This window comes from Flavobacterium sp. ACN2 (assembly GCF_002303885.1).
Taxonomy (GTDB): domain Bacteria; phylum Bacteroidota; class Bacteroidia; order Flavobacteriales; family Flavobacteriaceae; genus Flavobacterium.
On the sequence record NZ_MRCM01000001.1, the window covers coordinates 57,672 to 173,014 of the forward strand.

79 protein-coding genes, 1 pseudogene and 1 riboswitch (2 of these 81 cut by a window edge) are annotated in these 115,343 nt (G+C 35.4%); of the genes and pseudogenes, 39 read left to right on the top strand and 41 right to left on the bottom strand.

The genetic code is table 11. From position 1 onward, the window contains the following. The 9 genes from BSF41_RS00230 to BSF41_RS00270 form a co-directional block, all read right to left on the bottom strand. Window positions 1-2,054, bottom strand: partial view of a DUF5074 domain-containing protein gene (locus BSF41_RS00230; RefSeq protein WP_095927529.1) — the 5' portion only. The gene continues 226 nt to the left of window position 1, outside the view; 2,054 of the gene's 2,280 nt are visible here — the first part of the coding sequence; it begins with the start codon at window positions 2,052-2,054; its stop codon lies off the left edge, out of view. 200 nt (window positions 2,055-2,254) lie between these two features. Further along, window positions 2,255-3,451: a cell surface protein gene (locus tag BSF41_RS00235; protein ID WP_095927530.1), complete on the bottom strand. Its 1,197-nt coding sequence runs from the start codon at window positions 3,449-3,451 to the stop codon at window positions 2,255-2,257. A gap of 3 nt (window positions 3,452-3,454) precedes the next feature. After that, window positions 3,455-4,600, bottom strand: coding sequence for a DUF5074 domain-containing protein (locus BSF41_RS00240; RefSeq protein ID WP_095927531.1), 1,146 nt, complete (start codon window positions 4,598-4,600; stop codon window positions 3,455-3,457). Continuing rightward, complete coding sequence (locus BSF41_RS00245) at window positions 4,597-6,645, bottom strand: TonB-dependent receptor (RefSeq protein ID WP_095927532.1); 2,049 nt, start codon at window positions 6,643-6,645, stop codon at window positions 4,597-4,599. Before BSF41_RS00245 ends, BSF41_RS00240 begins: the two co-directional genes overlap by 4 nt. Before the next feature lie 114 nt (window positions 6,646-6,759). Next, window positions 6,760-6,963, bottom strand: a riboswitch (cobalamin riboswitch). A 45-nt stretch (window positions 6,964-7,008) separates the two neighbouring features. Further along, window positions 7,009-8,310: an alginate export family protein gene (locus BSF41_RS00250; RefSeq protein ID WP_095927533.1), complete on the bottom strand. Its 1,302-nt coding sequence runs from the start codon at window positions 8,308-8,310 to the stop codon at window positions 7,009-7,011. Between the two features lie 189 nt (window positions 8,311-8,499). After that, window positions 8,500-9,147 (bottom strand): porin family protein, encoded by a 648-nt coding sequence (locus BSF41_RS00255; RefSeq protein WP_095927534.1) that lies wholly within the window; start codon window positions 9,145-9,147, stop codon window positions 8,500-8,502. Between the two features lie 64 nt (window positions 9,148-9,211). Further along, window positions 9,212-15,349, bottom strand: coding sequence for a M4 family metallopeptidase (locus tag BSF41_RS00260; protein ID WP_172426829.1), 6,138 nt, complete (start codon window positions 15,347-15,349; stop codon window positions 9,212-9,214). Window positions 15,350-15,735: 386 nt separating this feature from the next. Next, entirely contained in the window at window positions 15,736-17,361 is a 1,626-nt protein-coding gene (locus tag BSF41_RS00265) for a LuxR C-terminal-related transcriptional regulator (RefSeq protein WP_095927536.1), read from the bottom strand. Between the two features lie 100 nt (window positions 17,362-17,461). Then, a complete protein-coding gene (locus BSF41_RS00270; protein WP_095927537.1) occupies window positions 17,462-18,373 on the bottom strand; it encodes a DUF4440 domain-containing protein in 912 nt (303 codons plus the stop codon). A 333-nt stretch (window positions 18,374-18,706) separates the two neighbouring features. On the opposite strand from BSF41_RS00270, the gene BSF41_RS00275 reads away from it, so the two are divergent. From BSF41_RS00275 to BSF41_RS00285, 3 genes are all read left to right on the top strand, one after another. Then, window positions 18,707-19,300, top strand: coding sequence for a hypothetical protein (locus tag BSF41_RS00275; RefSeq protein ID WP_095927538.1), 594 nt, complete (start codon window positions 18,707-18,709; stop codon window positions 19,298-19,300). 125 nt (window positions 19,301-19,425) lie between these two features. Then, window positions 19,426-19,911, top strand: a complete 486-nt coding sequence (locus BSF41_RS00280) for a GNAT family N-acetyltransferase (RefSeq protein ID WP_095927539.1) — start codon at window positions 19,426-19,428, stop codon at window positions 19,909-19,911. A gap of 2 nt (window positions 19,912-19,913) precedes the next feature. After that, window positions 19,914-20,387 (top strand): MarR family winged helix-turn-helix transcriptional regulator, encoded by a 474-nt coding sequence (locus BSF41_RS00285; RefSeq protein WP_095927540.1) that lies wholly within the window; start codon window positions 19,914-19,916, stop codon window positions 20,385-20,387. Window position 20,388: 1 nt separating this feature from the next. Here BSF41_RS00285 and BSF41_RS00290 read toward each other — a convergent pair whose 3' ends face one another. Further along, a complete protein-coding gene (locus BSF41_RS00290; protein WP_248726529.1) occupies window positions 20,389-20,745 on the bottom strand; it encodes a helix-turn-helix domain-containing protein in 357 nt (118 codons plus the stop codon). A 107-nt stretch (window positions 20,746-20,852) separates the two neighbouring features. On the opposite strand from BSF41_RS00290, the gene BSF41_RS00295 reads away from it, so the two are divergent. The 3 genes and pseudogenes from BSF41_RS00295 to BSF41_RS00305 form a co-directional block, all read left to right on the top strand. Next, entirely contained in the window at window positions 20,853-21,485 is a 633-nt protein-coding gene (locus BSF41_RS00295; RefSeq protein WP_095927541.1) for a nitroreductase family protein, read from the top strand. Between the two features lie 258 nt (window positions 21,486-21,743). Continuing rightward, entirely contained in the window at window positions 21,744-22,121 is a 378-nt protein-coding gene (locus BSF41_RS00300; RefSeq protein WP_095927542.1) for a hypothetical protein, read from the top strand. A gap of 303 nt (window positions 22,122-22,424) precedes the next feature. Beyond that, window positions 22,425-22,874 (top strand): annotated as a pseudogene (locus tag BSF41_RS00305) (transposase); the annotation flags it as partial. Between the two features lie 263 nt (window positions 22,875-23,137). Here the strand turns inward: BSF41_RS00305 and BSF41_RS23870 are convergent. Beyond that, window positions 23,138-23,647: a hypothetical protein gene (locus tag BSF41_RS23870; protein WP_216359034.1), complete on the bottom strand. Its 510-nt coding sequence runs from the start codon at window positions 23,645-23,647 to the stop codon at window positions 23,138-23,140. A 309-nt stretch (window positions 23,648-23,956) separates the two neighbouring features. Between BSF41_RS23870 and BSF41_RS00315 the strand changes: the two genes are divergently transcribed. The 6 genes from BSF41_RS00315 (at window position 23,957) to BSF41_RS00340 (ending at window position 41,256) form a co-directional block, all read left to right on the top strand. Continuing rightward, the gene (locus tag BSF41_RS00315) at window positions 23,957-24,715 is read left to right on the top strand and encodes an AraC family transcriptional regulator (protein ID WP_095927544.1); all 759 of its coding nucleotides are present in this window, start codon (window positions 23,957-23,959) and stop codon (window positions 24,713-24,715) included. A gap of 29 nt (window positions 24,716-24,744) precedes the next feature. Beyond that, a complete protein-coding gene (locus BSF41_RS00320; RefSeq protein WP_095927545.1) occupies window positions 24,745-25,941 on the top strand; it encodes an NAD(P)/FAD-dependent oxidoreductase in 1,197 nt (398 codons plus the stop codon). Window positions 25,942-26,047: 106 nt separating this feature from the next. Next, entirely contained in the window at window positions 26,048-27,115 is a 1,068-nt protein-coding gene (locus BSF41_RS00325) for a BamA/TamA family outer membrane protein (protein ID WP_095927546.1), read from the top strand. Window positions 27,116-27,515: 400 nt separating this feature from the next. Next, window positions 27,516-38,336, top strand: coding sequence for a gliding motility-associated C-terminal domain-containing protein (locus BSF41_RS00330; protein WP_095927547.1), 10,821 nt, complete (start codon window positions 27,516-27,518; stop codon window positions 38,334-38,336). Window positions 38,337-38,391: 55 nt separating this feature from the next. After that, entirely contained in the window at window positions 38,392-39,315 is a 924-nt protein-coding gene (locus tag BSF41_RS00335; RefSeq protein WP_172426830.1) for a type IX secretion system membrane protein PorP/SprF, read from the top strand. 12 nt (window positions 39,316-39,327) lie between these two features. Further along, window positions 39,328-41,256 (top strand): OmpA family protein, encoded by a 1,929-nt coding sequence (locus tag BSF41_RS00340; RefSeq protein ID WP_095927549.1) that lies wholly within the window; start codon window positions 39,328-39,330, stop codon window positions 41,254-41,256. Window positions 41,257-41,355: 99 nt separating this feature from the next. Here the strand turns inward: BSF41_RS00340 and BSF41_RS00345 are convergent, their stop codons facing one another. The 9 genes from BSF41_RS00345 to BSF41_RS00385 form a co-directional block, all read right to left on the bottom strand. Continuing rightward, entirely contained in the window at window positions 41,356-41,769 is a 414-nt protein-coding gene (locus tag BSF41_RS00345; RefSeq protein ID WP_095927837.1) for a 3-hydroxyacyl-ACP dehydratase FabZ family protein, read from the bottom strand. A 145-nt stretch (window positions 41,770-41,914) separates the two neighbouring features. Next, window positions 41,915-42,895, bottom strand: a complete 981-nt coding sequence (locus tag BSF41_RS00350) for a glycoside hydrolase family 43 protein (protein WP_095927550.1) — start codon at window positions 42,893-42,895, stop codon at window positions 41,915-41,917. A gap of 204 nt (window positions 42,896-43,099) precedes the next feature. After that, window positions 43,100-44,278, bottom strand: coding sequence for an aldose epimerase family protein (locus BSF41_RS00355; RefSeq protein WP_095927551.1), 1,179 nt, complete (start codon window positions 44,276-44,278; stop codon window positions 43,100-43,102). A gap of 23 nt (window positions 44,279-44,301) precedes the next feature. After that, complete coding sequence (locus BSF41_RS00360; RefSeq protein ID WP_095927552.1) at window positions 44,302-45,324, bottom strand: family 43 glycosylhydrolase; 1,023 nt, start codon at window positions 45,322-45,324, stop codon at window positions 44,302-44,304. A 99-nt stretch (window positions 45,325-45,423) separates the two neighbouring features. Then, window positions 45,424-47,232 carry a glycoside hydrolase family 2 protein gene (locus tag BSF41_RS00365; RefSeq protein WP_095927553.1) on the bottom strand — a complete coding sequence of 603 codons (1,809 nt, stop codon included), beginning with the start codon at window positions 47,230-47,232 and terminating at the stop codon, window positions 45,424-45,426. A gap of 354 nt (window positions 47,233-47,586) precedes the next feature. Further along, window positions 47,587-48,609, bottom strand: coding sequence for a glycoside hydrolase family 43 protein (locus tag BSF41_RS00370; RefSeq protein ID WP_095927554.1), 1,023 nt, complete (start codon window positions 48,607-48,609; stop codon window positions 47,587-47,589). Window positions 48,610-48,733: 124 nt separating this feature from the next. Then, on the bottom strand, window positions 48,734-49,909 hold the full coding sequence (locus BSF41_RS00375) for a cellulase family glycosylhydrolase (protein ID WP_095927555.1): 1,176 nt from the start codon (window positions 49,907-49,909) through the stop codon (window positions 48,734-48,736). A gap of 272 nt (window positions 49,910-50,181) precedes the next feature. Continuing rightward, window positions 50,182-51,705 carry a RagB/SusD family nutrient uptake outer membrane protein gene (locus BSF41_RS00380; RefSeq protein WP_095927556.1) on the bottom strand — a complete coding sequence of 508 codons (1,524 nt, stop codon included), beginning with the start codon at window positions 51,703-51,705 and terminating at the stop codon, window positions 50,182-50,184. Between the two features lie 16 nt (window positions 51,706-51,721). Continuing rightward, window positions 51,722-54,736: a TonB-dependent receptor gene (locus BSF41_RS00385; RefSeq protein WP_253251737.1), complete on the bottom strand. Its 3,015-nt coding sequence runs from the start codon at window positions 54,734-54,736 to the stop codon at window positions 51,722-51,724. A gap of 394 nt (window positions 54,737-55,130) precedes the next feature. Here BSF41_RS00385 and BSF41_RS00390 point away from each other — a divergent pair, with 394 nt between their 5' ends. Continuing rightward, entirely contained in the window at window positions 55,131-59,060 is a 3,930-nt protein-coding gene (locus BSF41_RS00390) for a hybrid sensor histidine kinase/response regulator transcription factor (RefSeq protein ID WP_095927558.1), read from the top strand. A gap of 73 nt (window positions 59,061-59,133) precedes the next feature. Here BSF41_RS00390 and BSF41_RS00395 read toward each other — a convergent pair whose 3' ends face one another. The 7 genes from BSF41_RS00395 to BSF41_RS00425 form a co-directional block, all read right to left on the bottom strand. Beyond that, on the bottom strand, window positions 59,134-59,841 hold the full coding sequence (locus BSF41_RS00395) for a LytTR family DNA-binding domain-containing protein (protein WP_095927559.1): 708 nt from the start codon (window positions 59,839-59,841) through the stop codon (window positions 59,134-59,136). Next, on the bottom strand, window positions 59,841-61,001 hold the full coding sequence (locus BSF41_RS00400) for a sensor histidine kinase (protein WP_095927838.1): 1,161 nt from the start codon (window positions 60,999-61,001) through the stop codon (window positions 59,841-59,843). Before BSF41_RS00400 ends, BSF41_RS00395 begins: the two co-directional genes overlap by 1 nt. Window positions 61,002-61,050: 49 nt before the next feature. Further along, window positions 61,051-61,779 carry a CPBP family intramembrane glutamic endopeptidase gene (locus tag BSF41_RS00405; RefSeq protein WP_095927839.1) on the bottom strand — a complete coding sequence of 243 codons (729 nt, stop codon included), beginning with the start codon at window positions 61,777-61,779 and terminating at the stop codon, window positions 61,051-61,053. A gap of 206 nt (window positions 61,780-61,985) precedes the next feature. Next, window positions 61,986-64,190: a TonB-dependent receptor plug domain-containing protein gene (locus BSF41_RS00410; protein WP_095927560.1), complete on the bottom strand. Its 2,205-nt coding sequence runs from the start codon at window positions 64,188-64,190 to the stop codon at window positions 61,986-61,988. A 68-nt stretch (window positions 64,191-64,258) separates the two neighbouring features. Beyond that, window positions 64,259-64,885: a GNAT family N-acetyltransferase gene (locus tag BSF41_RS00415; RefSeq protein ID WP_095927561.1), complete on the bottom strand. Its 627-nt coding sequence runs from the start codon at window positions 64,883-64,885 to the stop codon at window positions 64,259-64,261. 398 nt (window positions 64,886-65,283) lie between these two features. Then, window positions 65,284-65,670, bottom strand: coding sequence for a DoxX family protein (locus BSF41_RS00420; RefSeq protein WP_095927562.1), 387 nt, complete (start codon window positions 65,668-65,670; stop codon window positions 65,284-65,286). Between the two features lie 141 nt (window positions 65,671-65,811). Beyond that, window positions 65,812-66,825 (bottom strand): zinc-binding alcohol dehydrogenase family protein, encoded by a 1,014-nt coding sequence (locus tag BSF41_RS00425; protein ID WP_095927563.1) that lies wholly within the window; start codon window positions 66,823-66,825, stop codon window positions 65,812-65,814. Between the two features lie 244 nt (window positions 66,826-67,069). Between BSF41_RS00425 and BSF41_RS00430 the strand changes: the two genes are divergently transcribed. Then, window positions 67,070-67,627, top strand: a complete 558-nt coding sequence (locus tag BSF41_RS00430) for a GNAT family N-acetyltransferase (protein ID WP_095927564.1) — start codon at window positions 67,070-67,072, stop codon at window positions 67,625-67,627. 7 nt (window positions 67,628-67,634) lie between these two features. After that, window positions 67,635-68,069 (top strand): DoxX family membrane protein, encoded by a 435-nt coding sequence (locus tag BSF41_RS00435; RefSeq protein WP_095927565.1) that lies wholly within the window; start codon window positions 67,635-67,637, stop codon window positions 68,067-68,069. Window positions 68,070-68,160: 91 nt separating this feature from the next. On the opposite strand, the gene BSF41_RS00440 is transcribed toward BSF41_RS00435, so the two are convergent. Together BSF41_RS00440 and BSF41_RS00445 are read right to left on the bottom strand one after the other, a co-directional pair. Next, the gene (locus BSF41_RS00440) at window positions 68,161-68,661 is read right to left on the bottom strand and encodes a hypothetical protein (protein ID WP_095927566.1); all 501 of its coding nucleotides are present in this window, start codon (window positions 68,659-68,661) and stop codon (window positions 68,161-68,163) included. 99 nt (window positions 68,662-68,760) lie between these two features. Then, the gene (locus BSF41_RS00445) at window positions 68,761-69,624 is read right to left on the bottom strand and encodes an AraC family transcriptional regulator (RefSeq protein WP_141248101.1); all 864 of its coding nucleotides are present in this window, start codon (window positions 69,622-69,624) and stop codon (window positions 68,761-68,763) included. 285 nt (window positions 69,625-69,909) lie between these two features. Here BSF41_RS00445 and BSF41_RS00450 point away from each other — a divergent pair, with 285 nt between their 5' ends. From BSF41_RS00450 to BSF41_RS00460, 3 genes are all read left to right on the top strand, one after another. After that, entirely contained in the window at window positions 69,910-70,746 is an 837-nt protein-coding gene (locus tag BSF41_RS00450; RefSeq protein ID WP_095927568.1) for a sulfite exporter TauE/SafE family protein, read from the top strand. Further along, window positions 70,733-71,140, top strand: a complete 408-nt coding sequence (locus BSF41_RS00455) for a DUF1634 domain-containing protein (protein WP_095927569.1) — start codon at window positions 70,733-70,735, stop codon at window positions 71,138-71,140. The genes BSF41_RS00450 and BSF41_RS00455 overlap by 14 nt, the downstream gene beginning before the upstream one ends. Window positions 71,141-71,247: 107 nt before the next feature. Then, the gene (locus BSF41_RS00460) at window positions 71,248-72,270 is read left to right on the top strand and encodes an LLM class flavin-dependent oxidoreductase (protein ID WP_095927840.1); all 1,023 of its coding nucleotides are present in this window, start codon (window positions 71,248-71,250) and stop codon (window positions 72,268-72,270) included. 402 nt (window positions 72,271-72,672) lie between these two features. On the opposite strand, the gene BSF41_RS00465 is transcribed toward BSF41_RS00460, so the two are convergent. After that, window positions 72,673-75,111, bottom strand: a complete 2,439-nt coding sequence (locus BSF41_RS00465; protein ID WP_095927570.1) for a TonB-dependent receptor — start codon at window positions 75,109-75,111, stop codon at window positions 72,673-72,675. A gap of 239 nt (window positions 75,112-75,350) precedes the next feature. On the opposite strand from BSF41_RS00465, the gene BSF41_RS00470 reads away from it, so the two are divergent. The 3 genes from BSF41_RS00470 (at window position 75,351) to BSF41_RS00480 (ending at window position 79,764) form a co-directional block, all read left to right on the top strand. Beyond that, window positions 75,351-76,628 (top strand): acetyl-CoA C-acetyltransferase, encoded by a 1,278-nt coding sequence (locus BSF41_RS00470; protein ID WP_095927571.1) that lies wholly within the window; start codon window positions 75,351-75,353, stop codon window positions 76,626-76,628. Between the two features lie 388 nt (window positions 76,629-77,016). Next, window positions 77,017-78,927, top strand: a complete 1,911-nt coding sequence (locus BSF41_RS00475; RefSeq protein WP_095927572.1) for a fumarate reductase/succinate dehydrogenase flavoprotein subunit — start codon at window positions 77,017-77,019, stop codon at window positions 78,925-78,927. Window positions 78,928-79,017: 90 nt separating this feature from the next. Beyond that, window positions 79,018-79,764 (top strand): succinate dehydrogenase/fumarate reductase iron-sulfur subunit, encoded by a 747-nt coding sequence (locus tag BSF41_RS00480; RefSeq protein WP_095927573.1) that lies wholly within the window; start codon window positions 79,018-79,020, stop codon window positions 79,762-79,764. A gap of 322 nt (window positions 79,765-80,086) precedes the next feature. Here BSF41_RS00480 and BSF41_RS00485 read toward each other — a convergent pair whose 3' ends face one another. Then, on the bottom strand, window positions 80,087-80,836 hold the full coding sequence (locus BSF41_RS00485; RefSeq protein ID WP_095927841.1) for a 4-hydroxy-tetrahydrodipicolinate reductase: 750 nt from the start codon (window positions 80,834-80,836) through the stop codon (window positions 80,087-80,089). Between the two features lie 362 nt (window positions 80,837-81,198). Between BSF41_RS00485 and BSF41_RS00490 the strand changes: the two genes are divergently transcribed. The 13 genes from BSF41_RS00490 (at window position 81,199) to BSF41_RS00550 (ending at window position 98,789) form a co-directional block, all read left to right on the top strand. Continuing rightward, on the top strand, window positions 81,199-81,630 hold the full coding sequence (locus BSF41_RS00490; protein WP_095927574.1) for a DUF1810 domain-containing protein: 432 nt from the start codon (window positions 81,199-81,201) through the stop codon (window positions 81,628-81,630). Between the two features lie 149 nt (window positions 81,631-81,779). After that, window positions 81,780-82,130 carry a hypothetical protein gene (locus tag BSF41_RS00495; protein ID WP_095927575.1) on the top strand — a complete coding sequence of 117 codons (351 nt, stop codon included), beginning with the start codon at window positions 81,780-81,782 and terminating at the stop codon, window positions 82,128-82,130. A 229-nt stretch (window positions 82,131-82,359) separates the two neighbouring features. Continuing rightward, on the top strand, window positions 82,360-83,055 hold the full coding sequence (locus BSF41_RS00500) for an ABC transporter ATP-binding protein (RefSeq protein WP_095927576.1): 696 nt from the start codon (window positions 82,360-82,362) through the stop codon (window positions 83,053-83,055). A 1-nt stretch (window position 83,056) separates the two neighbouring features. Beyond that, window positions 83,057-85,357: a TonB-dependent siderophore receptor gene (locus BSF41_RS00505; RefSeq protein ID WP_095927577.1), complete on the top strand. Its 2,301-nt coding sequence runs from the start codon at window positions 83,057-83,059 to the stop codon at window positions 85,355-85,357. A gap of 191 nt (window positions 85,358-85,548) precedes the next feature. Continuing rightward, entirely contained in the window at window positions 85,549-87,000 is a 1,452-nt protein-coding gene (locus BSF41_RS00510; protein WP_095927578.1) for a DUF3526 domain-containing protein, read from the top strand. Window position 87,001: 1 nt separating this feature from the next. Continuing rightward, entirely contained in the window at window positions 87,002-88,351 is a 1,350-nt protein-coding gene (locus tag BSF41_RS00515; RefSeq protein WP_095927579.1) for a DUF3526 domain-containing protein, read from the top strand. Between the two features lie 184 nt (window positions 88,352-88,535). Further along, on the top strand, window positions 88,536-89,174 hold the full coding sequence (locus BSF41_RS00520; protein ID WP_095927580.1) for a hypothetical protein: 639 nt from the start codon (window positions 88,536-88,538) through the stop codon (window positions 89,172-89,174). A gap of 310 nt (window positions 89,175-89,484) precedes the next feature. Next, window positions 89,485-90,084, top strand: a complete 600-nt coding sequence (locus BSF41_RS00525) for an RNA polymerase sigma-70 factor (RefSeq protein WP_095927581.1) — start codon at window positions 89,485-89,487, stop codon at window positions 90,082-90,084. Between the two features lie 67 nt (window positions 90,085-90,151). Beyond that, on the top strand, window positions 90,152-91,255 hold the full coding sequence (locus BSF41_RS00530) for a FecR family protein (protein ID WP_095927582.1): 1,104 nt from the start codon (window positions 90,152-90,154) through the stop codon (window positions 91,253-91,255). 10 nt (window positions 91,256-91,265) lie between these two features. Continuing rightward, the gene (locus BSF41_RS00535) at window positions 91,266-94,622 is read left to right on the top strand and encodes a SusC/RagA family TonB-linked outer membrane protein (protein ID WP_095927583.1); all 3,357 of its coding nucleotides are present in this window, start codon (window positions 91,266-91,268) and stop codon (window positions 94,620-94,622) included. Window positions 94,623-94,626: 4 nt separating this feature from the next. Then, window positions 94,627-96,087: a RagB/SusD family nutrient uptake outer membrane protein gene (locus tag BSF41_RS00540; RefSeq protein ID WP_253251738.1), complete on the top strand. Its 1,461-nt coding sequence runs from the start codon at window positions 94,627-94,629 to the stop codon at window positions 96,085-96,087. After that, the gene (locus tag BSF41_RS00545; protein ID WP_095927585.1) at window positions 96,074-97,537 is read left to right on the top strand and encodes a hypothetical protein; all 1,464 of its coding nucleotides are present in this window, start codon (window positions 96,074-96,076) and stop codon (window positions 97,535-97,537) included. Before BSF41_RS00540 ends, BSF41_RS00545 begins: the two co-directional genes overlap by 14 nt. Window positions 97,538-97,646: 109 nt before the next feature. Further along, window positions 97,647-98,789 carry a cytochrome-c peroxidase gene (locus BSF41_RS00550; RefSeq protein ID WP_095927842.1) on the top strand — a complete coding sequence of 381 codons (1,143 nt, stop codon included), beginning with the start codon at window positions 97,647-97,649 and terminating at the stop codon, window positions 98,787-98,789. 75 nt (window positions 98,790-98,864) lie between these two features. Here the strand turns inward: BSF41_RS00550 and BSF41_RS00555 are convergent, their stop codons facing one another. Then, on the bottom strand, window positions 98,865-99,770 hold the full coding sequence (locus tag BSF41_RS00555) for a hypothetical protein (RefSeq protein WP_095927586.1): 906 nt from the start codon (window positions 99,768-99,770) through the stop codon (window positions 98,865-98,867). A gap of 304 nt (window positions 99,771-100,074) precedes the next feature. On the opposite strand from BSF41_RS00555, the gene BSF41_RS00560 reads away from it, so the two are divergent. From BSF41_RS00560 to BSF41_RS00570, 3 genes are all read left to right on the top strand, one after another. After that, entirely contained in the window at window positions 100,075-100,491 is a 417-nt protein-coding gene (locus BSF41_RS00560) for a hypothetical protein (protein WP_095927587.1), read from the top strand. Window positions 100,492-100,687: 196 nt separating this feature from the next. Next, window positions 100,688-101,338: a VOC family protein gene (locus BSF41_RS00565; protein WP_095927588.1), complete on the top strand. Its 651-nt coding sequence runs from the start codon at window positions 100,688-100,690 to the stop codon at window positions 101,336-101,338. A 53-nt stretch (window positions 101,339-101,391) separates the two neighbouring features. Next, window positions 101,392-101,790: a tautomerase family protein gene (locus BSF41_RS00570; protein WP_095927589.1), complete on the top strand. Its 399-nt coding sequence runs from the start codon at window positions 101,392-101,394 to the stop codon at window positions 101,788-101,790. A gap of 39 nt (window positions 101,791-101,829) precedes the next feature. Here the strand turns inward: BSF41_RS00570 and BSF41_RS00575 are convergent, their stop codons facing one another. From BSF41_RS00575 to BSF41_RS00595, 5 genes are all read right to left on the bottom strand, one after another. After that, window positions 101,830-103,830: a heavy metal translocating P-type ATPase gene (locus BSF41_RS00575; protein WP_172426831.1), complete on the bottom strand. Its 2,001-nt coding sequence runs from the start codon at window positions 103,828-103,830 to the stop codon at window positions 101,830-101,832. A 382-nt stretch (window positions 103,831-104,212) separates the two neighbouring features. Then, a complete protein-coding gene (locus BSF41_RS00580) occupies window positions 104,213-105,487 on the bottom strand; it encodes an efflux RND transporter periplasmic adaptor subunit (RefSeq protein WP_095927591.1) in 1,275 nt (424 codons plus the stop codon). 2 nt (window positions 105,488-105,489) lie between these two features. Next, on the bottom strand, window positions 105,490-106,731 hold the full coding sequence (locus BSF41_RS00585; RefSeq protein ID WP_095927592.1) for a TolC family protein: 1,242 nt from the start codon (window positions 106,729-106,731) through the stop codon (window positions 105,490-105,492). 117 nt (window positions 106,732-106,848) lie between these two features. Further along, on the bottom strand, window positions 106,849-109,986 hold the full coding sequence (locus BSF41_RS00590) for an efflux RND transporter permease subunit (RefSeq protein ID WP_095927593.1): 3,138 nt from the start codon (window positions 109,984-109,986) through the stop codon (window positions 106,849-106,851). A gap of 108 nt (window positions 109,987-110,094) precedes the next feature. After that, window positions 110,095-110,418, bottom strand: coding sequence for a DUF6660 family protein (locus BSF41_RS00595; RefSeq protein WP_095927594.1), 324 nt, complete (start codon window positions 110,416-110,418; stop codon window positions 110,095-110,097). Window positions 110,419-110,707: 289 nt separating this feature from the next. Between BSF41_RS00595 and BSF41_RS00600 the strand changes: the two genes are divergently transcribed. Next, window positions 110,708-111,829, top strand: a complete 1,122-nt coding sequence (locus tag BSF41_RS00600; RefSeq protein ID WP_095927595.1) for a hypothetical protein — start codon at window positions 110,708-110,710, stop codon at window positions 111,827-111,829. A gap of 12 nt (window positions 111,830-111,841) precedes the next feature. Then, on the top strand, window positions 111,842-112,606 hold the full coding sequence (locus tag BSF41_RS00605; protein WP_095927596.1) for a porin family protein: 765 nt from the start codon (window positions 111,842-111,844) through the stop codon (window positions 112,604-112,606). A gap of 69 nt (window positions 112,607-112,675) precedes the next feature. Here the strand turns inward: BSF41_RS00605 and BSF41_RS00610 are convergent, their stop codons facing one another. The 4 genes in view from BSF41_RS00610 to BSF41_RS00625 are tightly spaced (at most 17 nt apart) and all read right to left on the bottom strand, a layout consistent with a single transcriptional unit that may run on beyond the window. Next, on the bottom strand, window positions 112,676-113,269 hold the full coding sequence (locus tag BSF41_RS00610) for a chemotaxis protein CheB (RefSeq protein ID WP_095927597.1): 594 nt from the start codon (window positions 113,267-113,269) through the stop codon (window positions 112,676-112,678). Further along, entirely contained in the window at window positions 113,248-114,060 is an 813-nt protein-coding gene (locus tag BSF41_RS00615) for a protein-glutamate O-methyltransferase CheR (RefSeq protein ID WP_095927598.1), read from the bottom strand. Before BSF41_RS00615 ends, BSF41_RS00610 begins: the two co-directional genes overlap by 22 nt. Before the next feature lie 7 nt (window positions 114,061-114,067). Beyond that, complete coding sequence (locus tag BSF41_RS00620) at window positions 114,068-114,433, bottom strand: response regulator (protein ID WP_095927599.1); 366 nt, start codon at window positions 114,431-114,433, stop codon at window positions 114,068-114,070. Window positions 114,434-114,450: 17 nt separating this feature from the next. Next, on the bottom strand, window positions 114,451-115,343 hold the 3' portion of the coding sequence (locus BSF41_RS00625; protein ID WP_095927600.1) for a response regulator. It continues 2,674 nt past the right edge of the window; 893 of the gene's 3,567 nt are visible here — the last part of the coding sequence; the start codon falls outside the window, past its right edge — the gene reads right to left on this strand; its stop codon occupies window positions 114,451-114,453.

Consider the following 115,343-nt stretch of genomic DNA (forward strand, 5'->3'; position numbering starts at 1 on the left):
AATTCATCTCTTCCTAAAGTCGATGTATTAACTGAAATCGATTTTTCGACCACTTTTCCGTTAGAATTAAAACTAACTACAACTGTTGCTGTTCCTGGATTCTTTGGAGTTAAAACCAATTCTTCGTTAGCATTAATTTCTGCTAAAACAATATTTTCATCACTATTTGATTTTATCGTTTTTACAATCGCCGCCGAAATATTGTCTTCATCTGAAACCACCGTTTTCAAATCAATAATTGTTGGACTTAACACTGAAACTTGTGAAGGCAAAATTGAATTGACAACTGGTGCCGTATTATCAGGAAATACCGTCATGGAAGGAAACCAATAATAATCGTTTAGAATTTTGGTATCAATTAATTTTCCTGTGTTGTCAAAAGTATGAATCCAGTTTTTTTGATAATGCGCTCCAAATCCGCTTTCGGTTGTGTTTACAATAATCTGATCTGAAACAGGATCAATTCTTAATGCTGCTCCGTAAGGAATTTGCTTATAAGTTCCGGTTTGTCCTGGAAGTGTTGCAAAGCTTTCATTGAATGTTTTGGTTGCCACATCAAATTTTATAATTTGAGCGCCCGAAGTAAAGGAGTTGACAGAATTCATCCAATACAAAGCATTCTGTTTATTGCTATATGTAAAACTTCCTGCATTCCATGCTCCCCAAGAGCCTAAATATTGAGTGGTTGGTATAGCATATTCAACAGTTGCAAAAGTTAAGGGATGAATATTAATTATTTTCTTATTTTGAATTCCCCAAACACTTCCATCTTTAGCCTGCGTAACCGAATGGAAAGCTCCAGAAATGGTTTTTACTACCGTATTGGTTTTAGGATCAATCACCAAAATTCCTGCACTCTGCTTAACAGCAAAAACATATTGCGAAGTACGAATCATATTCCCGATTTGCCCCAAGTACTGACTTCCGCCATCTGTTCCTGCAATCAAGCTTCCAACTTTCATATTAGCAATATCAAAGATAAAAATACCATTAGAAGCACCTATATAACCCGTTTTTTCGTCAACACCAATAAAAGAACGGCCGTCTCCTCCTCCAATATTATCAAATCCTGCAATTTTTTTCATGGTTAAAGCATCGGCAACAACCAATCTTCCACCAGGCGTATATTGTGTATCTCCTCCATCTGCCTCTTGTTTCGAAACAAAATAAAACTTATCTCCGTAAATGGTTCCATATTGTGTAGTTGCGCCAAATGTATTGTTATTGTTCGCTTCGCTGTAAACACGATAATTAATGTTTCCATTATTATCAACAAAATTTACAGATCCGTTAATGTGTCCGAACCAATCTTCGTTTACTATAAAATAACCTTTGGTAAAATCTATTGTTTTAGAATAAGGAGCAACTGGAGTAAAAGTTGTGGCAATATCAAAGCTTTCCATATTTGGATTAAAATTCCAGACATCCCAAGAGCCATTTTGCAATTCACGAGTAGAAGCTCCAACACCAGAATAATTATAATCGGCATCTGTTGGATCTTTAACCCAGTAAGACCAATATCCTACCATCCATCCTGACTGCCAGTGATCATTTGGATCGATGCCTGTATAAGAATCAAAATCGTATTCGCTAGTATTAATAAGACCATCAAAAGGATAATAGGGATAGGTTTTATTTCCGTCCTTGTAAAGTCCGTTTGTGCCTGTTCCGTTCAAATCGAAACCTAATCCGCCAATTGCAGATCCATACTGAGTTCCTTGTTTGAGCAAGGCAAAGAAACGCGGATCGGCCTTTGCCACGGCTTTAACCATATCTTCTCCTGTTGCAGTTCCATTCCATCTAAAACCCCAAACCAAAGCGTCAGCAGTTTTACCGTCATTCCATTGCACCACAAATGCAGCCTGATTCGCTCCACTTCCAACCCAAAATTGAATATCTGCAAAAGTGGTTGCATTGGCGCTTTTTGCCGTTACTTGTTTTTGCGTTACCGTTTTTGATTTAATATCATTTCTAGGAACGCCTTGCACTGTTATCTGTGCATTGGTTAGAAATGCAAAAAACAACATGATGACTATAAAGTAATTTTTCTTCATAATTTATTGATTTTTAAATGTTGTGTTAATATTTTTATTTTTTTTTAAACACATAGAGACATAGATTTTATTTCATCGAAAAGAATAGAAAAAAGAAACTAGTTTCTAACACATAGCTATGTGTTTTTAAACGAGTGAAACGCCTTTTTAAGTTTCTAATCCCGCAGCTACAGGACTATGTTTCTATGTGTTTAAAAAAATTAGTTAAGATGTAAGTCGTAAGCCCCAGAAACTTCTGTAGAAACTTCTCCAAGCCAGCCTGCTTCTTGATTAATTGCGGTATAAACTTTTACGAAATCAATTCCTGGAAGTTTGACGTATTTTCCGTTTTTATCTACTGCCCAAGAAATGTCAATATTTGAAGCTTCATCGTTATTGGGCGCATTATCGGCATAGCCAAATTCAAACGATTTGCCTACCCAATACGAGCCTTCGCCACTTTGATCGTAGAAATTATCTGCTATTTTGGTTCCTTTCAAAGTATAAGAAGCGTCGGCAATCCAAAGCGGATAATAACTTTGATTATGAAATACATTTTGCACTTTATAACCTGATTGCCCAGCATTATCCTGCCATTTAATATATTCTGTATCAAATTGCCAAAATTCATTTCCTGCCAAAGGTTCCTTATTGGCATCTGGTTTAAAATAAGTGATCTCGTAGTTTTTTACTGTAGTGCTCTTAAAATATTCACTTCCAGCAATTTCGTACCATTCGTCTTCATCTGGTTTTCCGTTTTTATTCTTGTCATAAGCCACCATAATAATTCCGGGTTCACACGATCCTGCGCGCGCTTCGTTGGCTTCATTTCCCCAAAAAGCATTTCCTAAAATCTTAAAATCGCGACCGCCCATATTCGGAATCGTATGATCGAAACCAAAAACTACATAACCGCCAAAACCACCAAGCGAAATCATAGACGTATTTGAACCCACAATTGCTTTTTTCGCAGCTGCAATGATGTTGGCTTCTGTATTTCCTGCTACATATTGCGGAATTTCATTAGTAAACTGCCCAACTGCTGGACGAAAATCAAGTACATTAGAAATATATTTACTGTAAGTTCCCGTTTCTTTGATCACATTAATTGAAGAATTGTAGACTTTTGATTCTCCATTAATTTCTACTTTTAAAGTCAGCAGATAATTTTTTTGAAAAGGACTAATAAAATCTAAATCTGCATTTTCTGAAAGAATAGAATCGTTGATACTCCAAGTCAGTTTTGCAGTATTTGGAAGAGCTGTAGCAATATTCAGCACTTTAAAACGGTCAATTGTATACGATTCTTTCAGCACTTCTGCAGGAAGCAAATCTTCTTCGTTGTCTTTATCGCAGGCAACAAATCCCAAAAAGATAATTGAAAACAAAGCGATTTTGAAAAGGTTTTTGTTCGACATTTTTTAATTTTTAGTTATAAAAGCAATATGAGCGGGAATATTTCCAGCGGTAGTTTTCCATTTTAATTTTCCGTCGGGCGTAAAACAGTAGATATAACCTGTTACTACATAGTTTTGAGCGTCGGTAATGTAGATTTCTTTGGTTTCTGGATTGACTTGAAGACCGTACGGAATCATGATTTGTTTGTCGGTTCCGTCTGTGATAATTTGATCTGTAATTACTTTTTTAGTTTTGGTGTCCAAAATTCCGTAACTCACTTTATTGGTTCCCGTTAGATAACTCCAAGAAACACTATAGTAATACAATAAATCGTTAACGAGACAAGTTCCAGAAACCGGAATATCGAGTTGCATTTTCTTTTCATCTGTTTGTGTATCAATTACAAAAAGATTAGACGGCGTGTTGTAATAATCGCCTCGCGAACTCACATAAATATCGCCTTGGCTGTCAATCTGCATGCTGTATAAATTTATTCCAACATCGATTTTTTTAATCTCTGTAAACGTTTCCAAATCAATTACAGAAACCGTTCTGTCATAATTTGGAACTCTGTAACCGCCAGAATTGGCGACATATAATTTTCCGTTATGAACGACCATTTGTTCGGGCTGATAACCAACCGTTACTTTTCTTTTTATTTCTAATGAAGTCGTATCAATTTCGGCAACAAAACCAATTTCAGCATTCGGATTTATTGCAACAGGTCCAGAATACGAACTCACATACGCTTTGTCTTTATAAAAAGCCACATAACGGCAATTTGGAATGTCTATTTTCTTGATGCGTTTTGCTGTCCATTTTTCTAAAACTTCTACTTTGTTAGAACAATTAATGACCGCATAAACCTTATTTCCGTAGATTTTAATGTCATTTCCAACATCTCCCAATTCTTTTACAACCGAAGGATTTCGTTCTGAATAGACATCTGTAGTATAATTTCCTGTTCTGTAATTGAAAACATCCAAACTCGCACGGTTCATTCCCATATTACCTTCGTTTAGAAGATAAAAACCTTCAATCTTTCCATCGCTTCTTGGCGCTGCAACACTCACATCCGAAGAAAGAAATATCGTTTCGTCTTCTCTGCAGGAAACTAAAAAAATGGCAATACTTAAACTGAATACTATTTTTAAAATGCTCTTTTTCATAACTCAAAACTGATTATAAATTTGAATGTTCTTCCTGGCATCGGATAATTGTAAATCACTTCATATTGCTGATTGAAAGCGTTGTTGACTTCAATCGCTCCATTCAATTTGTAATTTTTGAATGTGAAAGATTTTTGAACCGACAAATCGTGCGTATACCAAGGCTGAACTTCATTTACTTTAATATTATTGACATTTCCGTTGTAGCGTTTTCCGACATAAATAAAGCTGTAATTGAAATTCCAAGATTCATAACCCGCATTCAAAATTCCAGATCCGCTGTGCCAAGGCGTGTAGGGAATCTGATCGCCATAAGAAGACATTTCTAAACCGACAAACTTTGTAAAATCTTGACTTTGAGAATACGTATAGGTTAAATTGGCATCTAGTTTTAGCTTATTAAAATGCGCTGCCATATTCAGAACCGTTTCGATTCCTTTTCCTTTTACTTGTCCGATATTGGTCATCATCCAACGGAACAAATTCCCTGTCGGAGCGGCAATAATTTTATCTTTTGTATTGGTATAATAAGCATCTGCCTGAAAAGAAAATTTATCAAAAAAGCTTTCCCTTACGGGGAAATTATACGTAAAACCAACATCGTACTGATTCATATATTCTGGCCTCAAAGTGCTCGAACCGATCATGGTATAATACAAATCGTTGAAAGTGGGCATTCTGAAAATTCGTTTAGCGAAAGCTCTTAAATTGAAATCGTATTTCTTAAACGGCGTATAACCAAGAAATATAGCGGGAGTAAATTCGGTTTTATTGGGTGCTTGGGCGTTGTATTTCACCTCTTCGATGACGCGGGTTGCTAGTACATTTCCTAAAACTTTAAAGCCTTCATATCGGTACGAAGTTGCAAGAGAAACAAGCGCTGTATAACGCTGCGGGAAAGAAAACTGCGTTTGGATTCCTCTTCTTGTCGCATTTAGTTTATTGTATTGAAAATCGGTTGAAAGGGAAACATCCCAAGTGGGCAAAATGCTGTACATATTGACTGCAGAAAAATAGGCTTCCTGCTGATAATAACTATCATCAGATTGCACGCCTTCTGTTACGGTTTCTCCTAAAACATTGGTTGTATCTCGTGCTATATAATGGGTGTAATCGTAAGCAAATTTTCCTTTTAGCTGAAATTTATATTTCTCTGAAACGTCTTTCGTTAAAGAAGACTGTCCGAAAAAATTCTTATCAAATTGACGGAAACCATCTCGAAACTTATTTTCTACAATAGCACCTGGAGCGCCTCTTTCAGAATCGTAGTAATACACTTTGGCATCCCAAGTTCCTTTGTTTATTTTTCCGAACAAGCCCGATTCCAATCGGAATGCCTCAATATCGCTGTTCCATCGCGTTGCTGTGGTATCATAAGCAATGCTACCGTCTTGGTTTTTTCTTTTATACCTAAATTTATACTGTCCGTTTGATTTGATGTATTCTGAGCTTACACTCAAGCTGACTTTGTCGCTTAGTTTTTGTTCCCATCTAAAAGAAGGGTCATGATAATCAATAGACATTGTTTTGTAACGAACCAGAAGATTTGTTTTCTTATTGCCTGAAAAAGCAGGTCGTTTGGTTCGCAAATAAATCGCAGAAGCAGAAGCGAAATCTTTAGCCGATTGAAAAATTTCACTTTTCTGACCGTTGTACATCGTCAAAGATTCCATGTCGTCAAGCGAATACTTTCCTAGATCGGTTACTCCATTTTGCGCATTTCCAAGCTGAATTCCGTCGTAGAAAACACCAACATGATGCGTTCCCATATTACGAACATCAACCGTTTTAAGGCCGCCCACTCCGCCATAATCTTTAATTTGAGTTCCGGCAAAATAACGAAGCGCATCTGCGACATTGTGAGTCGCCAGATTCTCGAGTAGAACGCCCGAAAGACTTTGTACGGGAATCACTTCCTGATACGGTTTTCCTTTTAAAATAACTTCTTTTAAAACCCGCGAACTATCAGTCACTGCTTGAGAATGAAGCAAAAAAGGAACAAGTACTAAAAAAACAGAAAATAAAGTTTTAGTCAATTTATACATCACGATTTTATTAAATAAACTTTACGTGATGCAACAATTATAAAAACATAGAAATAGACCAACTATCCTAAATAGCAGGTCATTATCTTGTCATCAACTTCATACCACGAAAGTTTTAAACTATGTGATCGTGGCAGGTCTCCTGACTTATTCCATCTTTAAACGGCCTTCTCATCCGAAACAACGAACAATGGCATTAGTAATGTTTAAAGACTTAAATAGAACTTACAGTAGCGGGTCTGTTCAGGATTTACACCTGATTCCCTTTTAACTATTTCTTCTGAATTGAAAAAATAGACCAAAATCAGCCGCAAAGATAGAATTATCTTTTAAAAATGTAAATTCGAAAGATTTTAAAGCCTATTATTTTTTGTTTCGTCTAAAATTGATCGCATTAAAAGAATACGAAACCATCAAATAACTCCAAAACGACAGTTTTTCTACGTCTTGTACCTTGGGAAGGTTTGTCATTGAATCTGTAGATTTATAAAATGAAAATGCACCGTTAATTTCTAACTCTTTAATAGGAACATATTTTATAGAAATATCATTTTCAAATCCTAAAAATTTTGACATTGTGTGATTTAAATTATTCTGCAAAGAATATTGTGTATAAAAAAGATGAAAATCTGAACGAAAAGTAAGTTTTGAATTTATTGGAAACAAAGCAAACAAATACGGATTCACAAGACCTTTTCCTCCAACATCAGCAGGAAAACGTGTAAAAACATTCATGTTTCCATTAAATTTCCAAGTAACGCCATATAAAACATCAAAGTCTCCTGAATTTTCTTTCCCTGTCTGTAAACTGCTTCCGCTAATTATCTCCGCTCCTAATCGTAAAGTAGTTTTTGGCAATGATAATTTCACTTCTGGCTGGAAATAGTATGCAAACAAATGCTGCCCTTTTTGATTTCTACCAAATTGCAAGTAGCTGTTTAAAGTATAATACCATTGCTTCTTTTTAAACTCAATTCTTCCTCCTGTAGTGGCGCGAGTGTATAGTGTTTCTGAATTTGTTTTCTCTAAAAAATCAACGGTATTTATAGAATTAAAAGAAAGATTTTTATTCGAATTATAACTAAAGTTGTACACCAGCATGTATTTGTATTTATTGGAAGCAACTGGAGAATAAGCACTTTCAAAACTTGTATTGTATTTTCTCGTAAACACAAAGAAAAAATCATGGGCAAAATGTGGCGTATATTTCATAATTCGAATTCCTTCATGTGCTCTACCCTGCTGAGCCCAAGGCGCATCCGAAAATAATCTGCCGTTATCTAATAAAATATTTTGTCTTCCTACACGAAAGTTTATGTCCTTAAATTTCGTTTCCAAAAACAACTGATAAAAATTAATGCTTCCGACTTTAGAATTTGAATTTGCTTCATCCCACAAATGAATTTCTTGTAAATCGGATTTTATAAACCATTTTTTACGCAAGTATTGCATTGAAACTCTATTTCTCTGCGTTATGTAAAAATAAGGATCTATCGAGTCATTTGGAGGAAGTATATAATTTGAAGTATATTCTGCTCTTGGACGTATTTCTATATTCATCAAAAACTGCTGCGACAAACTATCTCTTTTTTGTGCATTTAAATATCCACTAACTACTAAAAACAGTAAAAAGACAATTAATTTAAATGAGTTTGCCTGAATCATATATACAAATCCTATATAATATACAAATGTAATAATATAAGTAGTGTTATTTATTCTAGCAAAAAGACTTATTTGTGATATCGCTTCAAAGAAATAGCTAATAGGTTCAAAATTAATATTACTAAAGCAAAAAAACCACTCCTAAAAAAGAGTGGTTTAAAAAAGATATGAAGAAGAATGTTACTAACTCTACTTAAAAAAATAACCTACTGTTATTTGAAAAATTCGGTTCTTCATATCGCTGTTAATACTATAATTGGTGTTTGCGGTTACATCTTTAAAGACATCAGTATAAGAAACATTATATCTTGCATCTGCATAAAATTTGTCTTTAAACTGATAACCCAATCCGAAATTTACAGAAGCATCTACTCCATTTGAATACTCTTTTAAATTCATTTCTTCATGGTTATCATAACCTAAAAAGTTGTCTTGATATTTATTGTTTGCTTTTAAAAGTATTCCTACTTGAGGCCCAGCTTGTAAACTCAACCCTTTAACAACATAATATTTCAGCATTACTGGAATGTTTAAATAATTTATGGCAATGGTGCTTTTGTAATGTGAGTTTTGAACTTCTGGATCTGAATAAGACAATTTCATTCCCTGCTGACTGTATAATAACTCCGGCTGTACCGAGAAGTTTTTTGCCAACGGAATTTCAGCCATTAAACCGGCTGTAAATCCTGTTTTATCAGAGGAGTTCAATTCGTTATCATCAAATGTTAGGCTCGAAATATTCAAGCCCGCTTTTACTCCCAGTTTCACCTTTTCGGTTTGGGCCATTACACCTGCACACATCAGTAGTGCACAGATTATTAGCTTTGATTTTTTCATCGTATTTGTTTGTTTTAGGAAGGGCAGTTCTACACGAGAACTGCCATTTCTATCTGTATTTTTGTTACTTTTTAATGATCTTAGCGGTGTACTTTTTACCTTGAACTGTACAGTCTAAAATATAAACTCCAGTTGCAAGCTGACTTACATTTACGCTTGACGGAACAGCAGAATAGGTTTTACTCCAAATGGCATTACCTTCCATAGAATAAATTTTCATTTCAACTTCGCCTTCTGCTTTTTCAGCCAAGAAGATGTTTACATTATCTGCCACTGGATTTGGGAAAACTCGGAATGAATTTGTCAATTTTCCGATAAGCAACCCTTTAGAATCAATTGGAGCAGACATATTTGTACAGCCGTGTGCATTTGTTACTTGAAGACTATAACTTCCTTCCCAAATTGTAGCAACTGTTTTTTCGGTTGCATTTGGCAAAGGTCTTCCGTTTAAATACCACTGATAACCTGTAGCATCACTAGAAGCTGTAATTTTATTTCCTTCTAATGCCTGAATTTCTGGAACTGTATTTTCAAGAACATTAATAGTAGTAGTGAAAATTTTCCCTAATCCGTGTTCGTTGTAAACCGTTACGAAATAATCTCCGCTTTCTGTTGTAGTGAAAGTTGGATCTGTAGAACCATCAAACCACTCGTAAGCAGCATAATTTCCAGGATTTAAAACTACTTCAGGGCCACAAACATCTCCGCTTGGAAGCTCAGATTCGAAAGTATCAAATACCACAGTTACTTTTTCAGCAAGGCTGCATCCATTTTCCAATGTTGCTGTTACGGTATAATCTCCTGCTTTATCAACATTTATAGAATTGGTAGTTTCACCAGAGCTCCATTTGTATGAAGTCGCTTCTAATTCTTTAGCAGAAAAGTTTCTCTCTGCATCCAGAAATACACTTTTACCTGCATAAGCATGGATAACTGACACATCAAACATTTTAAAATCTGACGGCACACCTTGGTATACATAATTCTTGATACTATTATTTTGTTCGATAGCATCGTTTTCCATTTTTGCATTCACGGCAAATACATGAGAATCTCCAGAATCATCTAGTTTAGGCTGTTTGATAAAAGTATAATCAATACTTTCACCAACCGGAATTCCTGATGCAACGGCTTCTGAGATTTTTTCTGATGTATTACTATACTCCAAATCTAACTGGATAGAATTTTCTTTAATCGCAACTTGCCCTTCGTTTGTCAGTCTAACTTTTACTTCGCTATTGCCACAAATATCTTTTGGAGACAAAATTTGAACAGAAACATCTAAAACAGCCTCACTTATTACTTTAAGATCATCTAAAACCATATAAGAATACCCATCTGATTTTGCATGTCTAAAACGGAACAATACTGATTTTCCAGCATATTTGGTAATGTTTAAGACTGCTTTTTGCCATTCGGTATCTACATAAGTTCCTTGATTTGTTGCTCTCCAAGCTTCAGTCCATTCTCCGCCAACTGGCTTAATATCTACAATTAAAGCATCATTGACATTACTTTGCATAGCGTAATAAAACTCTAAAGCTGTAGCACTTGCAGATAGTTTATAAAGTGGAGAAATTAATTCGCTATAGTAATAATAACCTTCTAATTGACTGTATAAAAGTTTACCGTTAGCGTCTCCTGTTCGGTTTTTTAACGGAACCGTCAAATAGGTATTATCTGGAGTTGTAACCGCTCTCCAAGGATAATTTTCATCACTTTGATTAGAAATAAACCCTTTTGATCCAAATATTGAACCTTGTGTCAGATTAGCGAAATCCTCTGTGTTTAGTTCCAATGCTTTTTCAACAACTTGAAAAGATGCAGTAAGACTTTTAACATCTGTATTTGCCTCTCCATCGGCAGTTGCCTGCACTTTAATTTCGTAATTTCCAGCTGCTAATTTAGGAAGACCGTCTATTTTATAAACAAGAGTTTCACCTTGTCGTATCGTTTTAGTTCTTTCTAATGAAACTGGTTCACCAATGGAGTTTCCGTTCTGAAGAATTTGATATTTGATCGTAACTTTCTCCAATGTTTTATAAGCTACATTTCTTGCATCAATATAAAACTCATGCGAAGGTACATCTTCATAAACCGTTTCACCCACAACTAAATTCGATAGCTGTAAATTACTTTTAGTTGATGTAATTTCAATATTATCTACTGCAAAACCATTACCAAAAAAGCCGTTGTCATTTTGCTGAAAGGCAACCATAACACAAGAATTTCCAGCATAAGCACTTAAATCAACATTATATCCAAACCAAGCACCATAATAAGGCATTTTAAACACCTCTTTCCAAGTTGTTCCACCATCTATACTTACTTTTACAAAACCGTCTGACCATTGTTGCGGATCTCCAAAACCATCAAATGCTAAGTGTGCTTCTTTGTAATTGGTTAAATCAAATACTGGTGAAACCAGCATATCGTTTGAAGCATCACAATTGCATTTGTCATCATTACTTGCCATAAACTTGGTGTGATCTTCAAGAAACCATCCTGGAGAGCCTAAATCTGCTCGCACTCCATGTTTCCATCCTGCAGAACCTTTATTTTCAGAAGTTCTCCATCCTTTATATTTAGAATCGTCTTCAAAATCCATTTTGTACGGAAGTACAGAAACTTTCATGTCTTCGTTATTCCAATTATCGTACGTTAATGTTACGGCATTGTTTCCTTGTTTAAGGTCTTTTGCCATGTCTTCAGGAAAAACAGAAACCGAAATCGTATGCTCTCCGATATTTTTTAGATTAATATTAGGAACAGAATAGTTTATCGTGTCTTTAAACTTAGCGAAGTTTAAAGTTGTTTTTTCTGATTTTGAAAAAACTTCGACTTTTGCTGCATCCAGAATTTTAGTTGTAATAATAACTTCCTGACTTGCAGTCGCAAAATTGTTTGTTATTTTAGCAATTACTGCCGCATTATTATTGTTGATATCACATTTACCAGCGTCAAATTGTGCCGATACAACTTCTAAATCGTAAGGCGCATCGCTCACTAAAATGTTATCTATAAATCCGCCCAGGAATCCGTCATAATAATCATCCGATTTTACATGGAAACGAATAGCGGCCTTTTTTCCTGCTAATTCATTTAAACGAATTTGATAAGGATCTTTTCTAAGTTGGGTATTTACACCTGTAAACCAAGCGCCATCAAATAAATTATTGCCATGTTCTATTTCTGGATAATTTACTGTATTTATTTTTTTCCAGCTTTTACCTTTATCTTCCGAATATTCAACAATTAAACCATCGTAAGTTCTATGCAGTAAATAATACAAATCGAATTCAACATATGGAGAAACTACATTAGTGAAATCGAAGATTGGAGATTCTAAAACGAAATCAGAATTAAGTCCCATTCTGTCAGTTCCTTTAAAGTCTACCATTCCCCACATATATTGTGATTTAACAGTTCTAAAAGTTGCAGGATAATTTTGAAATACAAACTTCTGATTCCCGCTTAACGCTTTTGTGTTCCATCCTCCAGGCGTTCTTTCAAATCCTTCACTATAAGGAAATTGTGTTATAACATCGCTGTAAGCAGCATTTATGATACTATTATTTGTCGTAACTGGATCTTTATCATAGGTTACATAAGCTTCGTAAGTGTGCAATCCCGCCGCTGATAAATCGACAGCAGTATCAAAAGATATTTTCATTTCTGAATTTCCTTTAAAAGCAGTCTGTAACGTCACATCTTTCCAAATTGTTGCGCTTCCAGCTTTTGTATCGGCATATCCAATTTTTAAAACAGTTCCCACTGGAATATCTTGACAGCCTAAATTAAAAATCGTAATAGCCGGAGTATAACTTGTTGTAAGTAAATCTCCAGTATACATTGGAAGATCTAAAGCTGTCGCTTTAATATCAAAATCTTTTTGTGCAGTGGCAACATATATGCCTGTAACAAAAGAATATCCTTCTTCAACCCCAAAATCTACAATCGGATTAAGATCTACTTTTACTTCTACATAGGTCGTTGCATTTATTTGATACGGTATTGTGCTTTTTACTTCAATAGTTGTTTCTTCTCCAATTCCTAAATCTTTAGTAAAAGGAACTTTCCCATCATTAGTATAAAAAGTAATAAGTCTGCCAAGTGCGCTTGCCATGGCTCTTAATTTGAAATTTAAAACTTCATCCGCTTTAATAATAGAAGTTCCTGTATTTCTTAGTGTAATATAAAAAGGCTCGTCACCTTTTAATGGCCCGCAAGAAGTTGAAGGATTTTCTACCGAAACAATAGTTATTTGTCGATCTGCATAAGCTGTACCTACCCCAATTGCATACCAAGCATTAGTAACTTGTTTAAACTCTTCAGAACCTAAACCATACAAATCTTCTGTTGCCATCAAAGTTGCCTGACGCATGTCGCTAAAATTTGAAGACGGCGATAAATATTCTGTTAATGCTATGTAGGCAATCTTTTCAGCTTTAGCTAAACCAATCGGTTTAACCGTATAACTGTTATTAAGATCATTAATCCCTTCTCCACCTTCTGCCAAAAGATAAAACCAATAATTGGTAATACCGCTGTTAATGTGCACACCTCCATTATCATACGATATGTTGGCTGGATTTACCCAATTTGTCCCTCCATAGGTATCAGGCTGTCCCTGCGCTTTTGGATTAGCCATGCTTCTTAAACTTCCGTGAGAATACAATTCGTCTCCCAAAAGCCAAATATCATTTTTAGTATCTCTTCCAGCGTAAAATTCAATAGAAACACCAAAAATATCACTAAAAGATTCGTTCATTGCACCCGATTCTCCTTGGTAAATTAATCCCGCAGAAAATTGTGTTACTGCATGCGTTAATTCATGTCCAGTAATGGCCAAACTTACAAAAGGCTGGTTTTTACCATCTCCAAACTGCGCCCATCCTCCTGTCCAAGAGGCATTTTCAACATTGGTTCCTAAGTGAGCAAGACCAAAAATGGTCATTCCTTTGTCATCAACACTATTTCGGCTAAATTTTTCTTCGTAATAGTTTAAAGTCTTTTGCAGTCCCCAATGAATATCGATTGCTACTTCATCGTGATCTTTGTTGTATAAATCATTCCAGTTATTATCTTCATCGATATATTCTGTAAGCACTTCATCAGATGCATGTTCTGCATGATTCATATTCAAAGTATAAATGGGCACTTTGTATTTTCCTTCCAAAGTTTCCAATCTATAGCCATCTGCATATTGAGTTGTACCAAAAGTAACATCTCCAGAGAATCTTGCTTTTCCTTTACCAATTGTACTTCTGCCATCAATAATAGGCGAAGAAGACGAATGAAGATCTCTGCTTAAATCAATTTTTAAAATGACTTTTCCTGTATTAGCATCAACATAAATCGTCTGACTTGACTGCGGATTTGTAGCGAAAATATCGTACTTCCATGCCAAATGATATTCTGTTAATTCAGAAGAAAAATTAGGTCCCACATAAACCAATTCTCCTTGTGGTTTTGTACTAATTTTTTTATGGACTAAAGACGATAATTTTTTGCTTTGCCAAACATATTCTTTAGCATTTACTGTATTTAATGCATTTTGTAAAGCAGCCGACGCGTTTACTTTATAATTACTGTTTGCAGGCAATTTTTTACTGATATGCCCAAAAGCTTCAATTTTGCTCTTATTATCTCTCACTTTATAAATCGCTCCTTCAACAGGAACAGCATTATGCATTTGCTGATAAGTAGCGAGACTTCTGCCGTGTTTATCTGAAACCGATCTCAGTTGCATCTTATCTGCACTCGAAAGTTCAAAATCTGATCTTTTAACTTCAAATACATTACGAATTGTCAGATTAGACGACTTTGCAAAAGATCTCACTTTTGTGCTGTCTGCACTTTGAACATTTTTAGCCGTTGAAGCACTTTGACTTTTGTCAAAAAGTTTCTGACTAGCTTTTAATCTCTTATTTACATCATCACTTTCTTGTTGCGAAAGTGCTGTTCCATTGACACTTTTTTGAGGTGAAAGAATGTTAGAATCATCATCCTGATTAGCATTCTGATCGGTCTTTTTTTGAGAAAGCTGCTCTTTTTTCTGATTAGCAGTTGGCGATTGTACGGCCGTCTGCGCATTAGATGTTTTGTTTTTTGGAAAAGGAGACTGAGCCATTCCAGCGGAACAGACCAAGAAACCTAACAAAAGAAACAAATACCTGGGTTTAGAGTAAATCTGGTTCATTTTTTTTAATTTAAAATTAGTATTAAGGCTGCGAGTTAATAGCATATGATGGTTCGCAGAAAACCACAAAAGCAAGTCCTGAGAATCAATTCGGCGGTTGATTCTTAGAACTTGCTTTCGTTATTTTTTGTAGAATTTTTAAGAGCGCACTCTTTTTTGTTTTTGTTTCTTCTAGAAGTTCTTCCAAACTTTTAGAAGGTTCTTCTTTTTTTGTGGTATTCATCCAAACTTGTTTTTGATAATCGTTTGGTAAAAATAGACGGACGCTATAAGGCTCGAAAAAAAAGGACTAATGCAAAAACACTCGCAGACAGAAATAGAGCACTCAGAAAACACTCTTTTTAAATTAAAAATAACTATATCAAACAGTTACACTTAAAATTATTTTACAACAAATCGCCTTTAAAACTGTTCAGATAAGTGGAAAGATTTACTTTTTCGTTGGTTAAATCGAACTTTTTGCGCAATCTAGTTCTGGCATTTTCTATCGATTTAAAGGATTGTCCTGTAATTTGGGAAATTTCTTTTGTAGTTAAATCTAAATAAAGCAGCGCACAAAGTCGACGTTCTTTTGGAGTAAGTGTCGGATAATCGATGGTCAGTTTATCGAAGAAAGATTTATGAACCTGTTCAAAACTAATTTCAAATTCTTTCCAGATATCGGCATTCAAGTCTTTTTCCAGACGTTTCAAAACAATATCAATTGCCTGCTGTAATTCTTTGTTAGCAGTTTTAAGTTTGATTTTTTTAAGATCGGTCAGGATTTCGTTGATATTGTCGGTACGATGAATTTCGGCCATAGCCTTACCTACCAAAACCATATTTTTGGCTTCGAGACTTTGATTCAATTCCTGCTGTTTGGCTTTTAATTTTTCTTTTTCCAACTGATTGGTAATATTTCGGTTTCGATAACGGATCAGCAAAAGAATTAAAGTCAAAATTCCAATAACCAATATTAGTCCAACCACATAATACTTAAATCTGGTTTTCTCTTCAACTAAAGTTCGAATCTGGCTTCGGACTTTATAATCTTGTTCGAGTTTTATTCTTTCTAGATTTACGGCCTTTTGTTCGATATTAATACTGTCACTAATTTTATTGAACTGCTGAAAATAAAAAACCGCATTTTTATAATCACCCATTTTTAAATAGGCTTCATAAAGCATTTTGTTCAAACGCATGCTAGAAAAACCAAATGGATTTCCTTGAGAATATTCTAAAGACTTTTTTGCATTTAAAATGACTTTATCCAGTTTTTTTTCTTGTAAATTATATTCGGAAAACGATTCAAAAACAAAGGCTTTTAGTGAATCATCGATAGGAGCATCTATTAATAAGAAAGCTTTTTCAAAATACAAATCAGCATTTTTTTTATCTCTTTTTAAACTATAAGCCCTAGCCAAATTGGTGTACACATAAACTGTTAAGGTATTGTTTTTTAGTTTTTTTGCAATTGCATCGGCTTTATGATAATAATGCAGGGATGAATCTAAGCTTTTACCAAGATAAGCTGTACCAATGTTGTTTAATATTTTTACCAGTTTTTCTGGCTGGTTCTTAGATTTCTGATAACGATATACATTTAGGAAATACTTGAGCGCTTTTTCTTGGTTATTGGTTTTTCCATAAGTAATGGCTAGGTTATTTTCTACCTGAACAATTTCATCTTGAATGTTATTGCTTTTATAAATTTCATAAGCCTTTAAATAATATTGCAAGGTAATATCTAGTACGTCTTTTGAACTGTAAATTCCTCCAGCAGATAAATAAACTTTAGCTAAAGCTAAATCGGCTTTGTCTGTTTTTTTTGCCTCTGTTTCAGCCAGCTCTACATATTTTATCGCTCTATCCCAATCAGAATCTTGAAGTTGGGAAGCAATTTTTAGGGCTAAATCCACTTTTTTTTCATGATTGTCAATAGTATTTAAACTATCAATCCATTCTTTTGTTGAAGGTTGCGGATAAATATAAAAAGTGGTGAAAATAAAAAATATGCAAAGTAATCGACCCATCGCGTGTAAAAATGATAAAGATGGATTCAAAATTATACAAAATTATTAGTATTCAACAACAAACAGAAGAAATAAATGATATCTAAAAAAGACCAAAAAGTTAATCATGATTTACAATCTGGCGAAAAAGCAGCAACTCTCCATTACTGTCTTTTTTCCAGACATTGATGCTTTTCCCTTTTACATTTCCATGATTGTCACCATCGCGCCAATCAACACTGTAGAAACCAAATTCTACAATCGCTTTTTGTGCATAAATAATATTTGAAGTTTCAATCGAAATTTGTTCGATACGCAGTGTACCCGGTTTTTCATGTTCTGTAAAATAATCCGTAATTTCCTTTTCACCCGAAAGAATTGGAGTATAATAAGTTAAATACATTGCGTCTGGCATAAACATTTTGGCATGCTCTGCTCCTTGCCTATTTTGAACCAGCTCTTTAATGGTTTTATTTCTTTCTTTTACCTCCAAAGTTAATTTGTCTGTCGGAATATATTTTTTAGTCTTTGGAATTTCGATATCGTTTATATCTGGAATATTTTTATCATCAAAATAACTTGATGAACCCCAAATTTCAGCTGCAATTGTTGGAGGCACGCCCTTTTTTGAAGGCTTTTTCCATAAAACAGCATATTTTCCAATATAAGAAAACGCTTTCTGTTCGTTTAGATTTAAGTCTTCATTAAAAGTTCCTATTTCCAAAACATAGTTTCCAAAATCCTGTAATTCTAAAATTGTTTTTTGATAGGAAGTAATTTTTGCCTGTTTCAACCATTGTTTGTAGAAATCCCGAATCGTTTTTATACCCACTCGTTGTCTGCTATGCTCAGGCATAAAGATGGCTTGATCTGTATACGCTTTTACTAAATCGTCTTCATTCCCTTTTGTAAAAGCAATTGCAAATGAGGCATTATAATCTTCAATCTGCTTTTTAATACCCGAATTTGTGCTGTTTTCCTGAGCAAAACTACCGACTGCAAAAAGGAAAAAGATAAAACTTAACCTATTCATACCAGAAATTATTTTATTGAACAATAAATATACAAAATATTAATATTCAATATCTTACAGTTAAAAAAAATATAAAAACAGGAATTAAAATCAATCGTTTAGAACATTTTCCCCTTTCATATATAAAAGAAAGAATCTTCAAAATCTCACAAGAATATATAGATAATTCAGTTTCAGCAGAAAACACTTTAATTTTGCTTATAAAGAAGTTAATTTTTCGACAAATAATTCCTAGCAAGACAATATTTGGTTTCATAAAATGTTTATATATAAAAGATTATGATGCATCTAATTTTTTAAATCAATACCACACAAGATTAATAGTAGAAAAACATGAAAAAAATATTTTTGATAATTGCCTTTGCTTCCTTTTCATTGCACAGTTTTGCTCAGGAACTTGATAATAAATTCAAATCGATTCCGGCAAAAAAATCTCCTGTAAAAGAAGTTATTCCGCCAGCAGAAGCTTCCCCTAAAGAAAACCCGCCAGCGCCTATTGAGAAGCCTGCACCGCTTCAGGTTAATCCAGACGAGTTGTTTAAAGACACTAATCTTTATAAGCCAGAAGCAAATGTTGAGGGAATATTTTATAGAAGAAATCAGTTTTTAGGTAATTTCAATACAACAGCCGTTACTTCGACCATTATGTATCGCGATGCCGCTTTTGTAGATGGCGATAAAGTAAAAGTATACTTAAACGATCAAGTAATTGAGCCTGAAGTTTTCTTAAATGGTGATTTTAAAAGTGTGAAAATAAACTTAGTAAAAGGAATCAACAAAATTGACATTGAAGCTTTAAACGAAGGTTTTGCTTCTCCAAATACAGCCGAATTTAAAGTTTATGACGATAAAGGCCAGGTTATTTCGTCAAGCGAATGGAATGTTGGTACGGGCTACAAAGCTGTTATTGTATTAGTTAAAGAATAAAATTTTCTAACAGAAATCGTTTGAAATCATAAAAAACACTTAAAACTGCTGATCTCAGCAGTTTTTTTGTTGTATATATGTAGTTAACTACGTAGTTTTGTACACATATTTAATTTACAAGACAAATGCAAATTCAGCCTATACAAAATAAGTACGAAAATGAAATCGTAGATTTGATTTTACACATTCAGCAAAAAGAATTTAATGTTCCTGTGACTTTAGAAGATCAGCCTGATTTATTGGACATTGAAAACTTTTACTATAAGCCAGGCGGGATTTTTCTTGGTGCTTTTATAGACGAAAAATTAGTTGGCACAATTGCTTTGGTAAAATTCAATTCTGAAGCTGCAGCAATCAGAAAAATGTTCGTTAAGAAAGAATACAGAGGTAAAGAATTTCAAATTGCTCAGCAATTATTAGAGCAACTAATTGCATACAGCAAAGAAAAAGGAATTAAAGACTTATATTTAGGAACGGTTTCTTTATTGCAGGCGGCTTTACGTTTTTACGAAAAGAATAATTTTGTAACAATCGAAAAAGAAGCGCTTCCAACTGATTTTCCATTAATGAAACCCGATAATGTTTTTTGTCATTTAAACCTAAATCAATAAAAATGAATATAATTGACGAGATTGGAATATTAGCCATATCAACGCGGTTGCAGCGTCTGAGCGAACAGTTGCGCAAAGACGGTGCTTTAATTTATAAATCTTTTGATATTGATTTTGAACCGAAATGGTTTCCTGTAATCTATACGCTTCACATTAAAGAAATGCTAAGTGTTGTAGAAATTGCGAGCGAAATTGGCTATAGCCATCCGTCAACTATAAGTTTATTGAAGGAATTAGAAAAACAAAAACTTATCAGTTCTAAAAAAGACAAATTAGACGAACGCAAGAGATTAATTGTGCTTACCGCCAAAGGAAAAGAACTGGTCGTAAAAATGCAACCCGTTTGGACGGTGATGAAAAATGCTTTAAACGAAATCACCGATAATCAGAACAATCTTTTGAGAGCTATTGAAGAAACGGAGCAAAAACTGGCTACACAAGGATTTTTTAAGAGAATTTCAGAATTCAAAAGCTGATTTACTCTTTACCCGTAATCTTTTTTCTGTGATTATGTCCCCATTTTGCTAAAGAATCAATTACCTCTTTTAAAGTATGCCCATATTCTGTTAACTGATATTCGACCGTTATGGGCTGCGTATTCAAAACAGTTCTTGTAACCAATTGATTTTCTTCAAGGTTTTTTAGTTCTCTGCTCAACATTTTTCCCGAAATGCCTTCTACTTCCCGCAATAAATCGGTAAATCTTAAGGTGTTAAAACAAAGTGATGCAATTATAGAAATTTTCCATCTTCCGTTTAAGATGTACATAGCATCATGCACCGCCATAATGTGCTGCGTGCATTTTTTAGGATCGTGGTCGAGTTGTTTTAGCATGTTCTATTATAAGTTACCTCGATGTTACAGTTACTTTTGGTAATCGGATGACAAAAATACACTTAAAGTGTTTACATTTGAAAACAATTTTAAATTAATAAAAAAAAATGGCCTTAATAGATGCACTAAAGTGGCGTTATGCTACAAAAAAAATGAACGGACAAGCTGTTCCGCAAGAAAAAGTAGATTATATTCTTGAAGCTGCAAAGCTTGCTCCATCTTCTTCTGGATTACAGCCTTACAAGATTTTCGTTATCACAAACAAAGAATTAAAAGACAAACTTAGAGCGGTTAGTTTTGACCAGAGTCAAGTTACAGATGCTTCTCACGTTTTGGTATGGGCTGCTTGGGACGGTTATAGTTTAGAAAAAATTTCTGCTGTTTTTGACAGAACAATTGCTGAAAGAGGAATTCCTGCTGATGCAATGGACGAATACAAACAAAGACTTTGGGGAATGTACGAGCCGCTTGGACAAGAATGGCACGCTAACCACGCTGCAAAACAAGCTTACATTTCGTTTGGTGTTGCAATCGCTGCAGCTGCAGAACAAGAAGTAGATGCAACTCCAATGGAAGGTTTTATTCCTGCTGAAGTAGACAGCCTTTTAGGTTTAAACGAACTTGGATTAAAGAGTGTTTTAGTTTTACCTCTAGGATACAGAGATCATGAAAATGATTGGTTGGTAAACATGAAAAAAGTAAGAACTCCGCAAGAAGATTTTATAACAGAAATCAAGTAAAAAATTATTTTTTGCTTAAATGAAAATGCTTTTGAAATGGTGCAGCAGCGCTTTTTCAGAAGCATTTTTCGTTTAATTATTTCATTTTCAAATCAAAACAAAATTCAATTGAAGAAATCAGAAAAACTGATTTTTAGAACTTATGTTAATTTTATTATTTGCCTAAAAATAGGTACGCATTACGGATAATTAAATAATATTGTATAACTAATTTTGCTTTATCCAAAACGATTCATTCTAATTAAATCCTAAAAACCTATGTCTGATTTCTTAACGCAATTTGGGGAAGACCTAAAAAAGAACGTCCCAGGTTTCATCGCAGTATCTGTTGCTGAAATCGCAAGCGGTATGTCATATTATTCACACTCTGCAGTTGCAGATTTTGACCCAGAATTGGCATCTGCATACAACCTTGAAGTAGTAAAAGCCAAAATGAATGCTATTAAAGCTTTGAATTTAAACGGTCAAGTTATTGACAATGTAATGATTACATTAAGCTCTCAAATTCACATTATAGACGTGTCTGATAATCAAGATTATTTTATTTATTTGGCTGTAGATTCTACAAAAGCTAATTTAGGTATGACAAAATCTATCCTTAATAAGTATAAAAAAGAAATCGCAGGTAAATTGTAACAAAGTTTTGCCCCCCCTTGATAAAAAGGAATAGTCGTTCTCGCGAGTATTCCTTTTTATTTTTTAAACCTGTTTTTATGTCGCTCCTCCGGAGCTTTATAGCTTTTGTGCTGTTTCTTTCTATAAATATTGCGCTCCTCCGGAGCTCTGCTATATAACTCAAAGCCCAAAGTGGGCGAAATATATCGGCACAATCAAATCCTATTCAGAAAACGCAAAAAAACATTTTATTTTTTATTCCAACTTGATCTTCATTTCTTCAAAATATTTTATATTTCGAAACCTAAATAAGGAATTATATAAATGGAATTACGCGCTTATTTTGAAAAATACTCTGATGAAGCAACTTGCATTGAAGAGCTCAAAAACAAACGTCTAGAAAATGGACTTTTGTGCCGAAAATGTGGGCATAACGTACATTCTTTTCGTCAGAATGATTTAAAATTTCAGTGCAGAAAATGCGGTAGCAGAACCAGTCTAAAATCGGGAACTGTAATGGAAAACTCCAATCTCCCGATTCGTTATTGGATGATTTGCATTGAATTAATGACACTTTCCCACCGAAAAATATCTATTCTTAAAATTCAATATTTGCTTGGCCACAAAAGATATGAGCCGATTTGGCTGATGGTACAGAAGATTCGTCTCGTAATGAAGATTAGAGACGAAAAATACAGATTGCGTGCTTACTCCGAATTTGACCCCGAATTTCTTCAAAAAATTGACAAACTTGCAATAGAGAAAAAAACTCAAAAATTGTGAATTGTGGATTGTGAAATGTGAATGGTGAAATGTGAAATGTGAAAACTGCAATAAAAACAGCCACAGATTACAGGATTAAAATGATTTTTTAAAATCTGTATCAATCTTGTAATCTGTGGCTTTATACTTTTATTGAGATGGATTAATCTTGCTCGGCTTCGAATACGCTCAGCCTGACAATGTCAAAAAGTTATAGCTATCCTACATAACCTTCAACAATTAATAATTCACCATTCACAATTAATCATTAACAATTATTTCTTCTTATTCTTCTTTGCTTTAGATCTTTTTGCTTTCTTTTTAGCAATCTTTTTCGCTTTTGCTTTTTCCTTCGCTTTTTGCGCTTTTGCTTTCTTTTTAGCTTTAGCTTTTAGTTTTGCTTTTTTAGCTTTCTCTTTCTTTTTATCTTTTGCTTTTTCTTTTTTCTTAGCAACAGCTTTTTTCTTTTTCTCTTTGTCTTTGTCTTTTTCTTTCATTTTTTTATTCTTTTTAGATTTTGGCTGATTGTTGTTTTCTTCAGATGTTTCCTCTTCAGCCTCAGATGAAATTTCTTCTATTTGTGTTGGTTCTTGTACTGCTTCTTCTACCGTGTTACCCTCTTTTTCTGCCACTTTTTTTGGAGCTCTTTTAGGTTTTGGTTTTGCTTCTGGAGTTTCAGCAGATTCTAGAACTGGAGTCTCTTTTTGTTCGATTTCGTCATTAGAGATAACCGAAACAGCTTCTGCTTCCTGATTGATTTCATCAACAAGTATTTCTTTTGCCATTATTCTGTTAATTTTAAGAAATTGATTAAATTTATTTTGAATTAAACTAATTTTTAATGTTATTAAATCATTAAATTAACATCAAAAAATAATAAACAAAGATATATTGAAAAAGACATTCGCCAATGTTAAGTTTTTCATTGCTCCTAAAAAACAAACACAAACAACTAATATACAACAACTTATCCAATGTTAAGTTTTTCATAGTACTTTTTATCGAATTAGAAAGTCTCTTATAAGCTTTCTATAAGCGATTCTTTTCTTAGAAATAAATACATTTTGTTTACTTTCACTTTAAAATTTGATAAAATGTTCAACGATTTAGCATACAAATCCATAAAACCCAGCAAAAAGCTATTAGATTTTGTAGATAGCTTTTGGTGCATGCAAAATAAATCGGATCAAACATTGGAAACGATTGGCCTTCCTGATGGACGAATTGATTTGTCTTTAACGAAAACCGCTGAAACTTCTTTTCAAATTAGACTTTTAGGTTTAGGAACGCAACAGTATGAAAAAGGGATAATTCCAGCCAATAGCTTAACCTTTGTGATCAGTTTTAAACTTCCTGCTGTTGAATGTATTTTCCATGAAAGCATTACTGAAATTTTAAACTCAGGAAAACTGCTTGAAAACAACTTTTGGGATTTTAACGAAAATGATTTAGATGATTTTGAATTGTTTTACGAAAAAGCTTCTTCAAAAATCGAGTCTTTATTAGCAAAAGAAATAGATACTCGAAAACAAAAACTATTTAGACTCATTTATGAAACCAACGGAAATCTGACCGTAAAAGAATTATCAGAGCAATCTAATTGGAGCAGCCGTCAAATTAATCGGTATTTTAATCAATATTTTGGTGTTTCGCTAAAGGCCTATTGTTCGATTCTTCGTTTTCGTGCTTCATTAGAACATATTGCAAAAGGGAAACTTTTTCCAGAGGAGAATTTTACAGATCAAACACATTTCATAAAAGAAATCAAAAAAATTTCGGGTTCGCTGCCAAAAGAGCTTTTTCAAAACAAAAATGACCGATTTATACTATTATCTGCTCTTTCCTCTAAATAATTTTGCAACATAGATTTTAACTACAAACTATGTTACTACAAAATAAACAGGTTGCCATTGTTGGCGGCGGAATGGGCGGTTTAGTATTAGCCCGTCTTTTACAGTTGCAAAATATAAATGTAAAGGTTTACGAAAGAGACCTCAACTCAAAAGTTCGTGTACAAGGTTCTCCATTAGATTTACACGAAGATTCAGGTTTAATAGCCATGGAAAAAGCAAATTTACTAGATGAGTTTTACAAAAAGACCCGCCCAAATGCTAGTAAAGCTCGAATTGTAAATCAGAATTTTGAATTGAAATTTGATGAGCATACTATTAAAAAAACGGCTTTTCAAGAAACTTCAAACGCGAACCATGATTCACTTCAGGATATATCAAAACCACGTCCAGAAATAGATCGCTCAGAACTTCGAGCTGTTTTATTGCATTCGCTTTTACCAGAAACTATCGTTTGGGATAGTCAATTTCTTTCAATGGAAAGAGAAAATAATGGCTGGAGATTGTTCTTTAAAAATGGAAAAAATGTTTATGCCGATTTGGTAATTGGCGCAGATGGAGCAAATTCTAAAATTCGTTCTTATCTAAGCACGCAAAAAAACATTTATTCTGGCATAACCATGATTGAAGGTACAATTTATAATGCCCAAGAAAATGCTCCTAAGCTTTTTGAATATTCAAAAGGCGGAAAAGTGCTCGCTTTAGGAAATGAACAGACTATCATGTACGGCACAAAAGGAGACGGTTCTTTAATGTTTCTTATTAGCAGTAAAATTCCTGAGAACGAGATTGCAGAAAATGATTTGGATTTTACAAACAATCAGATGATTTTTGATTGGTTTGAAGAGGTTTACAAAGATTGGAGTTCTGAGTGGCATGAATTTTTTAAAAGTGAAGAATTGCACTTTATATTTCGTCCACAGTATTATTTTCCGCAAAACCAATCTTGGGAAACACAAGAAAACCTTACCATTCTTGGCGATGCAGCACATAGAATGCCCCCTTTTGCAGGAAAAGGCGCTAATCTGGCTATGCTTGATGCTTTTGAATTGGCAGATTGTTTAACGAGTAATCTATTTTCTGATATGAAAACTGCTATTTCTTATTTTGAAAAAAGAATGCTAAAAAGAGCTGCGAAGGCCTTAACTGACACTTTAAGCAACGGTGAACAACTGCATTCTAAAAATGCCTTAGAAAGACTGCTTTCTATATTTAACCCACCCGTATAAACTTAATTATTTTTATATCAAATACTTATATTTTTTATTTAAATTTACATATACCCGAAAAACCAAGAACTATACGCCAATGTAATTTCACTAAACAAATTATACAATGAGGCATTTTCTACTTTTACTCTTTTTTATAGCTTTTATTTCTCCTTCTTTCGGTCAAAAAATTACCGATTCGGTTCCGAAAAAAACAAAAGAAAAGAAAATCGAACTGCGAGTAATGCCTTATCTAAGCTATAATCGGAACCTTGATTTTATGTTTGGTGCAATTCCGATGATGATGTATAAAGTGAATGAAGCCGATACTATTTCGCCGAAATCACTGTCTGGAATGTCAGCCATTTATACTACCAATAAATCGTATGTATTAGCATTCTTTAATAAATGGTATTTAAATGAAGACAAATGGCGTTTGAAATTTTTCTTTTTTACCGGAAATCAGAATTCACAATTTTATGTGGATGATATCGATCAGCCCGATTTTTACGATTATGGAACCAAAACAACTATCTTGAGTTTGGGAGGTCAACGCAAAATTGTTGGCAAGTTTTATGGCGGACTTTCTTATACTTACGCAAATTACAATACCGTTTATGAAGATAATATTTCTCCTTCTTCTATTTCTCATAGTAATGCAGTTGTCTTTAATTTATTGTACGATACGAGAGATGCCGTTTACTATCCGACAACGGGTTACAAAATTAGAATGGACTGGTCTACTTATCCGAAATTTTTAGATAACGAACTGGCATCGAATCGAATTTCTTTTCAAGCCAATAAATATTTCCCAACCCGAGAAGGCAAAGATGTTATTGCGGCACGTTTTTACGGAAAGTTCGGTCTTGGAAATGTTGCATTTGAACAGCAAAGCACTATTGGCGGAACAGATATTCGCGGTTATTCTGAAGGAAAATACAGGGGTTCAGGATTAATGGATATTCAAGGCGAATATCGATATAACTTTGGAAAGAAAATGGGATTGGTTGGCTTTTTTGGTATCGCAACCATATACGGTTCTGACACTCCAAACTTTGACTGGAAAATGTATCCGGGAGGCGGTGTTGGTTATCGATACAATCCTTTCAAAAAATCGAAATTCAATGTTGGCCTGGACGGTGCAGTCGGCAAAGGAGACTGGGGAATTTATTTTAGAATTGGTGAAGCATTTTAATTTTCAAAAAATATTCATAAAAGGGCTGTGTCAAAAAAGACAGCCCTTTGTTATTTCTCATAATTTACCTTCTGCCCGACTTTATTGGAGCTTTGAAAACTAAATTTTATTAAAATATTTCACTCTACTCAAACTTTTTTTGTAAAAATAAGATGAAGTACATTATTACAGTAAACGCTTACTGGCCTTGTTATAAAGCCTTTTATTGTTGCAAAATCTATTTTTTATGTTTCATTTTATAATATGCAACATACTAAAAAACATTTCATAGCTATCTTTCTTTAAATTTGAGTAACCCCAAATATATTCAAATCTTAACTACAATTAAATGCTCAAAATCAATTTATTAATTTCGAGGTAGTTGTAATTTGCTGTGCTGCCTTTTCATTCCTGATTGCTTATGGCACAATTTTATTTTTCTTGGAGAATTTTTACTTTATCAAAAAAACTGGGTTTTGCTGGCTTATTACTTTTTCTTATTACTTTTCAAGCAAATGCGCAAAACTGTACTGTAAACGCTGGAGTTTTAAATGTTACCATTTGTGCAACCGATGCATTGGTTTTAACTGGGAATAATCCTAGCCCAATTATCGGTACAGTCAAATGGACTCAAATCTCTGGGCCAGCTGTAACTATTAATTCGCCAACTAGCCCAAGTACTACCATTTCTGGCTACACAGGAGGAAATACCTATATTTTTAGATATAGCGCAACTTGTAGTGACGGAATTACAGCCTATCAGGATAAAGTCGTAAATGTTGAGCCTATAACTATGGCAAATGCAGGAGGCAACATTACGAGTTGTCCTAATAGCACTGGAAATTTATCTATAACAGCAAACGCACCTCAAAACACTGGAGAAACAGGCCATTGGGAAATTGTTGGCGCTAATAATGCAGGAGTGGTAATTAATTTTCCGAATCTGCCTACCTCAACGATAACTTTGCCTGCTACAAGCTGTGGCGTTACAACACTACAATGGGTTATTGAAGGGCCAGAATATGCTCCTGGACAGCGTTGCAGAACTACTTCTCAAATAACAGTAACCAATTATGGAGGTGTTAAACCCGTTTCTGCAGGACCAGATCAAACGCTAAGCAATTGTTACACTACAACACAAAACACTAATCTTAATGCAACTTATGGCGGCTGCGGTCTTAACGGACAAAATGGACAGTGGACATTTGTAAGCGGTCCAAATACGCCAACCATTGCCAATCCTAACGCTAATAATACAGGAGTTTCAAATCTTGTTCAAGGAACTTATACTTTCAGATGGACGGTAACTGGACCTTGTGCTTCTGGCAATGATTTGGTTGTAATTAATGTTCCAGCGGCGACACAAGACGTTACGACTCTTCCTGGCGGTGATGAAAATATTTTCTTTTGCGACAATACAATTACGCAAGTAACTTTAGCAGCACAAACTCCTCTTTATGCTGGTGAAACTGTTCAATGGACACAAATAGCGGGAGACACTGGCGCTGTAATAGCTGCTCCAACAAACCCAACAACATTAGTTACAAATATATCAGATCAAGGTGATCCATATACTTTTAGATATACGCTTACTAATAGCAATACAGGCTGTATTTTTACTAAAGATTATCATGTACAATTTAACGGAGCAACTAGAACCATTGTTGCTAACAACGGAGATGACATGGTGGGAAGCTGTGATGCAACAGTATTTACTATTCCGCTTACGGTTACAGGATCAGGAGTAAATCAGTACCGAATTGTAAGCGGTCCAGCTAACTCACCTCTTGCCCCCTTTCCCACTGCTTTGCAAGATGTTGGAAATTCTCTAACTCTAACTCTTACTGTAGCAGGAGATTATACCGTTGAATTTATCAGAAGTCAAGACGGTTCACTTACTTCTGGCTGTGATTACGGTTTTGATACTTTGAATATTCTTGCCTCTGGCGACCCGACCCCTTCTAATGCCGGATCTGATGTAAGTTTGCCATGCGGTGATACCAGTACAATGCTTTCTGGGGTTGCTACAGGTGATGGTATGCATTTTTGGAGTCAGCTTAGTGGTCCTAATCAAGCTGTAATTGCCGATAACTTTGCCATAGATACTCAGGTAACAGGTCTTATACCTGGGTCTTATGTTTTTCAATATATAACAAAAGGTGGCGGTGCTACTTGCGGTTTTTCTGTATCTTCAGTAACCATTCATGTATCTGATACTTCATTGAGCACTCCAAATGCTGGACCAGACGAAGTAGTCTGTGCAAGTTCGCAAGTACCTATGTCGGCAACACCTGCACAAAGTGGGGAAATTGGAACTTGGAGCCAAATTTCAGGACCTAGTACAGTTGTCTTCTCCAATGTTAATGATCCTAATGCTGTTGCATCTGGTTTTACCGTTGCTGCCTCTCTTTATGAACTTCAATGGTCGATATCATATGTAAATCCAGGTCCTTCTTGCAGCGCAGCAATTTCTGATACTGTACAAATTATTACCAATAACAGTACAGCTCCAACCACTTCAGATGCCGGCCCTGATTCGTGTTATCCTAATGGTACAACCTCATTTAATCTTAGCGGAAATACAACCGATCCTCAAGATTTTGGAACATGGACCGTTGTACCGACCACGGGGGTGATTATTGCAAACATAAACGATCCAAACACTTCGGTTACGGTTGTTTCTAGCGGAACATACACTTTTACATGGGCAATAGAAAACAGACTCCGACTTTGTCTTCCTAATAAAAGTGATGTTAAAGTTACGATAGCAGACACTCCGCCAGCTACAAATGCAGGGCCTGATCAGGAAATCTGTGGCAATACCATAACAATGGCGGCCACTGCAAGTGCGGGAGGGATTGGAACCTGGACAAGAATTTCTGGTGTAGGAAGCTATACCATAAGTGATATACATGATCCAAATGCTGTCTTTACGTTTACCTATAGCGGCTATTATATATTTAGATGGACAATAGAAGTCGAGGTCTGTGGTCAAGCATTCGATGATGTTAATTTAACTATCGGTATTCCGCCCCATCAAGCTGTTGCAGGACCAGATCAAAATGTCTGTGCCAGTACCAGCGTTACAATGGCAGGAAGTACTTATGATAGTTTTTTTGAAACAGGCCAATGGTCAGTGTTGACTGGTGCTCCTAATCAGCCCAATATTGTTGATCCGACTAATCCAAATACGGTAATTAACGGACTTGCAGCAGGTACATATACTTTTAGATGGACTATTACAGCCAAAAGTATCTTTTTATGTCAGGGTACTTTTGATGATATGGTTGTGGTAGTAACGCCAACGGCAGATGCAGGAACTACTCAAACCTATTGCGATGTTACCAGCATTCAGCTAACAGGAAATAAAAACTCAACTGGAACTTGGACACTTACCAGCACATCTGGAAATCCAGCAGCTGTTGTTATAACGCAGACACCTCCTAATAGCTACATTGCGAATGCTACTGTTGTTCCTGGAACTAGTTATGTTTTTACTTATACGACTAGCTCTACAACTTTTCCTGATGGTTCTACTTGCCCAGGATCATCTGATTCTGTGAATGTTGAAATTTTTAGCGGAGCAAGTGTCCCGCCCAATGCGGGTCCAGATCAAACTTTATGTATTTCTGATGTTAATGGAACTGCCTCTTTAAGCGGAAATGTTCCTCCGCCAGATGTTACCACTTTTGAATGGCGTTTTGCATCTCAACCTGCTGGAAGCGTAGCTGTAATAACAACTCCCACTGCACCATTGACTACTGTTACCGGTTTAACAGTACCTGGTTTATATATTTTGGAATGGGTATTTGAAAGTCCGTCCTGCAGAACATTGTCTGACATTGTGAGAATTGTAATGAATGCTCCTCCAAGTGCAGCAAATGCAGGTCCTGATGATACTGTTGCTTGTCAAACCACTTACAAAACAGCTGCTGTGCCACCAACAGTTGGTATTGGTACATGGACATTTGATTCTCAGCCTCCCAGTGGAAATGCTGTCATTGACAATCCAAACAGTCCCGTAACTACCCTATCGAATATTAATGTTTTAGGCACTTATGTATTGACTTGGACGGTTACTAACGGTCCTTTTACCAGTCCTTCATTATGTCAGCCAACCTCAGATACTGTCAACATCACTTTTAACGATAATCCACCGACCGTAGCCAACGCCGGCCCCGATCAAGAAATCTGTAATGCTACAACAACAACGATGGCGGGGAATACTCCACTTATTGGCACAGGACTATGGACACAAGTTTCTGGACCTAATTCGGCTACAATATCAGCTCCAAATAATCCAAACTCGCTGATGTTAGGATTAATTCCTGGCACTTATACATTTAAATGGACAATAACCACAACCGGATGTATTTCTGAAGATACTGTTTTAGTGACCATTTATGCAAATCCTTCAACTGCAGAGGCAGGACCAAATCAAATAGTTCCCCAATTTACAGCTGTAAATTTAAATGCAACCGTTCCTACAGTCGGCACTGGTCAATGGAGTCAGGTTTCTGGGCCAAGCGTTATAGGTTTTATGGATGTAAACTCTCCTACTTCAGCAGTAACCGGAACTGTTCCTGGAATATATACTCTACAATGGACTGTCAGTAATGGTAACTGTGCTGTTTCATCAGATACTATGAACCTAACCATTTTATCGATTGCAGATCTTGAATTGACAAAAACAGTAACACCAACAACAGGAAGCATTGGAGATGTGGTTACTTTCAATATAAATGTTTTTAATAACAACTCATTGGGCGGATCTGCTACAGCGACCAATGTTGCCATCCGTGATTATATTCCAATGGGATTTGCACTAGTTGCCGGAACGGTGACTTCAGGAGGAATCTACAATGTTGGCGATAATACCATCACTTGGAGCGGTGTAACAATTCCGAGTGGCAGTATCTTAAATTTATCATTTAAAGCTACTATTCTAGGCGGTGGATCTTATGTAAATAATGCAGAGGTTTTTGCATCCGATCAATTTGATCCTGACAGTACGCCTAACAACCAAAACCCTGCAGAAGACGATCAGGACAGCGCGACAGTAGTACTTGATGTAGCCGATTTATCACTGCAAAAAACCGTTTCTCCAGCAACTGTCAGCATAAACGATAATGTTGTATTTACCATTAGAGTGACCAACAGCGGTCCTAATAATGCAACTGGAATTACAGTATCAGACCAATTGCCTCCAGGCTATACTTATGTAAGTGACAATGGTGGCGGAAAATATAATAATGCCACAGGAATTTGGAATGTTGGCAATCTAAACAATGGAAACTCTCTTGCTTTACAAATTACAGCCAAAGTAAACGTTGTTACCTCCGCAAATGATTATATCAATACCGCTGAAATAGAAACGGCCCATCAGTTTGATCCCGACAGTACTCCTGGGAATGGATTGCCAGAAGATGATATGGCAAGTGCCAATATTACCTTAAAACAAGCTGATTTAGAACTTACTAAATCTGTAAATCCAACTTCTGCAGCAGCTGGAGAACAGGTAGCTTTTACTATCAATGTCGTTAACAATGGTCCCGGAAATGCAACTGGAGTTGCTGTAAATGATGTTATTCCTGTGGGATACACGCTTATACCTGGATCAGTATCTAATGGCGGAACCTATCAGATTGCGACGGCGACACTCGAATGGACAAATTTAACGATAGCGGCAAACTCTAATGTTGATCTGACCTTTAATGCTTTTGTAAATCCTTTAGGAAATTATTTAAATGTAGCACAAATAACAGCTAGTGATTTGCCAGATCCAGATAGCGCACCAAATAACAATGTTGCTTCTGAAGATGATCAAGACGATGCTGAAATTACTTTTATTGGTCCTTCTGCCGATTTATCTTTAACCAAAAATGTAGTTACGGGTAATACAAGTCCTGTAGTTGGAAGCCAAGTCTCGTTTGAACTTAAAATAACAAACGACGGTCCAAATAATGCAACTGGAGTACAGGTAACCGATTTACTGCCTTCTGGTTTTCAATACGTAAATTACAGTTCGTCTGCTGGAACATATGACAGTACTACTGGAGTATGGAATGTTGGTACGGTCGATGTTGGCGTTACAGAATCACTTATCCTAGATGCAAAAGTATTGCCAACAGGAGATTACAAAAATATAACACAAGTTACTGCCAGTAATCTTCCTGATCCTGATAGTACGCCTAATAATGACGATGGAGATCAAAGCGAAGATGACGAAGACAGTGTGGTGCTAACTCCTATACTGCCAGCAGCCGATTTATCATTGACAAAAACATTGAGTAATGCTACTCCTTTGGTAGGCTCTGTGGTAACGTTTACTATTATCACCACTAATAGTGGTCCGCAAGATGCAGCCCAAGTTCAAGTAACCGATTTACTGCCTTCTGGATATACTTTCACTACTTTTAATGCTACAAGCGGAACTTATGACAGTACAACTGGTTTATGGACACTAGACATATTAGAAAGCAGTGAATCTGAGACATTACAGATTAATGCAATAGTTAATCCAACAGGAGATTATACGAATATTGCAGAAGTCACCAATAGTGATACTCCAGATCCTGACTCTACACCCAATAACGGAGTGCCAACAGAAGACGATTATGGAACTGCAACCACTACTCCTATTCCACAATCCTCAGATCTATCTTTAACTAAAACCGTTAATAATACTACACCTTTAGTAGGTTCGTTAGTTACTTTTGAAGTAGTTGTAACCAATAATGGCCCTCAGGACAACTTTGGCGTACAAGTGACAGATATTCTTCCGTCTGGATATACTTTTACTGGATTTACCATTTCTACAGGAACTTACGATACGACTACAGGAATATGGACAGTGGGTAATTTAGTTACCGGTGATTCAGAAACACTTCAAATTGTAGCGAGGGTAAACCCAAGTGGCGATTATACGAATAAAGCCGAGGTCACAGCTGCTAATCTTCCCGACCCAGACTCGACTCCAAATAATGGAGTTACAACCGAAGACGATTACGCAGAAGTTACAACAGTTCCTGTTCCAACATCGGCAGATTTATCTTTAACTAAAACCATAAATAATGCTGCTCCACTTGTGGGTTCGCAGGTAACTTTCAGTATTCAAGTAACCAATTCTGGTCCACAAGAAGCAAATTCTGTGGCTGTTACCGATTTACTGCCTTCTGGATATACTTACGCATCCTATAGCGCAACAACCGGAAGTTATGATTCGTCAACAGGAGTTTGGACAGTTGGAAATATGCCTATTTCAGATTCTTATACTTTACAAATAACAGCTACTGTTAATGCTAATGGAAACTACACCAATAGTGCCGAAGTTACAGCAAGCAGTCAGCCTGATCCTGATTCTACGCCAAATAACGGAGTTACCACAGAAGATGATTACGCAGAAGCCACAACGGTTCCTGTTCCAGCATCAGCCGATTTATCATTAACTAAAACAGTAAATAACGCAACTCCTCTTGTAGGTTCTCAAGTAATTTTCAACCTTCAGGTAAGCAATGATGGGCCTCAAGCAGCAGATGGTGTTGCTGTAACCGATTTACTGCCTTCTGGTTACACCTATAGCTCTTATAATGCAACCGCTGGAAGTTATAATTCTTCAACAGGTTTATGGACCGTTGGAAATGTCGCAATTGGTGCTACTCATACTTTACAAATAACAGCGGTAGTAAATACTGCAGGAAACTACACTAATACAGCCGAAATTACAGCAAGTAATCAGCCTGATCCGGACAGTACCCCTAATAATGGAGTTACCACAGAAGATGATTATGCAACAGCGGCAACTACTCCAACAGCTCTTTCTTCTGATCTTTCGTTAACCAAAACGGTTAGCGATTCAACTCCAATTGTTAATACAGAAATTACATTTGAAATAATTGTTACCAATAGCGGGCCAGAGGACAATACAGGTGTTCAGGTAACCGACTTACTGCCTGCAGCATTTACCTTTACTAGATATACCGTTTCAAGAGGAACTTATGATCCAGCAACAGGTTTATGGAATATTGGAAACTTGCCAAAAAATCAATCAGAAACACTGCAAATTGCAGCAATAGCAAATGCAATTGGAAATTTTGTGAACATAGCAGAAGTAACCGCAGCTGGTCTTCCTGATCCTGATTCAACTCCAAACAACGGAGCAATATTGGAAGATGACTATGCAATTGCTCCAGTAGGTGTGAGAGCAGATACACCTCCTCCGCCGCCAGTTTCTGATTTATCATTGACAAAGACAGTTAATAATTCTGTACCGTTAGTTGGTTCTCAAGTTACTTTTGAAGTTATAATTACCAACAGCGGAAAAGATGACAATAAAGGGGTGCAAGTTACAGATTTGCTCCCTTCCGGATATACAATTACTGGATATACAATTTCTACAGGAACCTATACGCCAGCAACAGGTTTATGGAACGTTGGTAATATCGTAAACGGAAAATCTGAAACTCTTCAAATTACAGCAACTGTAAACGCCTCTGGAAATTACACTAATATCGCAGAAGTAACTGCAGCTGATTATGAAGATCCTGACTCAACTCCAAACAACGGAGTTACCACAGAAGATGATTATGCATCAGTAACAACTACTCCAAACCCATTAGCGGCCGATTTATCTTTAACTAAAACTGTAAATAATGCGACGCCACTTATAGATACGCAGGTCATTTTTGAAGTAATTGCAACCAATAATGGCCCTCAAAATACTACAGGAGTGGAAGTGACAGATTTACTACCTTCTGGATATACTTTTACTAACTACAGCACCACAAAAGGAACTTACAATCCAGCAACTGGAAAATGGGTAATTGGTTCATTCTTAAACGGAGATTCGCAAGTATTACGCATAACCGCTGTTGTAAATCCGACAGGAGATTATGCAAATATTGCCGAAGTTACTGCTAGTAATCTACCAGACCCTAATTCGACTCCAAATAACGGAATCACAACAGAAAATGATTATGCTGAAATTGCAACAACTCCTGTTGTTCCTATGGCCGATTTATCACTTACAAAAGCCGTAGTCGGCGGTAATTTTAGTCCAATATTTGGTGCTACCGTTACTTTTGAAATAACCGTAAAAAACAGTGGTCCGCAAACTGCAACAGGTGTTCAAGTAAAAGATTTGTTGCCGAGCGGTTACGAATATGTCGTATACAGCTCAACAGCTGGGCAATATTTTAATACCACTGGAATATGGGATATTGGAACTATACCAACAGGAAGTTCAGAATCTTTACTCATAGGCGCAAAAGTGAACACAACAGGTGATTATAATAATATTGCCGAGGTTTATGCTTCAAATGAACCGGATCCAGATTCAACACCAAATAATAATGTTAGCGGTGAAGATGATATAAGTTCTGTATTATTAACGCCAGTTCCTGCTGTAGCAGATCTTTCTATTGAGAAAAAAGTAATCAATAACATACTTAATCCTGCTGTAGGATCGCAGATTTCATTCTCCATAACATTAACCAACTCAGGTCCAAGCAATGCTACTGGAATTATTGTCAAAGATGTACTTCCTTCTGGATATGATTATATTTTCTATAATTCGACTTCGGGAGCTTATAATCCGGCAACAGGAGAATGGACTCCTGGAATTATACTTGCTGGCAATAGTCATACTTTAATTTTAAATGTTTTTGTAAAAGCTCCAACAGGTACTGCAGACGAATATTTAAATATAGCAGAAATTATGACGGCAGATCAACATGATCCAGACAGTACACCAGGCAACGGAATTGCGACAGAAGATGATTACGACAGTATTTCTGTTACGCCTGTAATTGTAATGGCAGATTTATCTATTAAAAAAACAGCTCTTAATCAGGATGCCGTTCATGATGTGGGCTCAACGGTTATTTTCACAGTTACCGTTACGAATGATGGGCCTGCAGATGCATCTGGTGTACGAGTAAAAGATTTGCTTCCTCCTGGATTTACCTATCAAACAAGTAGTCCTACAAGTGGTTTGTACAATTATGTGACAGGTATTTGGAATGTCGGAAATATTCCAACGGGAACTGATCAATCATTAGATATTTATACCACAGTGAATAAGCCTTCGGGTCTAGCAGGCGAATACACCAATATAACCGAAGTTATAGCCAGTAACCTACCCGATCCTGATTCGACTCCAAATAACGGGGTTACAACAGAGGACGATTATGATAGTTTACAAATTAAAATTGCCGTTGCCGATTTAAGTCTTGAAAAAACAGCCAGCAACAAAAACGCCAATGTAAACGAAGTGGTAACATTTACTATTCAGATTAACAATGAAGGGCCTAGCACCGCTACCGGAGTTGCTGTTGAAGACTTGATACCGCTTGGATTCAAGAACATTTCAAATATCAATAATGGAGGTGTTTTTAGCAAAAATATTATCAAATGGGTCGATTTGACTGTTCCTGTAGGAGGCATTACACTAACCTATGAGGCAACTGTTGCCAATCCGTTTGGACTGGAAAGTGTTGATTTTGTTAATATCGCTCAGGTAACTGCAAGCAATCAATTTGATCCAGATTCGACTCCAAATAACGATAACGGAGATCAAAGCGAAGATGATGAAGATTCTGAATTTATCAATATCCCTTCCACTGATATAGCGATTAACAAGGAAGTCGATAAAACAGATGTTCCTATGGATACTCAAGTAACCTTTACCATCACAGCAGAAAACTTAGGCAATCTAACGGCAACAAACGTAGAAGTTAATGATGCTTTACCTAAAGGATATTCATTAGTAAATTCAACTGTAAGTTCAGGAACTTATGATCCTAAAACCGGTATTTGGAGCATTCCATCAATCAATGCCGGAGCTGTACAAACGCTAAGTTTAACGGTTAAAGTGGTCGATTTTAATGATTATCTGAACACTGCGCATTTGACAAAACTGGATCAGATAGACACCAATTCGGCAAACAATCAGGATAGCGCGACTGTTTCGCCAAACTGTCTGAAAATCTATAACGAGTTTTCACCAAATGATGATGGCCAGAACGATTTCTTCTACATCGATTGTATCGAAAGATATCCTAATAATCAGCTGGAAATCTTTAACCGCTGGGGTAATTTGGTTTACTACCAAAAAGGCTATAAAAACACTTGGGACGGAAAAGCGGAAGGTTCTGCCAAAACGCTTCCTGAAGGCACCTATTTCTATATCTTGGATTTAGGAGACGGATCTAAAAAAACCTCTGGATGGCTTTACCTCAAATAGAACCATTCAGAAAATGAAAAGTTTAAGAATAGGATTAACCAAAATAAAATTGGCTATGATTAAAAATATAAAAAAGGTTTTCGCGATAATAACTCTATTCTCGGCATATGGAGCCTTTGCACAGCAAGACCCGCAATACACGCAGTATATGTACAATACACTCACCGTAAACTCGGCATATGCCGGTTCGTTGGGACATTTAGCCATAACAGGAATTTACAGAACACAATGGGTTGGTATTGAAGGAGCTCCAGACACGCAAAGTTTTTCATTAGATACTCCAGTCGGGAAAAATGTAGGTCTGGGAATTTCGATCGTAAACGAAGAAATTGGACCCACAGAAGAACAATATTTGGATGCCAATTTCTCATATACCATCAAATCTGGCGAAACCCACAAACTTTCCTTTGGTATAAAAGGCGGCGGTCGCGTTATTAATATCGACTGGTCTAAAGGAAGCTACAAAGATCCCGATGTGCAATTTCGTGAAAACATTACCAATAAATTCCTTCCTGTAGTTGGCGCTGGATTGTATTGGCACGGAGAAAGAGATTACATCGGACTTTCCGTTCCGAATTTCATGACCCGCGAACGTTATACTTATGATGATATCAGCGAAGATTTAGTCAATCAGAGAATACATGTTTATCTTATTGGAGGTTATGTTTTTGACCTTTCGGCACATACCAAATTCAAACCCGCTGTTTTCCTAAAATATGTGGCCGGCGCTCCAATTATTGCCGATATATCAGCCAATTTTATGTTCAACAATGCTCTAACGCTCGGTGTTTCCTATCGCACATCAGACTCCGTAAGCGGTCTGGTCGGAATCCAGATTACACCAATGATTATGGCTGGTTATGCCTACGATTATACAACCACCGCTTTGCAAAATTACAATAGCGGTACGCACGAAATTATGCTTCGTTTTGAACTGGTTTCACGCAAAAAAGGATTAAAATCACCAAGATTCTTTTAATACGGATAGTCTATGAAAAGAACAATTACTATACTCGCATTATTGGTTATACAGCTGATTCATTCACAAACCAAAAACAAAACTGCCGATGCTCTTTTTGATAAGATGTATTATGTGGAAGCTGCAAAATCGTATGAGCTTTCCATAAATAATGGTGATGCTTCCAAAGAAACGCTTCAGCGACTTGGGGATGCTTATTATTTTAATACCAGAATGTCAAGCGCTTCAAAATGGTACGGAAAGCTGATTGCTGAATATCCAAATGAGGTTTCTGCCGAATATCTTTTTCGTTACGCACAGTCGCTGCAGGGAATTCAGAATTATGATCTGGCTAAAAAATGGATGAAGAGCTTCGCCGAAAAACAAAAATCGACCGATGCTAGAGCGAAGAACTTCTCGCTAAAAAATGTCACATTAGAAGATATCGAAAACATAAAACCTTCTTTTATACTAGAAAACTTAGACATCAACTCTACTTATTCTGATTTTGGTCCGATGTATTACAAAGGCGATTTAGTTTATTCGACAACAGTCGATTCTTCGTATTTAAAAACAGACAGATACGGATGGAACGATCAGCCTTATTTAAATATGCAGCTGGGCAAAATAAGCGAAACACAATCGAATGTGACTTTTAAAGAACGTTTCGGAAAAGACATTACAACCAAGTATCACGAAGCCTGTATCGCCTTTTCTCCCGATGAAAAAACGATTTATTTTACCCGAAACAATTATAACGGAAAACTGAAACGAGATAATAAAGGCATCAATAATCTTAAAATTTATTCGGCAACAGCTGTAGAAAGCGAAAATGGCGCCACAAATTGGACCAATATTCAGGAACTGCCTTTTAACAGCGACAGTTATTCCGTAGGGCATCCTGCGGTAAGTAAAGACGGAAAAAAGCTCTATTTCGTGTCGGATATGCCTGGAACAATTGGTTCGACAGATATTTTTGTAGTCGATATTTTAGGCAATAATCAATTCTCTGAACCCAAAAATTTAGGCGAAAAAATAAACACAACAGGACGCGAAATGTTTCCGTACATCACCGATCAAGCATTGTATTTTTCTTCTGACGGATTTTTAGGTTTAGGAGGTCTAGACGTATTCGAAAGCAGAATAAACGATGGCGTTTTTGACACACCAGCAAATTTGGGAGCGCCATTAAACAGCAATCGAGACGATTTTGGCTATATCGTTAACGAAGCGACCAATAAAGGTTTTGTCTGTTCGAATAGAAAAACAGGAAAAGGCGATGATGACATTTACTCTTTTGAAAGATCTTGCAATCAAGCCATAAGCGGTTATGTTTTTGATGCCATTTCAAACAACAGAATTGCAGGTGCCATGGTAACGCTGAAAAATGCAAACGGAATAAAAGTGGCCGAAACTGTTTCTCAATTGGACGGAATATACGATTTCAATAACAATGTAAATTGCAATACTCCTTATACGATTGAAGTTACAAAAGAGAATTATAATGCCAATACTAAAGCAATCGTAACAGCAAACAGTTCTGGAAAAACAGAAGCTCTTGTAGGCTTAGATCCTGCTTTAATTGTTCGCGAAAATGGAGTTCTAAAAATAAAAATCGGAATTATTTTCTTTGATTTAGATAAATCTGATATTCGTTATGATGCTGCAATAGAACTTAATAAAGTAGTTCTCTTAATGCATCAGTACAACACGGTTGTGATCAAAATCGAATCGCATACCGACTCCCGTGCCAACGACCAATACAATCTCGAATTATCTGACCGAAGAGCAAAAGCTACAAGAGATTATCTAATTTCTCAAGGAGTTGCACCAGAAAGAATAGAAAGCGCAATTGGCTACGGAGAAACCCAATTAATCAACAATTGCTCCAACGGAGTTCCCTGCACAGAAGCACAACACCAAATCAACCGCCGAAGCGAATTCATCATCACAAAAATGTAAAAAGAAAAGCGTCCCAAGATTATCTCAGGACGCTTTCTTTATTTCTCAATCGCTCTTGCCTCTACCAGATCTTTTCTCTTGCTTCTATTCTCTATTCTCCTACTGCAACTTCACACACATCCATTCCCCTTTCATAATCAATCTATCCTCATCAAAAGCTTCACCCGATTGTTTTATGATTTTTTCGCTTGTGCGAATGTTTTTTACAACAAATTTAACGAGTTTATTGAACTCAACACCCGCAAAAAATTCAACATTATCCATACTAACCAATCCAAAAACGCCATCTGCAATCCCTAAAAGCTTTATACCTGCACCGCCACATTGTGCCATCGCTTCAATCAAAATAGTTCCCGGAACAAAATTAAAATCGGGAAAACTGCCCTGAAGCCAGGCATCTTTATCTGTAAACGTCTTTAAACCAACGATTGTGTCTGTGGTATAAGAAATAATTTCATCTACAAAGAGAAATGGAGCACGATGCGGAATTAAATCTTCTATTTTTTTAGTCATGTCTGTAATTTTTAACAATGTACGAATCTGAACTGAAATAGACAATATTAAAATGGCATCTGTGTTAAAAGCAGGTTAAAATGTTAAAAAAAGGGCCAACTCAAATTGAGTCAGCCCCGCGTTATCAACCCTAAAATCACAAGCTTTATTCTTGCAATAAAACAAAACTTTTAGCATCTGCTTTGATTTTATTTCCTTCAAAATCAATATCGATTATTCCTGCTTTTCTTGGAGAAACACCGCTATTGCTAAAATGTGTATGCAGTACATACTTCATTTTTCCGTTTGTATCATAGAAAACATCACCGTGACCTACTCCATTTATCCCCACATCTTTTCGGCTGATTATCGGGCTTTCAGTTGCTTTTTCCCAAGGTCCAAACGGACTCTTAGCTGTTGCATAACCTACTGCATAATCAGGGTTTCTAAAATCGTTTGCAGAATAAATCATGTAATACAAATCATTGTGTTTCAATACCGTTGGTCCTTCTGTAACTGGCCAAGAAACATTCTGGGTATTTTCCCACGGAAGACCGCCAGAAATACATTCTTTAAGGGTTTCTTCTTTAATTCCAGACCAGTCATCTTTAAGTTCCGCTACAAAAATTCGGTTTCCATTGGTCAAACGCACGTGATAAAGGTATTTTTTGCCGTCCTGATCAACAAAAAAGAAAGGATCGATCTGATTGCCCGAATTAAACATTGGAGTCTTAGAATCGTTTTTAAATGGCCCAAGCGGACTATCACTGCTTGCAATGGCAATATTCTCATCGGCGGTATAAATCATATGAAATTTATTGTTGTATTTAAAAACCTGCGGTGCCCAAAAACCTTTCGTCCCATAAGCGTCTCCTTTTTTTAATGCTAAACCATTTTGTGCTCCAACAGGCCCTTTCCATTTTTTCAAATCAGAAGAAGTGTACACCTGAAAACCTTCTCCGTTAGGAAAATCTCCCGTTGTGGTTCCGTACAAATGATAAACTCCATTTTCGTGAAAAATGGTCGGATCTGCCAACAAGATTGGTTTGTCTTTTGAAGCTGTTTTTTTGCCAGTTTCTTTCTCTTGAGAACAGCAAACAAAGACACAAAACAGACTTAAAAGCGTAAAATATTTTTTTATCTTCATTATTAAACTTTTTATTTAATTAATTCTATTTAAAAACTAAAAATCAAATAGTTAATGATACACTATAGAAAACCTCTATAATGGAAATTCATACTAAAAACCATTATTTTACTCAAAAATTCTCATCTTAATTTCGAAAAAAATAAGCTCTAAAATCTTCCTTAAAAAATGGTTCTTTAATCCTAACTTCTAACTCAAAACTTATTACTTTTCAGATGAAAATTGATACAAAGAAACCGTATGATACTTCTCTCCTGCTTTTAATGTTATTTGAGGGAATTTTGGCTGATTTGGCGCATCAGGAAAGTGCTGTGTCTCTAAGGCAAAAGCAGTTCTAAAATCATCCTTAACACCTGATTTAAAGGTGTTTTTACTCTGCATAAAATTTCCGCTATAAAATTGAAGTCCAGGCTCTTCTGTATAAATATATAAAGTAATACCTGAAATATCTCCTTTTATGGTTGCAGCATGAATAAATCCATCTTTTTTCGTTGACCTAAGCACGTAATTGTGGTCATAACCTTTTCCGAATTTGAGCTGTTCGTCTTTGGTTTCTATTCTTTCGCCAATTTTATGTTTTGATGTAAAATCGAATGGCGTATTTTTTACCGATTTCAATTCTCCCGTCGGAATCAAACCTTCATCAACTGGTGTAAATTTGTCTCCGTAAATCTGTAATTCATGATTTAAAATTGTCCCGCTTCCCTCTCCATTCAAATTGAAAAAGGCATGATTAGTTAAATTGACAATTGTAGTTTTATCCGTCGTCGCTTCGTATTCCATTTTTACAGCATTGTTATCTGTGATCGAATAAGTCACTTTTACATTCAGATTTCCAGGAAAGCCTTGTTCTCCATCTGGCGAAGCATATGTAAAAACCAAAGTATTACCGTTTGTCTTTTCAGCATTCCAAACAACATCCTGAAACCCTTTTACACCACTGTGTAAAGCATTTTTCCCATTATTAAGCGGAATCTGATAGTGCTTTCCTTCGAGTGTAAATTTGCCTAATGCAACTCTGTTGCCAACTCTTCCAATTGTAGCGCCAAAGTAAGGTTCTGTGGCGTTTTTAAAGCCCTTTGCACTGTTCATTCCAACAACAACATCAGTCGGTTTTCCGTTTTTATCTTTAACCCATAAACCTATTAATCGCCCACCATAGTTGGTAAAAGCAGCTTTTATATCTTTATTTTCGATCCAATACAAACTGACTTTTTTACCATCAATGATTGTGTCGAAGTTTTTAGTCTCTAAAACCGTTTTTACTGTATCTGATTTGATTTCTGAGTTTTCTTTTGAAACAATATTTTCTTTTTTACTGTCTTTACAGCTGAATTGAAAAAGTGCCAGCAACAAAAGTGTAGCAATTTGAATGTTTTTCATTTTTATCTTTTTTGAAAATGATTTTAATTTGATGGAATAGCCAATGACATTCCTTCGCTAACTGGCTCGCCTAAAACAGGAAATCCGTTTGCATCCCAGTCAATTTTCTGCATTCTTGGCGATCTTTTGTTCCCGCAACCTTCGCCCGGGTTTGAGTTAGCGTGATACAGAATCCAATCTTCTTTTCCATCAGGAGATTTAAAGAATGAATTGTGTCCTGGCGCATACACCTTGTTGATTGAAGATTGTTTGAAAATAGGCTCAGGAGATTTCTTCCAAGCATTCGCATCTAGCAAATTTTCTCCGCCGTTAAATGTTAACAATCCTAAAGCATAGAAATCAGTCCAGCATCCGCTTGCCGAGAAAACAATAAAGATTTTACTGTTTCTTTCTAAAAATTGTGGACCTTCGTTCACATTCACCTGCGGCGGATTTACCTCATCATGCAAAGCGCCGTGTGTTTCCCAATCGTTTGTTGGCGCAGAAATCATAACACGATCGCCATCAATCTCAAGCGGATTTTTCATTTTGGCAATGTAAATATTCTGCTGACCGTTTTTATCTCCTGCCCAGCCTGCCCAAATCATGTAAAGCTGTTTTTTATACTCGAATACATTCCCATCAATTGCCCATTTATCGGTTTTCGCAGCAATTTTACCTTTAAACTCAAATTTTCCTTTAAACGGATCTGATGATTTATTTTCTAAAACATACATTCTGTGATTGTTATTATCGCCATTATCGGCTGCAAAATAGCAATACCACTTTCCGTTGATGATATGAAACTCTGGCGCCCAGATTTCTGCCGAATAATTGGTGTTTTTGGGTGGTGTCCAAATCACTTTGCTTTCGGCATTTTTGATATCAGAAAGGTCTTTTGTTTTCCACAACACCAATTTATTTCCAAGCGTGTTGGTATAGTAATAATAGCCTTTGTAATACGTGCTGTAAGGATCTGCTCCCGATGGCAGAATGGGGTTTGTGAATGTTTTTTGCTGTGCAAAACTTATTGTTGTGAACAGAAAAAGGATTAGATATTTTTTCATTTTTAATTTTTTGTTAGTCTTTGAATTTTCTCTCGCAGATTTTGCAGATTTTTTTTATCAGTGTAATCTGCCAAATCTGCGGGAGAAATAAATTTAATTCTAATTCAAAGCATTCATAACCTCCGTATTAATTTTATTCACCGCTTTAAAATCCATTTTGTCTACTTTTCGATCATAAGTCATAAAACCGTTTACTTCACCTTCAACATCTGTTGTCTGTGTGTAGACTGCTGCCGAGAATCCCGTTTTAACGTATTTTCGAAGCGTTTCCGCGTACTTTAGGTATTCAGTGGTAACTTCACTTGCATTTTTAAATTTAATGTAACCCCAGTTGTCATTTGCCCTCCATAAATGCCCTTCCAACGGAAGTCCGATTCCGCCATACTCTCCCAAGACTGTAACTCTTCGGGCATCGTACAAATACATTTCTGGCCCTGGATAATTATGCAAATCCAAAATATCGCCCGTCTGGAAGTGATTTCCACCGCTCGCAGAATTAATCAAACGCGTTGAATCATGTTTTTTTGTCCATTCTGTAATTTCAACGGTTTTAAATTGTCCCCAAGCTTCGTTAAACGGAACCCAAACCACAATACTTGGATACGAATACAAATGATCCATAATCTCTCTCCACTCTTTTCTGTAGATTTCTTCAGATTTTGCCGAACGCTGTAATTCTGTTCCCGTAAAATATTTTGTGTTTTGCCAAATCGGCTGATCGTCACCGCTCGGCATATCTTGCCAAACTAGAATTCCTAACTGATCGCAATACGTATACCAACGTTCTGGCTCTACTTTTACGTGTTTACGAATCATATTAAAACCTAATTCTTTGGTTTTAATAATATCATATTTCAAAGCTTCATCAGTTGGTGCGGTGTACAATCCGTCAGGCCACCAGCCTTGGTCAAGAGGTCCAAACTGGAAATAATCTTTGTTGTTTAACTGCATTCTCACGATTCCATTTTCATCTCGTTTAGATGAAATTTTTCGCATTGCAAAATAACTTTTCACCTCATCAACGACTTTATTTTTGCTGATTAAGCGAATTTTAGTCTGATACAAAAACGGACTTTCAGGCGACCACAATTTCGGATTATTCAAAATAATATCATTGCTTTCGCCTACAACCGCTTTTTCTTTAGCAATCTCTTTTCCGTTATCGAAAACAGAAATCTCTACTAAATCTCCTTTTTCTGCTCCATTTACCTCAGCTTTAACACTAATCGTATTTTGATCAATATTTGGCGTTGTTTTTAATGCTGCAATGTTTTTAGCATTTACAGGCTCAATCCAAACCGTCTGCCAGATTCCTGTAACGGGTGTGTACCAGATTCCTTCTGGCTTTTTAACTTGTTTTCCTCTTGGCTGAGGCCCATCGTTGGAAGGATCCCAAACTTTTACTACCAATTTCTGATTTTTCCCTTTTTGGATGAATGGCGTAATATTGAACGAAAATGGTGTATATCCTCCCGTATGAGAACCGACTTTTACATCATTCACAAAAACTTCTGTTTTCCAATCTACAGCGCCAAAATGTAAAAGGATGTTTTTTCCATTCCAACCTGATTCAATCGAAAATTGGGTTTCGTACCAAAGTTCGTTTTTAGCTCCCACTTCTTTCATCACGCCAGACAAGCTCGATTCTGCCGCAAACGGAACCAGAATCTGCCCGTCATATTTTGAAGGCACGGCTTTTCCAAATTCTTGAATGCTATAATTCCACAAACCATTCAGATTTTTCCATTGGCCGCGCTCCATAATCGGACGAGGATATTCGGGTAAAGTTTTCTTAGGATCAACCTGCTCTGCCCATTTGGTTTTGATTTTATCACCTTGTGGTTTCCATTGCGCATTTACCGCAAACATGGATAACAAGGCTAAAAAAAGGATACTTTTTCTTTTCATGCTTTATATTTTTATACTTGTAAGTTTTTTAAACCATATAAGTCATGTAAGTTCATTTTAGTTTAACTCGCTAAAAAAAATGCCGAGAGCATATAAGTTTTTACTTTTATTTAAGACAAGATTTAATATGAACTTACATAACTTATATGGTGAAGATATTTACCGTAATATTTCTTCTAAATCAAAATGAATTACCGGGCTCATCTCCACATAAGCCCGATAATTACTGAACTAAACTAACTTAACTAACCAAGTTTTTTTAATTGTGAATTGTTAATGGTAAATTGTAAATTACACAGAACTTCAAAAATGAAGTTTGGAAATAATTAATCATTAACAATTTACAATTCACCATTATTTTCCGAATTTCTTCACCAAACTGTCGTATTCTTTTTTAGAGATTGTAATCATGCAGCCGTGGCGCACTTTTTCTGGAAGACTATATTTGTCCCAATCGGAGAAAAAAGTATATCCTGAGGCTTGAAACCAAGGTCCGTTTAGGTTATCTGCGATTGATAATCCGTAGGAAACACCTGGGTATTGTTCGTAATACATGTACCATATTTTGTCATCAGGAGAAGGAATTAGCATTGGCGCTTCTCTAAAGTTTGGACTGATCGATTGCTGGGGCAAAGAATAAGGGCCTAAAAGGGATTTTGATTTGGCAATTCGGATGGTTTTTCCGGTTGTCCAATACAAAGTTGGATAGGTTTCGTCTTTGATCACGGCATAATAAGAATCGCCGACTTTACGAATAAAAACATCAATCGTTCCCATATCCCAGTCGAATAAGCGTTTTGGCGTTCCTTCGAAAGTTTTTAGATCTTTAGATAAAACATACAAGGTACGCTGACTCGCCCAATAACGTTCTCCGTCTTCTTTCGTTCCTTCCAAATGTGGCGTATGCCAAGTCATGATGAATTTTTCTGAATCTTTGTCGTAATACAATTTTGGTGCACCTATTCGCTGTAAAGCATTTGAATAATCAGGAGTGCTTTTTAAATCTGGTGTATAATCAGAATGTTTTTTCCAAGTAATCAAATCATCCGAAACCCAGATATTAATGCTTTTTGCGTCGTCTCCTGTATTTCCTGCAATGTAATATTTTCCGTCTGGCCCTTTGCAGATATCGGGATGTCCTTTATAATCTTCAAAAACACGTTTTCCGTTATTCAGGTTTTCCCAATGAAGTCCGTCCAAACTAACAGAATAATACAATCTGCCGTAATCGTTATGCGTCATGTGCGCAAACAAATAAGCTTCGTTTTTTGGTTTTTCATTTCCCTTCACTTGTCCCGGCGGATCTGGTTGTTGCGCTTTCGCGGAAAATCCGACCAGAATCATCATTAGAAAAAATAAGTTCTTTATTGTTTTCATAAACTGTTTTTTTAATGTGTCAATTAGTCAATTTGATAATTAGAAAATGAGAAAATGTGGTAATTAAAAAATTAGTCAATTAACACATGTCACGAATTATCTAATTATCAAATTGACACATTATCTAATTCTTCTTATTCACCTCAGACGTCATTTTCTTAATCAAATCGGTTTCAGCTTTTATGTATGGCGTTCCGTCTGTGTGCAATACATCGTGAAACCATAATTTTGGCTCTGCTGTATAGGTTTTCGTCCAACTATCCCAAGCGTATTTAGTTTGTGTTTTTCCGTCTACAAATCCCCAGTTGATCATTCCTACGTTGTATTTTCTCGCAAGAGGCAAAAAGCCTTCAAAAGTGCTTCCGTTTGGTCTTGCCATATATTCTGTACAGATTAATGGTTTTCCGTAACGCTGTAATTGTTTGATTACTTTTTCGAAATCCTGAGGTGTGTTGTAATTGTGGAAAGAAACAATATCAGATTGTTCGATCTGCATTTTGTGCATTGGTTTCATTTTCGCTTCGTCGCTCCAATCTCCAACCCAAACCCCTGAAGTCAATGGCTGTGACGGATTACTTTCTCTCGCCCATACAAAAACATCTTTTAAAAGTGGCAAAATCAAATCGACTTTGTTTTTAATTTCTACTTTTTCGTAAGAAGGCCCAGTCATGTTATCTGGTTCGTTCCAAACATCCCAGCCTAAAATTCGTTTGTCATCTTTAAATTTGGCTACCGTTTCTTTTACATATTTCTCTAAACGCGGATATTGTGTTTTATCCTGAAGCGCTTTTTGCCCTGGAGCTTGCACCCATCCTGAATTGTGCGTATGCGGTTTTGGAGCGCGCTGTTTTCCTAATGCAGGAAACGGATCCCAACAAGAATCAAACAACACAAAAAGGGTTTTAATATGATGTTTGTCTGCAATTTCCAAAAATTGATCCATGCGTTTGTAAAGTCCTTCAGCATCCTGCTGATGCAGTAAATCGTGCAGATAGACGCGCATTACATTCATGCCAAGACCTTCAGCCCAACCCAATTCCTGATCAATTCTCTTTGGATCAAAAGTATCTTCCTGCCACATCTCTAACTGATTTATAGCTGTGCTAGGAGAATAATTTGCGCCAACTAACCAAGGCTGTTCTGTATACCATTTATTGGCCTGATCTTTTGTCCAGATTTCTCTTTTTTCTATTGATGCGATTTCGCTTTTCTTTTCTTCAGGAGTACTTTTTTTATTGTTGCAGCTAAGCAATACGAGTCCTGCTAACATAAATGTCAGACACAATTTTACTTTCTTCATTTCAATTTTATTTTTTTGAACAATCGTTCTTTATGATAAGGGAACCAGACTTTTACATCTGATCCCCTCAAAAAATCAGTTTTAACTCATTGAGTGATTTTTTCTATTCTTCAGCTTAATTTAAATCTCTCTAAATCTGCTTTAATCTGTATAAATCTGCGTGAAAAAATGGATGCAAAAAGCATTTCACGCAGATTTTAAAAGATTTTAGCAGATCAAATTAGATTTTACTTGTTGAATGAAATTATCTTTGTTTCCATCCAATCCGTAATTTAATATCCAGAATTCTGCTCTAGATTTGGGTTATTATCTACATCGCTTTGTGGAATTGGCATTCTATGATTTTTACCAACTGTGAAGTTTTTAAAATCTGGATCACGAAGCGCAATTTTATCAACAGAAGCTTGAGTGTTTAAATCTCCCCAACGTTTTAAGTCTTCCCAACGAACGCTTTCACCACATAACTCTAAAACTCTTTCCATTTTCAAACGCTCTAAGAATTTGTCATGATCGGTTCCAATTTCAGGATGTGCTGTTGCCAATGCATCCATGTTTGCACGAGTTCTTACCAAATCAACATACTGATACGCTTCAGCAGTGCTTCCTAATTCGTTTAGAACTTCCGCGTAGCGCAATAAAATATCCGCATAACGAACCAATCTGTAGTTTACCTGATTGTAGTAGTCTTCGTTATTTCTGTAATAATCACGGCTTCCTTTTCTAAACCAAGCTTCATTATTGTTCCACTCCCAATTTCTATCGTATGTTTTGTCTCCAAAATCGGCTAATAGTTGAGGATAGAATAAGGTCCATCTTAGCCTTTCATCCAGTTTTCCATTTTTATTGTTTTCTTGTTTAAAAGCATCAACTAACCAGATACGCGCTTGTCCGTCAGACCATCCAATTCCTCTTGGCGCAAAAAACTGAGAACGGTTACTAGAAACTGCTGCATTTTGTGCCTCATCAGTTCCCCCTTTTCTTTGATCTCCAAATTGAATTTCAAAAACAGATTCACCGTTATTTTCATTTGTGTCCGTAAAATTATCTCTGTAATTAGACACCAAACTGTACTTCGCTCCTGCTCCAGAAATTAAAAATTCAAGTGCTCCTTTTGCTTCTGCCCATTTGTGCTGCTGCATGTATACTTTTGCAAGAAAAGCTTTTGCAGCACCTTTATCTGGTCTCCCTAACTGATCGGCTGCCCAGTCTCTTGGTAAATCTTCAAAGGCTTCATTCAAATCTTTTTCTACTTGAGCCCAGATTTCGGCAACCTTTACTTGTTTCGGCAAATCGGCTGGCGTAGACGGATCTAAAACCAACGGCACATCTTCCCAAATTACACCTGCATAATAGTAGTGTAAGGCTCTAAAGAATTTTGCCTGTGCGATAATTTTCTTTTTATCATCTTCATTCTGAAAAGTTATATTTGGAACATTGGCCAAAACCTGATTGCATCTAAAAATGGCTTTGTACATATCTCTCCATGTTACGGCATTTCCTTCCCAAAAATTATAATTGATATAATTGAATCTTGTCCAATCTGCCAATTCTGTCCACGGACTTACGCTATACCCTTCATCAGAAGTTAAATCTAAACGGAAATAAATCCACCTTGCCCACAAACCATCTTTGTAAAACATGGCATAAATAGAGTTTACACCGGCTTGTGCATCGCTCTCCGTTTTCCAATATTGGTCTACTGTAATATCATTTGGGCTATTCAAGTCCAATTCGTTTTCACAAGCGGTAAAAACAAGACCTAAAAAAGCTGCGGTTATTATGATTATTTTTTTCATTACGCTATTTTTTTAATTAAAAGCTAAATTCTACACCAAAAGAATAAGTCTGAAGATTCGGGAAAGAACCATTATCAACACCTCTTTCAAAAATTCTATTATCACCCGTATTGCTAAACTCAGGATCTAAACCTTTGTATTTCGTGATTGTTAGAATGTTTTGTGCAGATAAAGTCAATCTTGCTCTTGTAATTCCTGATTTTTCTAAAACACTGCTTGGAAGATTGTATCCAAAACCAATGTATTTTAGTCTGATGAAATTGCCGCTTTCTAAGAAACGGTCGCTATCTCCTCTTGAATTTAAAGTCGAACCTTTTGTAACTCTAGGAAAATCGGTATTTGGATTTTCTGGTGTCCAAGGCTGAATTCCAGTTCTGTAATTGCTATTGTCATCAAAACGATCTACAACACTTCTAAATCCGTTGTAAACTGTAGCACCGTTTGAAGCAATCCAGTTCATAGAAAAATCAAAGTTTTTATATTCAGCTCCAGCATTTAAACCCATTTCAAATTCTGGCCATGGACTTCCCACAATCGCTTTGTCTTCGTTTGTAATTTGTCCGTCTCCATTATTGTCTTTAAAACGAATATCTCCAGGTACTGCATTTGGCATGATAACTTTCCCGTCAGCATTTTTGTAATTGTCAATTTCCTGCTGATTTTGGAACAGTCCATCTGTTTCCAAAACATACCACATTCCTACTGGGCTTCCGCTTCTGGTCATTGTGTTTCCAATAATGTTTTCGTTTTGTCCATTTCCTAAAGAAACCAGCTTGTTGTTTACCTTTGTGAAGTTTACAGAAGCATTAAAAGAGAAATCATTGATTTTTTTGCTGTAAGCCAATTCAAGCTCAAATCCTTTATTTTCTACCGTTGCAGCATTAGAGATTGGGTTTCCTCCATCATTTCCTGTAGTCAATAAGATTGGAAAACCAAATAATACATCTTCTGTACGTGCAATGAAATAATCAGCCGTAAAACGTAAATCGTTATTTAAAATTCCTAAGTCTAATCCAAAGTTGGTTTGTTTTAATTTTTCCCAACGCAATTGCGAGTTCGATAATTTTACTTGAGTTGCAGAAGGATATAAAACTTGGTCTTTTCCTAAAACAACCTGTCCGAAATTATTAATGAAACTTTTAGATTCGTATTCTCTAATATTTCCAGAACCTAATTCTCCATAACTTGCTCTTAATTTTAAATCTTTAATGAATTCTGATTTAAAGAAAGATTCGTTGCTAATTCTCCATCCCGCAGAAATAGAAGGGAAATTACCCCATTTATTGCCATCGCTGAATCTTGAAGACCCATCACGTCTGATTACGGCATTAAATAAATAGCGGTTATCGTAACTGTATTCTAACCTTCCTAAATACGAAGTTAAAGCCGCTTCATTAATGAAACCTCCCACAACTGGTGAATCTCCTTGGTTTAAAACCTCATAATATTGTCCAGTTCCAGAATTCATCGGAAGATTTCTTTTTGTTCCATAAATCTGGTCATAATTGTCTTTTTGATACGTCTGACCTACTAAAAGCGTAATATCATGTTTACCAAATTCTTTTTTGAAAGTCAATGTATTTTCAAACAACAAAGTCTCTGATCTTCCTTTGTTTTGATCGGTTTGAGAAGGATCTTGAGGCTGGTTTAATGTCCAACTTCCTTTTTTTCTCATGTATTTATAAGAATCGAAACTCGTTTCATATCCAAAATTGAAACGGTATTTCAGCCAAGGCACAAACTTTAATTCTGACCAAATGTTTCCTCTAATTCTAAAATTTTCATTAGTTACATTAGAAAAATCAGCCAAAGCCAAAGGGTTTGTTCCGAAAGTATCGGCAACACCTTGTTTTCCATAACCATATCCTCCAGGATTTGATGGATCGTAAAGCGGAATCGTTGGCGTCATTCTGTAAACATCGATAATTGGATTTCCAGACATTTCATCTGTTTTAGCATTACTGATCGCTAAGTTTTCTCCAATACTGAAAATTCCTTTTGTACCGCTTGAATTGACACGGAATGAAATTCTGTCAAAATCAGTTCCGATAACTGTTCCTTCATTTCCAAAATAATTTCCAGACATAAAAAAGGTAGAATTCTCATTTCCTCCAGAAAAACTCGCGTTGTAATCTTGAATCATTCCCGTTTGAAAAGTGGCATCCTGCCAGTCTGTATTAACAGCCATATTCAAGTTTTGTCTTGGGAATCCAGCATTATCATAAGCCATGTTGTTGTATTTGGCAAATTCCTCAGTTCCCATCAAATCGTAACGAGGCATAACCTGAAGACTGCTTTTTGCTGATACTTCAACCTGAAGCGGTCCTTTTTTACCTTTTTTAGTCGTAATAATAATAACACCATTTGCCGCTCTAGAACCGTAAATCGCTGCTGCAGAAGCATCTTTTAAAACCTGAATCGATTCGATATCATTTGGGTTAAAGTCTCTGTTTGCAGAAGTTACCAAACCGTCAATTACGTATAATGGGTTTGTATTTTGAAGGTTTTTAAGTCCGCGAATTTCAATATTGGCTTCTTGTCCTGGGCGCCCGCCTCCGCGAACTTTAACTCCAGTAACCAAGCCTTGAAGTCCGTCTGCAACTGTTGTAACTTGTCTTTTCTGAATTTCTTCAGGTTTAACCAATGCAACTGCTCCTGTAAGATCTTTTTTCTGTTGCGATCCGTAACCTACAACTACTATCTCATTGAGTTTCATGGCATCTTCTGCCATTGTAACATTTATAGAAGTTTTGTTGTTAATTGCAATTTCGATTGTTTTATAGCCCTGCGAACTAAAGACTAGTGTCTGATTTCCGTTGGCGGTGATTTTATAACTCCCGTCAAAATCAGTAACAGCACCATTTTGAGTTCCTTTTATCAAAACATTCGCAAAAGGAACCGCTTGTCCGTCTGCGGTAGTTACTTTTCCCGTAACATTTATTTGCTGGGCAAAAGTGGACTGCAGTAATAAACTAAAGAAAACCAAGAGGTAATATCTCTTCGTTAAAAAGTGAGTGAACTTTGTTTTCATTGATTTTTGCATTTTAGATAGTTTTATTTCTTTTTGTGGTTTGGTTTAATGAAATATGGCTCTTTTTATCCGTCTGGAATACGCGCAAAAAAAGAACTAATATTCTTTGGTTGTAACAAATTGTTCATTTTGTTTCAAAATTAGTAATGGTTAGATTTTTCAAACTTTATTTTATTGATAGTATATTTTTATCCTTAAAAAATTATCAATATCGTTTATTTGAAAATTCAAAGTAGACGCTTTTTATTCAAAATAAAATGCTTCATTTGTGTCAATATCTCTCTCAAATGATTCAAATTGTATTAAAAACAGTCCATTTTCATTCAGCTGCAACATTTTGTAGAATATTGAGACGATTTGCAGAAATATTGATTTTAGCCTTAAAAACAGACCTATGCGTAAATTCTTTCTTTTTTTATGTTTCAGCCTTTTTTCGATAAATTTTTCGAATGCGCAAGATTATTATTTTAAACATTTTCAGGTAGAAGAAGGACTTTCAAACAACACCGTTTTAACCTCCATTCAGGATAATGATGGTTTTATGTGGTTTGGAACTAAAGATGGTTTGAACCGTTTTGATGGCTATCGTTTTAAAACCTATAGAAGCAACGGAGACCCAATACACAGTTTAGGAAGCAATTATATACAGTCGCTGCACGAACATAACGGCACGATTTGGGTTGGGACTGATAAAGGTTTGTATCATTACGACAAAAAGCAGGACAACTTTACGATTTTGAATGAAGCTATAAATGATCGTATCAATGACATCAATCACGATCAAAAAGACAACATTTGGTTTGTTTCTGGCAACATTTTGTATAAGTATGCACCAAAAAAGAAAGAAACGATCACTTTTAACCCGAACAAATATTTCATCACCACTTCGATTACGAAGGATTATAAAGGCGAAATCTGGGCTTCTTCTCTAAATAAAATCTATCATTATTCGGAAGAAAACCTTTCTTTTGAGAATATTCCGTTAAATCCTCCAGCCGATAAAGCCAATTTTAGAATTACGGTTATTTATGCCGTTGATCGCGAAAACATCGTAATTGGTACGCTCGATCACGGCGTACTGCTATATAATAGAAAAGATAAAACGACAAGTGAACTTAAATTTGGAATCAAAGAACCGGTTTTCGTGCGTCAATTCAGAAAAAAAGGAAACGATGAACTTTGGATTGCGAGCGAATCGGGTGTGTATGTATATAATCTAAAAACTAAAACCGCTGTAAATCTTAAGAAAAACTATAACGATCCGTACGCGATTTCAGATAATGCGGCTTATTCAATAACAATTGATAAAGAAAACGGAATCTGGATTGGAACGTATTTTGGCGGAGTCAATTACCATCAGAAACAATATACACAGTTTAAAAAGTATTTTCCGCAGAACAACCAGAACTCTATTAGCGGAAGCGCAGTTCGAGAAATTCATAAAGATGATCATGGCGATTTATGGATTGGAACCGAAGATGCGGGCGTAAATCGTTTTAATCCAAAAACTCAAAAGTTTACTACTTATCCCGTTTCCTATTATAATATTCATGCTTTAATGCCTCGAAAAGACAAAATCTGGGTCGGAACTTTTGAACATGGTTTAGATGTTTTGGACAGAAATTCTGGCGCAGTTATCAAACATTACAGCGCAAATGATGGCCGAAGCGGATTGCATAGCAATTTTATTTTTTCTTTTTATGAAATGAAAAACAACGACCTGATTGTAGTGACAACATCGGGACTTTATCGCTATAACGAACAGGCTGATAATTTTGAAATACTGAAATTCTTTCCAGAAACGTATCATTATACGAATATGAAAGAAGACAGCGATGGCAATCTCTGGGCTGGAAGCTATCGCGACGGATTGTTATTTTATAATCCGAAAACAAAGAAAAAAGAGGTTTTTACCTATGATTATAAAAATCCGAACGAAATAAGCAATAATACAATAAATGCCATTTTTGAAGACAGTTCTAAAAACTTATGGATTGCTACCGAAAACGGACTGAATCTCGTAAACAGACAAAACCATACTTTTACCAAATTCACAACCAAAAACGGAATGCCGAGTAATGTCTTCTACTCTATTTTGGAAGACGATTCTAAAAATTTGTGGCTGACAACATCCAAAGGTCTGGTAAAATTTGGTCCAGATCATAAAGCAATCAAGATTTTTACCACCGCAAACGGATTATTGAGCGATCAGTTCAATTACAATTCGGCTTTTAAAGATGCAAACGGCGATATGTATTTTGGAAACCTAAACGGAATGATCAGTTTTAATCCGAAGCATTTCAGTAAAAACAAATACACGCCTTTTATTTACATTACCAATCTGCAAATCAATAATAAAGACATTGAAGTTAACAGCCCCGACTCGCCTATTTCGCAGTCTATTTCGTTTCTAGACGAATTGGAACTCAACAACAGCCAGTCGACTTTTAATTTGGAGTTTGCATCTTTAAATTATACCGCGCCAGAATTGACCGAATATTGGTTTCAGCTCGAAAACGTTAATAATGATTGGGTTTATTTAGGAAGAAACAACAAAGTTTTCTTTACTGAACTGGCGCCTGGCGATTATGTTTTTAAAGTAAAATCCTTGAATAGCTTTGGAGTTTGGAGCAAAGAGATAAAACTCAAAATTACCATTCTGCCTCCGTTTTATGCCAGCACTTATGCGTATATATTGTATTTTATATTGTTCTGCGCCGGATTGTATTATATTATCCGTTATTCTCAAAATCTGACTCAGATTAAGAATAACCGTAAAATAAAGCATCTAAACGACGAAAAAGAGAAAGAAATCTATCAGGCAAAAATTGATTTTTTTACGAATGTCGCGCATGAAATCAGAACGCCTTTGACTTTGATTAAAGGTCCGCTGGAAAAGCTTTTAGGCATGAAATACGAATCGGAAGAAGTACCTCAGCATCTTTCGATTATGAAGAAAAACACTTCGCGTTTATTGAAACTGGTCAATGAATTGCTCGATTTTAGAAAATCTGAAATTGGCGGCTTGAAATTGACTTTCGTCGAAGCGAATATTTCTTCGATGGTTCGAAATTTCCATTTAAGATTCAGCCAGTTAATTGAAGAACGTGAACTGGAATTTGAATTGGAGTTAGGCGAAAAAGACATTCATGCTTTTGTAGATAAAGAAGCTTTCAAAAAGATTTTGAGCAATTTGATCAACAACGCGATTAAATACTCAAATAAAAAAGTCTTTATTTCTTTATTTAGAGATGAAAAGAAACTCCATTTGATTGTAAAAAATGACGGAAATGTGATTCCAATTCATTTAAAAAATAAAATTTATGAACCGTTTTTTAGAGTTGACGACAGTAGTACGGCTTCAGGAACTGGAATCGGGCTTTCGTTAGCACATTCTTTAGCGCAATTGCACAACGGAAGTTTAGAGTTGATTGAAGATACGAATTACAATATCTTCGAATTGGTTGTTCCGCTACATCAAGAAGAAGAATTTATGCTTTACGCCGATGCTGAAAAAGAACAGATTGAAAGCGAAACGCCAAAAGAAGCTGTTGAAATCAAAAATGAAAAAGCTCAGGTTTTGGTGGTGGAAGACAATGAAGATCTTCTAAGTTTTATTACAACAGAATTGGCAGGAACATACACTATTTTAAAAGCAGAAAATGGTGAAGAAGCCCTCAAAATAATTCATAATCAAAACATTCAGCTGGTAATTTCGGATGTGACTATGCCAATCATGGACGGAATTACGATGTGTAAAAAGATTAAAACCAATCTGGAAACGAGTCATATTCCGGTAATTCTTTTAACAGCTAAAAATTCGCTGAAATCACAAATCGACGGACTTGAAGTTGGTGCAGATGCTTATGTAGCCAAACCTTTTTCTATGGATTATCTGAAAGTACAAGCCAATAATCTGATTGAAAACCGCAGACAGATTATGAATTATTATGCAAGTTCTCCGCTTTCGCACATTAAAAGCATTGCTCACAATAAAACCGATGAAAAGTTTCTGAAAAAACTCGACGACGAAATTCTTAAAAACATAACCGATCAGGATTTAAGTGTAGAATCACTAGCCGAAATCATGAATATGAGCCGCTCGACTTTATACCGAAAAATCAAAGACATTACAAATCTGAGTCCGAACGAATTAATCAATATCGTACGATTAAAAAGAGCTGCCGAGCTATTATTAAACGAAAACTACAAAATGTACGAAATCGCAGAAATGGTAGGCTACAAATCGCAAACGAGTTTTGGACGAAATTTCCAAAAGCATTTTAATATGTCACCAACGGATTATATCAATGCGAATAGATAATTAGAAAATGTGTCAATTAAATAATTAGTCAATTAACCTCATTATCTAATTGGCACATTGACTCATTAGCACATTATTTAATACCTAACAGTTGATACAATTCCTCTTTTTTATTCAAAGCTGCAGAAATAGTTCGACCATCAATCAATTCGACCACATTTCCGTTGAGACTTCTCACCGCTTCCAAATTTAGAATAAAAGAACGCTGCACGCGAAAGAACATTGGCAGTTTCAAAACTTCCTCCATTGACTTTAAAGTTCCTAAAGTTGTATATGATGCGCCGTTGATAACGAATTTCAGATAATCGCCTTGCGCTTCTACATAAAGAATTTCACTCAAAAGAATCTTAATCAGTTTTCCTTCCGATTTGATAAAAATTCGATCGGAATTGATTTGATGAACCGAAGTTATCTTCTTTAGTGAAAGATATTCTTTGGCACGATTTACCGCTTTCAAGAAACGATCAAAACGAACAGGTTTTAAGAGATAATCGACTGCTCCGGTTTCAAATCCTTCCAAAGCAAAATTGCGATGTGCTGTGATGAAAATAATAACTGGCGCATTGGTAAGCGATTGCGCCAATTCTAAACCATTAAATTTAGGCATTTCGATATCGCTGAAAACAATATCAACTTCATTTTCCTGCAGAAACAATAATGCTTTAGACGCTTCTGCAAACGAGTCTTTTAGTTCCAAAAACGGAATTTCAGCAATAAAAGATTCGATAATATCTCTTGCAATTGGCTCGTCGTCAACAACAATGCATTTCAGTTTTTCCATTATTTTCTTAAAACTATTTTTAAATCGACTTTAAACGAGTTTTCCAGTCTTTCAATTTCTAATTTATATTGATCGGGATACAGCAATTCTAAACGTTTACGCGCATTCTTTACTCCTATTCCGCCAAAATCAGAATCGTTTTCCATTACTTCCGAATCATTCTCTAAACTAAACCAAAAAGTATTATTTTCCATCTTAATGTCAAGTTTTACAAAGGCATTTTTGCTTTTTAAACCGTATTTAAAAGCATTTTCTATGAAGGTAAATGTTAGAAGCGGTGCAACAAAAAGTCCTGCAGTTTGTCCTTCAATAGTAACTTGAATATTCGTTTCATCTGCATAACGCATTTTTTCTAAAGCGGTATAGTTTTTGATAAAATCCAATTCTTTTTCCAAACGGACAATTTCGGTATTCGATTCGTAAAGCGTATAGCTCATAATATCCGAAAGGTTCAAGATTAATTCTGGAGCCAGATTGTCTTTTCTAACCGTAAGTCCGTAAAGATTATTCAAGGTATTAAATAAAAAATGCGGATTTAACTGCGCCTTCAGAAAGTCTTTTTCAATTTGAATATTCTGAATTTCCAAAGCTGTTTTTTCTCTTTCAATTTGAAATTTCTTGTTATAGAGTTTCGTGATTTCGACCAATATTTTAGCAAAACAAAAAGGCGAAAGCAATGAAATAATAATTATGGTCTGCGAAAGCATTCTTTTTGGAGAAACTGCTTCTAGAAAAGTTTGATTTGCGCTCATTTTAATAACGCCTTTCAGTTCTCCAAAAGTAATTTCAAGACCTAAAGCATAATAAATCAGTGAAATAAAATACGTTGCCGCCATCCAGACAAATATGGAAATTGGAAAAACCAATAATAGCAGTATTATAATTCGGTTTTTGCTTCCTGAAAATATCTTTGGTAACAAAAGATAAAACAGCATATAAAACACAATCATATTTACCAATGCCATTCTAATTGTTAGCAAAATAGCATCAAAATAGACTAATTTATAGCCAATTACATAACTCAAAAAAAGCAATATAGAAAAACCTAACCACATGAAAACGTGCAGTAAAATTCGATTTCTTCTCGTAAAAAAGTGATCAAAATTCAGCTGCGCCATTTTATCTAAAAAATATCCCGAAGTCGATGTGGTATTTGGCATGTAAAAGATTTGTAAAGCAGTTTCAAATATAACTTTAATTTGGCAGGTTTTATAAAATTCTAATAACCGCATTAATCAAATTAATCGTGTTATGCCCTAGAATAGAATAAATAAGATTTCCTGAAAACTGTCTTAAAATACCAACGCTCAAAGAAGAAATTAATGTGAGGTATACCATTGTAATAATATCGAACTTCAAATGTAAATCCTGATCTAGAATTGCTCCGTGAGAAACTCCAAATAAAACCGTTACGATAACAAACGCCCAGCCAAATTTGATGCCTCGATAATTCCATGTTGGCGCAAAAGCTTTATCTAAAAGCCATAAAGAGATTCCTCTAAAAAGGATTTCTTCTGTTAATCCAGGCATTGTGGCTTGAAAAAGAAAAGTTTCTAGATTGAAGGCATTTCCTTTTGGAAATAAAATGAGTTTAAAAATAATGTCGAAAAAAGTGAATCCGAAGAAAACTAACAATCCAAATTTCAAGCTTGCTGGCGAATTGGTTTTAGAAGTAAATCCGATTTTGATTCTTTCTTCTTTTGAAACCGAAAAGATAATAATCAATGCTAAAACTAAGCTAAGGACTTTTCCTGCCCAATTGAACTTTAAATCAAGATTTATCAATTGTTTTCCTGAAGCCTGTAAAAACACATCGGCAAGAAAATATAAAATGAAAAATCCTAAATATTTTAAATTCAGTTTTTCCGATTTGAAACATGCAATAACAATAATCGGAGCGATTAATAAAATCCAAAGAAGAGGCGTAAATAATGACATAATTTTGATTTTTAAGGTTTTAATTTTGATCAAAAGTATATCGCGAGTATATCAATTAAAATTGTCATCGGTAGAACACACGATCTGCTCGGTGAAAATGTTATTTTACCCGATAATAGAATTTGATAATTAGAAAATGTGCCAATTAGATAATTACTCGCATTATCTAATTGGCACATTTTCTAATTGACACATTGGACTAACTTCTACCACATATATTTCAATATCAATCTTGCATTAAGCGGCGTTCCTGCTGTAAAATGAATTTCTTCTACAGGATCGGTTTCATTTGCCAGTCTTGATTCGGTTAAGAATTGTGTTTCTTTCCATTTTGTATTGAAAATATTGTCGATGTTTACGCCAATCGAGACTTTCTTTATTTGATAATTCACAGAAAAATCGGTAATGCAATACCCTTTTGCTATAACCGAATTATCTTCGTTTGCTGGTCTATCGCCTAAAAAACGGGTTCTTAAACTTCCTGAAAATCCTTTTAGATCTTTTACCGAAATTCCGTTCATCAACGTATTTTTTGGAGCTAATGGCAGATAATCGTTTCCTTTAGGTTCGTCAATTGCTCTTGCGTGCGTATAGGTGTAATCGGTATTCCAGAATAACCAATTGGTCAATTGATATCTGAAACCAAAATCGAAACCTTTTCTTTCTGTTTTTCCGCTTGGTTCAACAACCGCTTCGTCTCCAACATAAACAAACTCCTGCGCTAAATACAAATACCAAATTGCCGAATTAACAATCATACGTGGAAATGGTTTCCAATTGATTCCTAAATCTGCTCCGTACGTTTCTGGAAGAATCTTTTCACCACTTTGCGCCACTACTACTCGAGTATCGTTGCTGTGAAATCCTTTTCCTAATTTCAAGAAATAGTTTAATTTTTCATTCTGATTATACAAAAAGTTCAGTTTCGGACTCACAATTGCTTTGGTCTGCGTCTGATTGGTGTAAGTTGGAGCTAATTGATCTTCGTAACCAAATTTGAAATAATCTAAACGCAAACCTCCGTTTACCAGCCATTTTCCTGCTGTAAAATCAAGACTTGAATAAGTAAATAAGTTAGTTTGATTTACCGTTCCTAAACTCAAATATTCTAAAACTGTTTTTCTGTCTAATGTATGAGACAACTCTACATCTTTATTATTATCATTTCGAAGTCCAGCGCCCAATTTAAAACGCCATTTTTCATTTAGTTTCTGATCGTATTCCGACTGAAAACCTACAATAGTTCTATTTTCTTTCTGTTTAATCTGATCGCCGTTTACAGGATCATTCAAGAAAAATGTAAAATTAGAATACAGTTCAAAATCATATTTACTCAAATAAGCACTGCTTTTAATATGTGTGTCTTCGTCAATTTTTGCATCGTACTGCAAATTGAAATTGGTTCTATCAGTATTCCCTCCTTCATTAGAATCAATTGCTCCAAAATGCGAAATGGTTCCGTCGTTTACCGCACGATCTGGAATCTGTCCGCTGGCATCCCATTGGCTTTTAAAATGGGAAACCGAAATAGCCAGACGATCTCCATTCTCCATTTTAGCATTGTATTTTCCAAATAAATTAATTCGGTTAAAGTTCTGAGGCGCATCAAAATAACCATCTGTCATCATGTATTCTCCCGCAAAATAAGCCGATTGGTTTTCTTTGTTCAATAAATTAAACATCGCAACGGTACGGAAGGTATCAAACTGTCCTCCTTCAAAAGAAATAGAGCTGTTCTGCAAAGCATTTTTAGTATTAAAACCAACATATCCTGCAGTTGTAAAATCGCCTTTATCTACAAAATAGGCTCCTTTATCAAAATCAATATTATCTACTGTTTCTGGAATCACAAAATGCAGATCTGAATACCCTTGCCCGTGTGCGTGCGAAACCATGTTTACGGGCATTCCGTCAACAGTGATGTTAATATCGGTTCCGTGATCACAGTCAAAACCTCTTAAAAAGATTTGTTCGGCTTTTCCTCCTCCTGCGTGCTGACCGATGAAAAGTCCTGGAACTTTTCGCAGCAGATCTTGAGAATTTGAAATTGGCTGAATTTCAAAATCAATTTTAGAAATGGTATTCAAGTATTTTAGATTATTGCTAATCTTAACTTCTTCCAACAAAAAAGGTTTTTCATTTATTGAAATCGTTAAGAAATCCAAAGAAGCAAGTTTAATTTTTTGAGGAGAAAATCCTTTTTTTGTAATCAGCAAACTATCATTTACCTCCACTCCTTCCAATGTAAATTTTCCGTTGGCATCAGTATGTGCGTGTGTTTTTGAGGTTAAATCACGAATTAATACTTCTGATAAAGATTTTCCGCTTCCGTCATTTACAATACCGTTGACAGATTGTGCATTAATAGAAACAGAAAGAATAAAAAAGAAAAGTGCTGATAAAGATTTCATTGCTATTTTGGTAACTAAATTGGTAATTTGAGCGCAAAAATAGCATAAAAAAGATTTTTCCAGCTTATTTATCGAAAATCTGAAACAGTAGATCCGTTTTTCTTCGGATCGTACAGCATAGCGGTACACAAACAGTTTTTTCTGCCCTTGCTTAATAAAATAGGACAGTTGATACAGCTTTTACAGTTTTCCCAAAAAAGGTCATCATTTGGCAATTCAGCGTAAGTAACGGGTTCAAAGCCAATTTCGTGATTCATTTTCATAACGGCAAGACCTGTAGTTAGGCTGAAAATAAGCGCTTTTGGATATTTTTTACGGCTGAGTTCAAAGATCTTTTTTTTAATCTTTTTTGCCAGGCCAGTGTGTCTAAACTCAGGCGCAACAATTAATCCCGAATTAGAAACATATTTTCCATTTTCCCATGAAGATATAAAAGCAAAACCGGCCCATCTTCCATCTCGTGTAATTGCGATAACGGCTTCACCTTCTCTCATCTTTTTTTCAAGAAGCTCGGGCGGTCTACTTGAGATTCCCGTTCCGCGAGCTTTGGCAGATAATAATGTTTCTTCGCAGATTTCATTTAGATAAAAAACATGTTTGCCTTTTGTTTCTTCTAAAATAAAATCATAAGATTCGGCAACTTTTTCATGGGAAGAAAAAACAGTTGCATCTTTTCTATACTCGATAGTTTTCATGATACCTAAACTATTTTAGCAATCAGCATAACGGTGATAAAAAGAACTACTGTAAAAACCATTAAGTTAACGAATCGATCTTTATTTCGTCTAGATTTATTTGAAAAGTACGTTTTTGTGATTTCTTTATTTCTTTTATTACTTGTTTTCATATTTCTTAAATGTTGTATAATTAAGGGCTTGTTTAATAATCCACAACATAAAAACAAAAGGCATGCCATAGCATCTCAAACTACAATAAACCATTCGTTATAAAACAAATAATAAAAAATCGGCTTTAATCAATTTGTAAAAGCTTATCAAAATGATAGGCTGATTTTCAAAATGAAAGGGATTTAAATAAAAAAGCCCTAAATCGAAATTTAGAGCTTTTTTATATTTATAAGTGACCTAATAAATTAGTCCCATTGATTGTTTTTAGAAAGGGCAAATTTACCTGCTCCAGTAAAAAACAAGGCAATAGCTCCAAAAAGGTAAAGCATTAATAATTCTAAAGCATAACCTCCGTGATCGCTAATGGTGAAAATGTCCTGAGCGTGGGCTGTTGCAACTGCAACCACACAAGTGATAGCCAAAAGAACTGCAGCAATTCTAGTTCTAAATCCTAATAAAATAGCAATTGGAGCTAAAACTTCACCAATGTAAACCGCATATCCAAATGCGCCCATGTTATCAACAAGGAAAGAAATTCCGTGAATCAATTTAGAAACACCGTGAAAAAGCATTAATCCACCAGTACTAATACGCAATAGCAATAATCCAAGGTCTGTGTTTTTTGAAATCATAAAAAATTTTGTTTAGGTTAAAAATTATATCAAAATTGGGTTTATAAGCCGACTAAAATACAAAAATTTCCCTATGAAAAACAATCTTATTTAAAACAATTCCAAATAACCGTTTTTAGACTATCACAAACGTGATTTACTTTAAAACTTTATCGCAATTTTTCCAATTGTTTTTCCCGATTCCAAAAGTTCGTGTGCTTTCTTTAGATTTTCGGCTGTAAGTCCGTTTAAAGTAGTGTTTAAAGTCGTTTTCAAGATACCGTCATCGAGTAAATCGGCTACAATATTCAGAATATTATGCTGCTCGATCATGTCTTCCGTTTGATACATAGAACGCGTATACATCAATTCCCAAGAAAAAGAAACACTTTTGCTTTTCAACTTGGTTAATGCAACTGGGTCGCTGCTTCCTGTAATGGAGGCAATATGCCCTTGCGGTTTAATCAATTCGACCATTGTATCCCAATAAGCATTGGTGTCGACAAAATCTAAAATAAAGTCAACGTACTCAAAGCCAGCCTCTCGAACCGAAGAAATCAAATCTTTATGGTCTACAACAAAATCAGCTCCCTGCTGTTTGCACCAAGCAATCGTTTCTGGACGCGACGCTGTTGCGATAACGGTTAAGCCAGCAATTTTCTTGGCTAACTGAATGGCAATTGAACCAACTCCTCCTGCTCCACCAATAATTAAAATTGATTTTCCTTTGTCTTTATCAGCGCTAATTCTGATTCTGTCAAATAGAATTTCCCAAGCCGTTAAAGCCGTTAACGGAATTACAGCAGCTTCTTCAATACTTAATGCTTTTGGTTTTCTACCAACAATTCTTTCATCTATAATCTGATATTCGGCATTGCTGCCTTGTTTGGTAATATCTCCAGCATAATAAACAGGATCGCCTACTTCAAACAAAGTAACATTCTGTCCGACAGACTGAACGATTCCGACAGCGTCCCAACCTAAAATTTTTGGAGTTTCTAAAACAGTGTCTTTCGCACTGTTTTGGCGAATCTTAAAATCGACTGGATTTACTGAAATCGCATCAATTTTAACTAATAAATCGTGTGGCCCAGGAATTGGTTTTACGGCTTCAAATTCGATAAAACTTTCTGGGTTTTCTATGGGTAATGATGTTTTAAATCCTATTGCTTTCATTTCTTTTTAATGTTTAAATTAAAACTATATTACAAAGATAAGACGAGTTGAAATCTCAAAATTGGTATATATCGAACGTATATTTGTATATATTAAGCATATTGTGTTTTTTGTTTCACGCAGATTTTACAGATTATAGCTGATTCTGCAGATTTTTTATTTAAAACCTGCTAAGATCTGCTCAAATCCTTTAAAATCTGCGTGAAATAATTTTAAAGACTAAATTTGCTAAAAATACTACACTATGAATATCAGAAAAGCCGAAAAATCAGACTCAAAATATATTGCTCCTATATTATTGTTAGCAATGGAAGACATTATCTATAAATTTATAGCTAAGGAAGATTACGCTTCCGCGAAAGACTTTCTGCAATATTTCGTTGAACGAGAAAACAATCAATATTCTTATCAAAACTGTTTTGTGGCCGAAGAGAATAATGAAATCATTGGTGCAGTAAACATTTATAATGGTGCTGACATTGAAGAATTACGAAATCCTATTATTGAATACGTTAGAAAACATTATAATCCTGAATTCGATCCTGAATTTGAGACCCGTGAAGGTGAATATTACATAGATTCGTTGGGCGTGAATCCGAAATATCAGGGAAAAGGAATTGGTTCTCAATTATTGCAATTTTTGATAGATAAATACGTTCATAAAAATAAAGAGGTTTTAGGTCTGCTGGTTGAGGAAGACAATCCGAGTGCTAAAAAACTGTATTTAAAGCTTGGTTTTAAAGTAGTTGGAAACAAAACTTTGGTTAAGAAGAACCTAGAACATCTTCAAATCAAAAATTAATTATAGAATGAAAAATATCACAATATTAGAAGCAGGTTTAATTTTAAGAATAGTTTTAGGAATCACAATGCTTTCGGCCGTAGCGGACCGATTTGGAGTTTGGGGCGCACCAGGATCTCACGCAGTTGCCTGGGGAAATTGGGAAAACTTCGTAATCTACACCCAATCTCTAAATTCTTTTGCCAACAAAGCCACAGCAGAAGTCCTCGCAGGAATTGCTACTTTCTTTGAAGTTTTACTAAGCCTATTATTGTTATTCGGTTTCAAAACTAGACTTGCCGCTTTAGGAACTACCCTTTTAATGTTCTTTTTTGCATTTGCTATGTCGGTTTCCGTTTCTGTAAAAGCACCTCTCGACTATTCGGTTTGGACAAGTTGTGCAGCGGCTTTACTGCTTGCCAATATTGGTAAAACATCTTATGCCGTTGACAATAGGATATAGTTTTCGATAAAAGCGTTCTAGAAACTTTGTCAAAGTTTAAAACTTTGACAAAGTTAATCGCTTCGAAAAGTTCAGCTTAAAAAACATCTGTTCACATCTTTTTTCTGAGGTAAATTCGTTTCGGAAATTGATCTTCAACAATTTCTTCTAAATCAAATTCTTCGTAATTTAATGATCGTAAAATATCGATCAAAGCAGTATCTAAGGCAAAAGCGCTCACCCAAATTAAATCGTGTTTTCGCTGAGAAGCAATTTCTTCAGCACGTTTAATAAGTACTTTTAAATCTTCTTCATCAAAATAAACAATCTCACTCAGATTGATTGCTTTTGATGCACCAAGGTTTTCATTTCGTATTCTCGACGAATCTAATTTTAAATACGCTTGTGGAGTTTCGCCAAGATGAGCCATCAGAATCTCGATTGAAAAATCGTTCTGAATTCGAAACAACTCTTTTTTCGAAAGATGTTCTTCGGCATATTTTTCTCCTAACTCTTTTTCCTTAAATAAATTGGTATAGAATTGAACGGCTTTGTCTTCCATCCAAAAGACATTATCGTTGATTATGACAACAAATTTTGCAATTTTACTCATTTCTTTTCTTTAAAAATAAAAAACAAAATTGCACCGAATGTTAGTCTAAAAAAAGAGCGAAAAGACTTCTGTTTTGTGCAAAATGTCGTCTGAATGATTTTAATCGATCTGTTTTTTTCGATATTCTAAAGGAGAAATACCTTCATAGTTTTTAAAAAACCTTCCAAAAACAGATTGATCAGAAAAATGAAGTAAATCGCTGATCTGATTGATGGACATTTTTTTATTCTGCAACAAAACTTTAGCTTCCAGAATCACCATTTCGCTAATCCAGTCACTAGCCGTTTTTCCGCTATGCTTTTTAATGACTTCAGACAAATATTTTCGGCTTACATTTAATTCATCCGCATAATGTTGCACCATTCTAAAATTCAGAAAATCTTTAAAAAGAAGCTCTTTAAACTTTTCATATAAAGGGCTTTGTACTTCTGTGGGAATTTTTTCTTTCTGAATACCATCAATTTCATAAATTAAAATGTACAAATAACTTCTCAAAATAGAGGCTTGATGCTTAGACTGATCTTCTGATACTTCTTTGATTAAGCTAAAAATGCGTTCAAACTTGCTTTCCTCTCCTTTTGCGAGTGGAGAGATATTGCTATCACTATTTTCAAAAAAAATATATTGTGTTAGAAAAAAGACATTTGCTTGATTTTCTAGAAAAAACTGCGGTTTAAAAAATATTATATCGATTAGAATTTCGTCCTCATTTTTAGAAAAACTTCTTATTATCGAAGGCCCTAAAGCAATAATGGCTGGAGCATGAACCACTTTTGTTTCGAGCCCAGTATGCATGATTATACTTCCTTTTCTTAGAAACTCAATTGCGTAGCTTTCGGCACGATAAGGCTCGGTAATGTAAGGATGCTCACTCGTCTGGATATAGAAGTACTCTTTCTGATCTGCGTACGAAAATAAACTCTTGTGATGTGTTAAGGAATATGTGAGGATTTTACTCTTCAATACTGCTGTTTTAGTTCATTAGGATTCCAAATATACCGTTTTTTTAGTGTTCAGTCGCAGTTTGCAGTCTTTGCGGTAACAAAGGCTAGCTTTGTCAAAGTTTTAAACTTTGACAAAGCTTCTCGGCTCTTAACCTACCTGGGACTGAAAACTGAACACTAAAAAACTGAACACTGAACACTAAACACTGAGCACTAAAAAAATTTTTAAGGTATATTTAAGGTCATAAAGCTATTTCGAACAAATTTGTATTCGTAAATTAGCCATTACAAAAACATATCTTAAATGACAATACTTACCTTTACGCTGATTATGATTCTGGGTGCCTTTTTAGCAGGCTTTATTGGTTCATTATCAGGCTTAGGAGGCGGTATCATTATTATTCCGCTTCTTACTATTCTTCTTGGTGTCGATATTCATTATGCCATTGGAGCTGCTCTAGTCTCCGTTATCGCCACTTCTTCAGGTTCTGCAGCCGCTTATGTAAAAGAAGGAATTACCAACATGCGAATGGGAATTTTTCTCGAAATCGCTACTACTATAGGAGCCGTTTGCGGAGCATTGCTTTCTACTATCGCCCCTACTTCTTTTATTGCGGTTTTATTCGGTTTAACACTGATTTTTTCTGCCATTAATTCGCTTCGAAAAAAAGAAGAACACATTGTTTTAGAATCTAGTCCGCTAGCTAAAAAACTTAAATTAGACGGAACTTATCCTGCTCATGATGGCGAAGTGATAAAGTACGGAACCAAAAATGTTATTGGCGGTTTTAGTATGATGGGAGTTGCTGGAATGATGTCGGGTCTTCTCGGAATTGGTTCTGGCGCTTTTAAAGTAATCGCGATGGATAACATTATGCGTGTTCCGTTTAAAGTATCTACAACAACCAGTAATTTCATGATGGGAGTTACAGCAATGGCGAGTTCTGTAATTTATATTCAAAAAGGATATATCGAACCTGGAATTTGTATGCCGGTTGTAATTGGAGTTTTGTTTGGCGCAATGGCTGGAGCTAAAATCTTAGTGCGAACAAATCCGAAGAAATTGAGAATATTTTTTGCCTGCCTGATTTTTGTTTTGGCAATAAACATGATTTATAACGGACTAAATGGAAAAATCTAATATGGTACAAGAAGAAAAATTTGGAGAAAAAGATTTTCAAACTATTATAGGAAACTTGCTTCGTTATGGGGTTTGGATTTCGTTATCGGTTGCTTTTATTGGCGGAATTGTATATTTAATTCATAATGGAAGCCAAATTGAAGATTATTCTGTTTTTAAAGAAAATGACCGCAATATATTTGAAGTAATTACCGCTATTTACAATGGTGCAATTCAAGGAAACGGAGAATCGTTAATATTTACAGGAATTATTTTCTTGTTCATGACACCCGTTTTACGCGTATTGCTTTCGCTATTTTCATTTTTATTGGAAAAAGATTACTTGTACGTTGGCATTACATTAATTGTAATCATGATTATCATTATCAGTATTTCATTTGGTTTCTCACATTAAAAAAATTTTAGATTTTAGATTGTAGATTTTGGAGTTTGGGATTTAGAGTTTGGAATTTGGAGTTTGGGATTTGGAATTTGGAATTTAAAATATTGAAATTTAAAGACATGGAAATAGGAATAGACAGTTTTGCTTCGGCGATGTATGGCGATAACAACACGCTGAGCAGTGTTGATGCTATGGAACAGCTTCTGCAGCGAATTGAATTTGCAGATCAGGCTGGTCTTGATGTTTTCGGAATTGGAGAACATCATAAAAAAGAGTTTTTAGATTCTGCTACAGCTGTCATTTTGAGTGCAGCGGCGGCTAGAACAAAAAATATCCGACTGGCAAGTGCTGTGACCGTTTTAAGTGCAGCAGATCCAGTGAGGGTTTATCAGAGTTTTGCGACTTTAGATTTAATTTCGAAAGGAAGAACTGAAATTGTTGTCGGGAGAGGATCTGCCATTGAAGCTTATCCCCTTTTTGGATATGATTTGAGAGATTATGATGCTCTTTTTAAAGAAAAACTCGAACTGCTGCTTCAAATTAGAGATAATGAATTTGTAAGCTGGGAAGGAAAATTTCGTCCTGCTTTAAATAATTTACCTGTTTACCCAAGAGCTTTACAAGAAAAACTACCCATTTGGCTTGGTGTTGGTGGAACACCAGAATCTTTTATAAGAGCTGGTTCGTTAGGACTTCCGTTAATGGTTGCCGTAATTGGCGGACAAACACATCGTTTTAAACCTTTAGTCGATTTATATCGTGAAGCAGGAAAAGCAGCAGGCTATAAACCGAATGAATTAAAAGTAGGCTTGCATTCACCTGGATATGTTGGTACCACAACGGAAAAAGCAATTGAAGAATACTATCCCGGTTATGCCGAATTATGGACAAAATTAGGATATGAAAGAGGTTGGCCTCCTGTAACCAGAGGCAAATTTGATGGCCTAATTGATGATTTAGGTGTTTTAATTGTGGGTGGTCCAGAAAGAGCTGCAGAGAAAATTCTTCGCCACAGCGAAGCTCTAGGCGGCGTGGATCGATTTACTTTCCAGATGGATAATGCAGGATTAACACACAAACAATTAATGAATGCCATTGAATTGATTGGTACAAAATTGATTCCTTTGATACGCAAGGCATAATTATTAATCTCGCAATCCCGATAGCTATCGGCAGCTAAGACGCAAAGTCTTTATTTTAAAAAGCCACAGATTATTAAGATTAAAATGATTTTTTCCCATTCCTAATTTTTGAATAGCATCCAGCTTTAGCTGGATGAAAAATAGAGCAAAAGTCAAAGGCTTTAGCCAAACATCACTGGTTTGGCTAAAGCCTTTTTTCAATCTTCATTTGTAACCTTCAGTTAAAACTGGAGGCAATTCAAAAGAATTATACTTCTCAACCTTTGTAACTTTGTAACTTTGCTTCTTAGAATCTTAGAATCTCAGCATCTCAGAACCTTAGCATCTTAAAAAAAAAGCACCCAACAATTAAGTCAGATGCTTTTGGTGTGATTTGCAATTTTTCAACGATAACAAACCAATTTAGAGCTTATAAGTAACACCAACTCTAAAATTTCTTGGCGCTTCAGTCTGCCAGTAATAAGCATTTAACCAGCTATAGTATGAACCGCTATATAGATATTTATCTAAGATATTGAATACGTTTGCCGTAACTTTAAATTTACCCGTTTCATAAGATAAACCTCCATCCAATTTAAAGTAAGAAGGTAGTTTTTGAAGACCTGCACTCCAAGTATCAGTCTGGCGTCCGTCAAGGAAAGTTCCTCCAATAGAAGCACCAAAACCTTTTAATTTTCCATGCTGAAGCGTATAATTTAACCAAGCATTTGCGGTATGTTTAGCATAACCTGGAACAATATCCCCCACCTTAATACCATTAGCTTCAGAAACATCTGGATCAATTTTAGTTACAGTTGACTCTGTAAAGGCATAATTTGCAATAAGATTTAAGCCATCAAAGATTTTTCCTCTCAAATCAAATTCAACACCACGCGCTCTTTTTTCACCTAGAACTATTTTATACTGTTCGTTTGGCTGATTATTAGGATCTGCCGTTAACTCATTCTTCTTTAATATATTGTAAACAGATAAACTGGTATTCCAAGAACCGTCAAACCAATCCTTTTTAAGTCCAAATTCAACATTATTTCCGGTAAGAGGTTTTATATCACCGCTTCTCACAACACCAGATTGAGGTGTAAAAGCTTGATCGTACAACCCGTAAACCGCAAAATCATCAGTAATAGAATAACTTAAACCTGCACGAGGCGTTATATGGCTATCCTCAATTGGTTCTGCCTCATAGCTGCTAGTCTGGCTAATCCATGTGTATCTTGCAGCAAGAGTCAATCTTAATTTATTCTCCAAAAAGCCAAGTTCATCCTGAATATATCCAGCAGCATATTCTGAACCGTAAAGTCCGCCAGCTCTTTGGCTTAAAGGAGTATCGTGATCAAATTGCGGGAAACCATTTGAAGGCGTTCCGTAATTCGGATTATAAACATTAAACGGATTATCAACCGTATCTAAATCATGCGATTGTCCCCAGTCTGCCATATAATCTTTGCTTCCCAAATCTACTCCACCCAATATTTTATGAGAAACATTTCCAGTATTGAATTTTCCGTTCACAAATATTTGACCTAGGTACATATTACTTTCTGCGTCCCAGATGCCAACATTTCTAATGATTTCTCCATAAGCAAGATTTCCTTCCGGAACACCATCAAAATCTCTATCAGCAGCTCCTGGACCAACAACTCCTGGCCATGAACTATATCCTTGCTGAATATATTTAAAATAAGAAGTCTGTGCAGTAAGTTTCCAGTTTTCATCAAACTTGTGCTCAAACTGAAGATATCCGCTGTGATCCTGAATATTGGTATCAGGCAATCCTGGCTGCGTCATAGTAAAACCTACAGGCAAAGTTGCATAACCACCTGCTTGAGGTCCAAAAACATAATACGAACCCACTTCGGTCATATTTGCATATTGGAAATTATATTCGGCCGTGATTTTTGTTTTATCATCAATCTGATATGAAATTACAGGAGCAATTACATAGCGGTTATTGCGCTCAAACGAACGGTGCGATCCTTTGTTTTGGGCAGCTCCGTTAAATCTATAAAGCAATTTTCCTTTTTTATCTAATTTTCCGTCAAAATCAACGCTTACTCTATAAAAATCGTAGCTTCCGCCCAGTACACTCACCTCACCTTTTGTAACTCCCGTTGGTTTTTTAGTTACCACATTGTACAATCCGCTTGGATCTCCGCTTGAAAGCATGAATCCTGCTGGTCCTTTTACAAACTCAATATGATCTACAAAACTCATATCTTCTGTTAAGGGGCCCCAGAAAGAAGAAACTACGTTAAATCCGTTTCTAAAAGCCTGAATTTGAGAACCTCTCATCGTAATATTCGTATACAAATCTCCCCAGTGTTCCAAACGTACAGCTCCACTCACGTTACGAATTACCCCATCGCTCATACTCGTAATTTGCTGATCTTTTAAAGTCTGACCGCTTACAATTTGTATATTTTGAGGAATTTCTAAAACAGGAGTTTGAAGACGCAGTGACAATGAAGGGTTATCTTGCTTGTATTTATTCTTTTTAATGACCACTTCTTCAAGATCTTCTTGACTTTCAGAAAGAGAAAAATTCCTAGTCGTGGTTTGTTTTGAATTGACTACAATCTTATCCTCGACAGCTTGAATTCCTACTCCATTTAATACGATAGTATACGTTCCTGGTTTTACATTTTTAATTTCATAATGTCCTGAAACAGTTGTAATATCAGAATATTTTGTTCCTTTTAACGCTACAGCTATATTTTCTGCTGGTTTATTGCCACTCAAAGAAACTTTTCCGCTTACAGTTCCAAGCTGTTGTGCCATTATATTTAATGAGCTCAAAAACAGCACGAAAAGATAAACTTTTGCATTAATAATTATTTTCATTTGGTTTTGATTTTAAATTGAGCGACAAAAGTAGATGCAAATCTCAACTTTTCCAAATTATCTTAATTTATTCTAAATAAATAAAACAAATTAAACTAAATCAGTAGGAATAAATTCTGAGAATTGCCATTTCTAAGTTATTTCTTGATAATATTAATCTACATTAAGTTTGAAACCAAAATCTATTTCTATCTTTATATTTCAAAATTTCAATGATCAAAAACAAATAACTTCCTGATATGAAATCAAATACAATAAGAAAAATTGCCATTGTGGGCTATAACAGAATTCCTTTTGCGAGAGCCAATACGGCCTATTCTAATGTTGGAAACAAAGAAATGATGATCGCAGCACTCAACGGTCTTATTGACAATTACAATCTAAAAGGAAAATTATTAGGCGAAGTTGCTGGAGGTGCTGTGATTAAACATACTTACGACAACAATTTGATTCGTGAATCTGTTATGCAAACCAGTCTTGATCCTGCAACTCCTGCATGCGATTTACAGCAAGCTTGTGATACCGGAATTGAAAGCGCTATTTACATTGCTAACAAAATTGCTCTCGGACAAATTGATTCTGGAATTGCTGGCGGCGTAGATTCTATCAGCGATATGCCAATTGCAGTTAGTGAGAAACTTAGAAAAATTCTTTTAGAAGCTAGACAAGCAAAATCATTGGGCGGAAAAATTAAAACTTTTCTAAAACTTCGTCCAAAAGATTTATCTCCTTTAGTTCCTAGAAATGAAGAATCTCAAACTGGCCTTTCTATGGGCGGACATACTGAAATCACGGCGAAATATTATAAAATATCAAGAGAAGAACAAGATGAGTTTGCTTTGAAAAGTCATTTAAACATGGCAAAAGCGTATGACGAAGGTTTTTTCGATGATATGATTACGCCTTTTAACGGATTAGAAAAAGACAATAATCTAAGAAGAGACAGTACAATTGAAAAATTAGCCAAATTAAAACCCGCTTTTGATAAAGTAAATGGTACGCTGACCGCAGGAAATTCAACTCCATTAACAGATGGTGCCTCTTGTATTCTTTTAGCTAGCGAAGAATGGGCAAAAGAACAAGGACTTCCTATTTTAGCCTACATCACTTTTGCCGAAATCGCCGCAATTGAATACGTTAAGAATCAGCAGAATCTTTTATTAGCGCCTTTATTTGCTGCTTCAAGAATGCTCGAAAAAGCAGAATTAAACCTTCAGGATTTCGATTATTATGAAATTCACGAAGCTTTTGCTGCACAAACTTTGGCCACTTTAAAAATCTGGGAAAGCCCAGAATTGAGTGCCGAAATTGGCTTAAAGAAACCACTAGGCGCAATAGATCGAAATAAACTGAATGTAAAAGGAAGCAGTTTAGCAGCCGCTCACCCTTTTGCTGCAACTGGAGGAAGAATTATTGGCGTAATGGCAAAATTATTAAACGAGAAAGGCTCAGGAAAAGGATTAATCTCTATCTGTGCCGCAGGCGGTCAAGGAGTTACTATGATAATCGAAAAATAACTTTTTTCCATTTTTTCCTAAACATTTCAATTCAATTTATAAATCTGCCGAATCTGCAAAATCTGCGGGAGTAATTTTTGCTCGCAGATTTTGCAGATTCAGCAGATTTTTTTATTTAGAATCTTCGTGAAAGATTTAAGTATATAACTGCTAAAGTTTTTGTTTCACGCAGATTAAGCAGATTATTACGGATTTTTTTATTAGAATCTGCTAAGATCTGCTAAAATCTTTTTTAATCTGCGTGAAAAATTTAAACATGCAACTCTACTTAAAAAACCATTTTTTGTTTAAATATATCATACAAAAAAAACAACTAAATATCAATATTTTATACTAAATTTAGTTTTCTTTTTAAGCTTTTGCATGAATTCATTTTAAACCACTAAAAATGATGGAATCAAAAATACCCGAAGGTCCTCTTGCTGATAAATGGAGTCTCTACAAGTCTAAAGCCAAACTAGTAAATCCCGCAAACCGAAAAAAGCTAAATATTATAGTAGTCGGAACAGGTTTGGCGGGCGCTTCATGTGCGGCATCTCTTGCCGAACAAGGCTATAACGTAAAGTCTTTCTGTTTTCAGGATTCTCCTAGACGTGCACATTCTGTTGCCGCTCAAGGCGGAGTAAATGCTGCAAAAAACTACAAAAATGATGGCGATAGCACGTTTAGAATGTTTTATGACACTATAAAAGGTGGCGATTTTAGATCTCGTGAAGCAAATGTTTATCGTTTAGCAGAATGTTCGGCTCATCTTATCGATCATGCTGTTGCGCAGGGCGTTCCTTTTGCAAGAGAATATGCGGGATATTTAAATAATAGATCTTTCGGAGGAGTTCAGGTTTCTAGAACTTTCTATGCTAGAGGACAAACTGGGCAACAACTTTTATTAGGCGCTTATCAAGCCTTGGAACGTCAGGCCTCTTTAGGAAAAATTGATTTGTATACTCGTCACGAAATGCTCGAACTCGTGGTTATAGACGGTAAAGCCAAAGGAATTATTGCACGAAATCTTGAAACTGGAAAGCTGGAACGCCACGCTGCCGATGCTGTTGTACTGGCTTCTGGAGGTTATGGAAAAGTATATTATTTGTCTACTTTGGCAATGGGCTGTAATAGTTCTGCACTTTGGAGAGCGCATAAAAAAGGGGCTTTTATGGCTGGTGTGAGTTGGATTCAGTTTCATCCTACTTCGCTTCCTCAACATGGCGAAAACCAATCTAAACTGACTTTAATGTCAGAATCGTTGCGAAATGATGGCCGAATCTGGGTTCCGAAAAAAGCAGCAGACGACCGAAATGCAAATGTTATTCCCGAAGAAGAACGTGATTATTACTTAGAACGACGTTATCCCTCTTTTGGAAATCTAGCGCCAAGAGATATTTCGTCACGGGCTGCAAAAGAAAGAATCGACGCTGGTCATGGCGTTGGACCAATGAAAAATGCCATTTATCTCGATTTCTCGGATGCCATCAAGGCGCAGGGAAAGGATAAAATTGAAGCCAAATACAGCAATCTTTTTGCTATGTATGAAAAGATTACGGGCATAAATGCTTATAAAGAACCCATGCTGATTTCGCCTTCAGCACATTTCACAATGGGCGGACTTTGGGTCGATTATGAACTTATGACTACGATTCCTGGTTTATTTGCTTTAGGCGAAGCTAATTTTGCCGATCATGGTGCAAACCGACTCGGAGCAAATTCGCTGCTTCAAGCTTGCGTCGACGGCTATTTTATCGCGCCTTACACTATTCCGAACTATTTGGCAGGCGAATTAAATTTACCTAAAACAGACGTTTCGCATACTGCTTTTGAAGAAGCCGAAAATGCTGTAAGAAGACAGTTAGATCGTTTTCTACATACTAATGGAACGCTTTCAGCAGATTATTTCCATAAAAAAATCGGACGTCTTTTGTATGAAAAATGCGGTCTTTCGCGAAGCAGAAAAAAACTGGAAGAAGCGATTATCGAAATTCGGGATCTTAAAACTTCTTTCGAAAAAGATCTTAGAATCACAGGCGACAATACTTTAAATAGCGAATTAGAAAAAGCGGGCAGAATAGCCGATTACATCGAATTGGCAGAATTAATGTGCTACGATGCCCTACAGCGCGAAGAATCCTGTGGCGCTCATTTCAGAGAAGAATACCAAACCGCCGACGGAGAAGCTGTCCGCAACGACGATGAATTCTGCTACGTTTCTGCCTGGGAATGGAAAGGTTTAAATAACGAACCTGAACTTCACAAAGAACCTTTAACCTTTGAATCGGTAGAACTTGCGGTGAGAAGCTATAAATAATGGTGAATTGTTAATTGTAAATTATTAATTAACAGCTCATAAATCGCGATATCTAATTTATAATTAACAATTCATAATTCACAATTATATATGAAACTTTATCTTAAAATATGGCGGCAGTTTAATTCTTCTACCAAAGGGGAGATGACAGATTATGAAATTGATGGAGTGTCTGAACATATGTCGTTTCTGGAAATGCTGGATCTTTTGAATGAATCGCTTATTCAGCAAGGAGAACGTGTTATTGAATTTGATCACGATTGTCGCGAAGGAATCTGCGGGCAATGTGGTGTCATGATAAACGGACGAGCTCACGGCCCTCTAAAAAATACTACAACTTGCCAGCTTCATATGAGAAGTTTTAAAGATGGAGATACTATTTATATTGAGCCTTTTCGCGCGAAAGCTTTTCCTGTTTTAAGAGATTTAAAAATTGACCGAAAAGCATTTGATTCCATTATCGCTTCAGGAGGATTTATTGGAGCTTCAACGGGCCAGGCGCCAGAAGCCAATAGTATTCCCATTTCGTATGAAACCGCCGAAGCTGCTTTTGATGCCGCTGCTTGTATTGGATGTGGGGCTTGCGTCGCTACATGCAAAAATGCTAGTGCAGCTTTGTTTGTTGGTGCCAAAATAACGCATTTAGCACTTTTACCGCAAGGAAAATTAGAAGCTCCTAAACGTGCCCTTTCGATGGTAAAACAAATGGATGAAGAAGGTTTTGGAAATTGTTCTGATACTAGAGCCTGCGAAATCGAATGCCCACAAGGCATTTCTGTGCTTTCGATTGCTAAAATGAATTTAGAATATATGAAGGCTTTGACTTTTAGGAAGTAAGTATTGAATTTCTCGCAAAGACGCAAAGTCGCAAAGTTTTAAAACTTAAGAAACTTTAAAAAGAAAAAAACTTAGCGACTCTGCGACTTTGCGAGATTAAAATATACTTTTTATACATTGCGCTTATCCTTCGACTTCGCTCAGGAAGACAAGCAACAGTAACCTTTTTTCAATAAAAAACTCTGCGACTCTGCGACTTTGCGAGATTAAATATACTTTTAATACTTTGCGCTTATCCTCCAACTTCGCTCAGGAAAACAAACAACATGAACCATTTTTCAATAAAAAAACTTTGTGCCTTCGAGTCTTTGTGGTAAAAAAATTAAACCGTGAAATAAGGCGTCAAGATATCTTCAAAATTATAAAGTCCTTTTTCTTTTTCTTTTAGATTTTCGGCTACAAAAATAACTCCGTTTCCGAAAGCTTCTCTCGAAATCGATTCATGTATTAAACGCACCGTTTGAAAAGGAAAACCAAAAATAACTTCATGTTTTCCAACGATTCCCCCTGCCCTCACAACATTAATATCTTCCTTGTCTACATCTAGTGCTTCTGCAATTTTTACTGCGGTTCCAGACGTTCCTTCTTTAGCTTTAAAGTGCTCTTCATTTACTTCAATATCCACCCAAGGTGCAATTTTCTTTAAAAATTTTGCAGCAAACAATAAGTAATTAACTCCCAACGTGATATTTGGCGACCAAAATACGGTAGTTTTATCTGCAAGTTTCTTCAATAAATTCAATTCTTTTTCCTTGTAATGAGAAATTGCAGAAATTATTTTCACTTTGTGTCTTGCTGCTGTTTCTCCATAAGTGTAAATTCCTTCACTAGAAGAAAAATCGATTATGACATCTACAGGATGTTTTTGTAATAATTCTTCAACAGAGGTATGCGAACTAGAATAGATTAAGCCGGGTTCGTCTGACTGGATTCCAAAAAATTCGGGAACTGATCTGTGCTCCAAAACATTACTTTGTCTTAAAACCCATTCAAGGCTGAATTTTTTATTTTCTAATAGTATTGAAGCTACTGATTTTCCAGTTTTCCCAAATCCGATTAATCCTATTTTCATAAGCATTTATTATTTTATGGGCGAAGCGTGCCCGGTTGAAAATATTGATATTGTAAAGTAGTCAATATCAATCCTAATTTTATTCTTTTAGACGGTTCTTAAAACCGCTTGTTCATAAAAATAGGAAAATCATAACAGAATTACCAACAAAAACTTCATTTTATAACAATAAAAATGGCTATTAATACGATTTTTTCTGTTAATAGAAAATTTAAACGCCTAATTTTTAAAGTAAGCGCTCTTTTAAATTATTCTCTTAAAAATGTTAAAAAATGACTTTAAAAAAAAGATTTGATCACATACAAGTAAATATATTTTGCCTAGTTTTATGGCCTGATATCCCCAAATTAATATCATAAAGAATGTCTTACAATACTAATGGATTACTTCGGTTCTTAGATGCTCAAAACAAGTTGTATTTAACAGCTCTAAACGAAATCAAAAAGGGTAAAAAAGAATCGCCTTGGATGTGGTTTATTTTTCCGCAGATAAAAGGAATGGGTTCGAGCGATAACTCCAAATTTTACGAAATCAAAAATGCCGATGAAGCAATTGCTTTTCTGGAGCATCCCATTTTAGGAAAACATCTGGTAGAAATCACTTCAGAACTTGCCAAAAAAGAAGAAAGTGTTTCTGATATTTTTGAAGGTCTTGATGTAGAAAAACTTCAATCGTGTATGACTTTGTTTGCCAGTGTTCAAAACACAGAACCTGTTTTTCAGGAAGTGCTTCACAAGCATTTTGATGGCTCATCCGATTTTCATACGCTGCAATTATTGTATAGCAATTTATAGAAGTAAGAATCACTTTGCAAATCTGCAGGTTGTTCCAAAAATAAGGCCTATTTAACTATATTTCTAAATAAGATATTTATATTTGCAACGCTGTTGCGTTTATTTATTTGATAATTAAACTTTTAAATATCCAGCAGAAATAACACGGAATGAAAAAGAAGATTACAGCCGTAAATTTCCTAATGTCTTTTGCAGTATTGTTTGCCATGCTGTTTCAGACGGTTCACTCCTATGAGCATATTTTAAAGCAGTCGGCAGAAAAACATTGCGATCACAAATATACTCCTGGTCAAAAAGAAATAACACACAGCCATTCGGTTGATGCAAATTGCCATATTTGTCATTTTGCTTTCAGTACGTTTATTCCCAACGCATTTCAGCACTTTACGTTTTACAAAACAGTTGCCGAGACTTCCTATATATTCTTATATTTTGAGGGAATTTCCACATTTTTCAAGGGCAGTCTTTTTGCCTTACGTGCGCCTCCTGTATTCTTTTAATTACTGCACTTTTTTAAACTCAAAACCTTTGCTCTATTTATTCTAATAGAGTAAAAGAAAATTCACATTACCGTTTTTTAATTTGGAATCTTTAGCTCCCAATTAAAGACCTTCATTCATTGCAGTAATTATTCAATAAAAAACTAATGCTCAAGCTTTTAAAACTCATTAAAAGCCTGAGATTTCTATATCTATTTTTAAAAATCATTTTTTTAAACAAACAAAACTTATGCTTACAGCAACAAACCTAACTAAAAAATACGGCGATCATACGGCTTTGAATGCCTTAAACTTAACCATAAAAGAAGGCGAAATCTTTGCTCTTTTAGGACAAAATGGTGCAGGAAAAACGACAACAATCAATTTATTTTTAGGTTTTATCGAACCAACATCTGGAGAATTAGAAATCAACAATATATCGGTTACAGCAAACAATCAGGAAACTAAAAAGCATGTGGCTTATATTCCAGAAACCGTAATGCTGTATCCAAATCTTACTGGCTTAGAGAATCTTAAATTCTTTTCGTCATTAGCAGGATTTAACTATTCTGATGGCGAATTAACTTATTTTCTAGACAAAGCAGGACTTCAAGCCAAAGCACATAATCAAAATTTAAGCGGTTACTCTAAAGGAATGCGCCAAAAAGTAGGAATTGCAATTGCGATTGCAAAAAAAGCGAAAGTGCTTTTGTTAGATGAGCCTACAAGCGGCTTAGATCCCAAAGCCTCTAATGAATTTTCTCAGATTCTAAAAGAGCTTTCTGCAGACGGAACGGCAATCTTAATGGCAACTCACGACATCTTCAGAGCAAGAGAAGTGGCTTCGCACATTGGGATAATGAGGCAGGGAAATCTTGTTACTGTTATTGAAGCAGATAAAATCTCTGCAAATGAGTTGGAAGATTTGTATTTACAGACGGTTTAAGATGAAAAATATATTCTCTTTTTTACTTTTAATCGGCGGTACACATTTCATCCAGGCTCAAAATAACAATAACAAAGTTAAAGACAGTATTGCAAAAGATTCTCTGGAAATGGAAACCCAACGAAATGAATTGCAGACTGTTGAAATTGTGGGGCGTTCGACTAAAAAATACAACAGCGACTATTCTTTTGCTGCCACTAAAACTGCGGCTTTAAACAAAGATATTCCGCAGTCCATTTCGACTATAACCAAAGAATTAATTGCCGACAAAGGCGCATTTTATCTCGCTGATGCAGTAAAAATGTCTAGCGGCGTAATTCCGGCAAGTTATTACAACCAATACACGATTCGTGGTATTAGTCAAAACGAAGAAGGACAAATAATCAACGGAATGCGAACGCGTCAGTATTATTTTCTGCAGCCTTTAACAAGCAATATTGAGCGTATTGAAGTTATTAAAGGCCCGTCTAGCGCTACATTTTCTTCTGTTGATCCAGGCGGAAGCATTAATATGGTTACCAAAAAGCCTTTGGCAGTGGACCGAAAAGAAGTTAGCATGAGCGTGGGCAGTTTTAGCACTTTGCGCGGAACGCTTGATTTTACTGGACCCTTAAACGTATCTAAAACACTTTTATATCGTGTAAACGGCGCTTATCAGCAGGCAAAATCATTTCGTGATTTAGTCAATACTAAATCGTTTTTAATCTCGCCTTCTTTCAGTTATATCCCAAACGAAAAAACGGCAATTAATACAGAACTAATTCTGAGCGATATGACGGGAGTTTTGGATCGCGGACAGCCTATTTTTGGTGCTGTTGCCGGAAAAACAAGTCTGAACAAAACACCAATAAGTTTAAATCTTGGTGCGCCTGGTGATTTTTTCAAGTCGAAAGAAATGATTTTGATGACCAATTTTGCGCATAAATTCAATTCTAAAATTGGTTTTAATGCATCCTACATGAAGCAAACCTGGAAAGAAGATCTGCAGGAACACAGAACTACAAATGCTTTTGCTGTAGACATGAATAATCAGCCTGTTACCACTCTTGCCATGATGCAATTTGTACAGCGTCAGCAAAACTGGGATGTCGACAACTTAAGCGCTTATTTTAATTTTGATTTTAAAACAGGCAAACTAAATCATAAGTTACTAACAGGTTACGATTTAAGTAATTGGAATAAAAACAAAGGTGGCGGACAAAACGCAGGTAGAGGCTATTTATTGAAAGATGGAACAGTTGCCAGCACTTTTGTTTTGGCAAATGCATCCAATTACCAAACTGTTACGATTGATGGCATTGTTTTGCCCAAACCCAATGTTGATTATTTTAATTTGAATAATCCGATTTATAGAATTACAAGTCCTGACGATTATACTTTGAATGTAAGAACGGCACTGCCATCGGCATTAACAACTACAAATGCTATTTACATCCAAGATCAGATTCAGTGGGAAAAGTTTACTTTTTTATTGGGTTTGCGAAACGAATGGTTTGAAGACATTACGAACTATGAAACTAGCAACGAACTTACTGTTAAAAAAACAGCTTTACTGCCCAGAATCGGAATCACTTATGCTGTAAATAGTGCGATAAATGTTTATACGACTTATCTAGAAGGCTATCAGCCACAATCTAATACTGTGACGCTAATGCCTCAAACGGGTTCTTTGCCAGGCGGAAGTCTTTTTGATCCTCTTGAAAGTGATTTGAAAGAAATCGGGATAAAAACCACTTTTTTAAATAACAGCATGACTTTTAATGCTGCTGCTTACGAAATCAATCAGCGTAATATTTTAATGAACGCAAATGATCCGGCAAATCCGGATTTATTGGTAACGCGAGGTGCTGAAAGAAGCCGTGGTTTTGAATGTGATTTAGCAGGTTATATTACACCAGACTGGCAGATTAATGCTTCCTACAGTTATATCGATGCCGAAATAACTCAAGACAGCAATCCTGCTCTAATTGGTGCAAGAAAGCAAAATACACCAAAAAATAGCGCCAATTTATGGACACGCTACAATTTTGCTGCTGATTCTGCTTTAAAAGATCTCGGAATTGGATTTGGAGTTCAATATCAAAGCAGTAAAGTGCCTTGGTTTACAAGAGATTTTACACTTCCTGATTTTACCATTTTTGATGTGGCTTTATTCTACAAACCCAACAAAAGCAATGTACAAATTGCTCTAAATGCGGGCAATTTATTAAACAAAACCTATTGGCTTGGCGCACAGAATTACCTGCGTTTATTTCCTGGAAGTCCTAGAAATGCAAGCCTTACCGTAACTTATAAATTTTAATTCTATTGAGATGAAAAATACTTAAACACATAGAAACATAGATTTTGGTTTATTTTAAAAAAGGCGTTTCACTAGAATAAATCACATAGCTATGTGTTAGAAACTAGTTTCTTTCCATTACCTTCTTTTAGAAAAAAATCTATGTTTCTATGTGTTTAAACCATTCACTCAACAGATAAATTTTAATTAATATGAAATTATTACATACAGAACTCCTTATAGCCAGGCATTTTAAAAATTCTGTTTTTAAAAATCCGGCACTTTATATCATTACCTTTTTTATTGGCGCATTACTTTTATTCGCCGCTTTTTCGGGCTGGGACAATTACAAAAGCCAAAACGAAACCAGTGAAAAATATCAGCATGAATCTCGCGAAGACTGGTTGAAAAACCCAGACAAAAATCCGCATAGAATGGCGCATTACGGCAATTTTGCCTTTAGAAAAAGCACTTCTTTAAGCGTTTTTGAATTTGGAATGGAACCTTTTTTTGGAAATGCGATTTTCTTAGAAGCTCATAAACAAAATACGGCTAATTTCTCTGAGGCAGGATTTTCAAACAGCATGCTTCGTTTTGGCGAGATCAGCATTGCTATGGTTTTGCAAGTTTTACTGCCTTTATTAATCTTTTTTATCGGATTTAATGCTGTTGCTTACGAAAGAGAAAACGGAACTCTAAAAATACTTTTAAGCCAAGGAATTAATTGGAAACAGCTTTTATGGGGCAAAATCCTTGGTGTTGCTAGCGTTGTTATGCTTCTTTTTGTTCCAACCATTGTGGTATTGGTTTTAATCTGGCTCATGCTTCAGGATTTTTCAATTTCGGCAGATGAGACGATCAAAATGCTGCTGTTTATTCTATTTCATTTTATTTATCTAATGTTCTTTTGTGTTGTTGCCGTTTTGGTATCGGCGTCAAGCAAAACTTCAAAAAAAGCATTGGTTTCTTTAATTGGAATCTGGCTGATTTTAACGATTATCTTGCCAAGAACAACACAAGCTATTGGAGCTTATTTGTATGAAGCGCCATCTAAAATTCAGTTTACCAGCAATATCGAAAAAGATATTTTAAAAGAAGGTGACAGCCACAATCCAAACGATTTGCATTATAAGGCAATAAAAGATTCTTTGTTACGAGTTTACAAAGTTGATTCGGTACAAAAACTTCCTTTTAATTATTCGGGGTTTATTATGACCGAAGGTGAGCGAATCAGCTCGAATATCTACAACAGCCATTTAGAAGATTTGTTGAAGGTTTATGCCCAACAAAACAGCTTTTCTAAAGCCGTTTCTTTTCTGAATCCGTATATCGCTATGAAAAATTTATCGATGGGATTATCGAATACCGATTACGATTCTTACATCGATTTTCAGAAACAAGCGGAGAAATACCGTTACGAAATGGCGCAGAAAATGAATGCGTTGCAAGTTAAATACATCAGCAATAAAAAACCTGGTCCAAATGATAAACCGCTAATAATTGGCAAAGAACACTGGACAGATCTTGAAGAATTTCATTATGAGCCTAAAAGCATTAGCGAAGTTTTAAAAACCGAAATCGTTTCTATTGTATCTATTCTTTTATGGGTAATTCTATTGTTTGTTTTGATCAGAATTGCTGCTAAAAATCTAAAAGCCATCTAATATGCTAGTACTCTTATTTAAAAATTTTATACGATCAAAAGGTACCAAAATTGGATTACTTTTTTTATTAATCATTGGTTTTATTAGCCTTTTAATTGGCCATCAATTTCAGGAAAAACAACAAAATAATATTACTGAAGCGGCCGTTTATCAAAAAGAACATATTGCCAGAAATGCCACTTTCCACAAAGATGAAATAGGGCTCCTGCTCTACTACATCAAGTTTTCATTGGTCAACAATACTTTGCCAATTAACAGTTTGGCCATTGGGCAGCGAGATGTTAATCCATCTATTCAAAATGTTACCATTCGTGGTTTAGAAGGTCAGAAATACGATTCGGAACTCAATAATCCGAGTAATTTATTGTCTGGAAATATCGATTTTAGTTTTGTTCTTTTGTACCTGTTTCCGCTTTTGATTATTGCTTTTTCTTATAACATTATTTCTGAAGAAAAAGAATCAGGAACTTGGAAGATTGTTGCCGTACAAAGTCCGAATACCTTTTTTTATATCCTGAAACTATTCTATGTTAGAATTTTAAGTTTAATGGCGCTTTTAACTTTGATTCTGTTGGCAGCGGTTATCTTTTTACAGATTCCGTTAGATCAATCCTTCTTTGTGTTTTACGGACTTTCTATTTTGTACATTTTATTTTGGTTTGCGGTTTGTTTTTTCATTGTTTCATTGCAGAAAAATTCCAATTTCAATGCGGTTATTCTGTTAACCATTTGGCTGTTTCTGATTATCATTCTTCCTGCCGGAATCAATACTTATATCATCAACAAATACAAAGTTCCCGAAGCTTTAGAATTAACCCTTACTCAACGAAATGCCTATCATGAAAAGTGGGATATGGACAAACAGGAAACGGTAGATAAATTCTACAAACATTATCCGCAGTTTAAAAAATATGCACTTCCTGATACAGAATTTAGCTGGCTTTGGTATTATGCGATGCAGCAAATGGGCGACGACGAATCGGCAATTCAGTCCAAAGAATTAGAATCGAAATTAGAACAGCGAAACCATGCCAGCGAATTAATAGCGCTGTTTATTCCAACGCTTCATACACAGATTCAGTTAAACGAAATTGCAAAATCAGATTTACGCAATCAGCTTTTGTTTTTAAAAGAAACAACTAAATTCCACGAAAAACTACGTCTGCATTTTTACCCAAAAATATTCGACAATGCGCCTGTAAATCAACAAAAATGGGAAGATTTTAAAGTAGAAACGTTTAAAGACAACTCTGAAACGAGTTTTATGAAAACGATTTTACCTTTATTGCTTTTCAATTTACTTTTGATTGGTTTTGGATGGAGGAATTTTAAACGTAAAGTTATTATTTAACTTCAAAATTATTTAACCGCAAAGCACGCAAAGGTTTACGCAAAGTCTGCAAAGTTTTTAGACAAAGCTTTGCGGACTTTGCGTTTTTATAAGAATCCTAAACAAAAAAACTTTGCGTGCTTTGCGGTTAAAAAAGCAATACTTTGCGGTTAAAAAGTAGTACTTTTAATGAAATTTCCATTTAATGAAAAAATTATTTATAGCCGGAGTTGTCTTTGTATTCATTTTATATGCTTTCAAAAAATTAGTTTATGATTCTTATCAATGGAAAAAAGCAATTAACAGCCCTGAGCATAAATTGCAATTGGGAAGTTTTATCTTTAGTAAACAAAGCGGCTCTAACGGGAGTCAAAGCATGGAACACAAATATTTTATTTTTAGGGTAATTGAAATAAACGGCGATTATGTGAGACTTTCGGTTGTTAGGCAGTTATCACAAAAAGACAAGCTGCTTCAATCTGATTTCTCTACTACCAAAGAAGCATACAAAGATTTAAAACAAAATATAGGCAATATAAAAATTACCGGAATACTCAAAGATGATTTGTATAAAGCGGGTCCTTCTTATACCTTGAATGATTTTTTATTAGAAAAATATCCTTCCTTACTGCAGTCAACATATTATTTTGAAGAAATCACCGAAAATAAAAAACATGGTCCAATACCAGTAGATTACAATGAATTACAGGAATATTTCAGTTTAGTTTATTCTAAAAACGAAATCATAAACAAGGGAAAACTGGTTCCGTGGGTTTTAAATAACAATACTACACCCGAATTAGCCGAAAGGTTATCTCAAAATATAGATTTGATACTTAATTAACCGCAAAATTATTTAACCGCAAAGAGCGCGAAGAGTTACGCAAAGTCCGCAAAGTCCGCAAAGTTTTTAGACAAAGCTTTGCGGACTTTGCGTTTTTATAAGAGTCCTAAACAAAAAAACTTTGCGTGCTTTGCGGTTAAAAAAACAGCAATACTAAACCTATTCTGAATAATTTTTTCAGGAAAGCAGTTTATTTGAATTTTATTTAGAATTAATATAAATAAACTTTTATATTTGCCGCTTTCTGAACAAAATTGAGTAGTTTTTAAAATTTACTTAATATTGCTTCACCCAAAGTAAATTTCGTTTAATGAATAATAATGCCAGTTTAGAACTAGATCTTTTCCATTCCTTTAAGGAAGGCGACGAAACTGCATTCAAGTTTTTTTACGATAAATACTTTAGGAGAATCCAATCTTTCAGCGTTCAATTTATTTACGATCAAGACGAAGCTGAAAATCTTGCTCAGGAATCCTTACTACACCTATGGCAAAGTAGAGAAGAAATAGAATCTGTAAACGGGATTCAAGCTTTCTTATTTACTTATGCTAAATCAAAATGCTTGAATTTAATCCGTCATAATAAAGTGAAGGATAAATTTAAAAATGACCTCTTAAACCACAAAGAAAGAGAATTGGATATCGAAGTTTTAAATTCGATTCAGTTTGATACTTTAGAATTAACCGAATTAGAACGTATAATTCAGGAATCTATCAGCGATCTGCCTCCAAAAACCAGAGAAGTTTTTATCAAAAAACGCTTTGAGAATAAAAAAAATGCAGAAATTGCCGAAGAGCTAGGAGTTTCCTTAAAAGCCGTAGAAGCCCATATGACAAAGGCTTTGAAGATTTTAAAGACGAGATTATCTGATTATTTGTTCTTGATTTTTATGCTTATTTATAATAATTAAGAATAAAAGGTAGGGTATTTTAATTCTGAGGTGTACTTATAATGGCGAGAAGTTTTAAAAAGCATATATGACATCGGAAATACTAAATAAATACCTTTCTAATGAAGCTTCAGAACAAGAAGTTCAGGCACTTTTTGATTGGATTGAAGCATCAGAAGAAAATAAAACACAATTTATAAAGGCTAAGAAAATTTGGGCATTAACCACACTTTCTTCAGACTTATCTATTGAGACTGTTTCGGTAATCCAAATGCAGCCAAAAAACAAAATCAGAACGTATTTAAAGTATGCTGCGATTTTTTTATTGTTTTTGGGTTTAGGGACCACTATTTATTTGTTTAACAGTAAATCTGAAACTCCAAAAGAAATTGTTCTAGAATTAGGCGACGGCCGTCTGGAGTATTTCTCTGGAAAAACTCAGACCACTCTTTTAAATGACAAAGGCGATTTGGTTGCCAAAAAATTTCCGACGGAGATTATTTACTTTGGCAAAGTTCAGGATCACAAAGTGATTTATAATACGCTTTCTATTCCGTACGGAAAACGTTTCAAACTTAAACTTTCAGATGGTACTGTTGTGAGTTTAAATTCTGGAACCACTTTGCGCTATCCGGAGCAATTTGGCTTAAACGGAAACAGAAACGTGTACTTAACTGGCGAGGCATTTTTTGAAGTAGCCAAAGACAAAATGCATCCGTTTATTGTTCATGCTAATCAGGCAGACATTGAAGTTCTCGGTACCACATTTAATGTGAGCGCTTATCCCGAAAACCCTACAGTTAATAGTACATTAATTGAAGGAAGTATTCGAATGTCTGAAGCCCTTAATCCTTCTAATGTTATTTTGCTAGAGCCCAACCAAATGGCTACATGGCAAAATAATTCAAAAAAACTGGTCTTAAAAGAAGTAGATCCAACGTTTTATGCTGCCTGGACAAAAGGCGAACTTGCTTTTAAAGACACCCCATTTTCTACAATCGCTAAAATTATTCAGCGTACTTATGATGTTGAAATTATCAACGAAAATTCTGATTTGGCCAGACAGAATTTTACCGGTACGATTAAAATTAGCGAATCTAGTGTCGAGAACATTTTAGAACTGCTAAAACGTGACACGCCATTTAATTATTCTATTCAACAAAAAACCATTACAATCACCAATCCGCGATAAATAAAAAAACATGACATTTACGATACAACCCGTTTTAAGAAAAATTCTGTTTTTCTTAGCCATTCTCATATCTGGATTTAAAGGATTTTCTCAGAATAAACTCATAACATTACATGTAAAAAACAAACCTATAAGCCTAATTATCAAATCTATTGAAGAGCAAAGTGATTTTAGAATCATTTATAATGCAAAAAAAATAGATACCGATCAGTTAGCCGATATAGATGTTAATAATGCTTCTCTAGAAACGGTTTTAACGCAGTTATTAAAAGATAAAGACATTGCTTTTTACATTCAGAAAAAGCAGGTTTTATTGACTCCTTCGGTTCCTGAAACTTCAAATTCAGCAGTTCAGGAAACTTCAAGAATGATTAGCGGAACGGTCTATAGCGCAAAAGACAGACAACCGCTTCCTGGTGCTTCTATTCGCATAAAAGGAACTGGAATGGGTGCTATTACCGATTTTAACGGAAAGTTTGTCTATCAGCTAAAAGGAAACTCGATTTCAAATCTGGTTCTTGAAGCCGGTTTTTTAGGAATGGAAACCCAATCTCAAAAAGCAGACGACAAAAAAGTTTTTGTTTTTTATCTTCAAGAAGCTACAGACGAACTAAACCCTGTTGTGATTACTTCGTCTTATGGCACTACAAAGCTAAAAGAAGAAATTGTTGGAAGTATTTCGACTTTACAAGCCAAAGATATTGCCGTTGAACAAGCTTCTGAGAGTTTTGATAAAATGATCACGGGACAAATTGCCGGAGTTATGGTAGAAAATACTTCTGGTGTAGGTGGCCCTGTAAAAATTAATATTCGTGGCCAAGGCACATTATCTTCTTTAAGCGGGGCAATTACTGGAACTTCTTCGCAACCGCTTATTATTATTGATGGCGTTGTAATGAGTGAAGAATATGCAATTGACAGCAGTTTGTTTAACGGAAGCGGCGATTTTTCTGAAAACATCGCTAATCCTTTAATGAAAATTGCTCCAGAAAATATTGAAACCATTTCGGTTCTAAAAGATGCCGCAGCTGTAGGTATTTATGGTGCCGATGGTGCAAATGGAGTAATTTTAATTACCACTAAAAAAGGTAAAAAAGGTAAAACGCAATTTGGTTTTTCAAATCAGTTAGGAGTTTCTTCTGCCATTAATCAAATTAAATATTTAAACGGAGAACAATACACAGAACTTCGAAATGAGTTCATGAAAAACACCACAACTGGCTATGTTCCTGTTGCTTATAATGGAGTAGATACAGATTGGTTTAACATTCTAAACCGAGCTGGAATTTATAACAAATATAATTTTAATGTTTCGGGTTCTACTTCTAAATTTTCGTACCGAACCAACGTTAGTTACACCAAAATTGACGAACCACAGGTTGGAAATGAGTCTAAGCAATTAAATGCGGGAATTAATTTAGGCTACAGTTCTGGCAAATGGGATATCAATTTAATGCTGAATCCGAGTTTTGTACAAAAAGATGCGCCTAACATTTTTTATAGTTTTGCCTACCTTCCTACTCTTCCCGTATATAACGCAGACGGATCGTATGCTAATTTAGGTTTGAGCGGTGCTACGAGAGGAAATCCGTTGGCGGCAATTGAACAAAACAAAAATGAAGCACAGACTTTTGGTCTTTTAGGAAGTATCAATTTATCTTATAAACTCAATAAAAATATTCGATTTTCTACTCTTTTCGGTATGGATTATACCGATAAAGAACAAGATCGTTATTTTTCTGCAGCAAATGAAAGCGGCCAGTTTAATGGAACTTTTATTTTGGACGGAACTACTTATGCCGCTTGGGGTCGTCGTCTTTTAAACGAAAGAAATTCGACTAAATGGAACTGGCAAGGACAAGCTTTATTTAATAAACAATTGAATGAAAACAATGAAATTGATGGTGTTGTTGGTTTTGAATTGGCTGAAGACAAAACAAATTTCAACTACCAATCTGGTGTTGGATTTTTAGAGCCAAACCGTATTAATGCTGTTACAGATGCCATAAGAGATGACAATCCGAATACGCCTCAAGATGAATCTAAAGATGGTCAGACTTACAAAAATGAAATCAGTTACAATTCGAGAGTTTCTTTATTCTCGCAGGTAAATTACAACTATAAAAAACGCTATTTCTTGTTGGCAAATTACCGTCGCGACCAGAGTTCTGTTTTTGGAGATGATACCGATGTGGCTCATAATGGAGGTTTAGGTGCTGGTTGGATTATTAGCAATGAAAACTTTTTAAGCTCTAATTCTTGGATTGATTTCTTGAAATTGAAAGCGAGTTATGGTACAACAGGAAATTCTAAAATTGGTTCGTACCGATCAAAAGGTTTGTACAATATCAGCCAAAACGGATACAATGGTTCTATTGGAGCAACTACAGGCTCTGCCCCAAATGGAAGGTTAAGCTGGGAAAAAAACACAAAATTCAATGCAGGATTTGATTTTAATATTTTCAAAAGAATCGAATTGACATTAGAATACTATTATGACAACAAAAGCAATTTAATTACTGCCCGAGATATCCCGACAGAAACGGGTTATAGTTCAGTACAATTAAATGCTGCCAGTATGTACAACAAAGGTTTTGAGCTTACTACAAGAATTAAATGGATAAAAAGCGATGCTTTTAAATGGACAACAGCATTTAATATTTCTACCATAGACAGCAAAGTAACCGACTTAAAAGGTCTAGGAAGCGATTATTCTGAAGCGAATATTGCATTGGCGCAAAAAATTGGTTACAGCACTACAACATTATGGGGAATAAAATGGGTTGGTGTAGATCCTGCGACAGGAAGAGATCTTGTGCAAAAAAATGGTCAAGTTTACGATGCAAAAACCTATAATGAACTCCATACCGTTGCCGATTGGGAACCAATTGGAGACAAGCAAGCAGATGCTTACGGAGGTTTTTACAACACTTTTACTTTCTATAATAATCTTACTTTGTCTGTTAGAGGAGATTATCAAATTGGTGGTGACTTATTGGCATCGAGCGTGCTTATAGATCAATATAATGTAACAACAAACCGAAATCTTTCTGTAAATGCATACGATTATTGGAGAAATCCAGGCGACAACGTTTCTCAGTCAGCGGTAACACTTTCGCCAATTCTAAACAACTTAAGCAAATATGTTTATGATGCTACTTATATCAGAATCAGTAATATTAATTTAAGTTATAATGTACCGCTGAAAAATACTTTTCTGGATGCTCTTTCTGTTTTTGCCGATGCTACAAATGTGGCGTATTGGTACAAAGAAAAAAGTCCGAAAGGAATGAACGGAGTTCGAGAGTATAGTTATATCTATCCGCAGGCAAGAACAATTTCGCTTGGAGTAAATGCTAAATTTTAAGAAAATGAAATATTCAAAATACTTATCTATATTTTTTCTAATGCTTTCATTACAAAGCTGTAGTGACTTTTTAGAACAAGAACCTGGAACACAAACTTCTATAGACGAACTTTTACAGAACAAAACAGGAGTTTTACAGGCGCTTACAGGACTTTACACCGAAGTAGAAGCCAATGTAAGACCTGATCGCTACGCTGCTTATGCTGATTTGCAGGGCGGTAATATAAAATTTGCACCAGTTGCAACGGGAGGCTCTAGAGGTCAAATTTCTCCAGCAATAAATCTGCAGCAAGTTTATTCTTTTGAAGATGTAGCGCTAACCAGTAATTTCAAATCATTTTATGATAGCAGTTATGATATAATCAATCAGGCAAATTTAATTTTAGAATTTACTCCTGCCCTAACCGACGCCACTGAGGCAGAGAAAAACCAAATAAAAGCAGAAGCTTTGGCAATAAGAGCCTACGCGCATTTTCTTTTATCTCTTGTTTACAGCCAAGATTATAAATATACTCCAGATGCATCGCATTTAGGAATTATCTACAGCACAGAATCTATCAAATCTGGCATACAATATCCTGCCAGAAAAACGGCTGCCGAGACGTATACTTTAATTATAAATGATTTACAAACGGCTATCGATAGTTATTCAGACGCTTCACTCCTTTCTGGTCCTGCTTATTCTTTCTTTAACAGAAAAAATACAAAAGCATTATTGGCAAGAGTTTATCTTCAAAAAGGAGATTGGGCCAATGCTTACGACATGGCAAATGATGTAATTGCCAATTCTGGCGTTGTACTAACCAGCAAAGAAACTTTAATTGCAGAATGGGAAAAACCAGATCTTCCGATATCTGAAATTTTGTTGGAATTTTCTATTCCAAAAGACACGGAAGGAAATGTTTCTTCCTCAATGACTCAGACTTTTGGCTATACTACAGATACAAATTTTGAAAAATATACTGCTTCAAATGATTTAGTTGATCTTTACGAAAGCACAGATTTAAGAAAACAATTGTTCTTAACAAAATCGCTTTTTACAATAGTAAGTGGCGTTCAGACCAATCTTAATTACAATTTTACCAAAAAATTCCAGAACAATGCAGGTTATGTAGCTTCTAGGCTTAGCGAAATGTATTTGATTCGTGCCGAAGCAGCGCTAGAAACCAATAGAGCCGATTTAGCAATGGCAGACATTAACATCATTCGTGCCCGCGCCAATGCATCTCTATTGACCAGTACAAACAATCTTAAAGAAAACATCTTTTTAGAACGAAGAAAAGAATTATGCTTTGAAGGTTTCCTATTTTTTGATATTGCCAGAATGCACAAAGATGTTTCCAGAAATGATGGCTGTATTGCTACAGTTTGCAGTCTTACTTATCCGTCTTTAAAATACGTACTGCCAATACCAACATTCAACACTAATCTTAACCCAAACTTGCAGCAAAATGACTCGTATTAAGATATTCAGTATATTATTTACAGCACTATTATATATTTCATGTTCCAAAGATGATTACAAATTAGGCTCAGACATTGATCCTTTTTTACGATTTAATTTTTTAGTAAAAAGTGACAACACACCTCTAGAATACCCAACCGTAAACGGGAATTTAGTTCCGCAGTCTACTTATGAAAACAAATCTGTAAAAACCTTAAAAGTTCCTGTGGCTCTAACAACACGCGAATTGAAAGGAACTGTTACGGCCAATTTTAGTGCCGAAACAAACGGTGCAAGCGACAGTTTTAGTGTAAATCCTGTCAATCAGCTTTCTTTTCAAGGCAGCAAATTAACAGATACTATTTATGTCTCGTTTGATAAAAGATGGACTCAAAGCCAGAATATTACATTAAAATTAGAAACGGTTTCTGATCCTGATATTCATATTGGAAACCTGAATACAGAATATCCAAACACTACTTTCAAAATTGATTTAGGAACTATTGCAACCAATTACACCTTTCCGGTAACGCAATACAATATAAAAGGAGAAGTAGGCGAAAAAATCGATTTTATAGTCAATTATCCGAATGGTTTTTTCCCTGAGGAAATTGAAAATGCGTCTATTTTTAAATTCCAAAACGGATTCGAATATTCCTTAACTCATGATGATTATGGCGATAATAGAACTTCTGTAACCTATCATTTAACTCTTTTAGAAGATCTTCAAAATGACGATGTTCGATACGAGTCCAAATTAACGCTTGTAAATATTCCGAATTATACTGCAACAGGAAACATCAACTTGACCATTGTAAAACCAATAAAAACGCCAAGAGATGTTCAAGCCTATCCCGCTTCGAAATTTACAGATCCGACCAATGCGTTTTATCTAACATACGGCGAACATTGGTTTAACAACAATGGAAACTGTTCATGGATGACTTTCAACGCTTTAACTTTTCCAGTTATCGTGACAAAAGACGATCCAAATGCAATTTTATACAGCGATAAAGGAACTACAAATCCTAATGATGATATTTATCACGATGCTTTCAAAATTGGATTTAACGTCTCAAGCGGAACCAATACGGTGAATTCTTTTGGTTTAAAAAGATGGTTTTCTAACGAAAGTAACTCTGCTGCTATTTCGCCAGGATTTAATATTACTTCGGCTTTGGAATTTTTCCCAGCCAACGGAAACAGCAAAACGGAAGGAACTGTTCTCGTAATTCCGCAAGATATTACAATTGGATCTAGCGCAACAAATACACATAGTATTGCCATTTCAGGAGAAGGAACGTACAAAGAAATCAGCAATGGTTTATATGAAATTTCATTTGAATTAAAACTGACAAATGACAAACTGTTTGGAGGAACAGTTTCGACACAATACAGAATGTACAATAACAGGACGTATCCGAAACCTGCGGCTTTGAGTATTCCTTGTCCTAAAGAAGTTTCTCTTTAATATAAAAATGGTTTCAAGTTTCAAGTTTCAAGTTGCAACAGAACCTGAAACTTGAAACTTGAAACCTGAAACTTGAAACTTGAAACAAAAAACAAAAAAAAAACAAAAATTGAAAAAACTAATCTTCCCTCTCCTATTCCTGCTTGGACTATCGGCTTATAAAACAGCCGAAGGTCCTGATTATACAGATATTCAGGAATTACGAAAATTGTATTCTAGCGGAGATTCTTCAAAATGGCCCGCTGCAGAATTACATGAAAATGTAGATAAATCTAAATTTCAGGATATTGGCGTTTTGCCATCCGTTCCGTATCCTGCTTACAATCCGTATTCGAAGGAAAAAGAAAGTTTGGGAAAGATTTTGTTTTTTGATCCGAGATTATCGCGAAGCGGACAAATTGCGTGTGCTTCTTGCCACAATCCAGAATTGGGCTGGACAGACAATCTAACGCGCTCTTTTGGCCATGATCGCCAAACTGGAAAACGCAATTCGATGACGATTTTAAACTCGGCATACGCAACCTCTCTATTTTGGGACGGACGAGCTTCTAGCTTAGAAGATCAAGCGCAATTTCCTGTTTCTGATCCTTTAGAAATGAATGAAAAACTGACGATTGCCGTTGATAAAATAGCCAAAATAAAAGGTTACAATGCGTTATTTACAGATGCTTTTGGAGATAAAAAAGTGACTTTAGAGAGAATTCAATATGCGATTGCCACTTTTGAAAGATCTATCAATAGTCCGAAAAGTAAATTTGACCAGTTTGTAAGCGGAAAATCAGACATTTATAACGATCAGCAGGTAAAAGGAATGCATTTGTTTAGAACCAAAGCACAATGCATCAATTGCCATAATACCCCTTATTTCAGTGATAATGAGTTTCATAATGATGGCCAAACTTTATTTGGCACAAAAAATGAAGATTTCGGACGCTATAATGTGACGAAAGATGTAAAAGATATCGGCAAATTTAGAACGCCAACACTTCGTGAAGTCGCAAATACAAAACCTTGGATGCATCACGGACATTTTCCAACTTTATTGGATGTTGTAGAATTGTACAATCTCGGAAATCCGTCTCCTGTTCAAAAAAAATATCTAGGAACAGCCCGAGATTCTCTCATTCCAAAATCAGATCCAATGCTTAGGAAATTGAATTTAAGCAAAGAAGAAATGGGCGATTTATTGGCTTTTATTGAAACTTTAAGTACGCCAACCAGAAGAATTATGATTCCCGAAATGCCAAAATAAGTTAGTTAATTGATTTGTATTTTGCCCCAAGTATTTGCAAATCTTTTAAGCCCATTTCATAAGAGAAATGGGCTTTTATTTTATATCGCTTTCAACTTCATCCAAAACATCATTTAAAATTTGTGAATCTAGCTTATCAATTCTTGCTATATCATTCAAGCCTTCTCGTATCAAATTAAAAACGATTCTTTTCTTTTCTGTTTCATTTTTGGATGCATAACCGACATAATCTTCTAGTACGGCAATACCATAAACAAACCAATTCTCTGCTCTAACCGCATTATATAAAGCATTTTCAAAAGAGTCAGAAACTTCAATGTATAAGTGTGTATAATCTGGCAACTTAAATTTTTTCTCTCGAAGTTTAGCTCGTATCTTTTCGCAGAATTTATAGCTATAAGGCGCAAAATAAAGTTTATCTATGCCTTCGAAATGATAGTAAAATCTTAAATCTCGTATTAATTTTTCATTCTGTATTACACGATTTTCTCTTTCCTTTCTTTCATCAACTCTTCGAATTAATGTTTCATTACGTAAAATTGATTCACATTCTCTGTTTAATTGCCATAAATCTGTATTTTGTAATTCTGCTTCTAAAAGAGATAACACTTGTTTTACCAGTTCAGCATTATAAAGATCATCTTTTTTTTTCTTGGCAAAAATAATTTCAAAACCACTATAAATTAACTTAAACACATCATCTAAAGTTCTTTCAGTTTCAAATACAGGTAAAGTTACTCTAACCATACTTTTACCCCTATAATAATTTGGTAATTTATTAAACCAATCATTATAAATTTCTTTATCTTTTCCTTTTGGCTTATTTGAAAAACAAGCTAATTGAATCTCTATCTCTTTGTAAGGAAATCCTATTTCCTCCTGTTGAAATCTGTCTGAAATTATTCTTCCAAAATTTTCAAATGGCTCATCAAATGTACCTCCATAAGTTCCATAGCCACTTTTTATAAAATAAATCTGCATAGTTTTAAATCAATTAAACTTGATTGCAAATATATTTTAATCACACAATTAGAATATCATAAATAAGTTATAAGTATATCAAAATAAGATAAATAAATATTTTAATTGATTTGTATTTTGCCCCAAGTATTTGCAAATCTTTTAAGCCCATTTCATAAGAGAAATGGGCTTTTATTTTGATTCATAAATATAAAAAACTTCTTTTTAATTCATTATTTTCAAAAAATTGCAATATAAATTTCCATACATTTAACGAGAAAAATTTTAGAATAGTCCCATTTAAAAACTTAATCCAAACAACATTATGAGCTCTCTCAAAATCTGGAAAGAAAAACCAACTGAACAAGAAGTTCAGAATTTAGTAGAAGAATTTTTCGCTTATTTAAAGAAAGGCGAATTAGATAATGCCAAAAATATTGTAGATCACGTTTATGATGATTGGGAAGAATCTATACACGTAATTTGGCGCGATCATTACTTGATTCACGAAATTGCAGAAGACGAATCTTTTGAAGGAAGAGAATGGTTTAATAACCTAGAATGGCTAAATAACCTCGGAATTCTAGATGATTTTATTTGGGCTGAAGAAAACGACAAATCAAGATATTTTGATGTAAGCGTAACTTATATGGATGAGCCCTCTGGATTTGCAGCACAATTTTATCTGGTAAAAAATGACAATCACTATTTTGTACAAAGAGGGTTAATAGACATGGCTTAATCTCAGTTTAGAAATAATAAAGTCCGTAATTATTGATTTATTACGGACTTTTTTTTATTATTATTTAAAATTAAAATAGTAAATTACTATAATTCCATTGATGCATAAAATAACGCCACATGCTCAATAACATTGGCATTTTTTAAATTTGTTTATCAATCAAAAGAAGATTTTTCTTTTATAAAAAATTATTGTCATGAGAATAGATCAAATACAAATCAAAACAAACGATATTCAAAAAACGAAAGCATTTTACCAGAACCTTTTTGGGCTTTTTATTCTTGAAAATGACCAAAAATCGATTACATTTCAGGCTGGAACTTCTATTTTAAAATTTGTAGAAGATTCAGATTTTAATTCCATCTATCACTTTGCTTTTAATATTCCTGAAAATCAGCTTGAAGAAGCCATTCAATGGTGCAACGACAAAGTGGATTTAATTGTTTTGGAAGATAAAAACGTCGTTACTAATTTCGAAAATTGGAATGCGCATTCTATTTATTTCTTCGATCACAACGGAAATTTACTCGAATTCATTGCTAGACATGATCTTAATAATGAACAAGTTGGTGAATTCAACTCTGCCTCTATTTTAAACATAAGCGAAATCGGAATTGTTACAGAAAATCCGTTGCAATTAGGAAATCAATTAATTGAAGAACACGGATTGCATTTCTTTTCTCAAAATACAAATACCGATAAATTTGCTGCAATTGGCGATCATGACGGTTTATTAATTCTAGTTCAACCTACTAGAAATTGGTATCCAACTCAAATTCCTTCTGAAAGTAATCCGGTAAAAATAACTTTAGAGAATAATGAAAACATAATTGAATTGAAGTTTTAATAATCTAGCAATTCTAAATTCTGTATTTTTATGCAACTTTAAAATGAATCAAAATGCCATTTGTTAGAATAAGTCTTCCAAAAAAACTTTCGCTTGAAACAAAAAATACTATTTCTGAAGCTATTCATCAATCTTTAATTGAAGAATTTAATATTCCTGTAGATGATTATTTTCATGTAATTGAAGAACTAGAAACACATCAGATAAAATATCCTAAAAGTTATTTAGGAATTTCACATTGTGAAGAAATAGTTTATGTACAAATAACCGCGGGACAAGGAAGAACTTTAGAACAAAAGAAAAAACTATATCACCAAATTGCTTCGAAAATTTCGGTTTCAACTGAAATACTAATCAACAACATAATTATTATTTTACTGGAAAATAATGGTCATGAAAACTGGTCTTTTGGCAATGGGGAAATTCAAGAGCAAAAACATTTAAAGAAATAAGCAAAAAGCCCAATTCGTATGAATTGGGCTTTTATTATTTTAGAACTTCATTCTCTGAATTCTTACTGCATTCAATATCGCTAATAACGCCACGCCAACATCGGCAAAAACAGCTTCCCACATGGTGGCAAGTCCTCCCGCGCCAAGAATTAATACAAAAGCCTTAACCACAAAAGCAAGCGTAATATTCTGCCAGACAATCTTTTTAGTCTGTTTCCCGATATTGATTGCCATTGCGATTTTACTAGGTTTATCATCCTGAATTACGACATCGGCGGTTTCTATGGCAGCATCGCTTCCTAAACCTCCCATTGCAATCCCGACCGTACTTAAAGCAATTACAGGGGCATCGTTTACTCCATCGCCCACAAAAGCAATCGTTTCGTTTTTGGCCTTAATTTCGTTAACCTTATTCACTTTATCTTCTGGAAGCAAATCACCAAAAGCTTTCGTAATTCCAAGCTTATCTGCTACGAATTGAACAACATTCGATTTATCTCCGCTCAACATAGTCAGCTTTACGCCTAAAGATTTTAGTTTAGAAACCGTTTCTTTCGCATCTTCTTTAATTTCATCTGCAATAGTCAGATAACCCGCAAATTTACTTTCATAAGCAATTGCAATTGTGGTATAAACTATTGAAGACGGATCAATATCATACGAAATGGAATATTTATCCAAAAGCTTAAAATTCCCTACAAGCAATTCTTTTCCGTTGTAAGTTGCTTTTAATCCGTGGCCTGAAATTTCTTCGATTTCTTTTAATTCTACCGAAGAATCAACTGGTCCCACATGATTATGAATGGCTGTTGCTACAGGATGTGTACTTCTGTTTTCTAAAGCATTGACCAGTTTTAAAATTTCGTCTTTATCCAATTCGGATTTTATAATAACTTCTTGCACTTTAAAAACACCTTCGGTCATCGTTCCCGTTTTGTCAACTATGACATGCTGAATTGTGGAAATACTATCAAGGAAATTACTGCCTTTAAACAGGATTCCGTTTTTACTTGCCGCACCGATTCCGCCAAAATAACCCAACGGAATACTGATAACCAAAGCGCAAGGGCACGAAATAACTAAGAAAACCAAAGCTCTGTATAGCCAATCGCTAAAAACATAATGGTCAACAAAAAGCATTGGCAAAAGACAAATTGCAATTGCCAGATATACTACAATTGGTGTATATATTTTGGCAAACTTCCTGATGAACAATTCTGCAGGGGCTTTTTTGGTTGTGGCATTTTGTACCAACTCTAGAATTTTAGACAATTTACTGTCATTGTAAGCTGTTGTTACTTTTACTTCGACAATAGTGCTTCCGTTTAACATTCCAGCCAAAACGGTATCGCCTTTCTTTTTAGTGTCTGGTTTACTTTCTCCCGTCAAAGCGGCTGTATTAAACGAAGCGGAATCGGATAACAACACGCCATCCAAACCTAATTTTTCGCCCGCTTTAAGCTGAATAATCGCTCCAATCTGAACGTCTTTGGCTTTGACTTTTACTGCAACATTGTTTTCTAAAATATGCACCTCATCTGGACGTTGATCGAGCAGACTTTTAATACTCGATTTTGCTCTACTAACCGCCATTCCTTGAAAGGTTTCTCCAATAGTGTAAAATAGCATAACAGCAACACCTTCTGGATATTCTCCAATGGCAAAAGCTCCGATTGTCGCGATACACATCAGAAAAAACTCTGAGAAAACATCTCCTTTTACAATGCTTTCGTAAGCTTCTTTCAAAACCGGAAGTCCGACTGGAAGATACGCAATTGCATACCAGACAATTCTAACATATCCTGTAAACCATTCTTGCGGAAAATAGTTATCAAAACCAATTCCGATTAGCAGTAAAATAAAAGATATAATTGATGGCAGAAACAACTGAAAAAGACTTCCGTTTGCATTGTGTTCATGATCATGTCCTTCGTGATTGTGCCCATCATTATCAGTCTGCACAGGCTCGTCATGTGAACAGCAGCAAGAAGGTTTGACTTTATTTTTTTTATTTTTTACTTCTTTATCTTGATGTATCATTTTTTGAGTTTCAAGTTTCAGGTTTAAAGTTTCACGTTTAAAGTTTCACGTTTTTAATGCCTGAAGTTATTGTTTAAATAATGTCCTAAAATTAAGCATTTTGTGGTAAAGTTTGTTGCCACGAAGACGCTAAGGCACAAAGTTTTTTTTTCTCACTTTATGTCATTTCGACGAAGGAGAAATCTCCGCTAGAAACTCCACAAAGATTGAATTCTAGGAACGGAGCTACTTGTGGAGATTTCTCCTTCGTCGAAATGACAAATAATACGTTTATTCTCCTTGTAAAAAACTTTGCGACTTGGCGCCTTTGCGAGCAAATTCCAATCCAACAAAAAAACTTAGTCCCTTAGTATCTTAGCTACTTAGCATCTTTTAAAAAAAACTAATGCGAATGCTCCCCGCCTCCCTTCATTGCAGAAAGCAGATAAAATGCGCCTTTTGTAACAATCTTTGATTGAGAATCAATCTTATCAACGAATTTTACTTCTGTAAAACCTAAATCGGTTGTGCCTGGAATAACTTCTACAGCTTTAAAATGAATTTCTTCTTCGTGTGCTTCTTCTTTTTCGCCTGCTTTGTGTTCGTGTTTTTCTTCTGCATGACCTTCTTCCTGAACAAAAACAAAATACTTATCAGCATTTCTAACTACTGCATCTTTTGGAAGCGCTGGAACAGTTGCATTGGTAATATTAATATTCGCAGAAACGTACATTCCCGGAATCAAACCTTTGGCATCAGCGGGATCAATTCTGGCATGTACGGCAACCGTTTTACTTTCGTTAGAAAAAGACTTATTGATTCCGAAAATCTTTCCTTTAATCGATTTATTCGACTGATTCGTTAACACAAAATCAATTACCTGACCAACAGAAATCGAACCCAAATCTTTTTCATATACATTCAGATCCAAATGCATCTGACTGTTGTCTACCACTTCAAAAAGCGAAACTCCTGTATTCGCAAAAGCACCTTTGGCAATATTGATTTTTCCAACAAAACCATTTATTGGCGAAACAATCGGCACGACCGATGTCGCTCCTTTTGTATTGACATGTAAAGCATCCAACTTGTTTTTTGCTGCTTGAGCACGAGCTCTTTCGGCTGCTAATTTGGCTTTTACTTCCTGAAAAGTCTTTCTCGGATTCACATTTTCCTCACTCAATGTTTTCTGACGATTATACTCTAACTGCAGAAATTCTACATTAGCAACAGCTGACTGATAATCTTCCTGCATTTCTATAACTTCCAAATTCTGAATCGTTGCCAGCACTTTTCCTTTGTTTACATAAGTTCCTTCTAAAACAAAAATATCTTTTACTGTTCCGCCAATTAAAGTCGAAACCTCAGCAGAATTTTGCGGAGGAACTGTTGTGTAACCATTTGCTTTGATGACTTTGTTAAGATTTCGATCTTCTACAATTCCAGTTTCAATGCCAACCGTTTTGTATTGTGATTCCGTCAAAGCCACTTCTGTAGTTTCTTTTTCTTCTTCCTGAGCTTCTTCCACTTTCTTTTCGTTACAACTTGCTAAAGTAACCGCAAGGCACGCAATCCCGATAGCTATCGGGAGCAAGGCACGCAAGGAAATTACACTTTGCGCTCTTTGCGAAAATCCCTTAGCGCTCTTTGCGGTTAAACTATTATCTATATTTTTCATTTTTAATTGTTTTTGATAGTTGGAAATTGAAGTTCGATAGCGCTCTGATTATAGCTGTGAGTTGCCTCTGCAAATTGTTTTTTAATATCAATGGCCTGATTTAAAAAGCTGATATACGACCAGTAACTCATATCGCCGTTGGCATAACTTTTTTGCGCCGTTTCAATAATCTGATCGGCATAATGCAGCCCTTCATTTTGGAAATAAGCTAAGTTTTTCTGCTGTTTTTTGAAGTTATTCTGCAACTCTTCTTTCTGCAGATTCAAAATCATTTTGTTTTTATCTAAAGCCATTTGCGACTGCGAAATACTGATTTCGGCCGCTTTGGCTTTGGTCGTATTCACACCGCCAAATAACGGAATCTGTAATCCTGCTGTAAAACCCTGAAACAGCGATTCGGTATTAATGGTTTGTGCAAAATAGCCTAATCCAACTTTTGGTGTTCGCAGTGCTTTAAACGTTCCCGCTTCTTTTTGGTAAACCGAAATCTGCTGCTGATAAAAATCGGTCATCAGCGTTTCTGCTTTTGTGTTTTCCTGATTTTCTATAAAAGTGTATTGCAAAGCCGTCTTTGAATCGGGAACAATATTTTCGTCTGTCTGAATGAAAAATTGCAATTGTTTCTGATAAATTGCCAAGTCGTATTCTAACTGTGCTTTTTGTGTCTCAATTTCTTTTACTTTCGCTTTTGCACTAATTACTTCGATATTTCCGCTTTCTCCTGTTTTAAAACGCAGTTCGGCGTTCTTTAAGAACTTGGTGTAAATAGCATTCAATTCTGAATTTAGTTTCTGGATGGAAACACCATACAAATATTGATAATACGCCAATGTCACCGCTTTTTCAATTTCATACGAAGACAGCGCTTTTCGTTTTTCGGCCAGTTTTGCCAATTCTTCCTGCAATTGTCGGTTGGCTTTAGTTATATTTCCTAACGGAAAAAACTGCTGTACCGAAACGTTATGGTCAAAATCGGCACTATTAAACTGCCCACCCTGATACTGTACTTGCAAGGGATCGGGCTGAAAAGCCGCTTTTTTAAGAACGGTTTGTTTTTCGATTTCTTTGTCAGCGATTTTTAAGTCGATGTTGTTTGATTTGGCTAGTTCTATTGCTTTTTCCAGACTTATGGTTTGCTGTCCTTGTGAAGGTAAGGTAAGCAATAGAAACGCAATTAACCGCAACCCCGATAGCCATCGAGAGCAAAGCTTTTTCAATCCTATTTTATATGTTAAGTTTTTCATTTTCTTATTTTTTTATCTCTCGCAGATTTTGCAGATTTAGGGGATTTTTTAAAATTAATCTGCCAGATCTGCTGAATCTGCGAGAGAAATTATTTTCTACACGCAGTAATAAATTATCTAATTATCAGATTTTCTAATTATCTCATTACGATTAAACTTCTCCAACAATAAATACAAAATCGGTAAGACGATCAACGTTAATAAAGTTGCCGAGATTAATCCGCCAATTACTACGGTTGCTAGAGGCTTCTGGACTTCTGCCCCGCCGCTTGTGGATAAAGCCATTGGCAAAAATCCTAATGAAGCTACAGCTGCAGTCATTAAAACAGGACGCAAACGTGTTTTGGTTCCGATTAGGATTCGTTGAAACGGATCTGAAATACCTTCTGTTTTTAATTGGTTGAAATACGAAATCAGTACAATTCCGTTTAAAACTGCAATTCCGAATAAGGCGATAAAACCAATTCCGGCAGAAATACTAAACGGCATTCCTCTCAGCGACAGCGCAAAAACACCTCCAATAGCCGATAACGGAATCGCACTAAAAATCAGCAGCGCTTGTTTGGCACTTTTAAAAGTAAAATACAGCAAGACCAAAATAAGTCCCAAAGCAATTGGCAAGGCTACAGAAAGTCTTTTTGAAGCTTCAATTAAATTTTCGAATTGCCCTCCATACGTCACATAATAACCTGCGGGAAGCTTAAAGCTTTTATCCAGTTTTGCCTGAATTTCTTCGACAACACTTTTGATATCTCGTCCACGAACATTTAAACCAACGGTAATTCTTCTTTTTCCGTCTTCGCGGATAACCTGTACAGGACCTTGTTCGTACTCTACAGAAGCAACCTGAGAAAGTGGCACTTGCTGTCCGCTCGGAAGCGGAATAAACAAATTACTCACATCGGTAATGTCTGCACGATTGCTTTCGTCCATTCTCACCACAACATCAAACCTTTTGCTTTCGTCATAAATCTTTCCAGCTACTTCTCCCGCAAAAGACGAACGGATAATCTGGTTGATATCTGAAATATTTAGTCCGTAAAGCGCAATTTTATCATAATCGTATTTGATGGTAATCTGTGGCAATCCTGTAACTTTATCGGCTTTTAAATCTCCGATTCCGTCGATTCCTTTTATTTTCGAAATCAATTCTGTCGCTTTGGCATCTAGGATTTCCAAATCGTCACCAAAAATCTTGATGGCGATATCAGAACGGCTTCCCGTCATTAATTCGTTAAAACGCATTTGGATGGGCTGCGAAATCTCGATATTGGCTCCAGGAATAATTTCCATTTCTTCTTTCATGGCATTGGCAAGTTCTTCCCAATTACGGTATTTGCCTTTCCATTCTTTTTTGTCTTTTAAAACAATAATCAAATCCCCGCTTTCAATTGGCATCGGATCGGTCGGAATTTCACCACTTCCGATTTTAGTCACAATAGTCTTGATTTCAGGGAATTTAGCTTTCAGAATCTGTTCGTATTTCGTAGTAGTTTCCACCATTTGCGTCAGCGAACTTCCCGTCATAATGGTAGCATTTATTGCCAAATCGCCTTCCTCGATTGTTGGAATAAATTCGCCCCCCATATTCTGGAAAACAATAAAAGCAAAAGCAAATAATCCAACGGCAATAGAAAGAACTACTTTTTTAAACTCTAAAGCTTTTTTCAATAATGGCGTATAACGGCTTTCTAGCCAAGCAATCATGCGGTCGCTAAAATTTTCTTTATGTTCTGTTTTTTTCGAAAGAAACAAAGCACTTATCATTGGGATATATGTCAGCGAAAGAATAAAAGCTCCAATAATGGCAAAACCAACTGTCATGGCCATTGGTTTAAACATTTTTCCTTCGGTTCCAATCAAAGCCAGAATTGGCAGATATACTATCAGAATAATGATTTCTCCAAAAGCAGCACTGTTCCTGATTTTTGAAGCCGAATTATAGACTTCTTCGTCCATTTCTTCCTGCGTTAGTTCTTTTTTATTTTTGAGTTTCTGCAGGTGATGCATTGTGGCTTCGACAATAATTACGGCGCCGTCGACTATGATTCCGAAATCTATGGCTCCGAGACTCATTAAGTTTCCGCTTACGCCAAAGGCATTCATTAAAATAACAGCAAACAGCATCGCCAGCGGAATCACAGAAGCGACAATCAATCCGGCACGAAGATTTCCTAAGAACAAAATCAGTACAAAAATTACGATTAAAGCTCCTTCTAATAAATTCTTAGCAACGGTTTTTATAGAATTATCAACTAGTTTTCCTCTGTCAATAAAAGCTTCAGCAACAACTCCTTCAGGAAGGCTTTTATTAATCTGAGCCATTTTTTCGTGAACACGGTTTACAACAGCGCTGGAGTTTTCGCCTTTCAGCATTAGCACCATACCAGACACGATTTCTCCTTTTCCATCTTTGGTTGATGCACCATAACGCAAAGCAATGCCTTCACGTACTTGCGCTACATTTCGAACCAGAACAGGCGATCCGTTTCGGTTTTTTACTACCACATTTTCAAGGTCTTTTACGCCTTTTGCCATTCCGACGCCGCGAATAAAATACGTATATTGATCTTTTTCGATATAAGCACCTCCAGTATTTTGATTGTTTTTTTCTAAAGCATCAAAAATTTCGGTTATCGTTACACCCAAGCTATTCAGCATGTTTGGATTTACAGCAATTTCAAACTGTTTTAGTTTTCCGCCCCAAGTACTTACATCGGCAACACCTTTAATACCCTGTAATTGAGGAATAATAATCCAATCCTGAATGGTTCTCAGTTCGACAGCACTGTATTTGTTTTCATACCCTTTTTTAGCATAAACATCGTATTGGTAAATTTCTCCTAATCCTGTTGAAATTGGCGCCAATTCGGGAGAATTTACATAATCTGGAATGTTTTCTTCGGCTTGTTTTAAGCGCTGAAATATTTGTTCGCGAGCCCAATAAATATCTACATCGTCTTCAAAAACAACGGTAACAACCGATAATCCGAAACGGGAAATACTGCGGAGTTCTATAATATTGGGAACTGTTTTTACAGCTCTTTCTAAAGGATACGTAATTAATTGCTCAACTTCTTGACTCGCCAATGTTGGTGCAGTGGTAATAATCTGAACCTGATTATTGGTTACATCAGGAAGAGCATCGAGCGGTAAATTTTTAAGCGAATAGCTTCCCCAAGCAATGAGTGCAAGGGTAAATAATAGTATGACGAATTTGTTTCGTATACTAAACTGAATGATTTTATCTAACATTTGAATATATAATGACGTGAGAAATTAGACAATTAAATTGTCTGTAAACGTGTGGAAAGTCCACAACTCTCTCGCCCGTTTTCGATCTTTATCGAACAGGCCTAATCATTATGCTATTTGAGGGGGCTGCCAAATACTTCCGTAGAAATTGGAAATAAAAACAGAACTGTAACTTGGTAATGCAATTGAGATTTGATTGTAAGTCTTAGGAAATTCAAAACTTACGGCAGAATGGTAACTTAAAACCTGTGCGCCGCAGCAATTGCAGGCACAAAATGGAGAACATAAATCATTGTCTTTGTCGTGCGAATGATTGTCTTCTGAAGCAAACTGAGCTGTTTTATGCATAGCACTGTTTACTTCCATATCGGCACATGGCATATTAGACAATGCCAGCAGGTAAATTGATAATATGATTGTTATCCATTTCACAGTCGTAAAAATACAATTATTTTTTCAATTGGTAAGTCATGCTAATAATTCCTAAAAGAAAAATACTGAAAAATAGCACAAAAATTATTTTTAAGGCTTTTATCATTTTCTTATTAATTTTTGTCGTAGGTAAGAAAATTTCGTTAACTTTAACATTAATTAACACATTATTAAGCCTTTAATTTACAACAAAACCTATTTAGCATACAGAATAAAAAGTTTTTCATACCTCATTAGTACATATTTATTTTTCGCAGTTTAATTAATTAACATTAAAACACTCTAATCAATGAAATGTAATACACTAATATCAGCCTTTTTATTACTATTTAGCATGCAAATTTTCGGGCAGGTTTATACCGACAAAATTGTAGGGAAAAAAAATGAAGAATTAAAAGACAGTCTTAAAGTCGAAAAATATCCGTACGCTTTACCGATCTGGGGTGAGAAAGTAGCTCAAAAAGGATACAAACTTCCCTACTCTGCAGGTGTTTCTGTTAATTATTTTTGGCAGGAATCTGAAATTGTCATTAATGATTTAAACATTGGTTTTAATCATGGCCCTCAATATAACTTAGACGAAATTGTACGATTTGATAAATCAACGGTTGAAGCTGGTGCGCTAACTATTAGACCTGATATCTGGCTGCTTCCCTTTTTAAATATTTATGGAATTTTTGGAAAAGCCAAAACGGCAACTAAAATTAATGCTGGTATTTGGGTGCCAGACGCAGATAACAATTGGTCTGAAGTTGCCAATTTTAGCACCAAAGCAAATTTTGATGCTACTACTTTTGGTATAGGTATGACCCCAACAATAGGTATTGGCGGTGGCTGGCTGGCTCTGGATATGAACATGGCCTGGACTGATATTAGTTCCCTAGATAAACCTGCTTTTTCCTATGTTTTTGGTCCGAGATTAGGAAAAACATTTAAATTCAATAAACCAGACACCAATATAGCGGTTTGGGTTGGAGGTTTTAGAGTTCATATTTCTGGAGATACAAATGGTGATTTGCCTTTATCTGATTTTATTGATCTGAGCAGTGCTCAAGCTAAAGTAGACAGCGGACTTCAAAAAGTATCTGACAATCAGACAAAAGTAGATGAATGGTGGGATGGTTTAACTCCAGCTGAACAAAAAAATCCAGTTAATGTAGCCAAACATAACACTGCTGACAGAGCTTTGGAAAGAGCAGGAACATTCCTTGCAACTCTTGACGGAGCACTGAGCACAGCCTCAGATTCATCTGTTCAATATTCCCTTCAAAAAAGACCAAAAGATATGTGGAACTTTATTATTGGATCTCAGTATCAATTCAGTAAACATGTAATGTTTCGTGCAGAGTGCGGTTTCTTAGGTTCTCGTACACAAGTATTGGGAAGTTTGCAATACCGTTTTGGACTGTAATTCATCCATTATATGAAAAAGATTTTATTAATCGTTTTTGCTTTCTTCTGTATTTCCACGGCACAGTCACAAGTTTTGATTTCCTTAATCTTTGGAGATAAACTCAACTCAGAGTTTTTGGAATTTGGTCTGGAAGGCGGTGCTAATTTTTCTACCATTTCAAACATGGGATCTTCAGCTTTAAATCCAGGTTTTAATCTTGGTTTTTATTTTGATCTAAGATCTAGAAAAAATCCTGCTTGGATGATCAATACTGGAGTTATTGTTAAATCTCCAATGGGAGCAAAAGATATTCCGGTGTATTCTTTAAATGATGAAAATCTAGACAATACTTTTGCGGGCGGACATGTAAATCGTGAAATACGTTATTTTAATGTTCCGATTCTAATTAAATACCAGTTCAAAAATAATATCTATCTCAAAACAGGTCCTCAATTCGGTTTGTTGGCCAAAGCATTTGATGAGTTTAAAAACGAAATCAATAAAGATGATGTGGTTTATAAGAAAAACATTAGAGATCAAATTCATGTTATAGATGCGGGACTTGCTTTTGGTGCCGGCTATCATATGAATGTTGGAAACGGTTTAAACATCACCGTTCAATATTATTACGGACTTGTTACGGTAATGAAAGGAGATGGTCCAAATAATCAATATAACAGATCTTTGTACGTTACAGCAGGTATTCCGATCGGAAAAGGAAAAGCGGCACAGAAAAGAGCCGAAAAAGAAGCTGAATTGAATAAAGTCGTGCTTCCTGAAGACGAGAAAAATTAAGAGATTGAAGATTTTAGATTGAGGATTAACGATTTTTGATTTCTTCCATCTGAAATCAAAAATCGTTAATCAAAAATCAGCAATATTAATTCCTTTTATAAACTCCAAAATCTCTTCGGTGGTTAAAACAAAATCAGGAGCAGTATGCAAAATCGCATTATTGGGCATAAAAGGCATATCTGCAGAAAGCGGATTCTGCACAACGCTTACACCGCCCGCCGCCTGAATTGCTCTTGATCCAACCGTACCATCCGAATTGGAACCCGAAAGTAGAATTCCAACTAAATTTTGACCATATATTTCTGCAGCAGACTCAAAAGAAACATCTATACTTGGTCTGCTGTAGTTTATTTTTTCTGAAGTGTCTAAAGACAACGTTTCTTCTTTTTCAAATAATAAATGATAATTGGAAGGCGCGATATAAATAAATCCTGCTTCAAGTTTTACTTTATCTTCTACCTCTTTTACTTTTATTTTTGATTTTAAAGCTATTAAATCTTCTAAGGTTTGTTCGTCTGAGTTTTTTCTGTGAACAACAATGACAATCGCAAAAGAAACAGGTTTTTCTATAAAAGGCAAAATCTGCAATAATGCCTGTAAACTTCCTGCCGAACCGCCAATTATAACTACTTTACAATTTGTTACTCTTTTATTTTTCTCCATATTTTCTCTTTATCAAATTGTTTGTATTTGGTTTGAGATATAGAATACTTTATAGTTTCTTTTGTGCCGAGTGCCAAAAAACCTAAAACAGCTAAGCTGTCATCAAATAGATTGACTACTCTTTTCTGCAGATTATTATCAAAATAAATTAAAACATTACGGCACAAAATCAAATCAAATTCATTAAACGAAGTGTCAGAAACCAGATTGTGCTGAGAGAAAACCATCTTCTCTGAAAGATTCTCATTAAATTTTGCAAACCCATAATTGGCAATGTAATAATCTGAAAAATCTTCCTGTCCGCCCGCTTCACGATAATTATCGGCATAATCTTTTATCATTCTCAGGGGGAAAATACCGCTTTTTGCTGTCTCCAAAACCGTAGCGTTTATATCGGTAGCGTACAATATTGATTTGTGCAGTAAACCTTCTTCTTTGAGCATAATCGCCATCGAATACACTTCTTCTCCTGTAGAACAGCCAGCATGCCAGATTCTGATAAAAGGTTTGGTTCCCAGTAAAGGAAGAATTTCTTTTCGAAGTGTTAGATAAAAAGACGGATCACGAAACATTTCTGTAACGTTAACCGTTATTTCATCAATCATTTTTTTGCAATATTCTGGATCGGTACGGACTTTAGATAGAAATTCATGAAAATGCTTAAATCCATCCAAAGTAAATACCCTGCTTACACGTCTTTTAAGTGAGGCTCTTGAATAACTTCCAAAATCAAAACCATAATATTCGTAAACTTCATTAATGAGGGTCTCTAATTCAATATCTTCAATCATAATTCATTTAAATTTCTCCCAAGATGTGAAGTAATTTATCTACATCTACAGGTTTTGAGATGTATGCATCTGCTCCGGCTTGTAAACATTTTTCTTTATCTCCTGCCATAGCTTGCGCTGTGACGGCAACTACAAAAGTATTCTCTTGTGACGGAATGGCTTTAATGAGCGGAATGGCCTCATAACCGTCCATTTCGGGCATCATCATATCCATCAAAACGGCGTCAATTGAATTGTCATTTGCTAATATTTTTAGGGCTTCTTCGGCACTTAAACAAGACAGACAGTCAAAAGATTTTGCTTTTAAGGTATTTACTAATGCAAAAATATTTCTAGAATCGTCATCTACAATCAATACTTTTTTCTTTTCCATGTACAGTATTTTTAAGATTAGATTTTATCGTATAACCAAACTCGAAGTAGCGACAATAACTGATCGACATCGACCGGTTTTGTAATATAATCTGAAGCTCCCGCCTTAATACATTTTTCTCTGTCGCCAGTCATGGCTTTCGCCGTTACGGCGATTACGGCTAAGTTTAGAAATTTAGGATTGCTCCTTATTTTTTCTGCCGTTTCGTAACCGTCCATATTAGGCATCATCATATCTAAAAGCACCACATCTGTATCTGGATTTTCATTCAAAATCTTAATCGCTTCTTTTCCATCAAAAGCGGTAATAACAGTCATTTTAAATGCTTCTAAAGCTTTGGAAAGCGAATAGATGTTTCGCACATCATCATCTACAATTAATACTTTTTTCTCAAATAAAATATTGTTTAACGAATTCAGTTTTTTACTGCTTTCTTTTCCTGCAGTTCCTTCTTTCTTATTTTCTACTAAGTGAAGGAAAAGCGAAACCTCATCGAGCATTCTCTGGTACGAATGTGCCGTTTTCACGATAATAGAATCGGCATATTTCTTAATTTTCAGTTCTTCTTTTATCGAAAGACTTTTTCCTGTAAATACAATTACCGGCAGGTTTTCTAACCCTGGACTTTTCTTAACCCCGTCTAGAATTTCGTAAGCTTGCTTGTCTGGAATTCCCATATCGAGAATTACACAGTCTACTTCTTCTTTTCCTAAAGACGATAAACCTTCTGATACTTCGCTTTTAATCTCCGAGTTAATATTATACGTTTCTAAGAAAAACGCCAGTGCTTTTGCATGTTTCGGATTGTCTTCAATAATTAAAACCTTTTGCGATTCTTTGTTTATAATATGTTCGATACGTTTAAAAACATCTGGAATTCGCTCAAAAGCCACAGGTTTGTCTAAGAAGT

What these genes read in the sequence shown, in the direction of transcription:
- BSF41_RS00235 (WP_095927530.1), bottom strand. Translation starts at nt 3,451, where the DNA reads ATGTCGAACAAAAACCTTTTCAAAATCGCTTTGTTTTCAATTATCTTT.
- BSF41_RS00240 (WP_095927531.1), bottom strand. Translation starts at nt 4,600, where the DNA reads ATGAAAAAGAGCATTTTAAAAATAGTATTCAGTTTAAGTATTGCCATT.
- BSF41_RS00245 (WP_095927532.1), bottom strand. Translation starts at nt 6,645, where the DNA reads ATGTATAAATTGACTAAAACTTTATTTTCTGTTTTTTTAGTACTTGTT.
- BSF41_RS00250 (WP_095927533.1), bottom strand. Translation starts at nt 8,310, where the DNA reads ATGATTCAGGCAAACTCATTTAAATTAATTGTCTTTTTACTGTTTTTA.
- BSF41_RS00255 (WP_095927534.1), bottom strand. Translation starts at nt 9,147, where the DNA reads ATGAAAAAATCAAAGCTAATAATCTGTGCACTACTGATGTGTGCAGGT.
- BSF41_RS00260 (WP_172426829.1), bottom strand. Translation starts at nt 15,349, where the DNA reads ATGAACCAGATTTACTCTAAACCCAGGTATTTGTTTCTTTTGTTAGGT.
- BSF41_RS00265 (WP_095927536.1), bottom strand. Translation starts at nt 17,361, where the DNA reads ATGGGTCGATTACTTTGCATATTTTTTATTTTCACCACTTTTTATATT.
- BSF41_RS00270 (WP_095927537.1), bottom strand. Translation starts at nt 18,373, where the DNA reads ATGAATAGGTTAAGTTTTATCTTTTTCCTTTTTGCAGTCGGTAGTTTT.
- BSF41_RS00275 (WP_095927538.1), top strand. Translation starts at nt 18,707, where the DNA reads ATGAAAAAAATATTTTTGATAATTGCCTTTGCTTCCTTTTCATTGCAC.
- BSF41_RS00280 (WP_095927539.1), top strand. Translation starts at nt 19,426, where the DNA reads ATGCAAATTCAGCCTATACAAAATAAGTACGAAAATGAAATCGTAGAT.
- BSF41_RS00285 (WP_095927540.1), top strand. Translation starts at nt 19,914, where the DNA reads ATGAATATAATTGACGAGATTGGAATATTAGCCATATCAACGCGGTTG.
- BSF41_RS00290 (WP_248726529.1), bottom strand. Translation starts at nt 20,745, where the DNA reads ATGCTAAAACAACTCGACCACGATCCTAAAAAATGCACGCAGCACATT.
- BSF41_RS00295 (WP_095927541.1), top strand. Translation starts at nt 20,853, where the DNA reads ATGGCCTTAATAGATGCACTAAAGTGGCGTTATGCTACAAAAAAAATG.
- BSF41_RS00300 (WP_095927542.1), top strand. Translation starts at nt 21,744, where the DNA reads ATGTCTGATTTCTTAACGCAATTTGGGGAAGACCTAAAAAAGAACGTC.
- BSF41_RS23870 (WP_216359034.1), bottom strand. Translation starts at nt 23,647, where the DNA reads ATGGCAAAAGAAATACTTGTTGATGAAATCAATCAGGAAGCAGAAGCT.
- BSF41_RS00315 (WP_095927544.1), top strand. Translation starts at nt 23,957, where the DNA reads ATGTTCAACGATTTAGCATACAAATCCATAAAACCCAGCAAAAAGCTA.
- BSF41_RS00320 (WP_095927545.1), top strand. Translation starts at nt 24,745, where the DNA reads ATGTTACTACAAAATAAACAGGTTGCCATTGTTGGCGGCGGAATGGGC.
- BSF41_RS00325 (WP_095927546.1), top strand. Translation starts at nt 26,048, where the DNA reads ATGAGGCATTTTCTACTTTTACTCTTTTTTATAGCTTTTATTTCTCCT.
- BSF41_RS00330 (WP_095927547.1), top strand. Translation starts at nt 27,516, where the DNA reads ATGGCACAATTTTATTTTTCTTGGAGAATTTTTACTTTATCAAAAAAA.
- BSF41_RS00335 (WP_172426830.1), top strand. Translation starts at nt 38,392, where the DNA reads ATGATTAAAAATATAAAAAAGGTTTTCGCGATAATAACTCTATTCTCG.
- BSF41_RS00340 (WP_095927549.1), top strand. Translation starts at nt 39,328, where the DNA reads ATGAAAAGAACAATTACTATACTCGCATTATTGGTTATACAGCTGATT.
- BSF41_RS00345 (WP_095927837.1), bottom strand. Translation starts at nt 41,769, where the DNA reads ATGACTAAAAAAATAGAAGATTTAATTCCGCATCGTGCTCCATTTCTC.
- BSF41_RS00350 (WP_095927550.1), bottom strand. Translation starts at nt 42,895, where the DNA reads ATGAAGATAAAAAAATATTTTACGCTTTTAAGTCTGTTTTGTGTCTTT.
- BSF41_RS00355 (WP_095927551.1), bottom strand. Translation starts at nt 44,278, where the DNA reads ATGAAAAACATTCAAATTGCTACACTTTTGTTGCTGGCACTTTTTCAA.
- BSF41_RS00360 (WP_095927552.1), bottom strand. Translation starts at nt 45,324, where the DNA reads ATGAAAAAATATCTAATCCTTTTTCTGTTCACAACAATAAGTTTTGCA.
- BSF41_RS00365 (WP_095927553.1), bottom strand. Translation starts at nt 47,232, where the DNA reads ATGAAAAGAAAAAGTATCCTTTTTTTAGCCTTGTTATCCATGTTTGCG.
- BSF41_RS00370 (WP_095927554.1), bottom strand. Translation starts at nt 48,609, where the DNA reads ATGAAAACAATAAAGAACTTATTTTTTCTAATGATGATTCTGGTCGGA.
- BSF41_RS00375 (WP_095927555.1), bottom strand. Translation starts at nt 49,909, where the DNA reads ATGAAGAAAGTAAAATTGTGTCTGACATTTATGTTAGCAGGACTCGTA.
- BSF41_RS00380 (WP_095927556.1), bottom strand. Translation starts at nt 51,705, where the DNA reads ATGAAAAAAATAATCATAATAACCGCAGCTTTTTTAGGTCTTGTTTTT.
- BSF41_RS00385 (WP_253251737.1), bottom strand. Translation starts at nt 54,736, where the DNA reads ATGAAAACAAAGTTCACTCACTTTTTAACGAAGAGATATTACCTCTTG.
- BSF41_RS00390 (WP_095927558.1), top strand. Translation starts at nt 55,131, where the DNA reads ATGCGTAAATTCTTTCTTTTTTTATGTTTCAGCCTTTTTTCGATAAAT.
- BSF41_RS00395 (WP_095927559.1), bottom strand. Translation starts at nt 59,841, where the DNA reads ATGGAAAAACTGAAATGCATTGTTGTTGACGACGAGCCAATTGCAAGA.
- BSF41_RS00400 (WP_095927838.1), bottom strand. Translation starts at nt 61,001, where the DNA reads ATGCCAAATACCACATCGACTTCGGGATATTTTTTAGATAAAATGGCG.
- BSF41_RS00405 (WP_095927839.1), bottom strand. Translation starts at nt 61,779, where the DNA reads ATGTCATTATTTACGCCTCTTCTTTGGATTTTATTAATCGCTCCGATT.
- BSF41_RS00410 (WP_095927560.1), bottom strand. Translation starts at nt 64,190, where the DNA reads ATGAAATCTTTATCAGCACTTTTCTTTTTTATTCTTTCTGTTTCTATT.
- BSF41_RS00415 (WP_095927561.1), bottom strand. Translation starts at nt 64,885, where the DNA reads ATGAAAACTATCGAGTATAGAAAAGATGCAACTGTTTTTTCTTCCCAT.
- BSF41_RS00420 (WP_095927562.1), bottom strand. Translation starts at nt 65,670, where the DNA reads ATGATTTCAAAAAACACAGACCTTGGATTATTGCTATTGCGTATTAGT.
- BSF41_RS00425 (WP_095927563.1), bottom strand. Translation starts at nt 66,825, where the DNA reads ATGAAAGCAATAGGATTTAAAACATCATTACCCATAGAAAACCCAGAA.
- BSF41_RS00430 (WP_095927564.1), top strand. Translation starts at nt 67,070, where the DNA reads ATGAATATCAGAAAAGCCGAAAAATCAGACTCAAAATATATTGCTCCT.
- BSF41_RS00435 (WP_095927565.1), top strand. Translation starts at nt 67,635, where the DNA reads ATGAAAAATATCACAATATTAGAAGCAGGTTTAATTTTAAGAATAGTT.
- BSF41_RS00440 (WP_095927566.1), bottom strand. Translation starts at nt 68,661, where the DNA reads ATGAGTAAAATTGCAAAATTTGTTGTCATAATCAACGATAATGTCTTT.
- BSF41_RS00450 (WP_095927568.1), top strand. Translation starts at nt 69,910, where the DNA reads ATGACAATACTTACCTTTACGCTGATTATGATTCTGGGTGCCTTTTTA.
- BSF41_RS00455 (WP_095927569.1), top strand. Translation starts at nt 70,733, where the DNA reads ATGGAAAAATCTAATATGGTACAAGAAGAAAAATTTGGAGAAAAAGAT.
- BSF41_RS00460 (WP_095927840.1), top strand. Translation starts at nt 71,248, where the DNA reads ATGGAAATAGGAATAGACAGTTTTGCTTCGGCGATGTATGGCGATAAC.
- BSF41_RS00465 (WP_095927570.1), bottom strand. Translation starts at nt 75,111, where the DNA reads ATGAAAATAATTATTAATGCAAAAGTTTATCTTTTCGTGCTGTTTTTG.
- BSF41_RS00470 (WP_095927571.1), top strand. Translation starts at nt 75,351, where the DNA reads ATGAAATCAAATACAATAAGAAAAATTGCCATTGTGGGCTATAACAGA.
- BSF41_RS00475 (WP_095927572.1), top strand. Translation starts at nt 77,017, where the DNA reads ATGATGGAATCAAAAATACCCGAAGGTCCTCTTGCTGATAAATGGAGT.
- BSF41_RS00480 (WP_095927573.1), top strand. Translation starts at nt 79,018, where the DNA reads ATGAAACTTTATCTTAAAATATGGCGGCAGTTTAATTCTTCTACCAAA.
- BSF41_RS00485 (WP_095927841.1), bottom strand. Translation starts at nt 80,836, where the DNA reads ATGAAAATAGGATTAATCGGATTTGGGAAAACTGGAAAATCAGTAGCT.
- BSF41_RS00490 (WP_095927574.1), top strand. Translation starts at nt 81,199, where the DNA reads ATGTCTTACAATACTAATGGATTACTTCGGTTCTTAGATGCTCAAAAC.
- BSF41_RS00495 (WP_095927575.1), top strand. Translation starts at nt 81,780, where the DNA reads ATGAAAAAGAAGATTACAGCCGTAAATTTCCTAATGTCTTTTGCAGTA.
- BSF41_RS00500 (WP_095927576.1), top strand. Translation starts at nt 82,360, where the DNA reads ATGCTTACAGCAACAAACCTAACTAAAAAATACGGCGATCATACGGCT.
- BSF41_RS00505 (WP_095927577.1), top strand. Translation starts at nt 83,057, where the DNA reads ATGAAAAATATATTCTCTTTTTTACTTTTAATCGGCGGTACACATTTC.
- BSF41_RS00510 (WP_095927578.1), top strand. Translation starts at nt 85,549, where the DNA reads ATGAAATTATTACATACAGAACTCCTTATAGCCAGGCATTTTAAAAAT.
- BSF41_RS00515 (WP_095927579.1), top strand. Translation starts at nt 87,002, where the DNA reads ATGCTAGTACTCTTATTTAAAAATTTTATACGATCAAAAGGTACCAAA.
- BSF41_RS00520 (WP_095927580.1), top strand. Translation starts at nt 88,536, where the DNA reads ATGAAAAAATTATTTATAGCCGGAGTTGTCTTTGTATTCATTTTATAT.
- BSF41_RS00525 (WP_095927581.1), top strand. Translation starts at nt 89,485, where the DNA reads ATGAATAATAATGCCAGTTTAGAACTAGATCTTTTCCATTCCTTTAAG.
- BSF41_RS00530 (WP_095927582.1), top strand. Translation starts at nt 90,152, where the DNA reads ATGACATCGGAAATACTAAATAAATACCTTTCTAATGAAGCTTCAGAA.
- BSF41_RS00535 (WP_095927583.1), top strand. Translation starts at nt 91,266, where the DNA reads ATGACATTTACGATACAACCCGTTTTAAGAAAAATTCTGTTTTTCTTA.
- BSF41_RS00540 (WP_253251738.1), top strand. Translation starts at nt 94,627, where the DNA reads ATGAAATATTCAAAATACTTATCTATATTTTTTCTAATGCTTTCATTA.
- BSF41_RS00545 (WP_095927585.1), top strand. Translation starts at nt 96,074, where the DNA reads ATGACTCGTATTAAGATATTCAGTATATTATTTACAGCACTATTATAT.
- BSF41_RS00555 (WP_095927586.1), bottom strand. Translation starts at nt 99,770, where the DNA reads ATGCAGATTTATTTTATAAAAAGTGGCTATGGAACTTATGGAGGTACA.
- BSF41_RS00560 (WP_095927587.1), top strand. Translation starts at nt 100,075, where the DNA reads ATGAGCTCTCTCAAAATCTGGAAAGAAAAACCAACTGAACAAGAAGTT.
- BSF41_RS00565 (WP_095927588.1), top strand. Translation starts at nt 100,688, where the DNA reads ATGAGAATAGATCAAATACAAATCAAAACAAACGATATTCAAAAAACG.
- BSF41_RS00570 (WP_095927589.1), top strand. Translation starts at nt 101,392, where the DNA reads ATGCCATTTGTTAGAATAAGTCTTCCAAAAAAACTTTCGCTTGAAACA.
- BSF41_RS00575 (WP_172426831.1), bottom strand. Translation starts at nt 103,830, where the DNA reads ATGATACATCAAGATAAAGAAGTAAAAAATAAAAAAAATAAAGTCAAA.
- BSF41_RS00580 (WP_095927591.1), bottom strand. Translation starts at nt 105,487, where the DNA reads ATGAAAAATATAGATAATAGTTTAACCGCAAAGAGCGCTAAGGGATTT.
- BSF41_RS00585 (WP_095927592.1), bottom strand. Translation starts at nt 106,731, where the DNA reads ATGAAAAACTTAACATATAAAATAGGATTGAAAAAGCTTTGCTCTCGA.
- BSF41_RS00590 (WP_095927593.1), bottom strand. Translation starts at nt 109,986, where the DNA reads ATGTTAGATAAAATCATTCAGTTTAGTATACGAAACAAATTCGTCATA.
- BSF41_RS00600 (WP_095927595.1), top strand. Translation starts at nt 110,708, where the DNA reads ATGAAATGTAATACACTAATATCAGCCTTTTTATTACTATTTAGCATG.
- BSF41_RS00605 (WP_095927596.1), top strand. Translation starts at nt 111,842, where the DNA reads ATGAAAAAGATTTTATTAATCGTTTTTGCTTTCTTCTGTATTTCCACG.
- BSF41_RS00610 (WP_095927597.1), bottom strand. Translation starts at nt 113,269, where the DNA reads ATGGAGAAAAATAAAAGAGTAACAAATTGTAAAGTAGTTATAATTGGC.
- BSF41_RS00615 (WP_095927598.1), bottom strand. Translation starts at nt 114,060, where the DNA reads ATGATTGAAGATATTGAATTAGAGACCCTCATTAATGAAGTTTACGAA.
- BSF41_RS00620 (WP_095927599.1), bottom strand. Translation starts at nt 114,433, where the DNA reads ATGGAAAAGAAAAAAGTATTGATTGTAGATGACGATTCTAGAAATATT.